117 protein-coding genes, 5 tRNA genes and 1 riboswitch (1 of these 123 only partly in view) are annotated in these 113,193 nt (G+C 64.7%); of the genes, 13 read left to right on the top strand and 109 right to left on the bottom strand.

What is annotated here, in order from left to right:
- The 3 genes from QZM35_RS32750 to QZM35_RS32740 all read left to right on the top strand — a co-directional run.
- Positions 1–895 carry the final stretch of a toprim domain-containing protein gene (locus QZM35_RS32750; RefSeq protein WP_301777493.1) on the top strand. The gene continues 1,898 nt to the left of window position 1, outside the view, so only the last 895 of its 2,793 coding nucleotides appear in the window; the start codon falls outside the window, past its left edge; the stop codon is at positions 893–895.
- A 667-nt stretch (positions 896–1,562) separates the two neighbouring features.
- Positions 1,563–1,841, top strand: a complete 279-nt coding sequence (locus QZM35_RS32745) for a DUF4224 domain-containing protein (protein WP_301777492.1) — start codon at positions 1,563–1,565, stop codon at positions 1,839–1,841.
- On the top strand, positions 1,841–2,869 hold the full coding sequence (locus QZM35_RS32740) for a tyrosine-type recombinase/integrase (RefSeq protein WP_301777491.1): 1,029 nt from the start codon (positions 1,841–1,843) through the stop codon (positions 2,867–2,869). Before QZM35_RS32745 ends, QZM35_RS32740 begins: the two co-directional genes overlap by 1 nt.
- Before the next feature lie 76 nt (positions 2,870–2,945).
- Here QZM35_RS32740 and QZM35_RS32735 read toward each other — a convergent pair.
- From QZM35_RS32735 to QZM35_RS32705, 7 genes are all read right to left on the bottom strand, one after another.
- Positions 2,946–3,021, bottom strand: a tRNA-Thr gene (locus tag QZM35_RS32735).
- An 18-nt stretch (positions 3,022–3,039) separates the two neighbouring features.
- On the bottom strand, positions 3,040–3,567 hold the full coding sequence (locus QZM35_RS32730) for a ClpXP protease specificity-enhancing factor (RefSeq protein ID WP_089424346.1): 528 nt from the start codon (positions 3,565–3,567) through the stop codon (positions 3,040–3,042).
- Positions 3,568–3,637: 70 nt separating this feature from the next.
- Complete coding sequence (locus QZM35_RS32725) at positions 3,638–4,249, bottom strand: glutathione S-transferase N-terminal domain-containing protein (RefSeq protein WP_006400565.1); 612 nt, start codon at positions 4,247–4,249, stop codon at positions 3,638–3,640.
- A 92-nt stretch (positions 4,250–4,341) separates the two neighbouring features.
- Complete coding sequence (locus QZM35_RS32720) at positions 4,342–5,100, bottom strand: cytochrome c1 (RefSeq protein WP_071335456.1); 759 nt, start codon at positions 5,098–5,100, stop codon at positions 4,342–4,344.
- Positions 5,101–5,121: 21 nt separating this feature from the next.
- Complete coding sequence (locus QZM35_RS32715) at positions 5,122–6,504, bottom strand: cytochrome bc complex cytochrome b subunit (RefSeq protein WP_089424344.1); 1,383 nt, start codon at positions 6,502–6,504, stop codon at positions 5,122–5,124.
- Entirely contained in the window at positions 6,501–7,121 is a 621-nt protein-coding gene (petA, locus tag QZM35_RS32710; protein WP_039366620.1) for a ubiquinol-cytochrome c reductase iron-sulfur subunit, read from the bottom strand. The genes QZM35_RS32715 and petA overlap by 4 nt, the downstream gene beginning before the upstream one ends.
- 218 nt (positions 7,122–7,339) lie before the next feature.
- Positions 7,340–8,086 (bottom strand): Nif3-like dinuclear metal center hexameric protein, encoded by a 747-nt coding sequence (locus tag QZM35_RS32705; protein ID WP_089424343.1) that lies wholly within the window; start codon positions 8,084–8,086, stop codon positions 7,340–7,342.
- Between the two features lie 21 nt (positions 8,087–8,107).
- Between QZM35_RS32705 and QZM35_RS32700 the strand changes: the two genes are divergently transcribed.
- The gene (locus tag QZM35_RS32700) at positions 8,108–9,313 is read left to right on the top strand and encodes a Do family serine endopeptidase (RefSeq protein WP_089424342.1); all 1,206 of its coding nucleotides are present in this window, start codon (positions 8,108–8,110) and stop codon (positions 9,311–9,313) included.
- Positions 9,314–9,523: 210 nt separating this feature from the next.
- Here QZM35_RS32700 and tatC read toward each other — a convergent pair whose 3' ends face one another.
- The 29 genes from tatC to QZM35_RS32555 all read right to left on the bottom strand — a co-directional run bounded on the left by tatC (position 9,524) and on the right by QZM35_RS32555 (position 31,084).
- Positions 9,524–10,312, bottom strand: a complete 789-nt coding sequence (gene tatC / locus QZM35_RS32695; protein ID WP_039366629.1) for a twin-arginine translocase subunit TatC — start codon at positions 10,310–10,312, stop codon at positions 9,524–9,526.
- A 41-nt stretch (positions 10,313–10,353) separates the two neighbouring features.
- The gene (gene tatB / locus QZM35_RS32690) at positions 10,354–10,884 is read right to left on the bottom strand and encodes a Sec-independent protein translocase protein TatB (protein ID WP_089424340.1); all 531 of its coding nucleotides are present in this window, start codon (positions 10,882–10,884) and stop codon (positions 10,354–10,356) included.
- 26 nt (positions 10,885–10,910) lie between these two features.
- A complete protein-coding gene (gene tatA, locus QZM35_RS32685) occupies positions 10,911–11,141 on the bottom strand; it encodes a Sec-independent protein translocase subunit TatA (RefSeq protein WP_021161850.1) in 231 nt (76 codons plus the stop codon).
- 93 nt (positions 11,142–11,234) lie between these two features.
- Positions 11,235–11,600, bottom strand: coding sequence for a histidine triad nucleotide-binding protein (locus QZM35_RS32680; RefSeq protein WP_059491979.1), 366 nt, complete (start codon positions 11,598–11,600; stop codon positions 11,235–11,237).
- A 31-nt stretch (positions 11,601–11,631) separates the two neighbouring features.
- On the bottom strand, positions 11,632–12,024 hold the full coding sequence (locus QZM35_RS32675) for a membrane protein (RefSeq protein WP_011350734.1): 393 nt from the start codon (positions 12,022–12,024) through the stop codon (positions 11,632–11,634).
- Between the two features lie 69 nt (positions 12,025–12,093).
- Positions 12,094–12,459 carry a phosphoribosyl-ATP diphosphatase gene (locus QZM35_RS32670; protein WP_006751798.1) on the bottom strand — a complete coding sequence of 122 codons (366 nt, stop codon included), beginning with the start codon at positions 12,457–12,459 and terminating at the stop codon, positions 12,094–12,096.
- Positions 12,456–12,872 carry a phosphoribosyl-AMP cyclohydrolase gene (gene hisI, locus QZM35_RS32665; RefSeq protein ID WP_039366640.1) on the bottom strand — a complete coding sequence of 139 codons (417 nt, stop codon included), beginning with the start codon at positions 12,870–12,872 and terminating at the stop codon, positions 12,456–12,458. Before hisI ends, QZM35_RS32670 begins: the two co-directional genes overlap by 4 nt.
- Positions 12,872–13,645 carry an imidazole glycerol phosphate synthase subunit HisF gene (gene hisF / locus QZM35_RS32660; RefSeq protein ID WP_301777490.1) on the bottom strand — a complete coding sequence of 258 codons (774 nt, stop codon included), beginning with the start codon at positions 13,643–13,645 and terminating at the stop codon, positions 12,872–12,874. The genes hisI and hisF overlap by 1 nt, the downstream gene beginning before the upstream one ends.
- 107 nt (positions 13,646–13,752) lie before the next feature.
- The gene (gene hisA, locus QZM35_RS32655) at positions 13,753–14,508 is read right to left on the bottom strand and encodes a 1-(5-phosphoribosyl)-5-[(5-phosphoribosylamino)methylideneamino]imidazole-4-carboxamide isomerase (protein WP_089424338.1); all 756 of its coding nucleotides are present in this window, start codon (positions 14,506–14,508) and stop codon (positions 13,753–13,755) included.
- A gap of 164 nt (positions 14,509–14,672) precedes the next feature.
- Positions 14,673–15,314, bottom strand: a complete 642-nt coding sequence (gene hisH, locus QZM35_RS32650) for an imidazole glycerol phosphate synthase subunit HisH (protein WP_089424337.1) — start codon at positions 15,312–15,314, stop codon at positions 14,673–14,675.
- Positions 15,311–15,931 (bottom strand): YchE family NAAT transporter, encoded by a 621-nt coding sequence (locus QZM35_RS32645; RefSeq protein ID WP_039366649.1) that lies wholly within the window; start codon positions 15,929–15,931, stop codon positions 15,311–15,313. Before QZM35_RS32645 ends, hisH begins: the two co-directional genes overlap by 4 nt.
- A gap of 66 nt (positions 15,932–15,997) precedes the next feature.
- Positions 15,998–16,585, bottom strand: a complete 588-nt coding sequence (gene hisB, locus QZM35_RS32640; RefSeq protein WP_011350728.1) for an imidazoleglycerol-phosphate dehydratase HisB — start codon at positions 16,583–16,585, stop codon at positions 15,998–16,000.
- 65 nt (positions 16,586–16,650) lie between these two features.
- A complete protein-coding gene (gene hisC, locus QZM35_RS32635; protein WP_174975201.1) occupies positions 16,651–17,724 on the bottom strand; it encodes a histidinol-phosphate transaminase in 1,074 nt (357 codons plus the stop codon).
- A gap of 144 nt (positions 17,725–17,868) precedes the next feature.
- Entirely contained in the window at positions 17,869–19,185 is a 1,317-nt protein-coding gene (hisD, locus tag QZM35_RS32630) for a histidinol dehydrogenase (RefSeq protein WP_089424335.1), read from the bottom strand.
- 24 nt (positions 19,186–19,209) lie between these two features.
- Positions 19,210–19,863, bottom strand: a complete 654-nt coding sequence (gene hisG, locus QZM35_RS32625) for an ATP phosphoribosyltransferase (RefSeq protein WP_011350725.1) — start codon at positions 19,861–19,863, stop codon at positions 19,210–19,212.
- The gene (gene murA / locus QZM35_RS32620) at positions 19,860–21,209 is read right to left on the bottom strand and encodes a UDP-N-acetylglucosamine 1-carboxyvinyltransferase (RefSeq protein ID WP_069246963.1); all 1,350 of its coding nucleotides are present in this window, start codon (positions 21,207–21,209) and stop codon (positions 19,860–19,862) included. Before murA ends, hisG begins: the two co-directional genes overlap by 4 nt.
- Positions 21,210–21,223: 14 nt before the next feature.
- Positions 21,224–21,463, bottom strand: coding sequence for a BolA family protein (locus QZM35_RS32615; protein ID WP_006477131.1), 240 nt, complete (start codon positions 21,461–21,463; stop codon positions 21,224–21,226).
- 55 nt (positions 21,464–21,518) lie between these two features.
- Complete coding sequence (locus QZM35_RS32610) at positions 21,519–22,358, bottom strand: ABC transporter permease (protein WP_256978078.1); 840 nt, start codon at positions 22,356–22,358, stop codon at positions 21,519–21,521.
- Positions 22,355–23,281 (bottom strand): ABC transporter ATP-binding protein, encoded by a 927-nt coding sequence (locus QZM35_RS32605; protein ID WP_011350722.1) that lies wholly within the window; start codon positions 23,279–23,281, stop codon positions 22,355–22,357. The genes QZM35_RS32610 and QZM35_RS32605 overlap by 4 nt, the downstream gene beginning before the upstream one ends.
- 192 nt (positions 23,282–23,473) lie before the next feature.
- Positions 23,474–23,749 (bottom strand): lipid asymmetry maintenance protein MlaB, encoded by a 276-nt coding sequence (locus QZM35_RS32600; protein ID WP_089424333.1) that lies wholly within the window; start codon positions 23,747–23,749, stop codon positions 23,474–23,476.
- Positions 23,746–24,375: a phospholipid-binding protein MlaC gene (locus QZM35_RS32595; protein ID WP_050013177.1), complete on the bottom strand. Its 630-nt coding sequence runs from the start codon at positions 24,373–24,375 to the stop codon at positions 23,746–23,748. Before QZM35_RS32595 ends, QZM35_RS32600 begins: the two co-directional genes overlap by 4 nt.
- 111 nt (positions 24,376–24,486) lie before the next feature.
- A complete protein-coding gene (locus QZM35_RS32590) occupies positions 24,487–25,452 on the bottom strand; it encodes a VacJ family lipoprotein (protein ID WP_046546273.1) in 966 nt (321 codons plus the stop codon).
- Positions 25,453–25,482: 30 nt separating this feature from the next.
- Positions 25,483–26,037, bottom strand: coding sequence for an outer membrane lipid asymmetry maintenance protein MlaD (gene mlaD / locus QZM35_RS32585; RefSeq protein WP_301777489.1), 555 nt, complete (start codon positions 26,035–26,037; stop codon positions 25,483–25,485).
- 24 nt (positions 26,038–26,061) lie between these two features.
- Positions 26,062–26,829: a lipid asymmetry maintenance ABC transporter permease subunit MlaE gene (mlaE, locus tag QZM35_RS32580; protein ID WP_006486220.1), complete on the bottom strand. Its 768-nt coding sequence runs from the start codon at positions 26,827–26,829 to the stop codon at positions 26,062–26,064.
- Positions 26,826–27,647, bottom strand: a complete 822-nt coding sequence (locus QZM35_RS32575) for an ABC transporter ATP-binding protein (RefSeq protein ID WP_006477138.1) — start codon at positions 27,645–27,647, stop codon at positions 26,826–26,828. The genes mlaE and QZM35_RS32575 overlap by 4 nt, the downstream gene beginning before the upstream one ends.
- 84 nt (positions 27,648–27,731) lie before the next feature.
- Positions 27,732–28,856: a thiamine phosphate synthase gene (thiE, locus tag QZM35_RS32570; protein ID WP_089424331.1), complete on the bottom strand. Its 1,125-nt coding sequence runs from the start codon at positions 28,854–28,856 to the stop codon at positions 27,732–27,734.
- Entirely contained in the window at positions 28,853–29,668 is an 816-nt protein-coding gene (locus QZM35_RS32565; RefSeq protein ID WP_039322226.1) for a thiazole synthase, read from the bottom strand. Before QZM35_RS32565 ends, thiE begins: the two co-directional genes overlap by 4 nt.
- Positions 29,669–29,717: 49 nt before the next feature.
- The gene (gene thiS / locus QZM35_RS32560) at positions 29,718–29,915 is read right to left on the bottom strand and encodes a sulfur carrier protein ThiS (protein ID WP_011350713.1); all 198 of its coding nucleotides are present in this window, start codon (positions 29,913–29,915) and stop codon (positions 29,718–29,720) included.
- Positions 29,916–29,947: 32 nt separating this feature from the next.
- Positions 29,948–31,084: an FAD-dependent oxidoreductase gene (locus QZM35_RS32555; protein WP_301777488.1), complete on the bottom strand. Its 1,137-nt coding sequence runs from the start codon at positions 31,082–31,084 to the stop codon at positions 29,948–29,950.
- Between the two features lie 225 nt (positions 31,085–31,309).
- Positions 31,310–31,433: riboswitch (TPP riboswitch) on the bottom strand.
- Between the two features lie 269 nt (positions 31,434–31,702).
- Here QZM35_RS32555 and QZM35_RS32550 point away from each other — a divergent pair.
- The 4 genes from QZM35_RS32550 to QZM35_RS32535 all read left to right on the top strand — a co-directional run bounded on the left by QZM35_RS32550 (position 31,703) and on the right by QZM35_RS32535 (position 37,083).
- Entirely contained in the window at positions 31,703–33,472 is a 1,770-nt protein-coding gene (locus tag QZM35_RS32550) for an ABC transporter ATP-binding protein/permease (protein WP_089424329.1), read from the top strand.
- Positions 33,469–34,245 (top strand): SDR family NAD(P)-dependent oxidoreductase, encoded by a 777-nt coding sequence (locus QZM35_RS32545; protein WP_089430506.1) that lies wholly within the window; start codon positions 33,469–33,471, stop codon positions 34,243–34,245. Before QZM35_RS32550 ends, QZM35_RS32545 begins: the two co-directional genes overlap by 4 nt.
- A gap of 233 nt (positions 34,246–34,478) precedes the next feature.
- Positions 34,479–35,741 carry an MFS transporter gene (locus QZM35_RS32540; RefSeq protein ID WP_089430505.1) on the top strand — a complete coding sequence of 421 codons (1,263 nt, stop codon included), beginning with the start codon at positions 34,479–34,481 and terminating at the stop codon, positions 35,739–35,741.
- Positions 35,725–37,083 (top strand): D-amino acid dehydrogenase, encoded by a 1,359-nt coding sequence (locus tag QZM35_RS32535; protein ID WP_367620802.1) that lies wholly within the window; start codon positions 35,725–35,727, stop codon positions 37,081–37,083. The genes QZM35_RS32540 and QZM35_RS32535 overlap by 17 nt, the downstream gene beginning before the upstream one ends.
- 123 nt (positions 37,084–37,206) lie before the next feature.
- Here the strand turns inward: QZM35_RS32535 and thpR are convergent, their stop codons facing one another.
- From thpR to QZM35_RS32505, 6 genes are all read right to left on the bottom strand, one after another.
- Positions 37,207–37,785 carry an RNA 2',3'-cyclic phosphodiesterase gene (gene thpR, locus QZM35_RS32530; protein WP_089430503.1) on the bottom strand — a complete coding sequence of 193 codons (579 nt, stop codon included), beginning with the start codon at positions 37,783–37,785 and terminating at the stop codon, positions 37,207–37,209.
- Positions 37,782–39,272, bottom strand: coding sequence for a sodium:alanine symporter family protein (locus QZM35_RS32525; protein WP_089424324.1), 1,491 nt, complete (start codon positions 39,270–39,272; stop codon positions 37,782–37,784). The genes thpR and QZM35_RS32525 overlap by 4 nt, the downstream gene beginning before the upstream one ends.
- A gap of 187 nt (positions 39,273–39,459) precedes the next feature.
- Positions 39,460–40,518, bottom strand: coding sequence for a phytanoyl-CoA dioxygenase family protein (locus tag QZM35_RS32520; protein WP_089430502.1), 1,059 nt, complete (start codon positions 40,516–40,518; stop codon positions 39,460–39,462).
- A gap of 61 nt (positions 40,519–40,579) precedes the next feature.
- A complete protein-coding gene (locus QZM35_RS32515) occupies positions 40,580–42,046 on the bottom strand; it encodes a glutamate synthase subunit beta (protein WP_089424322.1) in 1,467 nt (488 codons plus the stop codon).
- Positions 42,047–42,131: 85 nt separating this feature from the next.
- Positions 42,132–46,835: a glutamate synthase-related protein gene (locus QZM35_RS32510; protein ID WP_089424321.1), complete on the bottom strand. Its 4,704-nt coding sequence runs from the start codon at positions 46,833–46,835 to the stop codon at positions 42,132–42,134.
- Positions 46,836–47,124: 289 nt separating this feature from the next.
- The gene (locus tag QZM35_RS32505; protein ID WP_006477151.1) at positions 47,125–47,838 is read right to left on the bottom strand and encodes a transposase; all 714 of its coding nucleotides are present in this window, start codon (positions 47,836–47,838) and stop codon (positions 47,125–47,127) included.
- A 193-nt stretch (positions 47,839–48,031) separates the two neighbouring features.
- On the opposite strand from QZM35_RS32505, the gene QZM35_RS32500 reads away from it, so the two are divergent.
- Positions 48,032–48,757, top strand: coding sequence for an OmpW family protein (locus QZM35_RS32500; RefSeq protein ID WP_089424320.1), 726 nt, complete (start codon positions 48,032–48,034; stop codon positions 48,755–48,757).
- A 170-nt stretch (positions 48,758–48,927) separates the two neighbouring features.
- Here the strand turns inward: QZM35_RS32500 and ugpQ are convergent, their stop codons facing one another.
- The 12 genes from ugpQ to QZM35_RS32440 form a co-directional block, all read right to left on the bottom strand.
- Positions 48,928–49,701, bottom strand: a complete 774-nt coding sequence (gene ugpQ, locus QZM35_RS32495) for a glycerophosphodiester phosphodiesterase (RefSeq protein WP_301777487.1) — start codon at positions 49,699–49,701, stop codon at positions 48,928–48,930.
- A gap of 28 nt (positions 49,702–49,729) precedes the next feature.
- Positions 49,730–50,815, bottom strand: a complete 1,086-nt coding sequence (locus tag QZM35_RS32490) for a sn-glycerol-3-phosphate import ATP-binding protein UgpC (protein WP_301777486.1) — start codon at positions 50,813–50,815, stop codon at positions 49,730–49,732.
- A 32-nt stretch (positions 50,816–50,847) separates the two neighbouring features.
- Positions 50,848–51,693, bottom strand: coding sequence for a sn-glycerol-3-phosphate ABC transporter permease UgpE (ugpE, locus tag QZM35_RS32485; protein ID WP_039366729.1), 846 nt, complete (start codon positions 51,691–51,693; stop codon positions 50,848–50,850).
- Positions 51,690–52,574 carry a sn-glycerol-3-phosphate ABC transporter permease UgpA gene (ugpA, locus tag QZM35_RS32480; RefSeq protein WP_301777485.1) on the bottom strand — a complete coding sequence of 295 codons (885 nt, stop codon included), beginning with the start codon at positions 52,572–52,574 and terminating at the stop codon, positions 51,690–51,692. The genes ugpE and ugpA overlap by 4 nt, the downstream gene beginning before the upstream one ends.
- 102 nt (positions 52,575–52,676) lie before the next feature.
- Positions 52,677–54,011 carry a sn-glycerol-3-phosphate ABC transporter substrate-binding protein UgpB gene (gene ugpB / locus QZM35_RS32475; protein ID WP_301777484.1) on the bottom strand — a complete coding sequence of 445 codons (1,335 nt, stop codon included), beginning with the start codon at positions 54,009–54,011 and terminating at the stop codon, positions 52,677–52,679.
- A gap of 90 nt (positions 54,012–54,101) precedes the next feature.
- Complete coding sequence (locus QZM35_RS32470) at positions 54,102–55,286, bottom strand: deoxyguanosinetriphosphate triphosphohydrolase (RefSeq protein ID WP_241025923.1); 1,185 nt, start codon at positions 55,284–55,286, stop codon at positions 54,102–54,104.
- 65 nt (positions 55,287–55,351) lie between these two features.
- Complete coding sequence (gene aroB, locus QZM35_RS32465; RefSeq protein WP_089424314.1) at positions 55,352–56,431, bottom strand: 3-dehydroquinate synthase; 1,080 nt, start codon at positions 56,429–56,431, stop codon at positions 55,352–55,354.
- The gene (locus tag QZM35_RS32460; RefSeq protein WP_089424313.1) at positions 56,428–56,982 is read right to left on the bottom strand and encodes a shikimate kinase; all 555 of its coding nucleotides are present in this window, start codon (positions 56,980–56,982) and stop codon (positions 56,428–56,430) included. The genes aroB and QZM35_RS32460 overlap by 4 nt, the downstream gene beginning before the upstream one ends.
- Before the next feature lie 40 nt (positions 56,983–57,022).
- A complete protein-coding gene (locus QZM35_RS32455) occupies positions 57,023–58,654 on the bottom strand; it encodes a type IV pilus secretin PilQ (protein ID WP_301777483.1) in 1,632 nt (543 codons plus the stop codon).
- Positions 58,651–59,520 (bottom strand): pilus assembly protein, encoded by an 870-nt coding sequence (locus tag QZM35_RS32450; RefSeq protein ID WP_174975185.1) that lies wholly within the window; start codon positions 59,518–59,520, stop codon positions 58,651–58,653. Before QZM35_RS32450 ends, QZM35_RS32455 begins: the two co-directional genes overlap by 4 nt.
- Positions 59,517–60,125, bottom strand: coding sequence for a fimbrial protein (locus tag QZM35_RS32445; protein WP_089424310.1), 609 nt, complete (start codon positions 60,123–60,125; stop codon positions 59,517–59,519). Before QZM35_RS32445 ends, QZM35_RS32450 begins: the two co-directional genes overlap by 4 nt.
- Complete coding sequence (locus QZM35_RS32440) at positions 60,122–61,048, bottom strand: competence protein ComA (RefSeq protein ID WP_301777534.1); 927 nt, start codon at positions 61,046–61,048, stop codon at positions 60,122–60,124. The genes QZM35_RS32445 and QZM35_RS32440 overlap by 4 nt, the downstream gene beginning before the upstream one ends.
- A 220-nt stretch (positions 61,049–61,268) precedes the next feature.
- Between QZM35_RS32440 and QZM35_RS32435 the strand changes: the two genes are divergently transcribed.
- Positions 61,269–63,659, top strand: coding sequence for a penicillin-binding protein 1A (locus QZM35_RS32435; RefSeq protein ID WP_179255031.1), 2,391 nt, complete (start codon positions 61,269–61,271; stop codon positions 63,657–63,659).
- 91 nt (positions 63,660–63,750) lie between these two features.
- Here QZM35_RS32435 and cyaY read toward each other — a convergent pair whose 3' ends face one another.
- On the bottom strand, positions 63,751–64,080 hold the full coding sequence (cyaY, locus tag QZM35_RS32430) for an iron donor protein CyaY (RefSeq protein WP_069246934.1): 330 nt from the start codon (positions 64,078–64,080) through the stop codon (positions 63,751–63,753).
- Between the two features lie 36 nt (positions 64,081–64,116).
- Here cyaY and QZM35_RS32425 point away from each other — a divergent pair, with 36 nt between their 5' ends.
- Positions 64,117–64,395: a lipoprotein gene (locus QZM35_RS32425; RefSeq protein WP_081421163.1), complete on the top strand. Its 279-nt coding sequence runs from the start codon at positions 64,117–64,119 to the stop codon at positions 64,393–64,395.
- Between the two features lie 78 nt (positions 64,396–64,473).
- On the opposite strand, the gene msrQ is transcribed toward QZM35_RS32425, so the two are convergent.
- From msrQ to QZM35_RS32400, 5 genes are all read right to left on the bottom strand, one after another.
- Positions 64,474–65,160: a protein-methionine-sulfoxide reductase heme-binding subunit MsrQ gene (msrQ, locus tag QZM35_RS32420; RefSeq protein ID WP_301777482.1), complete on the bottom strand. Its 687-nt coding sequence runs from the start codon at positions 65,158–65,160 to the stop codon at positions 64,474–64,476.
- A gap of 20 nt (positions 65,161–65,180) precedes the next feature.
- Positions 65,181–66,176 (bottom strand): protein-methionine-sulfoxide reductase catalytic subunit MsrP, encoded by a 996-nt coding sequence (gene msrP / locus QZM35_RS32415; RefSeq protein WP_301777481.1) that lies wholly within the window; start codon positions 66,174–66,176, stop codon positions 65,181–65,183.
- 158 nt (positions 66,177–66,334) lie between these two features.
- Entirely contained in the window at positions 66,335–67,525 is a 1,191-nt protein-coding gene (gene ccsB / locus QZM35_RS32410) for a c-type cytochrome biogenesis protein CcsB (protein ID WP_301777480.1), read from the bottom strand.
- Between the two features lie 4 nt (positions 67,526–67,529).
- Positions 67,530–69,746 carry a cytochrome c biogenesis protein ResB gene (locus QZM35_RS32405; RefSeq protein WP_089424305.1) on the bottom strand — a complete coding sequence of 739 codons (2,217 nt, stop codon included), beginning with the start codon at positions 69,744–69,746 and terminating at the stop codon, positions 67,530–67,532.
- A gap of 204 nt (positions 69,747–69,950) precedes the next feature.
- Positions 69,951–70,604, bottom strand: coding sequence for a cytochrome c (locus QZM35_RS32400; protein ID WP_089424304.1), 654 nt, complete (start codon positions 70,602–70,604; stop codon positions 69,951–69,953).
- Positions 70,605–70,818: 214 nt separating this feature from the next.
- Here QZM35_RS32400 and yihA point away from each other — a divergent pair, with 214 nt between their 5' ends.
- Both yihA and hemB read left to right on the top strand, forming a co-directional pair.
- Positions 70,819–71,478, top strand: coding sequence for a ribosome biogenesis GTP-binding protein YihA/YsxC (yihA, locus tag QZM35_RS32395; protein ID WP_089424303.1), 660 nt, complete (start codon positions 70,819–70,821; stop codon positions 71,476–71,478).
- 252 nt (positions 71,479–71,730) lie between these two features.
- The gene (hemB, locus tag QZM35_RS32390) at positions 71,731–72,729 is read left to right on the top strand and encodes a porphobilinogen synthase (protein WP_089424302.1); all 999 of its coding nucleotides are present in this window, start codon (positions 71,731–71,733) and stop codon (positions 72,727–72,729) included.
- Between the two features lie 154 nt (positions 72,730–72,883).
- On the opposite strand, the gene dsbD is transcribed toward hemB, so the two are convergent.
- The 49 genes from dsbD to QZM35_RS32145 all read right to left on the bottom strand — a co-directional run bounded on the left by dsbD (position 72,884) and on the right by QZM35_RS32145 (position 110,917).
- Positions 72,884–74,740 (bottom strand): protein-disulfide reductase DsbD, encoded by a 1,857-nt coding sequence (gene dsbD / locus QZM35_RS32385; RefSeq protein ID WP_089430491.1) that lies wholly within the window; start codon positions 74,738–74,740, stop codon positions 72,884–72,886.
- On the bottom strand, positions 74,733–75,059 hold the full coding sequence (gene cutA, locus QZM35_RS32380; protein WP_174999006.1) for a divalent-cation tolerance protein CutA: 327 nt from the start codon (positions 75,057–75,059) through the stop codon (positions 74,733–74,735). The genes dsbD and cutA overlap by 8 nt, the downstream gene beginning before the upstream one ends.
- A gap of 202 nt (positions 75,060–75,261) precedes the next feature.
- On the bottom strand, positions 75,262–75,657 hold the full coding sequence (rplQ, locus tag QZM35_RS32375; RefSeq protein WP_006477175.1) for a 50S ribosomal protein L17: 396 nt from the start codon (positions 75,655–75,657) through the stop codon (positions 75,262–75,264).
- 137 nt (positions 75,658–75,794) lie between these two features.
- Positions 75,795–76,772 carry a DNA-directed RNA polymerase subunit alpha gene (gene rpoA, locus QZM35_RS32370; protein ID WP_006477176.1) on the bottom strand — a complete coding sequence of 326 codons (978 nt, stop codon included), beginning with the start codon at positions 76,770–76,772 and terminating at the stop codon, positions 75,795–75,797.
- Between the two features lie 124 nt (positions 76,773–76,896).
- A complete protein-coding gene (rpsD, locus tag QZM35_RS32365) occupies positions 76,897–77,520 on the bottom strand; it encodes a 30S ribosomal protein S4 (protein WP_021161733.1) in 624 nt (207 codons plus the stop codon).
- Between the two features lie 154 nt (positions 77,521–77,674).
- Positions 77,675–78,076, bottom strand: a complete 402-nt coding sequence (gene rpsK / locus QZM35_RS32360) for a 30S ribosomal protein S11 (protein WP_004197937.1) — start codon at positions 78,074–78,076, stop codon at positions 77,675–77,677.
- Positions 78,077–78,104: 28 nt separating this feature from the next.
- Positions 78,105–78,470 carry a 30S ribosomal protein S13 gene (gene rpsM / locus QZM35_RS32355; RefSeq protein ID WP_006477178.1) on the bottom strand — a complete coding sequence of 122 codons (366 nt, stop codon included), beginning with the start codon at positions 78,468–78,470 and terminating at the stop codon, positions 78,105–78,107.
- Positions 78,471–78,508: 38 nt separating this feature from the next.
- Positions 78,509–78,625, bottom strand: a complete 117-nt coding sequence (rpmJ, locus tag QZM35_RS32350; RefSeq protein WP_004199844.1) for a 50S ribosomal protein L36 — start codon at positions 78,623–78,625, stop codon at positions 78,509–78,511.
- A 20-nt stretch (positions 78,626–78,645) separates the two neighbouring features.
- Complete coding sequence (gene infA, locus QZM35_RS32345; protein ID WP_004521905.1) at positions 78,646–78,864, bottom strand: translation initiation factor IF-1; 219 nt, start codon at positions 78,862–78,864, stop codon at positions 78,646–78,648.
- A gap of 7 nt (positions 78,865–78,871) precedes the next feature.
- The gene (gene secY, locus QZM35_RS32340) at positions 78,872–80,221 is read right to left on the bottom strand and encodes a preprotein translocase subunit SecY (RefSeq protein WP_006482915.1); all 1,350 of its coding nucleotides are present in this window, start codon (positions 80,219–80,221) and stop codon (positions 78,872–78,874) included.
- Between the two features lie 42 nt (positions 80,222–80,263).
- Positions 80,264–80,698, bottom strand: coding sequence for a 50S ribosomal protein L15 (rplO, locus tag QZM35_RS32335; protein ID WP_006477180.1), 435 nt, complete (start codon positions 80,696–80,698; stop codon positions 80,264–80,266).
- Positions 80,699–80,724: 26 nt separating this feature from the next.
- A complete protein-coding gene (gene rpmD / locus QZM35_RS32330) occupies positions 80,725–80,907 on the bottom strand; it encodes a 50S ribosomal protein L30 (RefSeq protein WP_006400644.1) in 183 nt (60 codons plus the stop codon).
- A gap of 15 nt (positions 80,908–80,922) precedes the next feature.
- Positions 80,923–81,441 carry a 30S ribosomal protein S5 gene (rpsE, locus tag QZM35_RS32325; RefSeq protein WP_006482895.1) on the bottom strand — a complete coding sequence of 173 codons (519 nt, stop codon included), beginning with the start codon at positions 81,439–81,441 and terminating at the stop codon, positions 80,923–80,925.
- 14 nt (positions 81,442–81,455) lie between these two features.
- On the bottom strand, positions 81,456–81,821 hold the full coding sequence (gene rplR, locus QZM35_RS32320; protein WP_006477183.1) for a 50S ribosomal protein L18: 366 nt from the start codon (positions 81,819–81,821) through the stop codon (positions 81,456–81,458).
- Between the two features lie 12 nt (positions 81,822–81,833).
- Positions 81,834–82,364 (bottom strand): 50S ribosomal protein L6, encoded by a 531-nt coding sequence (gene rplF, locus QZM35_RS32315; RefSeq protein ID WP_006758786.1) that lies wholly within the window; start codon positions 82,362–82,364, stop codon positions 81,834–81,836.
- Between the two features lie 18 nt (positions 82,365–82,382).
- Positions 82,383–82,778, bottom strand: a complete 396-nt coding sequence (gene rpsH, locus QZM35_RS32310; RefSeq protein ID WP_011350677.1) for a 30S ribosomal protein S8 — start codon at positions 82,776–82,778, stop codon at positions 82,383–82,385.
- Positions 82,779–82,792: 14 nt separating this feature from the next.
- On the bottom strand, positions 82,793–83,098 hold the full coding sequence (rpsN, locus tag QZM35_RS32305; RefSeq protein ID WP_011350676.1) for a 30S ribosomal protein S14: 306 nt from the start codon (positions 83,096–83,098) through the stop codon (positions 82,793–82,795).
- A 7-nt stretch (positions 83,099–83,105) separates the two neighbouring features.
- A complete protein-coding gene (rplE, locus tag QZM35_RS32300) occupies positions 83,106–83,645 on the bottom strand; it encodes a 50S ribosomal protein L5 (RefSeq protein ID WP_006477186.1) in 540 nt (179 codons plus the stop codon).
- Positions 83,646–83,661: 16 nt separating this feature from the next.
- The gene (gene rplX, locus QZM35_RS32295; RefSeq protein ID WP_006477187.1) at positions 83,662–83,970 is read right to left on the bottom strand and encodes a 50S ribosomal protein L24; all 309 of its coding nucleotides are present in this window, start codon (positions 83,968–83,970) and stop codon (positions 83,662–83,664) included.
- 9 nt (positions 83,971–83,979) lie between these two features.
- Positions 83,980–84,348, bottom strand: a complete 369-nt coding sequence (rplN, locus tag QZM35_RS32290) for a 50S ribosomal protein L14 (protein WP_006482918.1) — start codon at positions 84,346–84,348, stop codon at positions 83,980–83,982.
- Positions 84,349–84,657: 309 nt separating this feature from the next.
- Positions 84,658–84,930 (bottom strand): 30S ribosomal protein S17, encoded by a 273-nt coding sequence (rpsQ, locus tag QZM35_RS32285; protein ID WP_043191859.1) that lies wholly within the window; start codon positions 84,928–84,930, stop codon positions 84,658–84,660.
- On the bottom strand, positions 84,927–85,121 hold the full coding sequence (rpmC, locus tag QZM35_RS32280) for a 50S ribosomal protein L29 (protein ID WP_006400652.1): 195 nt from the start codon (positions 85,119–85,121) through the stop codon (positions 84,927–84,929). Before rpmC ends, rpsQ begins: the two co-directional genes overlap by 4 nt.
- Before the next feature lie 9 nt (positions 85,122–85,130).
- Positions 85,131–85,547, bottom strand: a complete 417-nt coding sequence (gene rplP, locus QZM35_RS32275; RefSeq protein WP_006482873.1) for a 50S ribosomal protein L16 — start codon at positions 85,545–85,547, stop codon at positions 85,131–85,133.
- Between the two features lie 2 nt (positions 85,548–85,549).
- Positions 85,550–86,350: a 30S ribosomal protein S3 gene (rpsC, locus tag QZM35_RS32270; protein ID WP_006482899.1), complete on the bottom strand. Its 801-nt coding sequence runs from the start codon at positions 86,348–86,350 to the stop codon at positions 85,550–85,552.
- Between the two features lie 11 nt (positions 86,351–86,361).
- Complete coding sequence (rplV, locus tag QZM35_RS32265; RefSeq protein ID WP_004199272.1) at positions 86,362–86,691, bottom strand: 50S ribosomal protein L22; 330 nt, start codon at positions 86,689–86,691, stop codon at positions 86,362–86,364.
- Positions 86,692–86,703: 12 nt separating this feature from the next.
- The gene (gene rpsS / locus QZM35_RS32260; RefSeq protein WP_004199273.1) at positions 86,704–86,979 is read right to left on the bottom strand and encodes a 30S ribosomal protein S19; all 276 of its coding nucleotides are present in this window, start codon (positions 86,977–86,979) and stop codon (positions 86,704–86,706) included.
- Between the two features lie 10 nt (positions 86,980–86,989).
- Entirely contained in the window at positions 86,990–87,817 is an 828-nt protein-coding gene (gene rplB, locus QZM35_RS32255; protein WP_006482900.1) for a 50S ribosomal protein L2, read from the bottom strand.
- Positions 87,818–87,819: 2 nt separating this feature from the next.
- Entirely contained in the window at positions 87,820–88,134 is a 315-nt protein-coding gene (rplW, locus tag QZM35_RS32250) for a 50S ribosomal protein L23 (protein ID WP_004199275.1), read from the bottom strand.
- Positions 88,131–88,751, bottom strand: a complete 621-nt coding sequence (gene rplD / locus QZM35_RS32245; RefSeq protein WP_011350675.1) for a 50S ribosomal protein L4 — start codon at positions 88,749–88,751, stop codon at positions 88,131–88,133. Before rplD ends, rplW begins: the two co-directional genes overlap by 4 nt.
- A complete protein-coding gene (gene rplC, locus QZM35_RS32240; RefSeq protein WP_006482922.1) occupies positions 88,751–89,401 on the bottom strand; it encodes a 50S ribosomal protein L3 in 651 nt (216 codons plus the stop codon). Before rplC ends, rplD begins: the two co-directional genes overlap by 1 nt.
- Before the next feature lie 178 nt (positions 89,402–89,579).
- A complete protein-coding gene (gene rpsJ, locus QZM35_RS32235) occupies positions 89,580–89,891 on the bottom strand; it encodes a 30S ribosomal protein S10 (RefSeq protein WP_004199280.1) in 312 nt (103 codons plus the stop codon).
- 287 nt (positions 89,892–90,178) lie between these two features.
- A complete protein-coding gene (tuf, locus tag QZM35_RS32230) occupies positions 90,179–91,369 on the bottom strand; it encodes an elongation factor Tu (RefSeq protein ID WP_011350666.1) in 1,191 nt (396 codons plus the stop codon).
- A gap of 39 nt (positions 91,370–91,408) precedes the next feature.
- Complete coding sequence (fusA, locus tag QZM35_RS32225) at positions 91,409–93,511, bottom strand: elongation factor G (RefSeq protein ID WP_089472003.1); 2,103 nt, start codon at positions 93,509–93,511, stop codon at positions 91,409–91,411.
- A 123-nt stretch (positions 93,512–93,634) separates the two neighbouring features.
- On the bottom strand, positions 93,635–94,105 hold the full coding sequence (gene rpsG / locus QZM35_RS32220) for a 30S ribosomal protein S7 (protein WP_006477195.1): 471 nt from the start codon (positions 94,103–94,105) through the stop codon (positions 93,635–93,637).
- Between the two features lie 172 nt (positions 94,106–94,277).
- Positions 94,278–94,658 carry a 30S ribosomal protein S12 gene (gene rpsL, locus QZM35_RS32215; protein WP_006400662.1) on the bottom strand — a complete coding sequence of 127 codons (381 nt, stop codon included), beginning with the start codon at positions 94,656–94,658 and terminating at the stop codon, positions 94,278–94,280.
- Between the two features lie 227 nt (positions 94,659–94,885).
- Positions 94,886–96,733: a DNA helicase RecQ gene (recQ, locus tag QZM35_RS32210; protein ID WP_301777479.1), complete on the bottom strand. Its 1,848-nt coding sequence runs from the start codon at positions 96,731–96,733 to the stop codon at positions 94,886–94,888.
- A gap of 239 nt (positions 96,734–96,972) precedes the next feature.
- Positions 96,973–101,217 carry a DNA-directed RNA polymerase subunit beta' gene (rpoC, locus tag QZM35_RS32205; protein ID WP_046544763.1) on the bottom strand — a complete coding sequence of 1,415 codons (4,245 nt, stop codon included), beginning with the start codon at positions 101,215–101,217 and terminating at the stop codon, positions 96,973–96,975.
- 21 nt (positions 101,218–101,238) lie between these two features.
- Positions 101,239–105,345 carry a DNA-directed RNA polymerase subunit beta gene (gene rpoB, locus QZM35_RS32200; RefSeq protein ID WP_039339224.1) on the bottom strand — a complete coding sequence of 1,369 codons (4,107 nt, stop codon included), beginning with the start codon at positions 105,343–105,345 and terminating at the stop codon, positions 101,239–101,241.
- 377 nt (positions 105,346–105,722) lie between these two features.
- The gene (gene rplL / locus QZM35_RS32195) at positions 105,723–106,097 is read right to left on the bottom strand and encodes a 50S ribosomal protein L7/L12 (RefSeq protein WP_021161757.1); all 375 of its coding nucleotides are present in this window, start codon (positions 106,095–106,097) and stop codon (positions 105,723–105,725) included.
- 63 nt (positions 106,098–106,160) lie between these two features.
- Complete coding sequence (gene rplJ, locus QZM35_RS32190) at positions 106,161–106,658, bottom strand: 50S ribosomal protein L10 (protein ID WP_021161756.1); 498 nt, start codon at positions 106,656–106,658, stop codon at positions 106,161–106,163.
- A gap of 308 nt (positions 106,659–106,966) precedes the next feature.
- On the bottom strand, positions 106,967–107,665 hold the full coding sequence (gene rplA, locus QZM35_RS32185) for a 50S ribosomal protein L1 (RefSeq protein ID WP_006482906.1): 699 nt from the start codon (positions 107,663–107,665) through the stop codon (positions 106,967–106,969).
- Positions 107,666–108,097: a 50S ribosomal protein L11 gene (gene rplK / locus QZM35_RS32180; RefSeq protein ID WP_006477201.1), complete on the bottom strand. Its 432-nt coding sequence runs from the start codon at positions 108,095–108,097 to the stop codon at positions 107,666–107,668.
- Positions 108,098–108,239: 142 nt separating this feature from the next.
- On the bottom strand, positions 108,240–108,797 hold the full coding sequence (nusG, locus tag QZM35_RS32175; protein ID WP_006400672.1) for a transcription termination/antitermination protein NusG: 558 nt from the start codon (positions 108,795–108,797) through the stop codon (positions 108,240–108,242).
- 1 nt (position 108,798) lies between these two features.
- Complete coding sequence (gene secE, locus QZM35_RS32170) at positions 108,799–109,179, bottom strand: preprotein translocase subunit SecE (protein WP_006482892.1); 381 nt, start codon at positions 109,177–109,179, stop codon at positions 108,799–108,801.
- Between the two features lie 43 nt (positions 109,180–109,222).
- Positions 109,223–109,298, bottom strand: a tRNA-Trp gene (locus QZM35_RS32165).
- 59 nt (positions 109,299–109,357) lie between these two features.
- A complete protein-coding gene (gene tuf / locus QZM35_RS32160) occupies positions 109,358–110,548 on the bottom strand; it encodes an elongation factor Tu (RefSeq protein WP_011350666.1) in 1,191 nt (396 codons plus the stop codon).
- A 66-nt stretch (positions 110,549–110,614) separates the two neighbouring features.
- Positions 110,615–110,689: transfer RNA gene (locus QZM35_RS32155), tRNA-Thr, on the bottom strand.
- A gap of 24 nt (positions 110,690–110,713) precedes the next feature.
- Positions 110,714–110,787, bottom strand: a tRNA-Gly gene (locus tag QZM35_RS32150).
- Positions 110,788–110,831: 44 nt separating this feature from the next.
- Positions 110,832–110,917 (bottom strand) — tRNA-Tyr (locus QZM35_RS32145).
- Positions 110,918–113,193 lie beyond the last annotated feature (2,276 nt).

Below are 113,193 nucleotides of genomic sequence, written 5' to 3'. Positions count from 1 at the left end.
CCCGGTCGGATGGGAAGAGCTGTCCGCCCGCCGGCAGGACGTGATCGACAAGGCAGTCGGCTTGCTGCAAGAGAACTACCAGTACACCGTGACGCGTCGCGGCACCGACATGACGGAATACCTGTTGTGCGCACCCGTGATGCTGGCCGGCGAAGACGTGCCCGTGCGCAGCCTGCTCGGCAAGCTCGTGCGCACGACGCTGACCGGCAAGCGCGGCCCGCTCATGCCCGACGACCTGCCTCGCTTCCCGGTTCGCCAGTGGCTCGAATTCCTCGCCGGCCTGGACAAGCGCGCCGTGTCCGACCAGTACGCCACCCTACGCGACAAGGCACTGGCCAACTGCCGCGCAAGCGGCGAGGACGACGGTGCGAAGCGCATGGCCGGCAATTACGCGGCCGTCGCGCTCGCCTGGCGCTACCTGTGCGAGTTCGCCGGCATGGACCCGAGCGAAGGCGACTTCCCGCGCGACCTGCTCGCCGAGATGAACGGCCACATCGCCGAGACGAGCGCCGATCGCGAGCCGTGGGTCTGGATCTTGGAAACCGCCCTGTCGGAAATGGACTGCGGCAACTACAAGCACCCGTACACCTTCGACACCGTCGACGGCGAGTTCTGCCTGCTCATCAACACCGGCCACGTGATGGACCATATCGCCCATACGAGCGCGCTGCGCGACAAGTGGAACGGCCTGCCCGTGAAATCCGATCGCGTGTTCAAGGCGCAGCTCAAGCACGCCGGCGTCATCGTCGGCGACAAAGAGGTCGAGCGCCGCATCTATACGCGCCGCGTGCGCTACCTCACACCGATCTCGCTTGAGCGCCTGGCCGCGTTCGGCCTGCACGTGTCCGTCCGCGAAGACCTGGCGACCGACGCCCTGCAAGGGGGCGCAGCATGACGCCCTCTCAGCCGATGCGGCCGCCGTGCGGCCGTACCCCTTCCTTCACTATTTCCGGCCGCGTAGCGGCCCTGTATTCGGGTTTCGGGTGCGTGCGCCGATGCGCGCAGCAATCGGCACACGTCGTCACGCGGCCGCCGTGCTGTCCGCTTCCCCCCGTCCCCCCCGCAAGTCGAAACGGCCGGGCAACAGCTCGGGCCTTGAGGCAGGGGGGCCGCGCGGGCGGAATTTTCCGCAGGGTCAGGGCATGCAGCGCAGAAAACTCGGGGATTTGGGGGGTGTCCGCTCGTAAGTCATTGATTGTTGAGAAGACACCCGCCCCGCGTCGTCGCGCATTTGCCCCTAGTCGCGTCGTTTTTGCCCCTAGTCGTATTTTTGCGTCGGCCGCCGTCGCCTCTTTCTCTTCTCTCTCTAATTCATTGAAAAAGAAGAAGAAAGAATACGAAGAGAGGCAAGGAATCGACCCGAACGCAATGCCCCGAGTCATGCCCGTTTTGCCCTCAATTGCGGACGCTGCCTATTTTTTAGGCCCCCAATCAGAAGGGGGCGCCCCGTATATTTGAGGGCAACCAGGGGCACGCAATAACCCAAAGAATCAAATAGTTAGAGTCACATTTCGCGCAATCCCCCAATCCCTCAATTGCGCTGCGTGTGGTCCTCGTCCGCAATGAAAATCACCATGCAAGAATATTCACGTCGCGGCCCGCAGCGCGACACCGGCGCCTACCTCGGCCGACAAGAACTGCGCGAACTGACCGGCACGCCGCAACGCGCGCGCCAAATCCTGTGGCTCGCTCGGCAGGGTTGGCCGCATGTCGTCGACGTGCACGGGCGCGTGTTGGTCGCACGCGCTTACCACGACAAGCAAATGGGAATCATCGAAAACAAGCAGGTGCGCGCACCGCAGCCCGCCGAACTCACATCGCTGAATCTCGGCGCAGTGTGATGGCAGGCAAGGCACAAACTCCCGGTGCGATTCCGCGTTTCCGTTCGCGCAAGAACGCGGACGGATCGCTGCGCTACTACTACGATCACGGTCAGGTTGACGGTCGGCGCATCCTCGAACCGCTCGGCACTGATCGCGTCGTCGCACTCCAACGTTGGGCCGACTTAGAGGGCGCGCGCGCGCCGTCATCGGAAACGACCCGGCACACGTTCGCCATGCTCGAGCAGGCCTACCGCCTACGCGAGCTGCCGCAGAAGTCAGCGGCGACGCAACGCATGTACGACCTGTTCCTCTCCAGGCTCGCTGGTGTCATCGGCGATCGCGAGCTCGACACGCTCACGCCCGCCGACGTCGCGGCGATCTGGCGCGCAACGGCCGATAAACGCGGTGTCGTAACAGCAAACCGCACGAAAGCCGTGCTGTCGCTGGCCCTGAACTGCGGGCGACTGTGGGGAATGATGACGATCGCGAACCCGTGCGCCGGCGTGCGCGGGAAGAAAGAGAGCGGGCGCCAGGACATCCTCATCGATGACGAGCTGTATGCGTCCGTCTACGCCGTGGCCGACCAGCCGCTGCGCAACGCGATGGACCTGGCCGATCTATGTGCACAACGACCGTCAGACGTCCTGCGCGTGCAGCGTTCCAACATCGTGCGTGGCAACCTCATCTTCCGCACGCAGAAGACCGGCGCCTTCGTCACGGTACAAATCACGGGCGACCTCGCGGCGCTGATCGAGCGTCTACTTGCTTGGCGGGGCTCGAAGGTCGACGTTTCCCCTTACCTGTTGCGCGACGAGGAAGGCTATCCCCTCACGAAGGGCAAGCTGCGATCGCGCTTCGACAAGGCGCGCGAGCTGGCCGGCATCGACAAGGCAAAATTTCAGTTCCGCGACCTCCGCGCACGTGGCGTTACGCACAAGACGATCGACGAAGGGCTGGAGGCAGGGCAGCGCTTGGCAGGACACAGCGGGCCCGGGATGACGGCGCGCTACGTGCGCGGCACGCGGCCCGTAAAACCGTCTCGCTGACGCGCATTGGAAACGTGAGGGGGTAATTGGAAACGCGAAGGGGTTACGCAAACATCGCGTAACCCCTTGTCAGATATGGTGCCGGCTGCAGGACTCGAACCCGCCACCTGATGATTACAAATCAACTGCTCTACCAGATGAGCTAAGCCGGCGTAGCGCGAGATTCTACCTCATTTCACGATCTTGAGGCGAGGTCTGCTGCCACCTTTTGAACCGTCGCCATCGCCGTCGGTTTTCGGCGGTTCGTCGGCGCCTTCGGAGGGCTCCTCGTTCGCGCCGCTGTCGGCCACCGGCGTCAATGCAGCAGGCGATTCGTCGCGCTGCGCATCATCCGTCTGCGCCGCTTCATCATCGAACGCACCCGAATCCGCGCCTTCACCCGCGACGGCATCGACCTGGAACGCCATGCCCTGCCCGTTCTCGCGCGCGTAGATCGCGAGCACGTTGGCAACCGGAATCTCGATCTTGTGCGCCTTCCCGGAGAACCGGGCCGTGAACTCGATCCACTCGTTGCCCATCTGCAACTGGCTCGTCGCCTCGAAGCTGATGTTGAGCACGATCTCGCCGTCACGCACGAACTGACGCGGTACGCGCGTCGAGTTGTCGACCCTCACCGCGATATGCGGCGTGTAACCGTTATCGGTGCACCACTCGTACAACGCGCGCAGCAGATAAGGCTTCGTTGAAATCTCTTGCATCACAATCCTCGAACCCGGAGCGGGGGCGCGGCATGCCGCGCCGCCCGCTCCGTCATGCACTCATTGCACATCAACGACGCATGACCTTTTCGGACGGCGTCAGTGCTTCGATGTAGGCCGGACGGCTGAAGATCCGCTCGGCGTACTTCATCAGCGGCGCCGCGTTCTTCGACAGCTCGATGCCGTAGTGATCCAGACGCCACAGCAGCGGCGCGATCGCGACGTCGAGCATCGAGAATTCCTCGCCGAGCATGTACTTGTTCTTCACGAAGATCGGCGCGAGCTGCGTCAGGCGATCGCGGATCGCAAGGCGTGCCTTCTCGTGGTTCTTCTCCGCTGCCTTGCCCTTCTCGTTCTCGAGCGTGCTGACGTGGACGAACAGTTCCTTCTCGAAGTTGAGCAGGAACAGGCGTGCACGTGCGCGCTGCACGGGGTCGGCCGGCATCAGCTGCGGATGCGGGAAGCGCTCGTCGATGTACTCGTTGATGATGTTCGATTCGTACAGGATCAGGTCGCGCTCGACCAGGATCGGCACCTGACCGTACGGGTTCATCACCGAAATGTCTTCCGGCTTGTTGAACAGGTCGACGTCACGGATTTCGAAGTCCATGCCCTTCTCGAACAGCACCAGCCGGCAACGCTGGGAGAACGGGCAAGTTGTGCCGGAATACAGAACCATCATGTTTGCGTTTCCTCAAAAAAGCCGAGGGCCGGCACGCGGCGAACCCCTTCCGGGGTTCCACCTTGCGCCGGCCCCACGCCGGTCAGGCGTGATTACTTGATATCTTTCCAGTACGCGGCATTGAGCCGCCAGGCCAGGAAAGTCAGGACACCGAGAAAGATCAGCACCCATACGCCGAGGCGTTTACGGGTCTGCTGAGCCGGCTCGGACATCCAGGTCATGTACGCCACCAGGTCGGCAACCGCAGAATCATAATCCACCGCGGACAGTGTCCCCGGTGTGACCTGCTGGAAGCCGACGAGCGTATGAACCTTCTCGCCCGTCTCCTCGTCCGTCTTGTCTTCGAATTTGGCGGTGCGCTGCCCCTGCAGCTGCCACAGTACATGAGGCATGCCGACGTTCTCGAACACCGCGTTGTTCCAGCCGCTCGGCCGTGTATCGTCGCGGTAGAAGCTCCGCAGATAGGTATACAGCCAGTCGCGGCCGCGCGCGCGCTCCTCGACCGACAGGTCGGGCGGCGAGGTGCCGAGCCAGTTCTTCGCGTCTTCGGGCCGCATCGCGACGGACATCGTGTTGCCGACCTTGTCGGTCGTGAACAGGAGATTCTTTTCGATCTCCTTCTGGGATATGCCCAGATCCGTCAGACGGTTGTAGCGCATCAGGTTCGCGCTGTGGCAGTTCAGGCAATAGTTTACAAACAATTGCGCGCCGTGCTGAAGCGAAACGAGATTTTCCGTGTTATCGGGCGCCCGGTCGAGCGGAAAATTACCTTCCGCCCGAACCGCCGGCGCCGCCAGCAGCGCACACGCGGTCGCCCCGATCAGCGCGAGTGTCGAAAGCAGTTTCTTCATGTCGTTCTCTCCTCGCTCACGTTAATGGGGCTTGAAGCGCACCCGCTCCGGCGGCTGCTTGAACGTGCCAAGCGGCGTCCAGACGGGCATGCCGAGGAAGAACGCGAAGTAGATCAGCGCACAGGCCTGCGCGATCAGCGTCGAGGCCGGCGATGGCGGCCGCGTGCCGAGGAACCCGAGGGTCAGGAACGCCACGACGAAGATCCCGAGGAAGACCTTGTGGAACAGCGGCCGGTAGCGGATCGACTTCACCGGGCTGCGGTCGAGCCACGGCAGGAAGAACAGCGAGACCACCGCGGACCCCATCACGACGACGCCCCAGAACTTCGACTCCGTCAGGTACATGAACACGACGATCGCCGCGGCCAGCACCGGCAGGCCGACCTTCCACTTGCCGCGCGCGCGGATCAGCGCGAGCACGCCGAGCAGCGCGATCACGATCATCAGGACGATCTTGAACGGGTCGGTGGTCGCGCGCAGCATCGCGTAGAACGCGGTGAAGTACCAGACCGGCGCGATCTCGGGCGGCGTCTGCAGCGGGTTCGCCGGGACGAAGTTGTTCGCCTCGAGGAAGTAGCCGCCCATCTCCGGCGAGAAGAACACGATCAGCGCGAACACCATCAGGAACACGCACACGCCGAGGAAATCATGCACCGAGTAGTACGGATGGAACGGGATGCCGTCGAGCGGCACGCCGTTCTCGTCCTTCTTCGCCTTGATCTCGATGCCGTCCGGGTTGTTCGAGCCCACTTCGTGCAGCGCGACCAGGTGCGCGATCACGAGGCCGACCAGCACGAGCGGAATCGCGATCACGTGGAACGCGAAGAAGCGGTTCAGCGTGACGTCCGACACGACGTAGTCGCCGCGAATCCACAGCGACAGGTCGGGGCCGACGAACGGGATCGCCGAGAACAGGTTCACGATCACCTGCGCGCCCCAGAACGACATCTGGCCCCACGGCAGCAGGTAGCCGAAGAACGCCTCGGCCATCAGGCACAGGAAGATCGCGCAGCCGAAGATCCACACGAGTTCGCGCGGCTTGCGGTACGACCCGTAGAGCAGCCCGCGGAACATGTGCAGGTAGACGACCACGAAGAACATCGACGCGCCCGTGGAGTGCATGTAGCGGATCAGCCAGCCCCACGGCACCTCGCGCATGATGTACTCGACCGACGCGAACGCGAGCGTCGAGTCGGGCTTGTAGTTCATCGTCAGGAAGATGCCGGTGACGATCTGGTTGACGAGCACCAGCAGCGCGAGGGAGCCGAAGAAGTACCAGAAGTTGAAGTTCTTCGGCGCGTAGTACTCGGAAACGTGCTTCTTCCAGGTGGACGTGAGCGGGAAGCGCTGATCGATCCAGCCGGTGAGACCTGTCGTGGAGACTTCCTTGTTGTCGGCCATCACGCTTCTCCTTTCTCGTCCTTGCCGATCACGAGGGTCGTTGCCGACGTGAACATGTAGGGCGGGATGTCGAGATTCTGAGGCGCCGGTTTGTTCTTGAACACACGGCCGGCGAGGTCGTAGGTCGAACCATGGCACGGGCAGAGGAAGCCGCCCGGCCAGTCGTCCGGCAGGTTCGGCTGCGGACCCGGCGTGAAGCGTTGGCTTGGCGTGCAGCCGAGGTGCGTACACACGGCCATCACGACGAGAATGTTCTTGCGATCGGCCCGCGCGCGATATTCGTTCGCGCAATACGCGGGCAACGGCATCGTATAGGGCTTTTCGGTGGTCGGATCGGCCACTTCCTTGTCGGCCTTGACCACATCGGCGAGCATCGCGTCGGTGCGGTTCAGGATCCACACCGGCTTGCCGCGCCACGGCACGGTCACCATTTCACCGGGCTTCAGCCCGCTGATGTCGACTTCGACCGGTGCACCGGCCGCTTTCGCTTTCGCGGACGGCGCAAGCGACGCCGCGAAAGGTATGACGGTGGCTACGCCTCCCACGCCACCTGCTACGGATGTCGCAATCAGCCAGGTACGGCGGCCGCTGTCGACGCGTTTCTCTTCCTTGTCTCGCATCACACGCCCCACTTCTGAGTTGGATTTTCCGTCACGACTTTTCATTCCGCCGCTAGTTTGCGCGAATGGAGTCGCCATTTACAAGGCCCGGAGATGAAAATCCCTTCGAAGTGATTGATAGTTAAGGGTTTTCCCCCACTATCGGAGCGATTAAATCATTTCGCTTTTAAGCATCCGCTACATTGTGAAATTTCGATGCGCTGCCGCAAATCCGGCATTCAGACCGGGTTATGGATATCGATAAAAAGGTGTTCGATATCGAATTCTTCCGACAAGTGGGCGCCAAGTGCCTGGATTCCGTAGCGCTCGGTCGCATGGTGCCCTGCCGCAACGAACGCGACACCGCTCTCGGCAGCCGTGTGCGTCACGTACTCGGACACCTCGCCGGTCAGGAACACGTCCGCGCCGGCGTCGATCGCCGCGTCGAAATAGCTTTGCGCGGCGCCCGTGCACCACGCGATACGGCGCAGCTGCATGTCCGGATCGCCGAGCACGAGCGGCGTGCGGCCAAGCGTGCGTTCAACCTTCGCGACGAAGTGCTCGAGCGTGACGGGCATCGGCAGCGTCGCCATCCAGCCGAGGTCACCTTCGCCGAACCGCTGCTCGCCGATCAGGCCAAGCCGGTCGCCGAGCTGCGCGTTGTTGCCGAATTCGGGATGCGCGTCGAGCGGCAGGTGGAACGCGAACAGGTTCAGGTCGTTCGCGAGCAGCAGCTTCAGGCGCTGGTACCTGCGGCCCGTGATCTGCGGCGGCTCGTTGCGCCAGAAATAGCCGTGATGGACCAGCACGGCATCTGCCCCCCATTCGAGCGCGGCTTCGAGAAACGCGACCGACGCCGTCACGCCGGTGGCGATCTTCTCGATCTTGCGGCGCCCCTCGACCTGGAGGCCATTCGGGCAATAGTCCTTGAAGCGCGCGGTTTCAAGGGTATTGTTCAAGTACAATTCAAGTTCGATCCGATCCATATAAACCTCTAATCCATTCAGATGCTTAGACGCTTCTGGCTGTTCTTCGCGCAGGCGGTTACCGTGCTGCTCGCGCTGATGTTCATCGTCGTGACGCTCAAGCCGCAATGGCTGCAACGGCAAGGACAGCTCGGCAAGCAGCTCGCCACGCCGATCGTTGCGCTGCGGGAAGTCGCGCCGGGCATCGGCGGCGCACCGGCGACCACGTCGTACGCCGAAGCCGCGCAAAAGGCGATGCCGGCCGTCGTCAACGTGTTCTCCAGCAAGGACGGCTCGCTGCCGCCCGACCCGCGCGCGAAAGATCCGCTGTTCCGCTACTTCTTCGGCGACCGCAACGCCCGCAAGCAGCAGGACGAACCGGCCGCCAACCTTGGCTCGGGCGTTATCGTGAGCCCTGAAGGTTACATTCTAACGAACCAGCACGTCGTGGACGGCGCCGACCAGATCGAAGTCGCGCTCGCCGACGGCCGCACGGCCACCGCGAAGGTGATCGGCAGCGATCCCGAAACCGATCTCGCCGTGCTGAAGATCAACATGACGAACCTGCCGACGATCACGCTCGGCCGCTCCGACCAGTCGCGGGTCGGCGACGTCGTGCTCGCGATCGGCAACCCGTTCGGCGTCGGCCAGACGGTCACGATGGGGATCATCAGCGCGCTGGGCCGCAACCACCTCGGCATCAACACGTTCGAGAACTTCATCCAGACCGACGCGCCGATCAACCCCGGCAACTCGGGCGGCGCGCTGGTCGACGTGAACGGCAACCTGCTCGGCATCAACACCGCGATCTACTCGCGTTCGGGCGGCTCGCTCGGCATCGGCTTCGCGATCCCCGTGTCGACCGCGCGCACGGTGCTGGAAAGCATCATCACGACGGGCTCGGTCACGCGCGGCTGGATCGGCGTCGAGCCGCAAGACGTCACGCCGGAGATCGCCGAATCGTTCGGGCTGACGCAGAAATCGGGCGCGATCGTCGCCGGCGTGCTGCAGGGCGGCCCGGCCGACAAGGCCGGCATCAAGCCGGGCGACATCCTGATCTCGGTCAACGGCGACGAGATCACCGACACCACGAAGCTGCTGAACACCGTCGCGCAAATCAAGCCCGGCACGGCGACCAAGGTGCACGTCGTGCGCAAGGGCAAGGCATTCGACCTGAACGTGGTGATCGGCAAGCGCCCGCCGCCGCCGAAGCAGGCGCTCGACGAGCAGGACAGCGATACCGAGTGACGCCGGGCGAGCGGCGCACGGCCGCATGCCCGGACACCGTCGGAAATGAAAAAGGGCAGCCGGTTGGCTGCCCTTTTGCTTTGTATCGAAAGACCGTCGTTGCCGGGCAGATGGCCCCGCCCTCCGCTTTCCGACCGACTACGCGACCGGGTTTCGCTCAAGCCCGGCGCCCGGAAATCCGGCCGCCGCGCGCCGCCCGGCGCGCTGCCGTCAACTGGCGGCTTCGCCGTTCCCCGCCTCGCCTTCCTCGGCCGGCTTCTTCGGCACGAAGAACCGCGCCGCCAGCAGCCCGATCTCGAACAGCACGACCAGCGGCAAGGCGAGCATCAGTTGCGAGAACACGTCCGGCGGCGTGACGACCGCCGCGACGACGAACGCGCCGACGATCACGTACGGACGCATCTCCTTCAGCTTCTTCAGCGACAGCACACCCATCCGGACGAGCAGCACGACGACGATCGGCACCTCGAACGTGACCCCGAACGCGATGAACATCCCGAGCACGAAGCTCAGGTAGTTGTCGATGTCGGTGGTCATTTCCGCGCCGAGCGGCGCGTTGTAGTGCGCCATCACGCGGAAGATCGTCGGGAACACGAGGAAGTACGCAAACGCCATCCCGCACAGGAACAGCAGGTAGCTGCTGCCGACGAGCGGCGCGACGAGCTTCTTCTCGTGCTGGTACAGCCCCGGCGCGACGAACGCCCAGATCTGGTACAGCACGATCGGCAGCGCGATCACGAGCGCGACGAGCATCGTGACCTTCATCGGCACGAAGAACGAGCCGGTGACGTCGGTGACGATCATCTTGCCGTCCTTCGGCAGGTTCTCCATCAGCGGCCGCGCGAGCAGCCGGAAGATGTCGGGCGCCCAGTAGACGAGCCCGAGGAACACGACGATCACGGCCGCGCCCGCGCGAATGATGCGATCGCGAAGCTCGACGAGATGGGAAATGAAGGTTTCTTCCGGGGCGTCGCCCGGGTTCTGCTGGGGGTCGCTCACACCGGCCCTCGGTAGGATTGACGAGCGAGCATGCGCTCGGCTCAGAAGAAGCGCGTCGGCCGGCGCAGGCTGGCCGGCTGGTGGCGCGCGACACGCGCGGCGCCCGACTGCACGTGGGTACGGCGGGTGGTCGCGCGCTTGTACCAGGCAGGCGCAGCCGCCTGCTTGACGCGCCAGTTGCGGCGCTTCGGCGCGAGCGCGGCCGAACTGCCGCGCCACGACGGCATGGCGGGCGTATCGGAACCCGTCGAACCGGCGTCGCCCGCCGCTTCGTTGAGACCGCCGACCGCGGAATGCCACGTGTCGTTCAGTTCCTTCTCGTGCTCACGCAGGTTGTCGTGAATCGTCGTCTCGACATTGCGCGCGGCCGACTCGAAATCGGTCTTCATCGTCCGCAGCGCGTCGAGTTCGATTTCGCGCGAGACCTCGGCCTTCACGTCGTTGATGTACCGCTGCGCACGGCCGAACAGCGCGCCTGCCGTGCGCGCAACGCGCGGCAGGCGCTCGGGGCCGAGCACCACGAGCGCGACGACGCCGATCAGCGCCATCTTCGAAAGACCGAGATCCAGCATCGCGAATGCCTGTCAGCGTACCGGCGTTACGCCTTGTTCGAGTCGGAACGCGTCGTTTCCTTCGCGTTGACGTCGACCGAGCCCGAGCGCGGCAGTTGCTGCGCGTCCGCCGGTGCTTCGCCGTCCTTCATGCCGTCCTTGAAACCCTTCACGGCACTGCCGAGGTCGTTGCCGATGTTGCGCAACTTCTTCGTACCGAAAACCAGCGCGACGATCAGCAGCACGATCAGCCAGTGCCAAATGCTCAATCCACCCATGATGAAACCTCTCCTCAACCACGCCGCGATGCGGCGTAAATCGCCGGCAACGCGCCGGCTTCGACCATCGATGCGGGGAAACGCCCCGCGCCGTCAACCCATCCGCTGCCAGGGGCGCGGGCCGGCCAGGATATGCGCGTGCAGGTGGTAGACCTCCTGCCCGCCGCCCGGGCCCGTGTTGATCACCGTACGGAAACCGGTTTCGCCGCCCGTATACGCGACGCCGAGCTGGCCGGCGAGACGCGAGACGAGCAGCATCAGCCGGCCGAGCATCGGTGCGTCGGCGTCGCTCGCCGCCGACAGCGTCGGCAGATGCTGGCGCGGAATCACGAGCACGTGGGTCTCGGCCGCCGGGCGGATGTCGCGGAACGCGACGAATTCGTCATCCTCGTGCACCTTCGTGCTCGGGATCTCGCCTGCCGCGATCTTGCAGAACAGGCAATTCGGATCGTGACTCATGTTGCTCCTGCAGACGCCCGCCCGAGGCCGGTCAGAACCAGGCCTGCGGATCGAGCGGCTTGTTGTCGTTCAGGTACAGCCAACCCTTGATGATACGGTACAGCGTCCAGATCCATGTGACAAACATCACTGCGAATCCGATCACCACGAACATGAGCGCGAACCCGATCACATACGCGATCAGCGCGCGCCAGAACGTGCGGATCTGCCACTCGAAGTGGGCCGCATACGGCGTGCCGGCCACATCGTCGCGCTTCACGTAGTTGATGATGATCGCGATGATGCCCGTGACGCCGCCCGTCAGCCAATGAAACGCATAGAGGCCGTAGAGCACGTGAGTCAGCGTGCGCAGCCCGTTCAGGCGCTCGGCGTCCGCGGCCCCCGGCACCGACGGCGGCGGAAACTGGCTTGGCGTATCGGTCATGATGCTACCCCCGTTAGATGACAATTCTTACAGCTTACCGCACTGTGGCCATCCCGCGACAAGGGCCTGTCAACCGCCGTTTTCCTCGCGCTCGCGACGCTTGCGCAGGGCCTTCTCCTCGATACCCGACAGCCCTTCGCGGCGCTCGAGCTCGCCGATCACGTCGGCCGGGCTCAGGTCGAAATGCGACAGCATCACGAGGCAGTGGAACCACAGGTCGGCCACCTCGCCGACGAGCGCGGTCGGCGCGCCGCCCTGGCGCACGTCCTTCGCGGCCAGCACGACTTCCGTCGCCTCTTCGCCGATCTTCTTCAGCACCGCGTCGTCGCCCTTGTGGAACAGGCGCGATACGTACGATTGATCGGGATCGCCGCCCTTGCGGCTATCGATCACGGCCGCGAGGCGCAGCAGGGTGTCTTCGGTCGATTGCGTCATTTGTAGATGTGTTCGGGATCTTTCAGCACCGGTTCGACCGCGACCCAGTCGCCGCTGTCGACGGTGCCCTCGAATTTCTGGAAGAAGCACGAATGCCGGCCGGTGTGGCACGCGATGCCCGACACCTGCTCGACCTTCAGCAGCACGACGTCCTCGTCGCAATCGAGCCGCACCTCGTGCACGTGCTGCACGTGGCCCGACTCCTCGCCCTTGAACCACAGGCGCTTGCGCGAGCGCGAATAGTAGACCGCGCGCTGCGTCTCGATCGTCTTCGCCAGCGCCTCGCGGTTCATCCACGCGAACATCAGCACGTCGTTCGTCGACGCCTCCTGCGCGATCACCGGCACGAGGCCGTTGTCGTCCCAGCGGACCTTGTCGAGCCACGCGGGCAATGCATTCGTTTCCGTATTCATCACAGCCTCACCGGGATGCCCTGGTCGGCCATGAAGCGCTTCGCCTCGCCGACCGTGTGCTCGCCGTAGTGGAAGATACTCGCGGCCAGCACCGCATCGGCGCGGCCGTCCTTGATGCCGTCGGCCAGGTGCTGCAGCGAGCCGACACCGCCCGACGCGATCACCGGCACCGGCACCGCGTCCGACACGCCGCGCGTGAGCGCGAGGTCGAAGCCCGACTTGGTGCCGTCGCGGTCCATGCTCGTGAGCAGGATCTCGCCCGCGCCGAGCTCGGCCATCTTGCGCGCCCATTCGATCGCGTCGAGGCCCGTGTTCTTGCGGCCGCCGTGCGTGAACACTTCCCAGCGCGGCGCTTCGCCCTCGGCCGACACGCGCTTCGCGTCGATCGCGACGACGATGCACTGCGAGCCGTACTTGTCGGCCGCGTCGCGCACGAGCTGCGGGTTCGCGACCGCCGACGAATTCATGCTGACCTTGTCCGCGCCCGCGTTCAGCAGGCGTCGCACGTCCTCGACGGCGCGCACGCCGCCGCCGACGGTCAGCGGAATGAACACCTGCGACGCGACGGCTTCGATGATCGGCAGGATCAGGTCGCGCTGGTCGGACGTCGCGGTGATGTCGAGGAACGTCAGTTCGTCGGCGCCCTGGTCGTCGTAGCGGCGGGCGATCTCGACAGGATCGCCGGCGTCGCGCAGCTCGACGAAGTTGACGCCCTTGACGACACGCCCGGCAGTCACGTCCAGGCAGGGGATGATGCGTTTAGCTAGAGCCATGATGTTGCGCCAAATGCCGCGATGGGACGGCCGGTTGCGGAAAGCCTCGCGCGAGGCTTCCGGTCGGGGCCGCCTGCAGGCAGCCCCGGCGAGCGGGACAACCGCGCTTACGCGTTGTCGAGTTCGCCGTTCAGTTCGTCCGCGCGCCTTTGCGCGGCCGCGAAATCGAGATCGCCGGAGTAGATCGCCCGGCCGCAGATCACGCCTTCGACGCCGTGCTCCTCGACTTCGCACAGGTTCTCGATGTCCGTGAGGTTCGACAGGCCGCCGCTGGCGATCACGGGGATGCCGACTGCCTGCGCGAGCTTCACGGTCGCGTCGATGTTGATGCCCTGCAGCATCCCGTCGCGGCCGATGTCCGTGTAGACGATCGATTCGACGCCGTAGTCCTCGAACTTGCGCGCAAGGTCGATCACTTCGTGGCCGGTCAGCTTGCTCCAGCCGTCGGTCGCGACCTTGCCGTCCTTCGCGTCCAGGCCGACGATGATGTTGCCGGAGAACGCGGTGCACGCGTCCTGCAGGAAGCCGGGGTTCTTCACGGCGGCCGTCCCGATGATCACGTAGGACAGGCCGGCGTCGAGATACTTCTCGATCGTCTCGAGGCTGCGGATGCCGCCGCCGAGCTGGACGGGAATTTCATCGCCGACCTCGTCGAGGATCGCTTCGATCGCCTCGAGATTCTTCGGCTTGCCGGCGAACGCGCCGTTCAGGTCGACGAGATGGAGCCGCCGGGCGCCGAGATCGACCCACTTGCGGGCCATCGCCGCCGGGTCCTCGGAAAAAATCGTGGCCTGGTCCATATCGCCCTGTTTGAGGCGCACACACTGACCGTCTTTGAGGTCGATGGCCGGAATCAGCAACATAGCAATCGGGTGTCGTCGTGGAAAAAGAAAAGAATCCGGCGCGTACCGGCCAATCCGGTACCGCGCCGTCTCGCTAGTTTAGTACAACTCTTTCGGCGCTTAGGCGCGAGCGCGCCGTGCGACAGGCCGTTCGGCCAGATCGACTGTGGCTCGCGCACCACGTTTTACGGCTTCCAGTGTACGAAGTTGCGATACAGACGCAACCCGACCTCCGCGCTTTTCTCCGGGTGGAATTGGGTCGCGAACAGGTTGTCCCGCGCGACCGCGGACGTAAACGGCGCGCCGTAGGCCGTTTCGCCAACCGTATGCGCCGGGTTGTCCGGCGTCACGTAATAACTGTGCACGAAGTAGAAATACGCGTCGTCGGGCACGCCGTCCCACAGCGGGTGCGGCTGCGCCTGGCGCACGCGGTTCCAGCCCATCTGCGGCACCTTGAAGCGCGAGCCGTCGTCCTGCAGGCGGCCGTCGAGCGCGAAACGCACGACCTTGCCGGGCAACAGGCCGAGACCCTTCGTGTCGCCTTCCGCACTCCAGTCGAACAGCATCTGCTCGCCGACGCACACGCCGAGCAGCGGCTTCGTGCGCGAGGCCTCGATCACGGCCTCCTGCAGGCCCGATTCGCCGAGGCTGCGCATGCAGTCGGGCATCGCGCCCTGGCCGGGCAGCACGACACGGTCGGCCGCGCGGATCGCGGCCGGCGTGTCGACGATCGCCACGTCGGCGGCCGGTTCGGCCTTCTTGAGCGCCTGCGCGACCGAGCGCAGGTTGCCCATCCCATAATCCACAATCGCAATCGAAGTTTTCATCTCAGTGCAGGCAGTAGCGCCCTCAATCCATTGACGATGAATTCCACCGCCAGCGCCGACAGCATCAGACCCATCAGCCGCGTGGCGATGTTGATGCCCGTGCGGCCGATCCAGTTCGCGATCGGCTCGGCGAGCCGCATCGCGACGAAACACAGAAAAGCCAGGACCGCGCCGATCGCGACCAGTCCGGCCCGCTCATACCAGTGATGCGAGTTCGCCGCATAGATGATCACCGTGCTGATCGAGCCGGGGCCCGTGAGCAGCGGAATCGCCAGCGGCACGACCGCGATGTTGTCCTTCAGCTCCGCCTCGTGGCGCTCCTCCGGCGTCGATCGCGTGTTGCCGATCTGCGCGTTCAGCATGTTGATCGCCATCAGCAGCATGATGATCCCGCCGCCCACTTCGAGCGACCCGACCGAAATGCCGAAGAAGTCGATGATCTGCTGCCCGAGCAGCGTCGTCACCGTGATCACGCAGAACACCGACACCGACGCGATCCGGATCGTGCGCCGCCGCTCGGCATCCGTCTGCTGCGCCGTCAGGCTCAGGAAGAACGGCACCGCGCCGACCGGATTGATCAGCGCCAGCAGCGATATGAACGATTTGAGCAGATCCATCGCAAGCCGGCGCCGCGCGCCGAAGCCGTGAGGTTGTCCTTGACGCGCCGTCCGGTCAGTTCAGGTTCAGAGACTGCCCTTCGTCGACGGGATCTGCCCCGCCGCACGCTCGTCCAGCTCCACCGCCGCGCGCAGCGCACGGCCGAAGGCCTTGAACACCGTTTCGAGCTGATGGTGCGCGTTGATCCCGCGCAGGTTGTCGATGTGCAGCGTGACGCCCGCGTGGTTCACGAAACCGCGGAAGAATTCGATCGACAGGTCGACGTCGAACGTGCCGATCCGCGCCCGCGTGAACGGCACGTGGAATTCGAGACCCGGCCGGCCGGAGAAGTCGATCACGACGCGCGACAGCGCCTCGTCGAGCGGCACGTACGAATGGCCGTAGCGGCGGATGCCCTTGCGGTCGCCGATCGCCTTCGCGACGGCCTGGCCGAGCGTGATGCCGACATCCTCGACCGTGTGGTGATCGTCGATATGCGTATCGCCATGCGCTTCAACCTCGAGATCGACCAGACCGTGTCGAGCGATCTGGTCGAGCATATGGTCGAGGAACGGCACGCCGGTGGCCAGCTTCTGCTGGCCCGTGCCGTCGAGATTGAGCTTCACACGGATCTGCGTTTCGCTGGTATTGCGAACGACTTCCGCCACACGCATGGCAATTCCTTGACTGAGTCGATGTAAATGGGGATTGATCGTTTCGCGCTGCGGCGCCGAGAGGCTCAACCGGGCAGCGCGAGTTTCAAAGCGGCCAGCAGGCGCGCGTTTTCGTCGGGAGAACCGACGGTCAGCCGCACGCAATCAGCCAGCAACGGATGCATTTTACTCACGTTTTTGACCAATACCCGCTCGGTGAGCAGCGCGTCGAACACGGCGGCCGCGTCCGGCACGCGCACCAGCAGGAAATTGCCGGCGCTCGGGAACACCGTCGTGCCCGGCAGCGCGGCCACTTCCTGTGCGAGACGCGTGCGTTCCGCTCGCAGGTCGGCCGCCTGCGCGTCGAGCACGTCGAGGTGGTCGAGCAGGAAATCGGCGGTCGCCTGGGTCAGCACGTTGATGTTGTACGGCGGGCGCACCTTGTCGAATTCGGTCAGCCACGCGGGCGACCCGACCAGATAGCCGAGGCGGATGCCCGCGAGGCCGAGCTTCGACACCGTGCGCATCACGACGACGTTGTCGAATTCGGCGGCGCGCGGCAGCCACGAGCGCACTGCGAACGGCTGGTACGCCTCGTCGATCACGACCAGGCTGTGCCGTGCGGCCGCGACGATCCGTTCGATGTCGGCATCGTCGTACAGCGTGCCGGTCGGGTTGTTCGGGTACGCGAGATAGACGAGCGCCGGACGATGCTCGGCAATCGCCGCGAGCATCGCGTCGACGTCGAGCGTCAGGTCGGCCTTCAGCGGCACGCCGACGAATTCGAGCTGCGCGAGCTTCGCGGACAGCTCGTACATCACGAAGCCCGGCACCGGCGCGAGCACCTTCGCGCCCGGCTTCGCACAGGCCATCGACATCATGCTGATGATTTCGTCCGAACCGTTGCCGAGCAGCACGTCGCAGCCGGCCGGCACGCCCATCGCATGGCGCAGCTTGTCGAGCAGCGCGGCCGGGCGCGGCGCCGGGTAGCGGTTCAGCGCGACCTGCGCGAGACGCTCCCCGAGCGCCGCGGCGAGCGGTTCGGGCAGCGGGTACGGGTTCTCCATCGCGTCGAGTTTCACGAACCCGCTCGCGTCCGGCACCGGGTAGCTCGTCATCGCGAGCACGTCGCGGCGGATGATGTCTTGTGGCGTCGTCATGGTCTCAAGCCGGCGTACGTCGCGCCGGCGTCAATGGGTAGGCAAAGCGGCGGCTGCCGCCCTGCACTGGTGTCTCCCGCCCCGACCTTCGGGGGCAGGCCGGGCGGCACATCAGCGCCGGCCGCGGCCCCGTGCAGCGTGCGGTCAGTTCTTCATCCGGAATTCGGCGCTCTTCGCGTGCGCCTGCAGCCCTTCGCCGTACGCGAGCTCGGATGCGATCTCGCCGAGCGTCTGCGCACCTTCCGCGCTGACTTCGATCACGCTCGAGCGCTTGATGAAGTCGTACACGCCGAGCGGCGACGAGAAGCGCGCGGTGCGCGACGTCGGCAGCACGTGGTTCGGGCCCGCGCAGTAGTCGCCGAGGCTCTCGCTCGTGTAGCGGCCGAGGAAGATCGCGCCCGCATGGCGGATCTGCTGGCCCCATTGCTGCGGCTCCAGCGCGGAGATTTCCAGGTGCTCGGGCGCGATGTCGTTCGCGATCCGGCAAGCCTCGGCCATGTCGCGCACCTTGATCAGCGCGCCGCGGCCTTCGAGCGACGCGCGGATCACGTCCTGGCGCGGCATCGACGGCAGCAGCTCGTCGATCGCCTTTGCGACGCGCTCGAGGAACGCACCGTCCGGGCACAGCAGGATCGATTGCGCGAGTTCGTCGTGCTCGGCCTGCGAGAACAGGTCCATCGCGACCCAGTTCGGGTCGGTCGTGCCGTCGCACAGCACGAGGATTTCCGACGGCCCGGCGATCATGTCGATGCCGACCGTGCCGAACACGCGGCGCTTCGCCGACGCGACGTACGCATTGCCGGGGCCGCAGATCTTGTCGACGGCCGGCACCGTCGCCGTGCCGTATGCGAGCGCGCCGACCGCCTGCGCACCGCCGATCGTGAACACGCGATCGACGCCGCCGAGCAGCGCCGCGGCGAGCACGAGGTCGTTCTTCACGCCGTCCGGCGTCGGCACGACCATCACGATCTCGCCGACGCCCGCGACGCGCGCGGGAATCGCGTTCATCAGCACCGACGACGGATACGCGGCCTTGCCGCCCGGCACGTACAGGCCGACGCGGTCGAGCGGCGTGATCTTCTGGCCGAGCACCGTGCCGTCGCTTTCCGTGTATTGCCAGCTATGCGTGCCGCACTCGATCTTCTGCTTCTCGTGGTACGCACGCACCCGCGCGGCAGCGGCTTCCAGCGCCGCGCGCGCCTTCGGCGCGAGGCCGTCGAGCGCCGTCTGCAGCGCGTCCTGCGGCAGCTCCAGCGCGGCGACGCTCGTCGCGCTCAGCCGGTCGAAGCGGTTCGTGTACTCGAGCACCGCGGCATCGCCGCGCGACTTCACGTCGGCGAGGATCTGCGCGACCGATTGCTCGATCGCCGCGTCTTCGCTCGCCTCGAATGCGAGCAGCGCGCGCAGCTCGGCGCCGAAGCCTTCGCTCGTCGAATCGAGCTTGCGGATGGTGATGGACATGGGAGTTCCGTTACGGTGATGCGCTCAACCGCCATTCTGCGACGCGCGTTCGAACGCGTCGAGGATCGGCTTGAGCGCCGTGCGCTTCAACTTCAGCGCAGCCTGGTTCACGACGAGGCGCGACGAGATCGCCATGATCTCCTCGACCTCGACCAGATTGTTCGCCTTCAGCGTGCCGCCCGAGCTGACGAGGTCGACGATCGCGTCGGCCAGCCCGACCAGCGGCGCCAGCTCCATCGAGCCGTACAGCTTGATCAGGTCGACGTGCACGCCCTTCGCGGCAAAGTGCTCGCGTGCGGTTTCGACGTACTTCGTCGCGACGCGCAGGCGCGCGCCTTGGCGCACGGCGCTCGCATAGTCGAAACCGGCCGACACGGCCACCGACATCCGGCAGCGCGCAATGTTCAGATCGATCGGCTGGTACAGGCCCGAGCCGCCGTGCTCGACCAGCACGTCCTTGCCGGCCACGCCGAAGTCGGCCGCGCCGTATTCGACATAGGTCGGCACGTCGCTCGCGCGCACGATGATCACGCGCAGGTCGGGGTTCGTCGTCGGCAGGATCAGCTTGCGCGACGTTTCCGGATCCTCGGTCACCTGCACGCCGGCCGCGGCCAGCAGCGGCAGGGTTTCCTCGAAAATCCGGCCCTTCGACAGGGCAAGGGTCAGCGGCGCGGTCATGCTTGGCTCCCGGAAAGGCGGCGCACGTTCGCGCCGACGGCGGTCAGTTTGGCTTCCATGCGGTCGTAGCCGCGGTCCAGGTGATAGATGCGGTCGACCAGCGTTTCGCCGTCGGCACGCAGCCCGGCGATCACGAGGCTCGCCGACGCGCGCAGGTCGGTCGCCATCACGTTCGCGCCCGACAGCTTCTCGACCCCCGTCACGAGCGCGGTGTTGCCGTCGATCGTGATGTTCGCGCCGAGCCGGTTCAGCTCCTGCACGTGCATGAAACGGTTCTCGAAAATGGTTTCGACGACTTGCGCGGTGCCCGTCGCGACCGTATTGAGGGCCATGAACTGCGCCTGCATGTCGGTCGGGAACGCCGGGTATTCCGACGTGCGGATCGTCACCGCCGACGGGCGGCGGTCCATCTTCACGCGCAGCCAGCTGTCGCCTTCCTCGATCGACACGCCGGCTTCGCGCAGCTTGTCGATCACCGCGTCGAGGATGTGCGGGCGCACGCCCGTCAGCATCACGTCGCCGCCGGCCGCCGCGACCGCGCACAGGAACGTGCCGGCCTCGATGCGGTCGGGGATCACCGAATGGCGCGCGCCGTGCAGCCGCTCGACGCCCTGGATCACGAGGCGATCGGTGCCGATGCCGTCGATTTTCGCGCCCATCGCGACCAGCAAGTGTGCGAGATCGCTCACTTCCGGCTCGCGCGCGGCGTTTTCGATCACCGTCTCGCCGTCGGCGAGCGTCGCGGCCATCAGCAGGTTTTCCGTGCCCGTCACCGTGATCATGTCGGTCACGATGCGCGCGCCCTTCAGGCGCTTCGCGCGGGCTTCGATGAAGCCGTGCTCGATGCTGATCTCGGCGCCCATCGCCTGCAGGCCCTTGATGTGCTGGTCGACCGGACGCGCGCCGATCGCGCAGCCGCCCGGCAGCGACACCTTCGCCTCGCCGAAGCGCGCGAGCAGCGGCCCGAGCACGAGGATCGACGCACGCATCGTCTTCACGAGCTCGTACGGCGCGACGAGGTTGTCGACGCGCGACGCGTCGAGCTGCACGCGGCAGCCGTCCGTCTCGCTCTTCACGCCCATCTGGTTCAGCACCTTCAGCGTGGTCCGCACGTCCTTGAGATTCGGCACGTTGTCGAGATCGACCGGGTCACCGGTGAGCAGCCCCGCGCACAGGATCGGCAGCGCGGCATTCTTCGCGCCCGACACGACGATCTCGCCCGACAGGCGGTGGCCGCCTTCGATCACGAGCTTGTCCATCCCATGGCCATGCGCTTCCCCGTTGGCGGCCGGGTGTGCCGTGGCGACGCTCTGGACGGCGTCGCGCTCGTTGACGGTGACTTGCACTCAGTGATTTCCGTTTATGCGTTCTGCCATTCGGCGGGCGTCAGCGTCTTCATGCTGAGCGCGTGAATTTCCTGTTTCATGCGATCGCCGAGCGCCGCATAGACGAGCTGGTGCCGCTGGATCGGCCGCTTGCCTTCGAAGGCCGCCGACACGATCGTCGCGAAGAAATGCTGGCCGTCGCCTTCGACTTCCAGATGCGTGCAGGCGAGACCGCCGGCGATGTATTGCTTGACCTGTTCGGGAGTCGGCAACATGGTGTAAGGCTCCTGTCGGCGCGCGCCGCCCGGATGGCGGCCGCTGCCGTCGATATCAATGACGCAGTTTGTAGCCGGTCGCGAGCAGCCGCATCGCGATCAGCGCGAGCAGCACGAAGAAACCGGTGACGATCGCGAGGCTCGTGAACGGGTTGATATCGGACGCGCCGAAGAACCCGAAACGGAAGCCGTCGATCATGTAGAAAAACGGGTTGAGACGCGAGATCTCGCGCCACACGGGCGGCAGCGAGTGCGTCGAATAGAACACGCCGGACAGGAACGTCAGCGGCATGATCAGGAAGTTCTGGAACGCGGCGAGCTGGTCGAACTTCTCGGCCCAGATCCCGGCGATCAGGCCGAGCGTGCCGAGGATCGCCGAGCCGAGCAACGCGAACGCAATGATGAACAGCGGCGCCGCGAAATGCATCGGGATAAACCAGATCGTCACGACGAACACGCCGGCGCCGACCGCGAGGCCGCGCACCACGGACGCGAGCACGTACGCGCCGAAGATGTCGCGGTACGACAGCGGCGGCAGCAGCATGAACACGAGGTTGCCGGTGATCTTCGACTGGATCAGCGACGACGAGCTGTTCGCGAACGCGTTCTGCAGCACGCTCATCATCACGAGGCCCGGCACGAGAAAGCTCACGTACTCGACGCCCGGATACACCTCGACGCGGCCCGACAGCGCGTGGCCGAAGATCGTCAGATACAGCAGCGCCGTGACGATCGGTGCGCACACCGTCTGGAACGACACCTTCCAGAAACGCAGCAGTTCCTTGTAGAACAGCGTTTGAAAACCGCTTCCCGACACTCGCCGGGCCGCCCCAAGAGTGGCGGGCGCCCCCTCGGGGGGCAGCGAACGCAGTTCGCGTGGGGGTTGTTGATTCATGCCAATCCCTCGATGACGTCTGCTCCGTTCATCACCTGGACGAACACATCTTCGAGGTCGGCCTTGCGGACCTCGATCTCGTCGAACGTGCAGCCCGCCGCGCGGCATTGCGCGAGGATACGCTCGACATCGTCGTAGCTCGTCAGGCGCAGCAGATGCTCGCCCGGCGCGCGGGCGGCCGGATCGGACTCCAGCCCGCGCAGCTCGGACGGCAATGCGCCGGTCGCGAGGCGCAGGTACAGCTGCAGCCCCGCGAAGCGGCGCAGCAGCGCGTCGGTGCGGTCGAGCGCAACCACTTCGCCACGGCGCAGCATCGCGATGCGGTCGCACAGCGACTCGGCTTCCTCGAGGTAATGGGTGGTCAGCACGATCGTGTGGCCCTCGCGATTCAGCCGCGAGATGAATTTCCACAACGTCTGGCGCAGTTCGACGTCGACGCCGGCGGTCGGTTCGTCGAGCACGATCACCGGCGGCCGGTGCACGAGCGCCTGCGCGACCAGCACGCGGCGCTTCATGCCACCCGACAGCGCGCGCATGTTCGCGTCGGCCTTCTCGGTGAGGTCGAGATTGGCCATCACTTCGTCGATCCAGTCGTCGTTGCGGCGTAGCCCGAAATAGCCGGACTGGATCCGCAGCGTCTCGCGGACGGTGAAGAACGGATCGAACACGAGTTCCTGCGGCACGACGCCGAGTGCGCGGCGCGCGCCACGGAAGTCCTTGACGACGTCGTGACCACGCACCGAGATACTGCCTTCGTCGGCCCGGGCGAGCCCGGCGAGGATACTGATGAGCGTGGTTTTGCCTGCGCCGTTGGGGCCGAGCAGACCGAAAAACTCGCCTTCCTCGACCGACAGGCTGACGCCCTTGAGCGCCTGAAGCGACTTGTAGCGCTTCTTGACGTGACGGATTTCTATGGCTGACATGACTGTGCGCGACGCCAGGGCCGCGACGCCTATTCTGTGCTTGCTGCGTATGAAAATGGGGGCCGGACGCCGATTGGCTGCCCCGCAAAACGCTTGATTATAGGGCAAACCGGCTGGGGGAGCCGGTGCCGGAGGCACGCGGCCTGAAGCTTGCGCGCGCCGGGCGGCGCGGCAGGCTCCGGTCGGACAGGGTCAATGTCGCCCGGTGCCGTCGATGAGCGCGTCGACGCCGTACGCGCGCGCGAGGCTGGCGAGCTTCGGGGGGAGATTGTGGATGTCGAGGGTCGCGCCGCGCGCTTTGGCGGCACGTTGCCATGCGAGCAGCACGGCGAGCGCGGACGAATCGAACTGCGTCAGCGCCGCGCAATCGACGGCGGTCGCGCCCGCGCCGATGCGCGCAAGACCGTCCGCGAGCGCAGACTTCGCGCTCGCGACGGTCAACGAGGAGCCGGCTTCGAAGCCGCTCACGACGCTTGCTTGCCGGCGGCAAGTTGCTGGTTGCGCTGCGTGAGGAACTGGATCAGGCCTTCCACGCCGCTTTGCTGGATCTTCTCGTTGAACTGCTGCTGGTACGTCTGGATCAGCCACGCGCCGAGCACGTTCAGGTCATACACCTTCCAGCCGTTCGCCGTCTTGTACAGGCGGTAATCGATCTGGACCGGCTGGCCGTTGTTCATCGCGACCGTCTTGACCACGACATCGGTATCGGCCGGATCGGCACGGAACGGCGGGTACTGGATCTGCTGGTCCGGCTTCAGCTGCGCCAGCGCACCCGAGTACGTGCGGATCAGCAGCAGCTTGAACTGCTCCTGAACCTGCTGCTGCTGCTCGGCCGTCGCGGTGCGCCAGTTGCGGCCCATCGCGAGCTGCGTGGTGCGGCGGAAATCGGTGTACGGCAGGATGTCCTTGTTGACGATCGTGATGATGCGGTTGGTGTCGCCCTGCTTGATCGTCTGCTGCTTGACTTCGTCGAGCACCTGCTGCGTCGCCGTCTTGATCAGCGCCTGCGGGTTCGACTGGTCGACTTGCGCGTGGGCTGCGCTACCGAACGAGAACAGCGCCGCGAAAACGGGGATCAGGAACAGTTTTTTCATCATAGTGGCCTGCATGAATGAGTCGATGCGAAGGTTGGAGCAGGTAGCTTACGCGCAAGTTCGCATACGCTACCGACTGAATCGTTTCCGGCTGTAACGAATGTAAATCCGTCAGTGCAGCCGGATGCTCGGGAACCGGAACCCGCCCGGCGACGGCGGCGCCACCTGCATCGCCGGCACGTTCGTCTCGCTGGCCGGGTTCGGCGATTCGGCCGTGCCCGAAGCCGGCGCGGCCACCGCCGCGCCCGATGCGCCCGCCGGCGCCGTTGCACCGCCCACCGCCGCTGCGCCCGCCGCACCGGCCGCGCCGGCTGCCGCCGGTGCCGCGCCGTCTTCCGGCAGGTCGTACTTCGGCAGCGCATCGTTGCTCGACGTCGCGGCCGCCTCGCCGCGCGCGTTGCTGATCAGCATCTGGCGGCGTTGCAGGTACGCGTTACGGACGAACGAATACTTGTCGAGCGCCGCGGCATCCAGCACGTCGCCCGCGCCGAGCAGGTTCGAACGCGTGTTGACGAGATTGACGCCGAACAGGCCCCAGCTCAGGCCATCCGGTTTCACGTACGTGAGCGGGTTGCCGACGTAGTCGACGCCCAGGCCCGCCGTGTCGCGCAGCGTGCTCGGGCCGAGCAGCGGCAGCACGAGGTACGGGCCCGACGGCATGCCGTAGCGGCCCATCGTGATCCCGAAGTCGGCCGTGTGCTTCGGCAGCTTCGCGATCGTCGCGACGTCGAACAGGCCGCCGACGCCGAACACCGTGTTGATCACGACGCGCATGATGTCGCCGACGCCGTCGGCAATGCGCAGCTGCACGATGTTGTTCGCCGCGATGTAGACGTCGCCGATGTTCGAGAAGAAGTTTGTCACGCTGTCGCGCACCGGCTGCGGCACCACGTACTGGTAGCCCTTCGCGACCGGCTTCAGCGCATACGTGTCGACCGTGTCGTTGAACTTGTACATCGACCGGTTGAAGCCTTCGAGCGGATCGCCCTTGGTCGGCGTCTGCACGGTCGCGCAGCCGCTCAACGCGGCGACTGCCGCTACCGCCAGCGCGGCCTGCCTGATGCGGATCGTCTGCATGGTCATTCCCTCTTGTTTTCTCTCGTGTGGTTATTGGCCGGCCGAACCGGACACCGCCGGCGCCGGCACCGCCACCGGTGCGGGCGCGGCGGCCGAGGCACCGGCTGCCGGCTTCGCCCCGCCCGCATCGGCGGCCTTGCTGTACAGGAACTGGCCGATCAGGTTCTCGAGCACGATCGCCGATTGCGTCATCGTGATCGTATCGCCCGACTTCAGCATTTCGGTGTCACCGCCCGGATCCAGGCCGATATATTGCTCGCCGAGCAGGCCCGACGTCAGGATCTTCGCCGACGAATCCTTCGGGAACTGATACTGGCCGTCGACATCGATCGTGACAAGCGCCTGGTACGTATTCGTGTCGAAGCCGATCGACTTCACGCGGCCGACCACGACGCCCGCGCTCTTCACGGCCGCGCGCGGCTTCAGCCCGCCGATATTGTCGAATTTCATCCTCACCGAATAGGTCGGCTGAAACGACAGCGAGCTCATGTTGCCGACCTTGAGCGCCAGGAACAGCACCGCAAGGAAGCCCACCACCACGAACAGGCCGACCCAGAAGTCGAGAGCAGTCTTTTTCATCGTCATCCCAAAATTTGGCTTGGCTGAGGCTTAGCTGAACATCAGCGCGGTCAGCAGGAAATCGAGGCCGAGTACGGCGAGCGACGCGAACACGACCGTCTTGGTGGTCGCGCGCGACACGCCTTCGGGCGTGGGCTTCGCTTCATACCCTTGATAAAGCGCAATGAAGGTCACGGCGAACCCGAACACGATGCTCTTGATCACGCCGTTGCCGACGTCGGCCCAGACCTGCACGCCGCCCTGCATCTGCGACCAGAACGCGCCCGGATCGACGCCGATCAGCACGACGCCGACGAAGTAACCGCCGAGCACGCCGACCGCGTTGAAGATCGCCGCCAGCAGCGGCATCGCGATGATGCCCGCCCACATGCGCGGCGCGATCACGTTCTTGATCGGGTCCACCGCCATCATCTCGAGCGCGGTGAGCTGTTCGCCGGCTTTCATCAGACCGATCTCGGCCGTGAGCGACGTGCCCGCACGTCCCGCGAACAGCAGCGCGGTGACGACCGGCCCGAGCTCACGCACGAGCGACAGCGCGACCAGCAGACCGAGCGCCTGCTCGGAACCGTAGCGGTTCAGCGTGTAATAGCCCTGCAGGCCGAGCACGAAGCCGACGAACAGCCCCGACACGGCAATGATCACGAACGAATAGTTGCCGAGGAAGTGGATCTGCTTCGTGACCAGCCGCGGCCGGCGCAGCAGCGGGAAGAATTCCAGCACGAGGCGCACGAACAGCCGCGTGCCGTAGCCCGCGCGTTCGAGACCGCCGATGACGTAACGTCCGATCGCGCTGATCATGCGCGCCCTCCGCCGAGGCCGAAATCCGCTGCGAGCGGCGGGCTCGTGTAATGAAATTTGAACGGGCCGTCCGGCGCGCCGTCGATGAACTGCCGCACGCTCGGATCGGTCGACGCGCGCAGCTCGTCGGGGGTGCCCTGCGCGAGCACGCCGCCGTTGGCCAGGAAATACACGTAGTCGGCGATCGCGAACGATTCCGGCACGTCGTGCGTGACGAGGATCGACGTGGCGCCCAGCGCCTGGTTCAGCGTGCGGATCAGGTTCGCGGTGATGCCGAGCGAGATCGGATCGAGGCCCGCGAACGGCTCGTCGTACATGATGAGCTGCGGATCGAGCGCGATCGCGCGTGCCAGTGCGATGCGGCGCGCCATCCCGCCCGACACCTCGGACGGCATCAGGTCACGCGCGCCGCGCAGCCCGACCGCGTTGAGCTTCATCAGCACGAGGTCGCGGATCAGGTCTTCGGGCAGGTCGGTGTGCTCGCGCAGCGCGAACGCGACGTTCTCGAACACCGACATGTCGGTGAACAGCGCGCCGAACTGGAACAGCATGCCCATCTTGCGGCGCAGCGCGTACAGGCCGTCGCGCGTTTGCGCGCCGACATCGGCGCCGTCGAACAGCACCTGGCCTCGGCGCGCGCGCACAAGGCCGCCGATCAGGCGCAGCACGGTCGTCTTGCCGCAACCCGACCCGCCCATGACCGCAACCACCTGCCCACGCCCGAAGCGCAGGTTCAGGTTGGACAGGACGAGGCGGTCGCCGTAGCCAAAGTCGACGTCGCGAAGTTCCAGCAGTGTCTCGGTAGGAGTGGGGCTCACGGAGCTGACAGTCCTTTTACGCAGAACGCCGAATTATAGGGCCTGCATTGGAATGATGTCGTGAAGCCGTTCCGGGCCCTGCGGTCAACGATTGTCAAATTGTCCGGGAAAGCATTGCTGCAATGCAGCAATGGCGGCCCGATAGTCGGTCGCACCCGTCACCGCACTGACGACCGCGACACTGCCGACGCCCGTTGCCAGCACGCCCGGCAGCGCGTCGAGCCCCACCCCGCCGATCGCGACGAGCGGCGCCTGGGTGCCCGCGAAGCGCGCATAGCGGGTGATCCGCGCGAGGCCCTGTGGCGGCGCAACAACGGCCTTGGTCGCGGTCGCGTACACGGGGCCGAGCGCGAGATAGCTCGGGTGCTCGTGCAATGCCCGCAACATTTCGTAATAACCGTGGCTCGAAAGTCCGAGCCGCAGGCCCGCGCGCGCGATCGCGGCCAGATCGGCCGTCTCGAGGTCCTCCTGGCCCAGATGAACGCCGTACGCCCCCTCTTCTGCAGCGATCTGCCAGTGATCGTTGATGAACACGCGCGCATCGGAATAGCGGCGCCCGGCCGCGACCGCGCGGGCGATTTCCCGCCGCAAGGTGTCCGGCGTCGCGCCTTTCACACGCAGTTGCACGGTTCGCACGCCGCAATCGAGCACACGCTCGACCCATTCGGCGTCCGGCACGACCGGATACAGGCCGAGTTGCGCGGGACACGGCGCGAACGCGGGTTCGGGCGCGGCCGGCAGCCCGGCGATCCGCGGAAACCGCGCGGCGTCGACCGGCCACGCATCGGCGGCGCGGGTTTCATCGCCGTCGCGCCAGGCCAGCGCCAGCACCAGCGCGTCGATCGACGCAAAGCCGCAATCGAGGAACGCCGCGAGCGCGGCGATCCAGTCGTCCCCGAGCGGATGCGCGGCGTCGAGCGCGTAACGCGCGCCCGCCGTGTGAAACACGGCGCCCTGCTCGTCGAATTCGATCGCGACGGCGCCCGGCGCCGCGGGCCGCGACGCGGCCGACACGCGCGCCTGCGCGGCGCGGTCGCCAGCCGAGACGATCAGCACGTCGCCATCGGCCGGCACATCGGGCACCGCGACGCAGAGCCGCCACGGCGCCGCCCCGCGCGGCCAGTCGCCGAGCCGCGCGCGAATCCGTTCGGCCGCTTCGGCCAGTTCGTCGGCCGGCGGCCAGAATGCATCGGCGAAACGCGCGCTCATGCGCCGCCTCCGTCCTGGTGCCAGAACGGCATCCCGACGACCGGCGTGCTCGCATGGGCGGTCTCGCGCGCATCCATCGGCCCGGCGAGATAGGCGGCACGGCCGGCCTCGACGCCCTGCGCAAACGCGCGCGCCATGATCTCGGGATGCGTGGCCTGCGACACGGCCGTGTTCAGCAACACGCCGTCGAAGCCCCACTCCATCACCTGGCACGCATGCGACGGCACGCCGAGCCCCGCGTCGACGATCAGCGGCACGTCCGGCAGCCGCTCGCGCAGCACGCGCAGGCCGTACGGGTTCACGACGCCCTTGCCCGTGCCGATCGGCGCGCCCCACGGCATCAGCGCCTCGCAGCCGACGTCGAGCAGGCGCCGGCCGATCACCAGATCCTCGGTGCAGTACGGCAGCACCTTGAAACCGTCCTTGACCAGTTGCGCGGCCGCTTCGATCAGGCCGACCGGGTCGGGCTGCAGCGTGTAGTCGTCGCCGATCAGTTCGAGCTTGATCCAGTCGGTGTCGAAGACCTCGCGCGCCATGTGCGCGGTCGTCACGGCTTCGGCGACGGTCTGGCAGCCGGCCGTGTTCGGCAGCAGCGGCACCGCGTGGCGCTTGAGCAGGTCGAAGAAGCCGGCTTCGGCCGTGCCGCCGGTCATCTGGCGGCGCAGCGCGACCGTCACCATCCCGGGACGCGACGCGGCGATCGAATCGGACAGCGACTGCAGCGACGGATAGCGCGACGTGCCGAGCAACACGCGGCTTGCGAAGGTTTCGCCGTACAGCGTCAACGCGTCGGCGGAGGTGAGGGACGTCATGTCGTTTTCCTGAAAGAGCGGGGACGAAGCGTGAACAACGCGGCGGCGCTCAGCCGCCCGCGACCGGGTGCACGACGTCGAGCTTGTCGCCCGCCGCGAGTGCGCGCGCCGCGTGCTGCGTGCGCGCGACGAAGTTGCCGTTCAGCGCGACCGCGTACGGCGGACGCGCGCCGTACGCGGCGAGCGCGTCGGCCACCGTTGCGCCGTCGGGCAACGTCAGGTTCTGTTGGTTGATCTGGATGTCCATGGGGCTTCGTCGAATTCGGTCGGCAGCGCGCGTCAGGCCGGCTGGCGCGCGTCGTTGCAGTGATGAAGGAGCGTCGGCCAGCGCTCGGCGTCGCGCCACGCGGCGAACGCATCGGCATCGCCGAACGCGCCGCCGAGCGCGGCTTCGGCAACCGCGACCGCCGCGTGCGCGACTTCCGGCGCGATCATGAAGCCGTGCCGGTACAGGCCGTTGACGGCGAGCGTCGACGCGCCGTCCCAGATCACCGCCGGGCGATGATCGGGCAGCGTCGGCCGGCACTGCGCATTGAGTTCGAGGATGCGCGCCTCGCCAAACGCCGGATGCACGGAGAACGCCGCGCTCAGCAGTTCGAGCGCGGAGCGCACGCTGACGGGCGACATGTCCTCGCCCTCCACCTCGGTCGCGCCGATCACATAGAGATCGCCCTGCTTCGGCGCGATGTACAGCGGGTAGCGCGGATGCAGCAGCCGCACGGGCCGGGTGAGCCCGATGCCGGGCGCACGCACGCGCGCGACTTCGCCACGGATGCCGCGCAACGCGGGCAGCGCGGATTTCGCGCCGAGCCCGCGACAATCGATCGTGAAATGCGCGGCGGGCAGGTTCGCATCGTCGATGGTGACGTGCCAGTGCAGGTCGACGCCGCGCTCGACGAGGCCGGCCGCGAGCGCGCGCAGCGCCTGGCGATTGTCGAGCTGGCCTTCGTTCGGCAACAGCAGGCCGCGCGCGAAGCGGCCCGCGAGCACGGGCTCGGCCGCGTCGACCTGCGCGCCGGCGAGCGTCACGAAACCGCGGTCGAACAGGTCGGCCGGCGCGTTCGCGCGCACGCGCCGCTCGAACAGCGGCGCCTCGGCGCGATCGGCGTGGTGCCAGACGACGAGCGTGCCGTGCTGCTGGAAGAAGACGGGTTCGGGCAGTTCCGCGAGCCACTGCGGCCAGCGCGCGAGCGACGCGGCGCCCAGCTCGGTGATCAGCAGCTCCGCGCTCGCCGCTTCCGCGAGCGGCGCGAGCATCGCGGCCGCGATCCATGCGGCCGACTGCTCGCCGTCCGGGCCGCCGCGCTCGTAAAGCGCGACGCGATGCCCGTCGCCCGCGAGCCGCCAGGCGATCAGGCGGCCGACGAGGCCGCCGCCGAGCACCGCGAAATCGGGTCGGGAATCCCGGGCGTTCATCGCGCGCCCTCCGCGCGAGCACGCACGACGAGCGTCGACGCGCACGCGCCGCCGCATGCGGACGCACGCGGCATCGGGCCGGGAACCATGCAAAAGACTGAAGATTGTGCGGTCATCATTCCTTCCGTAACGCGCAAGGCGCGTACCCAAAAGGACGAAACCGGCAGCAAAGGCCGGCCGGGCGGGACAAGGGCGCTGACCATGTGGGATGGCAGCCAGCGCGACCCGGCGGGATCAGAAACTTCCCTCGCCGGTATTACCCGGATCGGGTGCGAAGGGTCTTTCTCAGCCTCATCGCGCTGCCCGGAACATCTGCCGGCCGCGCCACGAAGCACCCCTGTTTCGTCGTCGGCCATTAGACCATAAAAGCGGAAAGCGCCGCAAACTGTCCCCCTTGCGGCAAATTCGCCGACGTGCCGCGCCGCTCTGGCACAATGCCCGCAGGCCGGCCGCGCGAGCGGCCGGTTGCCGCGTCACCGCCGGCCTTAAGTGCCGTTTAAGACGCGCGGGCGACCATCCGGACGCCCGCCGTCAGTCGGCGCCGCGTCCCGGCATGCCGTATCGCGGCGCGCGCCCGGCTTCGCCCGGCCCGCGCGCCGGCTACTCATCAGGAAGCACATGACCCAATCGATCGATCCCGTCCGCTCCGCCTCCGACGCGCCGCAGGACGAGCGCCCGGTATCCGCATGGAGCCTCATCAAGCCCTACTGGGTATCGTCCGAATGGAAAATCGCGTGGGGCCTGCTGGTCACGATCATCGCGATCAACCTCTGCGTGGTCTGGATCAACGTCCGGCTGAACAAGTGGAACGCGGAGTTCTACAACGCGCTGCAGTCGAAGGACGTCCACGACTTCCCGAACCTGCTGATGCAGTTCTCCGCGCTCGCGTTCGCCTTCATCATCCTCGCCGTGTACGGCCGCTACCTGCGGCAGATGCTCGGCTTCCGCTGGCGCCAGTGGCTCACCGACCGCTTTCTCGGCCAGTGGCTCGGCGATCGCGCGTTCTACCGGATCGAGCGTGACCGCCTCGCCGACAACCCCGACCAGCGGATCACCGACGACCTCCAGTCGTTCGCGACGACCACGCTCGCGCTGTCGCTCGACCTGCTGTCGACGGTCGTCACGCTCGTGTCGTTCATCACGATCCTGTGGTCGCTCGCCGGCGCGCTGACGATTTCGCTCGGCGCGACGCCGATCGCGATTCCCGGCTACATGGTGTGGGCGGCCGCGCTGTACGCGGTGGTCGGCTCGCTGATCATCCAGAAGGTCGGCCATCCGCTCGTGTCGATCAACTACCAGCAGCAGCGCGTCGAGGCCGACTTCCGCTTCGGGCTGATCCGCGTGCGCGAGAACGCCGAGCAGATCGCGTTCTACGACGGCGAGAAGACCGAGACCGGCAACGCGCAAAACCTCTTCATGCGCATCCGCGACAACTGGTGGCGCGTGATGAAGTACACGAAGCGGCTCACGTTCGTGCTGAGCTTCTACGGGCAGATCGCGATCATCTTCCCGCTCGTCGTCGCCGCGCCGCGCTATTTCGCCGGTGCGTTCTCGTTCGGCGTGCTGATGCAGATCTCGTCCGCGTTCGGCACCGTCAGCGATTCGTTCTCGTGGTTCATCAACAGTTACTCGACCCTCGTCGAATGGCGCGCCACCGTCAACCGTCTGCGCGAATTCAAGCGCGTGATGAGCACGTCGCACCTGAAGGAAAGCCTGTCGCCCGCGACCGAGCACGGCGGCATCAACCTGCACTACGTCGACGGCGCGAAACTGTCGACGTCGTCGCTCAAGCTCGCGCTGCCGAACGGCAATGCGCTCGCGAACATCGGCAGCGTCACGATCGAGCCCGGCTCGCGCTGGCTCGTGATCGGCAAGTCGGGTTCCGGCAAGAGCACGTTCATGCGCGCGCTCGCGGGCCTGTGGCCGTTCGGCGACGGCGCGATCGATGCGCCGGTCGGCGCGCGGATGATGTTCGTGCCGCAGACGAGCTACTTGCCGATCGGCACGCTGAAGGCTGCGCTCACCTATCCGGCGACGGCCGACGCGTTCAGTGACGAAGCCTGCCGCGACGCGCTGCGCGCATGCCGCCTCGAGGATTACGTCGACCGCCTCGACGAGACCGCGCACTGGACCCGCGTGCTGTCGCCGGGCGAACAGCAGCGCCTGGCCGGCGCGCGCGTGCTGCTGCACAAGCCCGACTTCCTGTTCCTCGACGAAGCGACCAGCGCGCTCGACGCCGACAACGAAGCGCGCCTGTACCACCTGTTCGCCGAACGGCTGCCGAAGGCCGCGATCGTCAGCATCGCGCACCGCGAATCGCTGGCCGCGTTCCACGTCGGCACGATCAACGTCGAGCGCGTGAACGACAGCGACAAGGTCGCGGCTTGAGCGCACGCGCCGCGCACACCGCACGGATCGCGCTGATCACCGGCGCGGGTTCCGGGATCGGCGCGGCGCTCGCGCGGCGGCTTGCGGCACCCGGTATCGCGCTGGCGCTGCACGCGCGCGGCGCAGACGAAGCGGCGCGCGCCCGGCTCACCGAAGTTGCTCGCTCATGCACGGCGGCCGGCGCGGCGTGCGTCACGCTTACCGGCGATCTCGGTGAGCCGGGCGTCGCCGCGTCGCTCGTCGAGGCGACCGCCACGCACTTCGGCGGGCTCGATCATCTCGTCGCCAATGCCGGCTTCGCCGCGCGGCAATCCTTTTCCGGTCTTTCCGCGGATGCGCTCGCGTCGGCCTTCGCGGCGATGCCCGGCGCGTTCTCCGCGCTCGCGGGCCGCGCGCGGCCGCTGCTCGAAGCGTCGGTTGCGCCGCGGATCGTCGCGGTCAGCTCGTTCGTCGCGCACCGCTACCGCGCCGACGCGCCGTTCGCGGCCACCGCCGCGGCGAAGGCCGCGCTCGAATCGCTCGTGCGCTCCGCCGCCGCCGAATTCGCCGCCCGCGGCATCACCGTCAACGCGGTCGCGCCCGGCTTCACGCGCAAGGACCACGGGCCGAGCGCCGGCAATGCCGCCGCATGGGCGCAGGCCGAACAGGCGACACCGCTCGGCCGGATCGCCGAACCCGACGATGTGGCCGCGCTGATCGCGTTCCTGCTGTCGGACGCCGCGCGGCAGATCACCGGGCAGGTCGTGCATGTCGACGGTGGCCTGACGCTCTGAAGCACGTACCTGCGCGCCGTGCCGGCGCGTGGACCGTCGCCGTTGCCCGGGCATGCCTGTCGCCCAGGCGCGATCGGATCGGCCATCACGCGTTCCCCGGACGAACACCCTCCGCCCTCGCCGTTCACCGCGCCGCCACGCACCGGCACTCCCCTTTTTGGCACCCCGCATCCCGCCCGTAAAATAGCCGCCAGACGGCAGCGCGAGACGAGACAAAAGAGGGGGCGGCAAGCATGCAGGCATTCCAGTGGTTCAACGAACTGTCGACGCGCGAGCGCAGGACGCTGTACGCCGGCTTCGGCGGCTACGCGGTCGATGCGTTCGACTTCATGATCTATTCGTTCCTGATTCCGACGCTGATCGCCACCTGGGGCATGACGAAGAGCGAGGCCGGGATGATCGCGACGAGCTCGCTGATCTCGTCGGCGCTCGGCGGCTGGGTCGCCGGCATCCTTGCCGACCGCTACGGCCGCGTACGCGTGCTGCAGTGGACGATCGCGACGTTCGCGCTGTTCACCTGCCTGTCCGGCTTCACCCATTCGTTCTGGCAGCTGCTCGCGACGCGCACGCTGCAGGGCTTCGGCTTCGGCGGCGAATGGTCGGTCGTGACGATCATGATGGCCGAGACGATCCGCTCGCCCGAGCATCGCGGGAAAGCGGTCGGCACCGTGCAGAGCAGCTGGTCGTTCGGCTGGGGCGCGGCCGCGATCCTCTACTGGGCGTTCTTCGCGCTGCTGCCCGAGCAGGTCGCATGGCGCGCGTGCTTCTGGATCGGCATCCTGCCCGCGCTGTGGATCCTGTACATCCGCCGCAACGTCAGCGATCCGGACATCTACACGGCCACCCGCCGCGCGCGCGACGAAGGCCGCGTGTCGGGCCACTTCCTCGAGATCTTCTCGCCGCCGCACCTGCGCGCGACGCTGTTCGGCAGCGCGCTGTGCACCGGGATGCTCGGCGGCTACTACGCGATCACGACGTGGCTGCCCACCTACCTGAAAACCGTCCGCCACCTGTCGGTGTTCAACACGAGCGGCTATCTCGTCGTGCTGATCGTCGGCTCGTTCGTCGGCTATGTGGTCGGCGCGATCCTGTCCGACCGGCTCGGCCGCCGCGCGTCGTTCATCCTGTTCGCGATCGGCTCGTTCTCGCTCGGCATGGCGTACACGATGCTGCCGATCACCGACACCGCGATGCTGCTGCTCGGCTTCCCGCTCGGCATCGTCGTGCAGGGGATCTTCGCGGGCGTCGGCGCTTATCTATCGGAGCTGTATCCGGGCGCGATCCGCGGCTCGGGCCAGGGCTTCTGCTACAACCTCGGGCGCGGGCTCGGCTCGTTCTTCCCGATTCTCGTCGGCGCGCTGTCGCAGTCGATGTCGCTCGTAAAGGCGATCGGCCTCGTGGCCGGCGGCGGCTACCTGCTCGTGATCGTCGCCGCGCTCGTGCTGCCGGAAACGCGCGGCAAGTCGCTCGTCGACGATCCTGCCGTCGCGTCGTGAGCGACTTCTTCGTTCGGGAAACCGCATGCATGTGATCGTTCTCGGCGCCGGCGTGATCGGCGTCACCACGGCCTGGCACCTGCGCGAAGCAGGCTGCGACGTCACCGTGATCGAACGCGAAGCCGATGTCGCGCAGGCGACGAGCCTCGGCAACGCGGGCGTGATCGCCCCCGGCTACGTGACGCCGTGGGCCGCGCCCGGGATGCCCGGCAAGATCCTCAAGTACCTGTTCAAGCCCGCTTCGCCGCTGATCTTCCGGCCGACGCTCGACGCCGCGCAGTGGCGCTGGATCGCGCGCTGGCTGCGCGAATGCGAATTCGAGCGGTTCCGCGTGAACAAGCAGCGGATGCAACGCATCGCGTATTACAGCCGCGCGTGCCTGCACGCGTTTCGCGACCGCCATCCGTTCGACTACGGCGCGAGCCGCGGCTATCTGCAACTGCTGCGCGGCGCGTTCGACGTCGAGATGGTGCAGCCCGCGTTGAAGGTGCTGCGCGACGCCGGCATCGCGTTCCGCGAACTCGACGCGGCCGGCTGCACGGCGATCGAGCCGGGCCTGCGCTGGGCGCGGCAGGCGCCCGTCGGCGGCATCTACCTGCCCGACGACGAAGCCGGCGACTGCGCACGCTTCACGCGCGAACTGCGGGCACTGTGCGAAGCCAGCGGCGTGACGTTCCGCTTTCGCACGGAAGTGCGGGCGCTCGACGTTGAAGCCGGCCGGGTGCGCGGCGTGCGGATCGTCGGCACCGGCGACGAGGATGGCGGACCGAATCCGCGCGCATCGAACCCCGGCGGCCAGCACCGCGACGTGCGGCTCGCCGCCGATGCGATCGTCGTCGCGCTCGGTGTCGACAGCGCCGGCCTGCTGCGGCCGCATGGCATCGACGTACCGCTGTATCCGGTGAAGGGCTACTCGGCGACGCTCGCCGTCGTCGACGACGAAAAATCGCCACACGCCGCGCTGATGGACGAATCGCTGAAGACGGCGATCACGCGTTTCGGCCCGACGCTGCGCGTCGCGGGTACCGCGGAACTCGGCAACCGGCACGCCGCGCTGCGCCAGCAGGCGCTCGATACGCTGATGAAGGTGCTCGACGACTGGTTCCCGCACGCGGCCGATCGGGCGTCGGCGCGCTTCTGGGTCGGCCGCCGGCCGATGACGCCCGACGGGCCGCCGCTGCTGGGCGCGAGCGGGATCGACGGACTCTGGCTGAACGTCGGCCACGGCTCGACGGGCTGGGCGATGTCGATGGGTTCGGGGAAGGTGGTGGCGGATCTCGTCACGGGGCGAGAACCGGAGATCGATCTGTCGGGGTTGACGCTCGCGCGCTACGTCCGGTAGGCCCGGTAGGCCCGGTAGGCCCGGTAGGCCCGGTAGGCCCGGTAGGCCCGACGATATCGTCGACGCGATGCGCTGACGCGATACACATGGCGGCCGGCAATCACAACGCGGCTCACAAGCCGCTCACTGCGCCGCCTGGCCGCCCGCCTCACCGTCCGCCCGCGCAATCGGCGCCGACACGATCGGCCGATGCGACACGCCTTCGTGCGACAGCCGGCTTTCGAACAGCGTGAGCGCGTCGAACCGCAGCGCGACCGGCCGCTTCACCGCACCGCCGTGCGCCGGCTGCCCGACCGCATCGTGCGGCAGCCGCGCGAGCGTCACGTGCGGGCGGAACTGCCGCCGGTCAGCCGGCACGCCGAGTTCGCGCAGCTTCGCCGACAGCGCGACATTCAACGCCGCGCACGCCGGTTCGGCGGCCAGCTCGGCGACGATCAGCCGCGCGCGCGGCAGGCTCGGCCACCACGCGATCCGTTCGACCGGCATCAACGGCAGTGCATGCGCGGCCGCGAGCGCCGGCAGGCACGCGGCCAGCGCGTCGCAACACGCCCGTTCGATCGCGCCGACGAACGCGAGCGTCACATGCAGTTGCGCGGGCAGCGGACGCCGCGCGCCCCGGGTAACCGGCAACGCGTGCAGCGCGTCGCGCGATGCCGCATCGGGCATCAGCGCGACGAACACGCGCAGCCGGTCGCCGTTCATGACTCGCTCGCCACCGCGCGCGGCGCGCGCGCCGGATCAGCCGCGGCCGGACGTTGCGGCAGCGGGCCATGCTCGCCCCACACGTCGGTCGGCAGCACGTTCGCGAGCTCCGGAATCGTGTTGCGCGTGAACACCGGATCGGCCACGCCTGCCGCGCGCTGGCGGCGATAGTCGCGCCAGGCCGCGTGCGCGTACTTGCCGAGCGCGAGGATCGCGATCAGGTTGATGATCGCCATCAGCCCCATGCTCGTATCGGCCATCGCCCACACGAGCGGCAGTTGCCCGACGCTGCCGAACATCACCATCGCGAGCACCGCGACGCGGAACAGCGGCAGCACGCCGCGCCGCTTCGTGATGAACTCGACGTTGCCTTCCGCATACGCGTAGTTGCCGATCACCGACGAGTACGCGAAGAAGAAGATCGCGAACGCCATGTAGATGCCGCCCCAGTCGCCGACGTGGCTCGCGATCGAGCGCTGCGTGAGCGCCGCACCTTCCATGCCGGTGCCGAGTTCGTACTGGCCCGACAGCAGGATCACGAAGGCGGTCGCGCTGCAGATCACGATCGTGTCGACGAACACGCCGAGCATCTGGATCAGCCCCTGCACGACCGGATGCCGCGTGCTGGCCGTTGCCGCCGCATTCGGCGCGCTGCCCATGCCGGCCTCGTTCGAGAACAGCCCGCGCTTCACGCCCATCGCGACCGCCTGGCTGACCGCATAGCCCGTCAGGCCACCCGCCGCCTGTTCGAGACCGAACGCGCTCTTCACGATCAGCGCGATCACGCCCGGCACCAGCGCAATATGCGTCGCGACCGCATAGACCGCCAGCGCGAGGTAGCCGATCGCCATCAGCGGCACGATCACCTGCGCAACCGCCGCGATCCGGCGAATCCCGCCGAAGATGATCGGCGCGGTCAGCAGCACGAGCCCTAGACCGACCGTCGCGCGGCTCCAGCCGAACGACGTGTCGAACGCATCGGCGATCGCGTTGGCCTGCACCGCATTGAACACGAAGCCGAACGCAAGGATCAGCGACAGCGAGAACAGCACGCCGAAGCCGCGCGAGCGCAGGCCCGTCTGGATGTAGTACGCGGGGCCGCCGCGATAGCTGCCGTCCGGATGCGACACCTTGAAGATCTGCGCGAGCGTCGCCTCGACGAACGCGGACGACATCCCGACCAGCGCCGTCATCCACATCCAGAAGATCGCGCCCGGCCCGCCGACGGTCAGCGCGACCGCGACGCCGGCGATGTTGCCGGTGCCGACGCGGCTCGCGAGCCCGGTCGCGAACGCCTGGAACGACGAGATGCTGCCCGGCTCGCCCTTGCTGCCGACCAGCTTCACGCTGAGCAACAGCGCCTTCAACTGGATCATCCGGAACCGCAGCGTGAACCACAGGCCCACGCCGAGCAGCAGCGCGATCAGCACGTAGTTCCACAACACGCCGTTGACGGCGTCGATCAGCCCTTGCACGAGTGCTTCCATCCAGAGTCCTTGTAAATAGGGTCAGTCACATGCAGCCACCGCGAATGCGGCCCGAGGGGCGACATGATATGACAGTTCGCAAGGAACATTACAAAATGAAAGATATCAGCGGGTTATTCGCGGTCTCCTGTCCGAACGACGCGGGCACGCTTCGTTGCGTCAGCGAGGCCGCCATTCGGCCGGAACATCAAAGACCAGCCCGGACAATCCGCTGGCGAGCAAGACGCGCGCAAAATGCGCCCAGGCAGGTTCGATCGACGCGAATCGCTCGTACTGCAGGATCTGCTTGGCGATCAGTTCGAGCCGCAATCCGGCATCCGGCATCCGGCAACACGTCGGATTTCAGCAGCGGCGGATTCAGCGGGCCCAGGCTGTCGACCTGCACGCCCATCGACATGCTGATCCGCGGCAGGTCCGACAGCGGGCTGCCGCGGCTGCCCCAGTGCAGCACGGCCTGGCTCCACATCATCAGGTCGCCGGCGAGCCCGGGAAGCGCGCGGATGTCCCGCACGTCGAATTCGGCCTGCGACACGCGATCCGTTCCATAGTCGGGATCGCGATGCTTCGGCAGCAGCATCACGCAACCGGTGGACGAATCGACGGGCGTCAGCGGGATCCACAGCGACAGCGCGCCGGCGCGCCCGTCCGGCAGCAGCGATCTCGCCCCCGCATCGCGATGCATGCTCCAGCCGGCCTGCCCCGCGTTCGCGCGGACGTGCCATACCCAGAAATCCGGCATCAACTGGTAGGTGTCGGCACCCAGCGCCGCCTGGACGATCCGGTGCAACCGCCAGTACGTGAGCCAGAATTCGTCGCACACGAACGCGAACACCGGCGGAATGCCGGCCTGCACGAGGCTCGTCACCATGTCGCGCATCGCCGCGAGCGGAAGGGTGCCCCGCACGTCGTCGCTCGGGGTGAACTGGGCGAAGCCCTCGAGCGCCACCCGGGCGTGGATCGCGTCGGCAATGTGTTGCTCGATTTCGATCGGCCGCTGCCGTCCGACGAATGCGTGATCCTCGACGTGAAGACCGCGGCCGAACGAAAGCAGCAGCGCGACGACCTCGTCCAGCCGGACGCGCTGGCCGTCGTCCGTCAAGCACGGTCGGGTGATTTCCGGGGCGGTTTCTCGAGACATGGACTGCGCGATACGTTCGTGGCTGAAACAGGCTTCGACCGTCGCCCGGCCAACGCCCGAACCCTGATTCGCGCATGTTAAGCGGCAACGGCCATCCGGCGCACGCATAAAAAAACGGGCGCCCTTCCGGACGCCCGCCTTTCGTCAAAACCCGCTCGCGAGATTCAGCTTATCGCGGCAGGTTCGAATGCCCCATCAGGTACGCATCGACCGAGCGTGCGCACTGGCGGCCTTCGCGGATCGCCCACACCACGAGCGACTGGCCGCGGCGCATGTCGCCCGCCGCGAACACCTTGTCGACCGACGTGTAGTACGAACGATCACCTTCGGTCGCCGCACGCGCATTGCCTCGCGCATCCTTCGCGACGCCGAATGCCTCGAGCACGGGGGCTGCCGGCTGCGTGAAGCCCATCGCGAGCAGCACGAGGTCGGCCTTCATTTCGAACTCGGAACCCGGCACTTCCTGCATCTTGCCGTCCTTCCACTCGACGCGCACCGCGATCAGCTTCTCGACCTTGCCGTTCTTGCCTTCGAGACGCTTCGTCGCGACCGCCCAGTCGCGCTCGCAACCTTCCTCGTGCGACGACGACGTACGCAGCTTGATCGGCCAGTACGGCCACACGAGCGGCTTGTTTTCCTCTTCCGGCGGCTGCGGCAGCAGCTCGAACTGCGTGACCTGCTTCGCGCCGTGGCGGTTCGACGTGCCGACGCAGTCCGAACCCGTGTCGCCACCACCGATCACGATCACGTGCTTGCCCTTCGCGAGCAGCTGGTCGACGAGCTTGTCGCCCGCGTTCACGCGGTTCTGCTGCGGCAGGAAGTCCATCGCGTAATGCACACCCGCGAGTTCGCGGCCCGGCACCGGCAGGTCGCGCGGCGTTTCCGACCCGCCCGCGATCACGACCGCGTCGAACTCTTCCTTCAGGGTTTCCGGCGAGATGGTTTCCTTCGCGAGGCTGCCGATCGACTCGGGCAGCGGATCCTTGCCGATGAACACGCTGGTGCGGAACGTCACGCCTTCCGCTTCCATCTGGCGCATGCGGCGGTCGATCAGCCACTTCTCGAGCTTGAAGTCGGGAATCCCGTAGCGCAGCAGGCCGCCGACGCGGTCGTTCTTCTCGAACACCGTCACGTCGTGGCCCGCGCGCGCGAGCTGCTGCGCGGCGGCGAGGCCCGCGGGGCCCGAACCGACGACCGCGACCTTCTTGCCCGTCTTGTGCTCGGCCGGCAGCGGCTTCACCCAGCCTTCCGCCCAGGCCTTGTCGATGATCGCGTGCTCGATCGACTTGATGCCGACCGGATCGTCGTTGATCCCGAGCGTGCACGCGGCTTCGCACGGCGCCGGGCAGATGCGGCCCGTGAATTCCGGGAAGTTGTTGGTCGAGTGCAGGACTTCGATCGCCTGCTGCCAGTCCTGGCGGTAAACGAGATCGTTGAAGTCCGGAATGATGTTGTTGACCGGGCAGCCGTTATTGCAGAACGGGATGCCGCAATCCATGCAGCGCGCGCCCTGGACCTTCGCGTCCGCGTCGGTCAGTGCCGCGACGAATTCCTTGTAGTGCTTCACGCGCGTGAGCGGTGCTTCGTACGCCTCGTGGCGGCGTTCGAACTCCAGAAAACCGGTTGCCTTGCCCATAAGGTGCTCTTCTGTTCGGTGTATCGGGTGGGGGAGCCGCGCGCGGCAGTCATGCGCGCGCGGCATTCGCTATGTCGTTCGTCGTTCAGGCGGCCAGTTCTTCCTTCGCCGCCTTCTTCGCACCGATCTCGCCCAGCGCGCGCTTGTATTCGTGCGGGAACACCTTCACGAACTGGCGGCGCGCCGCGTCCCAGTTTTCCAGCAGCGACTTCGCGCGCGGCGAACCCGTGAACTGGAAATGACGCTCGACGAGCCCCTTGAGCAGCGCTTCGTCCGTCGTGCCTTCGTGCCAGAGCGCGCGGTCGACCGTGCGCTCCTGCTCGGCCTGCTGCAGCACCGGCTCGAGCGCGACCATCGACTTGTTGCACTTCGCCGCGAACGTGCCTTCCGGATCGTAGATGTACGCGAGACCGCCCGACATGCCGGCCGCGAAGTTGCGCCCGGTCTCGCCGAGCACGACGACCGTGCCGCCCGTCATGTATTCGCAACCGTGGTCGCCCGTGCCTTCGACGACTGCCGTCGCACCCGAGTTGCGCACGCAGAAGCGCTCGCCCGCCACGCCGCGGAAGAACGATTCGCCTTCGATCGCGCCGTACATCACCGTGTTGCCGCAGATGATGTTTTCCTCGGACTTGCCGCGGAAGTCGTTGGTCGGGCGGATGATGATCCGGCCGCCCGACAGGCCCTTGCCGACGTAGTCGTTGCCGTCGCCGACGAGGTCGAGCGTCACGCCCTTCGCGAGGAACGCGCCGAAGCTCTGGCCGGCCGTGCCCTTCAGCTGGATGTGCACCGCGTCGTCGGCCAGGCCGTCGTGGCCGTGCTTCTTCGCGATCACACCCGACAGCATCGCGCCGACCGTCCGGTTCACGTTGCGCACCGGCTGGATGAACGACACATGCTCGCCGTTCTCGATCGCGGCCTTCGCCTTCTCGATCAGCACGTGGTCGAGCGCACGCTCGAGGCCGTGATCCTGCACGTCGACGTGACGCGGCGCGACGTCCTCGCATTCTTCCGGCTGGTAGAACACGCGCGAGAAGTCGAGGCCCTTCGCCTTCCAGTGCTCGATGCCCTTGCGGGTGTCGAGCAGGTCGGCGCGGCCGATCAGGTCGTCGAACTTCGCGACGCCGAGCTGCGCCATGATCTCGCGCACTTCCTCGGCGACGAAGAAGAAGTAGTTCACGACGTGCTCGGGCTGGCCCTTGAACTTCGCACGCAGCACCGGATCCTGCGTCGCGACGCCGACCGGGCACGTGTTCAGGTGGCACTTGCGCATCATGATGCAGCCTTCGACGACGAGCGGCGCCGTCGCGAAGCCGAATTCGTCCGCGCCGAGCAGCGCGCCGATCACGACGTCGCGGCCCGTCTTCATCTGGCCGTCGGCCTGCACGCGAATGCGGCCGCGCAGGCGGTTCAGCACCAGCGTCTGCTGCGTTTCGGCCAGGCCGAGTTCCCACGGCGTGCCCGCATGCTTGACCGACGACAGCGGCGACGCACCCGTGCCGCCGTCATGGCCGGCGATCACAACGTGATCGGCCTTCGCCTTCGCGACACCGGCCGCGACCGTGCCGACGCCCACTTCCGACACGAGCTTCACGGAGATGCTCGCGCTCGGGTTCACGTTCTTCAGGTCGTGGATCAGCTGCGCCAGATCCTCGATCGAGTAGATGTCGTGGTGCGGCGGCGGCGAGATCAGGCCGACACCCGGCACCGAGTAACGCAGCTTGCCGATGTATTCGGACACCTTGTGGCCCGGCAGCTGGCCGCCTTCGCCCGGCTTCGCGCCCTGCGCCATCTTGATCTGGATCTGGTCGGCCGACGCGAGGTACTCGGCGGTGACGCCGAAGCGGCCCGACGCGACCTGCTTGATCTTCGAGCGCAGCGAATCGCCATCCTTCAGCGGAATGTCGCTGACGATTTCATCGCCGATCACCGACTTCAGCGTCTCGCCCGACTTGATCGGAATGCCGCGCAGTTCGTTGCGGTAACGCTTCTCGTCCTCGCCGCCTTCGCCGGTGTTCGACTTGCCGCCGATCCGGTTCATCGCGATCGCAAGCGTTGCGTGCGCTTCGGTGCTGATCGAACCGAGCGACATCGCGCCCGTCGCGAAGCGCTTGACGATGTCCTTCGCCGGTTCGACATCGTCGATCGGGATCGCCTTGGTCGGCTCGACCTTGAACTCGAACAGGCCGCGGAACGTCATGTGACGCTTGGTCTGGTCGTTGATCAGGTGCGCGTATTCCTTGTACGTCTGGTACGAGTTGCTGCGCGTCGCGTGCTGCAGCTTCGCGATCGAATCCGGCGTCCACATGTGGTCTTCGCCACGCACGCGGTACGCGTACTCGCCGCCCGCGTCGAGCATGTCACGCAGGACCGGGCTGTCGCCGAACGCGTCGCGATGCAGGCGGATCGCCTCTTCCGCGACTTCGAACAGGCCGATACCGCCGACCTTCGACGCCGTGCCCTTGAAGTACTTCTCGACGAGGTCGCTCGACAGGCCGAGCGCTTCGAAGATCTGCGCGCCCGTGTACGACATGTACGTCGAGATGCCCATCTTCGACATCACCTTCTGCAGGCCCTTGCCGACTGCCTTCGTGAAGTTGTAGACGGCCTTCTCCGGCGACAGGTCGCCCGGCAGCCCTTCGGCCATCTTCGCGAGCGTTTCCATCGCGAGGTACGGGTGCACGGCTTCCGCGCCGTAGCCCGCGAGCAGCGCGAAGTGGTGCGTCTCACGTGCGGAGCCGGTCTCGACGACGAGGCCCGTGCTCGTGCGCAGCCCCTGCTGGACGAGGTGCGAGTGGATCGCCGACGTGGCGAGCAGCGCCGGAATCGCGACATGCTCGGCGTCCGTCTTGCGGTCCGACACGATCAGCATGTTGTAGCCCGACTTCACCGCGTCGACGGCTTCCGCGCACAGCGACGCGAGGCGCGCCTCGATGCCTTCCTTGCCCCACGCGACCGGGTAGCAGATGTTCAGTTCGTACGCGCTGAACTTGCCGCCGGTGTACTGGTCGATCGCGCGGATCTTCGCGATGTCCTTGAAGTCGAGCACCGGCTGCGACACTTCGAGACGCATCGGCGGGTTGATGTTGTTGGTGTCGAGCAGGTTCGGCTTCGGGCCGATGAACGACACGAGCGACATGACCATGTTCTCGCGGATCGGGTCGATCGGCGGGTTCGTGACCTGCGCGAACAGCTGCTTGAAGTAGTGATAGAGCGTCTTGTTCTTGTTCGACATCACCGCGAGCGGCGAGTCGTTGCCCATCGAACCGACGGCTTCCTCACCCTGCTGCGCCATCGGCGCCATCAGGAACTTCAGGTCCTCCTGCGTATAGCCGAAAGCCTGCTGGCGGTCGAGCAGCGCGGCGCCCTGCGTGCGGCCGGCCGCGACTTCCTCGGCCTTCGGCTCGATCTCGTCGAGCTTGATGCGCACGGCGTCGATCCAGCTCTTGTACGGCTTCGCGTTCGCGAGGTTGTCCTTCAGTTCCTTGTCGTCGATGATGCGGCCGTGTTCCATGTCGATCAGGAACATCTTGCCCGGCTGCAGGCGCCACTTCTTGACGATCTTCGATTCGGGGATCGGCAGCGTGCCGGCTTCCGACGCCATGATGACGAGGTCGTCGTCGGTGACGATGTAGCGCGCCGGACGCAGGCCGTTACGGTCGAGCGTCGCGCCGATCTGGCGGCCGTCGGTGAACGCGATCGCGGCCGGGCCGTCCCACGGCTCCATCATCGCGGCGTGGTATTCGTAGAACGCGCGGCGGTTCTCGTCCATCAGCGTGTGCTGTTCCCACGCTTCCGGGATCATCATCATCACCGCGTGCACGAGCGGGTAGCCGGCCATCACCAGCAGCTCGAGACAGTTGTCGAACGACGCGGTATCCGACTGGCCCGGGTAGATCAGCGGCCACAGCTTCGGCAGATCGTCGGCGAGCACGTGCGATGCGATCGCGCCGGTACGCGCGTTCAGCCAGTTCACGTTGCCCTTCACGGTGTTGATCTCGCCGTTGTGCGCGATCATCCGGTACGGGTGAGCCAGCTCCCACGCCGGGAACGTGTTGGTCGAGAAGCGCTGGTGCACGAGCGCGAGCGCCGACACGACACGCGCGTCCTGCAGGTCGCGGTAATACACGCCGACCTGGCCCGCGAGCAGCAGCCCCTTGTAGACGATCGTGCGCGCCGACATCGACGGCACGAAGTATTCCTTGCCGTGCTTGAGCTTCAGCGCCTGGATGCGGTGGCTCGCCGTCTTGCGGATCACGTACAGCTTCCGCTCGAGCGCGTCCGTCACCATGATGTCCTTGCCGCGGCCGATGAAGATCTGGCGGATCAGCGGCTCGCTCGCCTTGACCGTCGGCGAAATCGGCATCGCATGGTCGACCGGCACGTCGCGCCAGCCGAGCACGACCTGGCCTTCCGCCTTCACCGTCCGCTCGAGCTCCTGCTCGCACGCGAGACGTGATGCGTTTTCCTTCGGCAGGAAGATCATGCCGACCCCATATTCACCCGCCGGCGGCAGGTTCACGCCCTGCTTCGCCATTTCCTCGCGATAGAACGCGTCCGGAATCTGGATCAGGATGCCCGCGCCGTCGCCCATCAGCGGATCAGCGCCGACCGCGCCACGGTGATCGAGGTTCTCGAGAATCTTCAGGCCCTGCTGAATGATCTCGTGGCTCTTCTTGCCCTTGATGTGAGCGACGAAGCCGACGCCACAGGCGTCGTGTTCGTTTTGCGGGTCATACAGACCTTGTGCGGCGGGCACCGCGGCGAGCGGCTGCTGGTGGTCGTTCATGGGGACACCGTCGTAAAGGGGGCCTGGAGGCCGTTGAACCATTTTCTTGTTGCCGTCGATCCCGCTCCCGACGGGAGACGGCGCGGCCGACCGTGGATGGGCATGCTTCGCCCGGGCCACCGGAATTCGGAATATACGCGACGAATCAAAGGAATAGCAACAAAAACCGCTTGATCGAGCCCCAATAAAATGGATGCCTCGATCTGGTGCCGTTTTATTGGGGCTGCATCATTTTGGTGCAAAAAGAAGCGGCGCCCGCAGCGCCGCCTCCTGAACCGCCATTCCTGCGTTACTGCTGGATCGGCGGCGTGTTTTCACGCACCTTTCTGGGGCGTCCGCGTGGCAGCGGCGACACGCGCCGGTTCGCGGTACGCGCCGCCCACTCGCGATAATTCTCGCCGCCGAGCACCCAGCCCTTCAACGTCGCCTGCTGCAGCTGGTCGGCCTGGCGCTCGTCGAGCGGCTGCTCGCACAGCTCCTTGTACGCGCGCTGGCGGTCGAACGGCGTATTGCCGAGCGCCCAGTAGAGCGGATGGTCGGTGATCAGGCTGTCGACGGTGAGCCCGACGTGGTGCCGGTAGCTCGACCAGCGATAGGCCTCGGGCGTCGCGACGAGCTGCGCGCGCACCGGGCTCATCTCGACCACGCGGCTCGCGAGCAGGAAATAGCGCTCGCCTTCGATCACGGTCGCGCGATAGCGGCCTTCCCACAGGGTGCCGCGCCGCGAATAGCGCCGGTTGAAATGCGCGACGTAGCGGCGACCGACGGCCTGCATCGCTTTCGGCAGGCTCGCCTCGTCGCTCGGCGTCACGAGCAGTTGCACCTGGCGGGGCAGCAGCACGTAGGCGTGCACCGACAGGTGATGATCGCGCGCGGCGGCCTTCAGGCAATCGATGAAGAGTTCGTAGTCCTGGTCGTCGACGAACGCGGGTTGCTGATCCAGGCCGCGCAGTATCACGTGCTGCGGCTGGTCGGGAACGTAGAGTCGTGCTAACCGTGCCATGCTGAATGTCCGTTTGAACGCGTTAGGAAATACCCGGGGGTCCGAAAATGCGCACCTGCGTAGAATGCCTGTCCCCGCTGGGCGCGAAAGCGTACGGTCGTACGAAACCTAGGGAGAAAACTCTAACTTACGAGCTTGTTTGGTTTTAAACGCAGTCGTCATAATGAGCACGCCTTTGATCGGAGGAGACACAATGAAACGAAAACTGGCCATTACGGGGGCCGCAGCGCTCGCATTCGCGGGCGGTACGGCACACGCACAATCTGCAGGTGATTTCTACGTCAGCACCGGCTGGCTGCACCTTGCGCCGCAGGACAGCAGCGACCCGCTGTTCGTCTACCGCGTAGGCGGCACGCCCATCAACCAATCCATTCCCAACACCGGCGCGGGCATCAACGACGCCGACACGCTGGGGCTCGCGGCGGGCTACTTCGTCACCGACCATATCTCCACCGAGCTCGTGATGGGGATACCGCCGAAGTTCGACATTACCGGCAAGGGTCAGTTCGATAGATTCGGCGTACTCGGCCGCGCGTACCAGTGGAGCCCCGCCGTCTTGCTGCGCTACCACTTCAACGACGCCAATGCGAAGTTCCGTCCGTATGTCGGTGTCGGCGCGACGTATGTCTGGTTCACCGGCGCGAAGATCACCAACGGCTCGTTCGAGAACGGCGTGCTCGGCGGCCCGACCAGCGCGACGACCAGCAACCAGTGGGCGCCCGTCTTCAACGCCGGCTTCACGTACAACTTCACGAAGCACTGGTTCGCGGGGCTGTCGCTCTCGTATATCCCTGTCAGCGTGACCGCGACCTTCACGACGGCCCGCCGGACGCCGGTCGGCACCCTGACCGAAACGTCGAAAGCGAAGATCTCGCTGAACCCGATCGTCACGTACCTGAACCTCGGCTACCGCTTCTAAGCGTAGTCGAATATTTGGGGAATGGTTAATCCTGCTGCAATTTGTAGCGGATTTTTCGTGACGTAACGTCTCCACGATGCGAAACGCCCCGGCGGGAATCCCGTCGGGGCGTCGTTTTTTCGCATCAGGCACGTTCCTGACACCGGTTTCGCCGGCCGTTGTCGCGCCCGTCAGGGGATGGCGATGTCGTCCAGCGCTGCCGGGCCGATCAGGTCGATCAGGTCCGTGCAGACCGCGTCGACGCCCCAGCGTGCGAGTTCGCGTGCCCGCTCGAGGTCATTCACCGTGTAAACCAGGATGCGCAGCCCGGCCGCCTTGATCGCGCGCACGAGCGGTTCGTCGAGCTGTGTGTGGTCTGCATGCAACGAAACGCAGCCGAGCGCACCGACGACCTGCGCATGCCAGTCGTCCGGCACGGACTCGTAGAGCATTCCGCGCGGCAGCGCAGGCGCCGTCGCGCGTGCCTGTTGCAGCGCATCGAACGAGAACGACGACAGCAGCGGCGGAACCGCGGCATCACGCCAGTACACGGCCGCGTCGGCCGCCACGCGCTGCCCGGTCTCAATCTCGCGCCCCGGGCACGGCTTGATCTCGACATTCGCTGCCAGCCCGTGGGCGAGGCAGCGCGCCGCCGCCGCCTCGAGCGTCGGCATCCGCTCGCCCGCGAAGCGCGCGTCGCGCCACGTGCCCGCGTCGAGCGCGGCCAGCGCGTCATAACGCATGCCCGCCGCTGCACCGTGTCCGTTCGACGTGCGGTCGACCGTGTCGTCGTGCAGCAGGAACGTCACGTCGTCGGCGGACAGCTTCGCGTCGAACTCGACCATCCGGTGGCCACGGCGCGCGCCCTCGTCGAGCGCGGCGAGCGTGTTCTCCGGCGCGAGCGTGCCGCCGCCGCGATGGGCGACGACGCGCGGATAAGGCCACCAGTCGGTACGGGTCGTCATCGTCGGTCTCTCGGCAAGGTCAGCAGGGTCAGCCGGCACGCTTGCCGGTCTCGGGATCGAAGAAATGCAGCCGGTGCGCCGGCAGCGCGGCCGCCAGCGCCGTGCCGCGCGCGGGACGGTCCGCGTGCGGCAGGCGCACCGCGACGTCGTGACTGCCCCAGCGGCCGTGCGCGAGATTGTCCGCGCCGAGCAGCTCGCACGAGTCGACCGGCAGCGTCGCCTGCGCGACGCCCGGCTGCGGCGTCATGTGTTCGGGACGCACGCCGAGCACCCAGTCGCGCCCGGTGGCGATCGCCGCGCCGATGCCGGGCGCGCCCGCGACCGGCAGCGCGGGGCCGCCGCCCGCGACCGTAAACGTCGCGCCGTCGTCCGACAGCCGGCCGTGCATCAGGTTCATCGCCGGCGAGCCGATGAAGCCCGCGACGAACACCGTCGCCGGCTTCTCGTACACGTCGACCGGCGCGCCGATCTGCTCCGCGAAGCCGCGGTTCATCACGATCACGCGCTGCGCGAGCGTCATCGCCTCGATCTGGTCGTGCGTCACGTAGACGCTCGTCGTCGCGAGCCGCGCATGCAGCCGCTGGATCTCGAGCCGCATCTGCACGCGCAGCTTCGCGTCGAGGTTCGACAACGGCTCGTCGAACAGGAACACCGACGGCTCGCGCACGATCGCGCGCCCCATCGCGACACGCTGCCGCTGGCCGCCCGACAGCTCGCGCGGCCGCCGCGCGAGCAGCGGCTCGAGTTCGAGGATCTTCGCGGCAGCCGCCACCCGCGAATCGATCGTCGCGCGCTCGATCCCGCGGATCTTCAGCCCGTAGCCCATGTTCTGCGCGACCGTCATGTGCGGGTACAGCGCATAGTTCTGGAACACCATCGCGATGTCGCGATCCTTCGGCTCCAGCGCGTTGACGACACGCTCGCCGATCGCGATCTCGCCGTCCGTCACCGTCTCGAGCCCCGCGATCATCCGCAGCAACGTCGACTTGCCGCAGCCCGACGGGCCGACCAGCACGATGAATTCGCCGTCGGCGATCTCCACGTCGATGCCGTGCAGCACGTGCTGCTTGCCGTCGTAGGATTTCCTGACGCCCTTCAAGCTCAGCGCAGCCATTCTTGGTCTTTCTCCCGGTTGCCGTCCGTCATTCATTTCTCGGAATCGACGAGGCCGCGCACGAACCAGCGCTGCATCGCCAGCACGACGACGAGCGGCGGGATCATTCCCAGCAGCGTCGCCGCCATCACGTATTGCCATTCGGTCGCGGCGTCGCCGCTCGCGATCATCGTCTTGATGCCCACCACCGCCGTCGACAGCGAGGCCTCCGTCGTGATCAGGATCGGCCACAGATACTGGTTCCAGCCGTAGATGAACGTGATCACGAACAGCGCCGCGATGCTCGTCTTCGACAGCGGCAGCACGACGTCCCAGAAGAACCGCAGCGGCCCCGCGCCGTCGATGCGCGCGGCGTCCATCAACTCGTCGGGCAGCGTCATGAAGAACTGGCGGAACAGGAACGTCGCGGTTGCCGACGCGATCAGCGGCAGCGTGAGCCCCGCGTAGGTGTTCGTCAGGTGCAGCGTCGACACGACCTGCACGGTCGGGAAGATCCGCACTTCCACCGGCAGCATCAGCGTGACGAAGATCAGCCAGAACGCCGTGTTGCGGAACGGGAAGCGGAAATAGACGATCGCGTACGCGGACAGGATCGACACCGCGATCTTGCCCACCGCGATGCCGAGCGCCATCGCGAAGCTGTTCACGAGCAGGCGGCCGAACGGCGCGGTCGTGCCGCCGCTGCCGTGCCCCCAGATGTACGCGACGTTCTCGAACAGGTGCGTGCTCGGCACGAGCGACAGCGGCACCGTGAACACTTCCTGCGCGTTCATCGTCGCCGCGCAGAACGCGACGTAGACAGGAAACACGATCAGCACCACACCCGCGATCAGCACCGCGTGGCAGAACAGGTCGAAGCCCTTGCGATTTTCGATCATGCGTATTGCACCCTGCGTTCGACGAAGCGGAACTGGATCACCGTGAGCCCGACGACGATGAGCATCAGCACGACCGACTGCGCGCCCGAGCTGCCGATGTCGAGCCCCTGGAAGCCCTCCGCGAAGATCTTGTAGATCAGCGTCTTCGTGCTCTGCGCCGGGCCGCCGCCGGTGGCCGCGTCGATCACCGGGAACGTGTCGAAGAACGCGTAGACGAGGTTCACGACCAGCAGGAAGAAGCTGGTGGGCGACAGCAGCGGCAGCACGATGTTGAAGAAGCGCCGCACCGGCCCGGCGCCGTCGATCGCGGCCGCCTCGATCAGCGAGCGCGGGATCGCCTGCAGGCCCGCGTAGAAGAACAGGAAGTTGTAGCTCACCTGTTTCCACACCGACGCGAGCACGACGAGGAACATCGCCTGGCCGCCGTTCAGCGCGTGGTTCCACACGATGCCGCTCTTCGCGAGCGCATAGGTGATCAGGCCGATGCTCGGGTTGAACAGGAACGCCCACAGCACGGCGGCGATGGTCGGGGCGACCGCGTACGGCCAGATCAGCAGCGTGCGGTACACGCGCGCGCCGCGGATCACGCGATCGGCGCACGCGGCGAGGACCAGCGACACGACGAGCCCGCTCACCGTGACGAGCGAGCTGAACACGAGCGTCGTGCGGAACGAATCGAGATACAGCGGATCGGCGAACAGGTGCGTGAAGTTCGCGAGGCCGACGAATTCGCTCGACGTGCCGAACGCATCCTGCATCTGCGTCGACTGCCATAGCGCGACGCCGGCCGGCCACAGGAAGAACACGGCGGTGATCGCGAGCTGCGGCGCGATCAGCAGGTACGGCAGCAGGCTCGTACCGAAACGGGAACGGGATTGCATCGCGGAGATCCGGTCAGGCGCAACGGAAAGGGGGCGTGCCGCCGGCCGGCGCGCGCATCCGCACTGGATGCGACGCGGCCGTCGGCACGGTGCGATGCGGGCTCAGCCGCCCGACTTCTCAAAGCGGCGCAGCAGTTCGTCGCCGCGCGACGCGGCCGAATCGAGCGCGTCCTTCGGCGACTTCTTCTGCGCCCAGACCTGTTCGAACTCCTCGTCGACCACCGTGCGGATCTGCGGCATGTTGCCCAGGCGCAGCCCCTTCGTGTACGGCAGCGGCGGCTTGTTCAGCATCTGCTTGATCGCGGTTTCGGCGCTCGGGTTCTTCGTGTAGAAGCCCTGCTGGCGCGTGAGGTCGTACGCGGCGGTCGTCACGGGCAGGTAGCCCGTGTCCTGGTGCCACTTCGCGGCGACCGCCGGCGAGGCCAGGTATGCGAGGAATTTCGCGACGCCCTTGTAGGTCGCCGGATCCTTGCCCGCCAGCACCCACAGGCTCGCGCCGCCGATGATCGCGTTCTGCGGAGCGCCCTTCACGTTCGCGTCGTACGGCATCATGCCCGTGCCGTAGCTGAACTTCGCGAACTTCTGCACGTTCGCGAGCGCGCCCGACGACGTCGTCAGGATCCCGCAGTCGCCGCTGTAGAACTTCGCCGACGCCTCATCCTTGCGCCCCGCGTACGTGAACGTGCCGTCCTTCGCCATCTGCTGCAGGAACGAGATGTGCGCAATCTGCTGCGGCTTGTTGAATTCGAGCGCCGCGTCGGTACCGTCGAAGCCGTTGTTGCGGCTCGCGAACGGCAGCCCGTGCCACGCGCTGTAGTTCTCGAGCTGGATCCAGCCCTGCCAGCCGGTCGTGAAGCCGCACGCCATCCCCGACTTGCGCAGCTTCTCGGCATCGGCCTGCACGTCGGCCCACGTCTTCGGCGGCTGGTTCGGGTCGAGGCCGGCCTTCTTGAACGCGTCCTTGTTGTAGTACAGCACCGGCGTCGAGCTGTTGAACGGCATCGAGACGAGATGGCCCGTCTTCGCGTCGCTGTAGTAGCTCGCGATGGTCGGCACGAACGCCTTTTCGTCGAGCGGCACGCCGGCCTGCTTGAACACGTCGTAGACGGGCACGACGGCCTTCTTCGCCTGCATCATCGTGGCCGTGCCGACTTCGTAGACCTGGAGGATCGCCGGCGCGTTGCCGCTGCGATAGGCGGCGATGCCGGCCGCGAGCGCCTGGTCGTAGGTGCCCTTGAAGACCGGCACGATCTTGTAGTCGCTCTGCGACGCATTGAACTGGTCGGCGATCGCATTGACCCGCTCGCCGAGCGCGGCCTCCATCGCATGCCAGAACTGGATTTCCGTCGCGGCGAGCGCCACGTGCTGTACCCCGAACATCAGCGCGCCGCCGAGCGCGATCGAACGAACCAGTGTCCCCGCAGGCTTCTTCTTCATCGACCTCTCTCCTATGAAAACGTTACCAACAGCGTGTGCAACATTCCCGTCGCCATTGAACCGGCGAAGTCTAGTGATCGTTTGTGACAGTCAGTTGTCGCCGATGACGAACAGGCGCTGATACTCCTTCAGCGCGAAGCGGTCGGTCATGCCGGCGATGTAGTGCGCGACGAGGCGCGGCTGCTGCGCGGTATCGTCGGACTGGTATGGCGGCGGCAGCAGGCGCGGATCGTCGATGAACGCATCGAACAGGCCGGTGACGACGCGCTGCGCCTTGCTCGCCATGCGCATCACCTTGTAGTGGCGATAGAGGTTCTTGAAGAGGAAACGCTTGAGGGCGGCCGCCTGGGCGGCGACCGTTTCGCTGTGCGACACGAGCGGCGGCGCGGCGCGCACGTCGTCGAGCGATGCGGGTGCGACACGCGCGAGATTGCGCGTCGTCTCGTCGATCAGGTCGACGATCAGCGTGTTGATGATGCGGCGCACCGTCTCGTGCACGAGACGACGGCCCTCGAGGTGCGGGAATTCGGCGAGCGCCGCCTCGTAGTGGCGCTGCCACAGCTCGACTTCCGCGAGCTGCTCGATCGTGATCAGGCCGGAACGCAGGCCGTCGTCGACGTCGTGGTTGTTGTACGCGATCTCGTCCGCGATGTTGGCGAGCTGCGCTTCGAGCGACGGCTGGCGGCCCTGCAGGAAGCGCTCGCCGAGCGCGCCGAGCTTGCGCGCATTCTCGCGCGAGCAGTGCTTCAGAATGCCTTCGCGCGTCTCGAAGCACAGGTTCAGCCCGTCGAACGCGCCGTAGTGCTCCTCGAGCTCGTCGACGACCGCGAGGCTCTGCAGGTTGTGCTCGAAGCCGCCATGCTCGCGCATGCAGGCATTCAGCGCGTCCTGCCCGGCATGGCCGAACGGCGTATGGCCGAGGTCGTGCGCGAGCGAGATCGCCTCGACGAGATCCTCGTTCAGGCGCAGGTTGCGCGCGACCGAGCGCGCGATCTGCGCGACTTCGAGACTGTGCGTGAGACGGGTGCGGAACAGGTCGCCTTCGTGATTGACGAAGACCTGCGTCTTGTATTCGAGCCGGCGAAATGCGGTCGAATGGACGATGCGGTCGCGGTCGCGCTGGAATTCGGTGCGCGCCGCCGGCGGTGCTTCCGGATGGCGGCGGCCGCGCGACTGCGACGCGTGTGCGGCATACGGAGCGAGATGGGCTTCCAGCGCCGCCAGCGTCGGCGGCTCGGCCACCGGCGCAGCAGACGCGTGGCCGGCTTCGGGCAGTGTGCTGCTGGATGTCTCGCTCACGTCTCCTCCATGTCAGGGGCGCCGGGGCATCCGGGCCGCCGTTAGCGGGTGGTCTGCGCCAGTGTGGCGAACACGGCTTCGTCCGGCGCCTGCGTGATCAGCGTATCGCCGAATCGCTTCAGCAGGATGAACTTGATCGCGCCGGCCTCCGCCTTCTTGTCGACGCGCATCAGGTCCATGTAGCGCGCATCGCCGAGCGCGGGCCCGCGGGTCGGCAGGTGCGCGGCCGCGATCACCGCATCGAGGCGCTGCCGCGACGCTTCGTCGAGCAGGCCGAGCCGCACCGACAGGTCACCCGCCATCACCATCCCGCAACCGACCGCCTCACCGTGCAGCCACTCGCCGTAGCCGAGCCCGGCCTCGATCGCATGGCCGAACGTGTGGCCGAAATTCAGGATCGCGCGCAGGCCGCCTTCGCGTTCGTCGGCCGCCACCACGCTCGCCTTGATCTCGCACGAGCGCTTCACCGCATGCGCGAGCGCAGCCGGGTCGCGACGGTTCAGCGCGTCGACGTTCGCCTCGATCCAGTCGAAGAATTCCGCATCGGCGATCGCGCCGGTCTTGATGATCTCGGCGACGCCGGCCGCCAGTTCGCGGTCGGGCAGGGTCGTCAGCGCGCCGATGTCCGCGATCACGGCCTGCGGCTGGTAGAACGCGCCGATCATGTTCTTGCCGAGCGGGTGGTTGATGCCCGTCTTGCCGCCGACCGACGAATCGACTTGCGACAGCAGCGTCGTCGGCACCTGGATGAACGGCACGCCGCGCATGTAGCATGCGGCCGCGAAGCCCGTCATGTCGCCGATCACGCCGCCGCCGAGCGCGACGAGCGTCGTCTTGCGGTCCGCGCGGTCGGTCAGCAGGCCGTCGAAGATCAGGTTCAGCGTTTCCCAGTTCTTGTACGCCTCGCCGTCCGGCAGCACGACCGTCGACACGCGCTTGCCGAGCGGCGCCAGCGCCGCACGCAGTGCGTCGCCATAGAGCGGATCGACCGTCGTGTTCGTGACGATCGTGACGGACGAGCCCTTGATATGAGGCGCGAACAGCTCGGCCCGGCCGATCAGGCCGGCGCCAATGTGAATCGGATAGGCGCGCTCGCCCAGGTCGACGTTGACAGTAATCATGCTTGTAGCGGCTTGGCGATGACGCCGGCCAGTTCGAGTTGCATCAGCACCATGTTGACGAGACCGTTGACCGACGGACGGCCGGTCTCGATGACGAAATCCGCGCATTCGCGGTACAGCGGGTCGCGTACCTCGTACAGCGCTTCGAGACGCCCCTTCGGATCTTCGGTCTGCAGCAGCGGGCGGTTCTTGTCCTTGCGCGTGCGCAGCCACAGATCGTGCGGATTGGCGCGCAGGTAGACGACGATGCCGTGGTTTTTCAGGCAGTCGCGGTTTTCCGGGCGCAGCACCGCGCCGCCGCCCGTCGCGAGCACGATGTTCTCGCGCTGCGTGAGATCGGCGATCACCTGCGTTTCGCGATCGCGAAACCCGGCCTCGCCCTCCATCTCGAAGATCACCGGAATGCGCGCGCCCGTGCGGGCCTCGATTTCGTGGTCGGAGTCGAAGAACGTCCTGTCGAGACGACGCGCGACCGCACGGCCCACGGTGGTCTTACCCGCTCCCATAAGGCCGACGAAAAATACGTTTGCATGTGGGTCCCGCGCTTGCAACGGCTTCCTCTGCTTCAATCTTGCTGGTGTGTGGCGCAGCTTACTGGCAAAGCGGCTGCCTTGTCGAGCCTGCGCCGGCGGCTTCCGGCCCCGTTTTCTCGGCATCCGCGCTGACCGCGCCGCGCGCATTGCAGCGCGCATCGACGACGGTCGGCGTGATGAAGACGACCAGTTCGTTACGCTGATCGCGTTGCGCGCGGTGCCGGAAAAGCGCGCCCAGAAACGGTATTTTGCCCAAGAGCGGCACGCGCGTCACATCGTTCCGGTTCAGTTGTTCATAGATCCCGCCGATCGCGACCGTCCCGCCGTTCTCGACCTCGACGCGCGTCTGGACGTGTTTCGTGTGAATCGCCGGGCCGGCCGCCGTCGGCTCGCCGATGCTGTCCTTCGTCACGTCCAGGTCGAGCACCACGCGCCCGTCCGGCGTGATTTGCGGCTCGACCTCGAGCTTGAGCGTGGCCCGGCGGAACTGCACGCCGCTCACGCCGTTGCCGACCTTCGCCTGGTACGGCAACTCCGACCCCTGTTCGACGATGGCCTTGACGCGATCGGCGGTCACCACGCGCGGGCTCGAAACGATCTGGCCCCGCCCCTGTGCCTCGAGCGCGCTCAGTTCGACGTCGAGCACACGGCTGAGCGGCGCGGCGAACAGCGTGAAGCCGGCGGTTGCCGCTTCGAAGCCGCCGAGCGGCCGTGCAGCCAGGTCGAGCGCATTGCGGGCACCGGTCGCAAACGTGGCACTCTCGCCCGACGGCGGCCGCTCCTGCGCCCGCAGCGCGACGCGTGCGCCGAGATTGCGCGAAAAACCCTGCTCGCCCTCGACGATGCGGGCCTCGATCCGGACCTGCCGCGACGGCCGGTCGATCGCCTCGATCAGGCTCGCGACCTGGTCGAGACGCGGCGCGAGATCGGTGACGAACAGCAGGTTCGTGCGCGGATCGGCCGCCGCTGCGCCACGCTTCGACAGCAGGCGCTGGCCGGTCGCGCCGGCCAGCAGTCGCTGCACGTCCTGCGCGCGCGGGTAGTGCAGCGCGAACGTCCGGCTCGCAAGCGGCTCCAGATCGGCGGCCCGCGCGTGCATTTCGAAGCGCTCTCGTTCGCGGGCGGCCAGTTCGACCGCCGGCGTGACCCAGATCACGTTGCCCCGCCGGGTCATCGCGAGCCCGTGTGTGTCGAGTAGCGTGTCGAAGGCATCGCGCCAAGGGACATTATTCAGACGTAACGTGACGGTGCCGCGCACCTGCTCGCTGACGACGATATTGAGCCCCGTGAACCGCGCGAACGCGTCGAACGCAGCCGCGAGCCCTGCGCCCTGCAGATTCAGCGAGATCCGCCGCGTGTCGTCCGCATCGCCCGGTTGCCGGGCCGCAACGTCGCCCATCCGGGCCGGCGGCGCCAACGGGATCGGCGGCCCTTCCAGCCCGGGTGCCGGGGTGGCGGCCTCAGCCTGAAGCGCCGCGCGCGCCGCCTGATCGAACGGCGGCGGGCCGACCTCCGTCGATACGGTGTGATCCGCACCGTCCACCCCGCCTTGTGGCAACGGCAGGCCCGGCACCTGCGTATCCAACGATGCGGCAGGCCAGACGGCCGGCAGCGGCGGCAATGACGCGCTTGCACTGGCCGCGGTCAATCCGGCCCAAACGGCGAGCACCCGGCATCCGTGCTTGATCATGGCCGCCTCCCGTCGTCCAGCGTGACCCGGTACGCGCCGTCCGCCGTTGCGAGTGTCACGGCGACGGGATCGATTCGCACCACCCGCGCGGCCCCGAGGGTGTCGCCGGGAACCACGGCCGTGAACGCGCCGTCACCATCGTCGAACAGCGCGAGACCTGCATGACCGTCGCGAATCGTGCCGGCCAGGCGGACAGCCGCCCCCTGCGCTTCGGACGAACCGGCCTCGCCGAACGGATCGGCGCCGGGTGCGCCGGCCAGAACCGACGTCTCCCCGCCCGTGGACGTTGGCGCCGGCAACGCCGGAAACACGTCGACGGACATTTCCACGCGCGCGGCCTCCTTTCCCCGTTCGACACGCAGCGCGGACGGCACTGCCAGCACCGGGAAGCGGGCCAGCCCGCCGACCATCTGCAGCAACGCGTGAAAGTGGCCCTCCGCGACGATGCGCACCGTGCGCCTGCCGTCCGGCACTGCGCCATCGGCGCGCAACGGTTCGATCGATACGTCGCGCAGCCCGCTCGACGCGGCGCGATCCGCCAGTTCCAGCATCAACGCAGCCCATTCCGGCGTACCCGGCGAGCGATCGCCGTGTGCCGCCGCCGGCTGCACGCCGCGTTGCCGTGCAGCGGCAGCCAGGACACGCCGCGCATCGGCCTCCCGCGTCTGCGCCGCGGCGAGCAACGCGCGGCTATGTGCAAGCCCGCTCCAGTCGGCGGCATTCGCCAGATGAATGCCGCCCGCCAGCACGGCCGCGAATGCGAGCCCGCAGCCTGCGATGTGCGCAGCCGCCGGCGACACACGCCGCATGCCGCCTCGCCATCCGTCGCTGCGCAGTGCGGACCGATGCGCGAGCACCGCCGTCATGCGCCACCTCCCGATGCATTCCGGGATGCCATCTTGTCGTGCCAGCGCAGCTGGACCGAGAACCGGAACGGCATCCCGCCTGTCACGACCGGAGCACCGGAAGCAGGCTTCAACGCATCGATATCGATCCGCCAGCCACGTTGCTCGCGTGCCATCCCCGCGAGCCATCGCGCGGCCGCCCGGTAGCTCGCGGCGCGCGCATCGATCACGGCACCGGCCGACGTCGTGCGCAGCGCGTCGAGCCGGACGGTGCCGTCGCGCATCTGTGCCAGTGTGGCCAGCAGCCCTGCGACGTGCCGATAAGGCGCGGCGAGCGCGGCCGCCTGCGCGTCGCGTTGCGCGGCAACGGCCGCAGCCTTGGCAGCGCGTGTCGCGGCCCCCACCTGCGGCTGCAACTGCCGCAGCCGCGCCTCCACACTCGCGCGCTCGGCATCCACGCGCCACCGCGCCCCGGTGGCGGCGCCCGTCCACAGGCCGGCGCCGAGCACACCGAGCAGAATCGCCGCACCGCACTGCGCCGCCCGGCGACGTCGCAACGCCTGCGCCAGCCGCTCGCGGTACGGCAGCAGGTTGAAGCCGCCCGGCTCCGCACGACGGGCCGTCATTCCCACACCCCGCGCAAGGCCAGCCCGAATGCGACAGCCCATGCCGGGCCGCCCGGCATGCCGGCGGCCGGACACGGTTGCCCACTCCAGCCGGTGCAGTCGAACGACACCGCAACCGCGCCGAGCACGTCGCCAATCTCGGCGATGGATGTGTCGAAGCGGGCGATACACCGCTCGTCCCCAGCCACGAGTACGCAACACACGGCCCCGAGCGCGCGCTGGCGCAATGCATCGGAAAACGCCCCCGGCACGGCGCCGGACAGCGTCAGCACCGGTACGGCCAACGGGCCGTCGATTCGCCAGCCGTGCACGCCCGAGTCATGAAACCAGAGCGCCGCGTAGGGGCCCGCCTGCGCGTCGGGTTCGAATTGCGCGGCATAGCGCAACGCACGCAGCGCCGCGGCCGACTCGCCGTCGACCACCGTCAGGTCGACACCGGCCTGGGCGGCCACGTCGATCCGGCGTTCGAGCAGCGCCAGCGGGACCACGGCAATCTCGATCTCGCCGGCTCCCGCGCCGCCCTCCTGCCGCCAGTCGAACGCGAGACTGTCCGGCGCCAGCCCCGAGATGCGCTCAGCCGCCTGCCGCGCGGCGTCCTCGACGTCGGCCCGCCCGGCCAGATCGAGCGTTGCGGTACGCATCTCGTCATCGTGCAACGCCATCACGCCGCGCGCGTCGCACCGCACCCCGGCCGCCGACAGCCTCGACACGGCGGCGGCCAGCGCACGCGCAACCGCCGCCCAGCGCGCATCCTCCGGCCCGCCCGCCAACCCGACCGGCTCCCGCTCCAGCCCCTCGACGCACACCTCCGCGCCCCGGCCGCGCCGGCTCAGCACGGCCACCCTCACCTCGTCCGCACCGACGTCGATTCCCGTCGACCGTTGCCCACCCTGCGCAAACCGCGCTCGCCATCGTCCCGCCATCCCAGCCTCCCGAAATCGTCGCGGCCCATGCCGCGTTTCCGAGACCTGATTCTGCAAATCGGCGCGTGCGGCCGACAGTCGGCCTAACGGCCAGCATCCGCTCGCGACGGCCATGCACGGGCTATGCTGGAAGCACGCCGGACCGCGTCTTCGCGGCGGGCGCCCCCCGCGTCAGGACCGGTCTTACCGGGCAGCTATAATCGCGGGACTGTTTTCCGGTATGCCTATGCAATCCACGACTCCTACGTCCCCGCCTCCCGCCCCGGAGCCGAAGAAGCGGCCCTGGTGGCAAAAAGTCCTGCTCGGATTCGCCACGATGTGCGTCGCGCTCGTCGTGGCCGGCGGCCTCGTGCTCGGCTACGCGCTCGTCGTTGCGTGGCCGAACATGCCGTCGCTCGACGCGCTGACCGACTATCGGCCGAAGGTGCCGCTGCGCATCTATACGTCCGATCACGTGCTGATCGGCGAATTCGGCGAAGAGCGCCGCGACGTCGTCCATTTCAAGGACGTGCCCGACTCGCTGAAGAAGGCGATCCTCGCGATCGAAGACGCGCGCTTCTACGATCACGGCGGCGTCGATCTCACCGGCATCGTCCGCGCCGGCATCGTCGCGCTGACGAACGGCCATGCGTCGCAGGGTGCGAGCACGATCACGATGCAGGTCGCGCGCAACTTCTTCCTGTCGAGCGAGAAGACCTACACGCGCAAGATCTACGAGATGCTGCTCGCGTACCGGATCGAGCGTGCGCTGACGAAGGATCAGATTCTCGAGGTCTACATGAATCAGATCTATCTCGGCCAGCGCGCGTACGGCTTCGCGAGCGCCGCGCGGGTCTACTTCGGCAAGGACCTGAAGGACATCTCGCTCGCCGAAGCCGCGATGCTTGCCGGGCTGCCGAAGGCGCCGTCCGCGTACAACCCGGTCGTGAACCCGAAGCGCGCGAAGGTGCGCCAGGAATACATCCTGCAACGGATGCTCGAGCTGAACTTCATCTCGCGCGAGCAGTACGACGAGGCCGTCGCACAGCCGCTCGTCGTCAAGGGCCCGGGCCGCGATTTCAGCGTGCACGCCGAGTACGTCGCGGAAATGGTCCGACAAATGATGTACGCGCAGTACCGTGAGGAAACCTACACGCGCGGCTTCAACGTCGTCACGACGATCGACTCCGCGGATCAGCAGGTCGCGTACACCGCGCTGCGCAAGGGCATCATGGATTACGAACGCCGGCACGGCTATCGCGGGCCGGAAGGCTTCATCGAGCTGCCGGCCGGGGCCGACGACCGCGAACAGGCGATCGACGATGCACTGCTCGAACACCCCGACAACGGCGAACTGATCGCCGCGGTCGTCACGGCCGCCAGCCCGCGCCAGATCACGGTCGCATTCATCGACGGCAGCAATGCGACGATCGAAGGCGACAACCTGCGCTTCGCGTCGGGCGCGCTGTCGGCCAATGCGCAGCCGAATCGCCGCATCCGCCCGGGCGCGATCGTCCGCGTCGTGAAGAACGACGCCGGCAAATGGTCGATCACGCAGTTGCCGCAGGTCGAGGGGGCATTCCTGTCGATCGTCCCGCAGGACGGCGCGATCCGCTCGCTCGTCGGCGGCTTCGACTACAACAAGAACAAGTTCAACCACGTCACGCAGGCGTGGCGGCAGCCGGGTTCGTCGTTCAAGCCGTTCATCTATTCGGCGTCGCTCGACAAGGGCCTCGGGCCGGCCACCGTGATCAACGACGGCCCGCTGTATTTCAGCGCCGCCGAAACGGGCGGCCAGCCGTGGGAGCCGAAGAACTACGGCGGCGGCTTCGAAGGCCCGATGTCGATGCGCACCGCGCTGCAGCGCTCGCGCAACCTCGTGTCGATCCGGATCCTGAACCACATCGGCACGAAGTACGCGCAGCAGTACATCACCCGCTTCGGCTTCGACGCCGAACGCCATCCGGCCTACCTGCCGATGGCACTCGGCGCGGGCCAGGTCACGCCGCTGCAGATGGCGGGCGCGTACTCGGTCTTCGCGAACGGCGGCTACCGCGTCAATCCGTACCTGATCGCCGAAGTCACCGATCCGAACGGCGCGATCGTCGTGCGTGCGCAGCCGCTCGTCGCCGAGCAGAATGCGCCGCGCGCGATCGACCCGCGCAACGCGTACGTGATGAACAGCCTGCTGCAGAGCGTCGCGCAGCGCGGCACGGGCGCACGGACCAACGTACTGAAGCGCACCGACCTCGCGGGCAAGACCGGCACGACGAACGACTCGCACGACGCGTGGTTCGCCGGCTACCAGCACACGCTCGCCGCGATCGCGTGGATCGGCTACGACAATCCGCGCAGCCTCGGCGATCGCGAAACGGGGGGCGGCCTGTCGCTGCCGGTCTGGATCGACTACATGGGCGCCGCGCTGAAGGGCGTCCCCGAGTTCAAGCCGACGGTGCCGGACGGCGTCGAATCGCTCGGCGGCGAGCTGTACTTCACCGAGTTCGCGCCGGGCCACGGCTTCGTGTCGACGGTCGGCGTACCGCAGGCACCGGCCGCGCAGAACGTCGACGCCACCGTGCCGCACGTCGACGAGCAGGAAAAGCAGGACATCATGAACCTGTTCGCGCACTGACCACCGGCCCGGACATGAAAAAAGCGCCCCGCGGGGCGCTTTTTCTTTGGCACGACGCGTCGACGCGCAGCCCCGGCTGCGGCCTGGGCGGTTACGGCGCGCTGAACGTGATCGGCAGGCCGGCCTGCTGCGTCGCGTATTCGGTGAGCGCCGAGAAAAACTCGGTGCCCGTGCGCGTATCGCGCCATTCGCCGTCGATGAAACGGTAGTGGAAACCGCCCGCCCTCGCGGCGATCCACACTTCCTTCATCGGCGGCTGCAGGTTGACGATGATCTTCGAGCCGTTCTCGAACGTCAGCGTCAGGACGCTGCCGTTGCGCTCCAGATCGATGTCGTGATCGCCGTCGTTGGCGTCGTCGACGGTACGCTCGACGGCCGCCAGCACGGCCTCGGCACGGGTCAGGTATTCGGTATCGGACATGCTAAACTCTATCGGTTCAATTGTTCAGGGACGATCATGCGAGTCGTTTTCCGGATGAGCGCGATTGTAGCGGCTTTGGCGATTCTTGCCGGCTGCGGTCAAAGCGGCGCGCTCTATCTGCCCACCGTGCCTCCGATGCCCAAGCCGCTCCAGCAGCAGGACACCCCGCCGTCGGACGTGAAGCCGACCGATGAAAACGCGTCGTCCGACAGTGTGCCCGATTCGTCCGGCACGCCGCTCACGCTGTCACCCGAATTGTCGAGCAGCGCATCGTCCATGCCTGCACCGGCGTCGAGCCCGGCTGTCGCGAAGTAACGACGCGCCACCTGCACGGCTCACGAAACAAGGCGATGACTTCCCGGTCATCGCCTTTTGTTTTTTCAGGCTGCGCCGTCACGCGCGCACGCGCCGCCATCCCCATGCAATGAGCCGCCAGCCGAGCAGCACGGCGACGATTCCCGCATACAGCTTCGGCTGCGCCAGATTGTGCTTGCCGGCTCGCATCCACCAGAAGTGCAGCACGGCGAACAGCGCGATCGCGTAGATCGCGCTGTGCAGCGTCGCCCAGTGGCGGCCCAGGCGGCGCACCATCGCGCGCGGCGACGTTGCCGCGAGCGGAATCAGCAGCACGAACGCGGCAAAACCGACCGTGATGAACGGGCGCTTGCCGACGTCCCTCAGGATCGCGACGACGTCGAACCACTTGTCGAACCACAGGTAGGTCGTGAAGTGCAGCGTCGCGTAGAAGAACGCGAACAGCCCGATCATCCGGCGAAAGCGCAGCAGCGTGCCGAACCCCGTCATGCGCCGAAGCGGCGTGACGGCGAGCGTGATGCACAGGATCACGAGCGTCCAGAGCCCCGTCGAGCGCGTGATGAACTCGATCGGATTCGCGCCGAGCCGGTCGGTCAGCCCGAACAGCACGAGACGGGCGAGCGGATAAAGACCGGCCGCGAAAACCAGCACCTTGGCCGGCGCGAGCCAGCGCGGTGCGGCGGGACGGACCGCGCCGCGCCGTGCGGCACGTGCAGCCTGGCCGGCGCCGGCTGTGGGCGCGGCCGTCAGCGTCGAAGGGGGCATGTCGTTTCTCACCGTCGCCCTCAGAAATTCTTCTTCAGGTCCATGCCCTGATACATCGACGCGACCAGGTCGCCGTAGCCGTTGAACATCAGCGTCTTGCGCTTCGGCGTGAAAAAGCCATCCTCGCCGATGCGCCGCTCGGTCGCCTGGCTCCAGCGCGGATGATCGACGTTCGGGTTCACGTTCGAGTAAAAGCCGTACTCGTTCGACGCGTACGTGTTCCAGCTCGTCTTCGGCTGCTTGTCGACGAAGCGGATCTTCACGAGCGACTTCGCGCTCTTGAAGCCGTACTTCCACGGCACGACGATCCGCACCGGCGCGCCGTTCTGGTTCGGCAGCGCCTGCCCGTAGACGCCCATCGTCAGCAGCGTCAGCGGATTCATCGCCTCGTCCATCCGCAGTCCTTCCGAGTACGGCCAGTCGAGCACGGGCGTCGAGAGGCCGGGCATCTGCGACGGATCGGCCAGCGTGATGAACTGCACGTATTTCGCGTTGCCGGTCGGCTGCACGCGCTTGATCAGCTCGGACAGCGGCACGCCGATCCACGGGATCACCATCGACCAGCCCTCGACGCAGCGCAGCCGGTACACGCGCTCCTCGAGCGGCGCGAGCTTCAGCAGTTCGTCGAGATCGAACACCTTCGGATGCAGCACCTCGCCCTCGACGCTCACCCGCCACGGGCGCGGCCGCAGCGTGCCGGCGTTCTGCGCGGGGTCGCTCTTGTCGGTGCCGAATTCGTAGAAGTTGTTGTAGGTGGTGATGTCCTTGAACGGCGTCACCTTGTCGGCCGCGACGAACTTCGGATTCGTCTTCGCCGCAAGCTTCGCGGCCCGCGCATCGGGCGACGCATAGGCGGCCAAGGCTGCGCCGCTGCCACCGAGCAACCCGCCCGCCGCCGCGAGGCCGGCCGCCTGCAATACGCGCCGCCGGTTCTCGAACACCGCACGCGGCGTGATGTCGCCGGGCGCAATATCGCCGCCGGTCAGTACGTTCCGCAAAGGGCGTTTGATCCACATCGTGCTGCTCCTCCTGCCTGCGCCGCGCGCAGTTTCATGAGCGTTCGACCCGGCCCGTCTTGCGCCGTTCGACGTCCGGACCGCCCGCCCGTTACAAAAGAAAACCGCCGGGCACGCAGTGCACCGGCGGTCTCATAGTCGGACGAACAGCGGAAATCTTACAGCTTGCCGTAGCTGTGCAGCCCGGACAGGAACATGTTGACGCCGAGGAACGCGAAGGTCGTCACGAGCAGGCCCGTGAGCGCCCACCATGCGGCCACCGTGCCGCGCAGGCCCTTCATCAGGCGCATGTGCAGCCACGCCGCGTAGTTGAGCCACACGATCAGCGCCCAGGTTTCCTTCGGGTCCCAGCTCCAGTAGCCGCCCCATGCTTCGGCGGCCCACAGCGCGCCGAGGATCGTCGCGATCGTGAAGAACGCGAAACCGACCGCGATCGACTTGTACATCACGTCGTCGAGCACGTCGAGCGTCGGCAGGCGATCGGCGAGCACGCCGCGCTCCTTCATCAGGTATGCGACCGACACCATCGCCGACAGCGCGAAGCTGCCGTAGCCGATGAAGTTCGCCGGCACGTGGATCTTCATCCACCAGCTTTGCAGCGCCGGCACGAGCGGCTGGATCTGCTGCGCGTCGCGCGCGACCGAGTACCACATCAGGAAGCCGACGGCCGCGCTGATCACCAGCAGCACGAACGCGCCGAGCGCGCGCGTGCCGTAGTGGCCTTCGTAATACAGATAGAGCAGCGCAGTGATCAGGCTGAACAGCACGAACACTTCATACAGGTTCGATACCGGAATGTGCCCGACGTCCGCCCCGATCAGGTAGGACTCGTACCAGCGCACCATCAGGCCGGTGAAGCCCATCAGCACGGCGACCCACGTGAGCTTCTGGCCGATCGCGGAGCCCGACGCCGAGCGCGCGAGCAAGCCGATCCAGTAGAAGATCGTCGCGAGCACGAACAGCGCGCTCATCCACAGGATCGCGGACTGGCTCGACAGGAAGTACTTGAGGAAGAACGCCGAATCGGCGCGCGCGAGATCGCCCTGGTAGATCTGGATCGACAGCAGCGCCAGCACGGCGATCGACGCCATCATCAGCCGCGCGGGCTTCCAGCGCCAGCCGAGCGCGATGAGCGCCGGCACGGTGCCGATCATCATCGCCTTGTCGTAGTAATCCATGTGCGCGTTGTAGTGCACGAGCGCATAGCCCGCGCCCACCACGAGCGCCAGTGCGAACAGCCAGTCGAGCAGCGACAGGCGCGCGAGGAACGGACGGTCGTCGAACAGCGGCGCCGTCACCGGAGCCTGGGCCGACGCCCGATGGGAAGAGGAGACTTGCGTGAGATCCATGATGTTACCGGGTGGAATTCTCGGAATCGGAACCGCCGCCGGCAGGCGGACGGGCCGTCGATGCCGCACCGGCCGGCGCGGCGTCGCGAGGTGCGGCGTGCAAGGCGGCACCGGCCGCGTCGCGCGTCTGCACGAACTCTTTCTCGAAATCGAAGGTCTTGCGGGCCGTGGACATTGCCATCACCACATCGACGCCCGAACCGGCGTCCTTCAACCAGAACCAGAGGCGCCGCTCGCGCACGTAGAACATCGAGAAGATGCCGGCGACCAGCAGCAGGCTGCCAAGATACACCAGATTCTTGCCGGGTGCGCGCGTCAACTGAAATACCGAAGCTTGCACCTGCTTGAATGAGTCAAGCTGCAAATAGACCGGGGATCCATACAAAAAGCTGTCGGATAGCGCATTGATCGCGTTCTGCACGAAGCGGATCGTGTCGGTGCCCTGCTGCGCCGCCGGCTCGCCCGCACGCTCGCGCGCGATCTGCCAGACCTCCCACATCGAGCCTTCGAGCATGCGCAGCAGCAGGCTTGCAGCCTTCTCCTGCTCGGCCTTCGGCACCGAGCGGTCGATGAACGTCGCCACGGCCTGGAAGCCGCCGATCGGCTGGCCGTCGGCGCCACGGCCGACGCTGTCGTCGCTCGCTGCAAAAAGGGTCAGCACCTTCAACGCGCTGTCCTGCAAACGGCTGCGCAGCGATGCATCCGTGCCCGGCAGCGAACGCTGCGCGAAGCGCGCAGCGGCCTCGGCGCGCGCGGACGGATCCTCGAGCGCGGCACGCAGGTGCATCCATTCGCCGATCGAATCCTGGCTGTCGGCCGGAATCCGCATGTAGCGGAACGGGTCGTTCGGGCTCGCACGCACGCCGGCGAGGAACACGCGCTCGCCGTTCATGTCGACGGGCAGCATGTAGTTGTTGAATTCGCGCGCCTGGCCGTCCTTGCCGCGGATCTTGTACTGCACGGACGGGCCGATGTTGTGGAGCTGCGTCGGCTTCGACGTCTTCGCGCCGGAGCCGAGGCGTTCGTCGAACGCTTCTTTCAGCGAGCTCGTCGTCGCGACACCGCGCACGTCCGGCTTGCCGTTCGCGTCGGCCATGTTCTCGACGTTGATCGCACGGAAATCGGAGAACTCGATCGTGTCGCCGTCGTTGCCCGGCATCTGCAGCGGCGCCGAACTGCCGATCGTCCCCTTCACGGGGAAGGTCTTCGCGTTGCCGCCCGTCATCGGATAGGCCGTCATCTGCATCTGCGAGCCGCCGTCCTGGAAGCTCGACTGGTAGATCGACACGCCCTTGTACGTGAACGGCTTGTTGACCTCGACGCGCGCCGGGATCTTCTGGCCGGTCTCGCGATCGATCACGACGATGTCGCTCGCGAACAGCTTCGGCATGCCCGTCGTGTAGTAGTCGACGATGAACTTGTTGAGCTGGATCGAGAACGGCAAGTCCTGGATCAGCGAGCCGCTCGGCTGGTTCAGGATCGCGGTCGACACGAACTGCCCCTCGGGCACCCATGCATAGCCGCGGAACGTCGGGTTCGACGCGGACAGGCGATGGTCGGGCGAGATCTCGCTGATCGTCGCGCTCGTGTTGACCGGGCTCTTGCCGAACATCCACATCTGGAATTTGATCGGCAGGTTGCTGTCGAGCAGGCCGCCGATACAGATCACGACGATCGCGAGGTGCGCGGAGATGTAGCCCCACTTGGTCATTGCACCGCGTTTCGCGGAGATCAGCGTCGCGCCGTCGTTCTCACGCACGATGTGCTTGTAGCCGGCCTTGGTGACGAACGTGGCGAGCGTCGCCGTGACCGTCGCGCGCGTGCCGGACGTCGTGTATTCGGCCTTGTGGTGGAAGGCCCGCAGGCTGCCTTCGCGAACCTTGTCCTTCCAGCTCTTCGCATCGGCGAGCATCTTCGGCGCGTTGCGGATCACGCACAGCGAGATCGACACGACGAGGAAGATCAGGATCAGCATGAACCACCACGCGCTGTACACGTTGTACAGGCCGAGCGAGCGGAAGATGTCCGCCCAGAACGGCCCGAACTGGTTCACATAGTTCGGATACGGATCGTCCTGGGTCAGGACCGTGCCGATGATGCTCGCAATCGACAGCACCACCAGCAGCGCAATCGCGAAGCGCATCGAGCTCAGCAGCTCGACCGCGCGCTTGGACGCACCCTGACCCGACTTCGACTGCAACCCCGACGTGGTAACGCTCATTCAAACTCCGACTCAGGGGAAACAGCCCCCAACGCTCACTGTGATTATTGCCCCCGAAGGGGCGGCCAGCACGCGCGTGACGGCCGGCGCGCGCTGACAAAAAAGAAGGGCGAGGCAACCGCAACGACGCGGCGCCCCACCCTTTTCTTGTTCTGACTCCGGCCGCCCTTCGGGCGCCCGGTCATTCCATTCGCGGCTGACCGCTCAACGCAGGCCCGCGATGTAATCCGCGACGGCCTTGATCTCGTTGTCCGACAGCCGCGTGGCGATCTGATGCATCGCCTCGTTGTTGTTGCGCGCGCCGGCACCCTGCTGGAACGCGGTCAACTGCGCGGCCGTGTAATCGGCCCATTGCCCCGACAGACGCGGGTACTGGACCGGGAGCCCTTGCCCTGTCGGCCCGTGGCAGCTCGCGCAGGCGGGTACGCCCTTCTCCGCGATGCCGCCGCGGTAGATCTTCTGGCCGATCGGCACGGTCGCCGCATCGCGTGCGGTGCCGAGCTTCGTCGTCTGCGACCCGTAGTACGCGGCGACGTTGCGCATGTCGTCCGCGCTCAGCGCGCTCGCGAATCCGACCATCACCGCGTTGGTGCGCACCGGCCCCTTCGCGCCCGGCTGCGTCTTGAAGTCGTTCAACTGCTTGACCAGATATTCGGGATGCTGGCCGGCGAGCTTCGGGAAACTGCCCGACGCGCTATTGCCGTCGGCGCCGTGACACGACGCGCAGACTTGCCCGGCAATCGCCTTGCCACGGTCGAGATCCGGCTTTGCCGCATCCGCCGCGTTTGCCTCCGCTACGAAACCTACGAACCCTGCTGCAACCTGAAGCACCATCAGAGACTTGCACAGTCGATTCATTCGCACACCCTGTTTCGTCTTGTGGGAATTTGAGGTTCTGCAAAAAACGACGGCGTTCAGTCTACCGCAGAAGCTACATAAAAGCGCGAGGCAGGCGCCCGGTAGCCTTCGGTAAAACCGCCGTATTGTACAATATCGTGTTGAAAGCTCCGGCGCCTATCGGGGCTACCCCGCCTCCACCAAGCGGCTCGCGCCGCCCGTCCTTCCGGTTCCCATGGCCTTTCTGCTCCATCAAGCCCGCTTCTACACGACCGTCAACCATCTGCGCGACCTGCCGCCGACGGTCCAGCCGGAAATCGCGTTCGCGGGCCGCTCGAATGCCGGCAAGTCGACGGCGATCAACGTGCTGTGCAACCAGAAGCGGCTCGCCTTCGCGTCGAAGACGCCCGGCCGCACGCAGCATATCAACTACTTCTCCGTCGGCCCGGCCGCCGAGCCCGTCGCGAACCTCGTCGACCTGCCCGGCTACGGCTACGCGGAAGTGCCCGGCGCCGCCAAGGCGCATTGGGAAATGCTCCTGTCGTCCTACCTCGCGACCCGCTCGCAGCTCTGCGGCCTGATCCTGATGATGGATTCGCGCCGTCCGCTGACCGATCTCGACCGCCGCATGATCGAGTGGTTCGTGCCGACCGGCAAGCCGATCCACACGCTGCTGACGAAGTGCGACAAATTGACGCGGCAGGAAAGCATCAACGCGCTGCGAACCACGCAAAAGGGGCTCGATGCGTATCGTGACCAGGGCGTTCAGGGCAAGCTGACGGTCCAGCTGTTCTCGGCGATGAAGCGCGTTGGGCTCGACGAAGCGCACGAATTGATCGAAAGCTGGGTGCGGCCGTCCGTCGCCGACGAAAAAAGCGAGCCTGTAGCACAATGATCGGGCAACGCGCGGCCGGGATCGGCGGCGCGCACCTGACGGCGCCTGCGGTTTCGGCCGGCTCATAAAAAAACCCGCCGTTGAACGGCGGGTCAAACAGCCTAATCGAAAAACGACAGGCACCCGCTCAGGGAGGAGAAGCGGGGAGCTGCACGCGACGCGTGCCGCTCGATCGCTATCATATACCAACGCTCCCGAAAATGACCTAAGGGTTCCGTAAGGTCTTACTGCCCTGATTTCTACCCAATCGCCATGAGCTTCCATCCGCTTCATCGTCCGCGCCGGATGCGCCGCGACGACTTCTCCCGGCGCCTGATGCGCGAAAACCGCCTGACCACCGACGACCTGATCTATCCGGTGTTCGTCGTCGAAGGCACCAACGAACGGCAGCCGGTGCCGTCGATGCCCGGCGTCGAACGCGTGTCCGTCGATCTGCTGATGCAGGTCGCCGAGCAGTGCGTCGAACTCGGCGTGCCCGTGCTGTCGCTGTTCCCGGCCATCGAGCCGTCGGTGAAAACGCCTGACGGTCGCGAGGCAGCCAATCCGGAAGGCCTGATCCCGCGCGCGGTGCGCGAGCTGAAGAAGCGCTTCCCCGAACTCGGCGTGCTGACCGACGTCGCACTCGATCCGTACACGAGCCACGGCCAGGACGGCGTGCTCGACGAAAACGGCTACGTGATCAACGACGACACGATCGAGATCCTGATCGATCAGGCGCGCGCGCAGGCGGAAGCCGGCGTCGACATCGTCGCGCCGTCGGACATGATGGACGGCCGCATCGGCGCGATCCGCGAAATGCTGGAAAGCGACGGCCATATCCACACGCGGATCATGGCCTATTCGGCCAAGTTCGCGTCGGCGTTCTACGGCCCGTTCCGCGACGCGGTCGGCTCGGCGTCCAACCTGGGCAAGGGCAACAAGATGACCTACCAGATGGATCCGGCGAACAGCGACGAAGCGCTGCGCGAAGTGCGCCTGGACATCGACGAAGGCGCCGACATGGTGATGGTCAAGCCCGGCATGCCGTACCTCGACATCGTGCGCCGCGTGAAGGACGAGTTCCGCTTCCCGACCTACGTGTACCAGGTGAGCGGTGAATACGCGATGCTGAAGGCCGCCGCGATGAACGGCTGGCTCGATCACGACAAGGTCGTGCTGGAATCGCTGCTCGCGTTCAAGCGCGCGGGCGCCGACGGCGTGCTCACGTACTTCGCGCTCGACGCCGCGCGTCTGCTGAAAGCGCAACGCTAAGCGCCTGCCGGCAGGCGGAAAGAAAAACGGCGGGACACTTCGGTGTCCCGCCGTTTTTTGTTTGCTGTCGATCGCGGCCGTATGCGTTGTCGATCGTCAATTCATGCCACGCAAGCGCGCCGGTTGGCCACCAGCGCGCCCGCGACGCGCATGGTCATACCGTCGGGACCGCAGCCCGGTCGAGGCTGCGCAGGAACGTCTCGGCCGCCTGATAGCCGACCACGCGCCCGATCTCGTTGCCGCTTCGATCGAAGAAGATGATGCCCGGCGGGCCGAACAGGTTGAAGCGCTTCAGCAGCGCCTGGTCGTCCGGGTTGTTCGCGGTAACGTCCGCACGCACGAGGTGAAGTTGCGCGAGTCGCGCCTGCACGCGCGCGTCGGTAAACGTCAGATGCTCCATCTCCTTGCAGCTCACGCACCAGTCGGCGTAGAAGTCGAGCATCACGGGCTGGGCCGCCGTCTTCAGCAGCGTGTCGAGTTCGCCGCTCGAGCGCACCGATGCGAACGCGGGCCCGTCCTGAGCAGCGGCCGCGCCTGCTGCCGCCGTACCGCCCGACGCAACCGTGCGTGCCGCCAGCACCGCCAGCGGCTTGACCGGATCAGTCGAGCCCGCGGCCAGGCCGACGAGCAGCGTAGCCGCCCAGATCGCGAGCGCGGCACCCACGCCACGGCCAAGGCGACGCCAGATCGACGTGGCGCCGGCATTCGGCGTGAACAGCCCGAGCGCCGCGGCCGCGATCAGCAGCCACAACGCAGCGAGCACCATCTTCAGGCCACCGGCCAGCACCGGCCACACGATCCACAGCGCGGCTGCGAGCAGCACGATGCCGAAGAACACCTTCACGCCGTCCATCCATGCGCCGGCGCGCGGCAGTACCGTCCCGGCCCCGACGCCGACGACCAGCAGCGGCACGCCCAGCCCCAGCCCCATCGCGAACAGTGCAGCGCCGCCGAGCAGCGCATTGCCCGTGTGCGCGATGAAGGCGAGCACCGCGAACAGCGGCGCCGTCATGCATGCGCCGACGACCAGTGCGGACAGCGCGCCCATCGCCGCGACCGCGACGAAATGGCCGCCCTGGCGCGCGCTCGATGCCTCGGCCGCGCCGTTCTGCCAGCGCGCGGGCAGTGCGAGGTCCTTGCCCGAGATCAGCGAGACGGCAAACGCGGTCAACAGCACGCCGAACGCGCCGAGCACCCACGGGTTCTGCAGCCACGCGCCGAGGCTCTGGCCCACCAGCGCCGCGGCGATGCCGAGTACCGTGTAGACCAGCGCCATGCCGACCACATAGGTCAGCGACAGCGCGAAGCCGCGCGCATGCGTCGCGCGCGTGCCTTGGCCGATGATGATCGCCGACACGATCGGAATCATCGGATACGAACACGGCAGGAGGCTCAGCACGACGCCCGCGACGAAATACAGTGCGACGATCGTGAAGAAGCCATGCCCTTCGAGCAGCGACTGCGCGAAATCGGCGCTCGTGACCTTGTCGAACCAGCTGCCCGCGGCAACCGCATCGGCGGACGACTGCGACGACGAGGCGGCGCCCAGCGCGGCGCCATCGACCTTCACGACGTGCTCGGCCGGCGGATAGCAGATGCCCTCGTCCGCGCACCCCTGCGACGTCACCGCGAGCTCGAACGGACCTGACGCCTGCTTGACGGGCACATGCACGACGACTTCGTCACGGTAGGTCTCGACGTCCTTCTGGAACGTCTGGTCGAACTTCACGTGGCCGGCCGGGAATTGCGGATCGCCGAGCGTCGCCTGCCCGCTCTTCACCGCGAACGCGAACCGCTCACGGTACAGGTAATAGCCGTTGGCGACCTTGAAGTGGACGTCCACCTGTCCCGGCGATTCGCTCGCACTGAACTTGAACGCAACCGACGGATCGAGGAAATCGTCGGCCGCGCGCGCGACCGACAGGCCGCCGAGCACGAGCATGAACGACAACAGGACTGCGAGGAATCGCAGCGCGCGCACGCGCACGGGAAGCGCCATACCGTTAAACATGAAATAGACGTTGAGTTTCGCTGGTCACCCACTGGCCGTACGCGGCCGATGCCGTCGTCTGCCACGAGACGATTTCGGGCGTCTCGTAAGGATGATGCGCGAGAATAAATCGCTCCAGTTCGAGCGCCCGCACCGGGCTCGTCTTGAACAGCAACTGGATCTCGTCGGCCGTTTCGACCTTGCCCTGCCAGTGATAGCGCGACTTGATCGCGCCGAGCTCCGACACGCACGCGGCAAGCCGCGCATCGAGCGCACCGTCGGAAAGCGCGTTGGCGGTCTCGGCATCGGGCACCGTCGTCAGCATCAGCACCACTATCATCCGCGCCCTCCTGGCTGGTCTATCGGCTCCCGCCGACGCGAATTGCCCACCTGGGGCGCGCGCCGGCTGCCCCGTATCGTAGCGCAGCCCGCGCAACGCTGCCGGCACCGCCCTGCGACAATCGAACGCAGCCTGCGCCGGAAAAACAAAAAGGGCCAAGCAATTGCTCGGCCCCTTTCAGATACTGCTGCGTCCCGGAAGCTTACTCAGCTTCTTGCACGTTTTCCGTTTCGTCGACTTCCGGACGATCGAGCAGCTCGACCAGTGCCATCGGTGCGTTGTCGCCCACGCGGAAGCCGAACTTCAGCACGCGCAGGTAGCCGCCCGGACGGTTCGCGAAACGCGGACCGAGCACGTCGAACAGCTTCGCCACCGAGTCACGATCGCGCAGGCGGTTGAACGCCAGGCGACGGTTTGCCAGCGACGGCTTCTTGCCGAGCGTGATCAGCGGCTCGACGACTTTACGGAGTTCCTTCGCCTTCGGCAGCGTCGTCTTGATGACTTCGTGCTCGATCAGCGAGTTGGACATGTTACGGAGCATAGCCAGACGGTGGCTGCTCGTGCGGTTCAGTTTCCGCAGACCATGACGATGGCGCATTTCAGTTTCCTTGATTCAAAGTTTTGATCCAGCTCTTCTATCGCACCTCGATGGGTGCACGGGCCGGTAACGAAAAAAGCAAGATGCGGATTTTAAAGGAAAATCCGCATCTTTGCCAACTACAGTAACAACCAGGCTTACTTGTCGAGACCAGCCGGCGGCCAGTTTTCGAGCTTCATGCCCAGCGTGAGACCGCGCGAAGCGAGCACTTCCTTGATCTCGTTGAGCGACTTGCGACCGAGGTTCGGCGTCTTCAGCAGCTCGTTTTCCGTGCGCTGGATCAGGTCGCCGATGTAGTAGATGTTCTCGGCCTTCAGGCAGTTCGCCGAACGAACCGTCAGCTCGAGATCGTCCACCGGACGCAGCAGGATCGGGTCGATCTGCGGTGCACGCGACGGCGCTTCGGCTGCCGTTTCCGTGCCTTCCAGCGCCGCGAACACGGACAGCTGGTCGACCAGGATGCGGGCCGATTGACGGATCGCTTCTTCCGGCGTGATCACACCGCTCGTCTCGATGTTCATCACGAGCTTGTCGAGGTCGGTACGCTGCTCGACACGTGCGCTTTCGACAGCGTAGCTCACGCGGCGAACCGGCGAGAACGATGCGTCGAGGACGATGCGGCCGATGATCTTGGCCGTGTCTTCGCCATAGCGACGGACGTTGCCGGGCACATAGCCGCGACCCTTTTCGATCTTGATCTGAACGTCGAGCTTGCCGCCCTTCGACAGGTGCGCAATCACGTGATTCGGGTTGATGACTTCGCAGTCGTGAGCCAGCTCGATATCGCCGGCCGTGACAACGCCTTCACCTTCCTTGCGCAGCGTAACCGTCACTTCGTCACGGTTATGCAGCTTGAACACCACGCCCTTCAGGTTCAGCAGCAGGTTGACGACGTCTTCCTGCACGCCATCCAGCGTCGAGTACTCGTGCACCACGCCCGCGATCGTCACTTCGGTCGGCGCGTAGCCAACCATCGACGACAGCAGCACGCGGCGAAGCGCATTGCCCAAGGTGTGGCCGTAACCGCGTTCGAACGGTTCCATGACCACCCTCGCGTGGTTCTCGCCCAGCGATTCCACGGCGATGATCTTGGGTTTCAGCAAACTGGTTTGCATGGGCTTTCCTTTTCAATACCCTCGGCTCGTTACACCGATAAGGCTGACCGGTAACAACCAGAAAATAAACAGCCGAGGCCCCTCCTTGCGCAACGCAATCGGGGTACCTCGGCCGTCAATCGGATTAACGCGAATACAATTCGACGATCAGGCTTTCGTTGATGTCGCCTGCGATTTCAGCGCGTTCCGGCATTTGCTTGAACGTGCCTTCGAACTTCTTCGCATCGACTGCAACCCAGCTCGGCATGCCGCCTTGCTCGGCCAGCGACAGCGCTTCGACGATACGCGCCTGCTTCTTCGCCTTTTCGCGGATCGCGACGATGTCACCTGCCTTCACTTGCTGCGACGGGACGTTCGCGACGACGCCGTTCACGGTGATCGACTTGTGGCTCACCAGCTGACGCGCTTCAGCGCGGGTCGAGCCGAAGCCCATGCGATACACGACGTTGTCGAGACGCGACTCGAGCAGTTGCAGCAGGTTTTCACCCGTGTTGCCCTTGCGGCGGTCGGCTTCAGCGAAGTAGCGGCGGAACTGACGCTCCAGCACGCCGTAGATACGCTTGACCTTCTGCTTTTCGCGCAGCTGCGTACCGTAGTCGGACGTACGTGCGCCCGAGGTACGGCCGTGCTGACCCGGCTTGCTGTCGAGCTTGCACTTGTCGGCGAGCGAGCGGCGTGCGCTCTTCAGGAACAGGTCGGTGCCTTCACGGCGGGACAGCTTGGCCTTCGGGCCGATATAACGTGCCACTTTGCATTCCTCTATCAATCAGTCACGCAGATCTGAATCCGCGCTAGTTCGCGCCCTTTGGGGCGAACGGTGGGCTTAGTCAATCAAAAAAGCAACGCCCGTCGACGCTGAGCGGCGACAGGCAATGTGCTAGCACGAACGTGCCAGCACACCTTTAGATACGACGACGCTTCGGCGGACGGCAGCCGTTGTGCGGAATCGGGGTGACATCCGAAATCGCGGTGATCTTGATGCCGAGGCCGTGCAGTGCGCGCACTGCCGACTCACGACCCGGGCCCGGGCCCTTGATCCGCACTTCCAGATTCTTCACGCCGTATTCCATCGCGACGCGGCCAGCCGACTCGGCTGCGACCTGGGCAGCGAACGGCGTCGATTTGCGCGAGCCCTTGAAGCCCTGACCGCCCGACGTCGCCCATGCCAGTGCGTTGCCTTGGCGATCGGTGATCGTGATGATCGTGTTGTTGAACGACGCGTGAACGTGAACCACGCCTTCAGCGACGTTCTTCTTAACCTTCTTGCGAACGCGTTGCGCCGCGGTGTTCGAAGCCTTAGCCATTACGTTTTCCTGTAACTGTCAGTTCCGCTTACTTCTTCAGCGCTTGCGCTGCACGACGCGGACCCTTGCGAGTACGTGCGTTCGTACGCGTACGCTGACCGCGCATCGGCAGGCCCTTGCGATGACGAACACCACGGTAGCAACCGAGGTCCATCAGGCGCTTGATGTTCATCGTCACTTCACGGCGCAGATCGCCTTCGACGACAAACTTGCCCACTTCTTCACGCAGCTTTTCCAAGTCTGCGTCGGTCAAGTCCTTGACCTTCTTCGAAAAATCGACGCCAGCTGCCACGCAGATGCTGCGCGAACGGGTGCGGCCGACACCAAAGATTGCCGTCAGGCCGATCTCGGTGTGCTGGTGATTCGGGATGTTAACCCCTGCGATACGAGCCATTGTTTTTCCTCAAACAAAAAGCGCAAACAAACGCGCGGTCAGCCTTGGCGCTGCTTGTGGCGCGGATCCGAGCTGCAGATCACGCGAACGACGCCTTTGCGCTTGATGATCTTGCAATTGCGGCAAATGCGCTTAACCGATGCCATCACTTTCATGATAATACCCTTTTTTCAAATCACTTCGCCCGGAACACGATCCGCGCACGAGACAGATCGTAAGGCGTCAATTCAACCGTCACCTTGTCGCCAGGCAGGATGCGGATGTAGTGCATCCGCATCTTCCCGGAAATATGCCCCAACACGACATGGCCGTTTTCCAGCTTCACGCGGAAGGTCGCATTCGGGAGGTTTTCAATCACCTCACCCTGCATCTGGATTACATCGTCTTTGGCCATAGTCCTTTCAACGCATCGGGATGTTGCCGCCCTTGAAGTTCGCCTTCTTGAGCAGTGACTCATACTGTTGCGACATAACGTACGACTGCACCTGCGCCATAAAGTCCATCGTGACGACGACAATGATCAGCAGCGACGTTCCACCAAAATAAAACGGCACGTTCCAGCGCAGCACCAGAAACTCCGGCAGCAGACACACGAAGACGATGTAGATCGCACCGGCCAGCGTCAGACGCGTGAGGATGCGGTCGATATATCGTGCGGTCTGATCGCCCGGGCGGATACCCGGAACAAACGCGCCGCTCTTCTTCAGGTTGTCTGCGGTTTCCCTGCTGTTGAACACCAGTGCGGTGTAGAAGAAGCAGAAAAACACGATCGCCAGCGTGTACAGCAGCACATAGACCGGCTGGCCCGGCTTCAGCGCTTCCGCAACGTTATGCAACGTATTGGAAATCCAGCTTCCCGTCGGCTGACCGGTACTGAACCAGCCGAGAATCGTTGCCGGGAACAGAATGATCGACGATGCAAAGATCGGCGGAATCACACCCGACATGTTCAGCTTCAGCGGCAGATGCGACGACTGCCCACCGTAGATCTTGTTGCCGACCTGGCGCTTCGCGTAGTTCACGAGGATCTTGCGCTGACCGCGTTCGATGAACACGACCAGGTAAGTCACCGCGGCAATCAGGACGACGATGATGATCGCCGAAATGATGCTCATCGAACCCGTACGCACCAGCTCGAACAACCCACCGACGGCATTCGGGAACCCTGCTGCGATCCCGCCGAAGATGATGATCGAGATACCGTTGCCCAGACCACGCTCGGTAATCTGCTCGCCGAGCCACATCAGGAACATCGTACCGGTAACCAGCGTCACGACCGTCGTCAGACGGAACAGCATGCCGGGGTCAGTAACGAGGCCCGGCTGGTTTTCCAGCGCAGCCGCGATACCGAACGCCTGGAAGGTCGCGAGCACCACGGTGAAATACCGCGTGTACTGCGTGATCTTCCGTTGCCCTGCCTGCCCTTCCTTCTTCAGCGCCTCGAGCTGCGGCGAGACAATCGCCAGCAACTGCATGATGATCGACGCCGAGATGTACGGCATGATCCCCAGCGCAAAGATCGTGAAGCGGGAAAGCGCGCCACCCGAGAACATGTTGAACATGCCCAGGATGCCGCCCGCCTGGCTCTGGAACAGCTTCGCCAGTTGATCCGGATCGATGCCCGGCACGGGAATGTGCGCGCCGATGCGATAGACGATCAGCGCCAGGAGCAAGAACATTGCTCGCCGGCGCAGATCGCCGAATTTCGCCGTGCTTCGACCGGGTTTTGCAAGACTCGGGCTGTTAGCCAAGTACCTTCTCCGATGAATGCAAGTGACGACGCGCTACGCGTGTCACTCGGCGAACGAACCGCCAGCCGCTTCGATCGCAGCGCGCGCACCCTTGGTGGCACCGAGACCCTTCACGACGATCTTGCGCTTCAGTTCGCCCGTCGCGATGATCTTTGCGCTCTTCGTCAGCTCGCCGACCAGGCCGGCTTGCTTCAGTGCGAGCAGATCGATCTCATCGACCGGCAGCTTCTCGAGGTCGCTCAGGCGCACTTCACCGACGAATTCCTTCGTCAGCGACGTGAAGCCGCGCTTCGGCAGACGACGTTGCAGCGGCATCTGACCGCCTTCGAAACCGACTTTGTGGAAGCCGCCCGAACGCGATTTCTGACCCTTGTGACCACGGCCAGCCGTCTTGCCGAGGCCCGAACCGATGCCACGGCCGACGCGACGCTTGGCGTGCTTGGCGCCAGCTGCCGGCTTCAGGTTATTCAATTCCATATCAACTCCTTGATCCGTAGGGCCGCTTACGCGATGACCTTAACGAGGTACGAGACCTTGTTGATCATGCCGCGGACCGCCGGCGTGTCCTGAAGCTCGCTGACCGAGTTGAGTCGGCGCAGGCCCAGGCCACGCACGGTCGCGCGGTGCGATTCGCGGGTCCCGATCAGGCTCTTAACGAGCTGAACCTTGACAGTTTTTTCAGACATGGTGACCACCCGGGCTTAGCCCAAAATTTCTTCGACGGACTTGCCGCGCTTCGCCGCGATGTCTGCCGGGGTGGACTGCTTGCGCAGACCGTCCAGCGTGGCGCGAACGAGGTTGTACGGGTTCGTCGAACCGTGGCTCTTTGCCACGACGTTCTGAACGCCCATCACGTCGAACACTGCGCGCATCGGGCCGCCGGCGATCACGCCCGTACCTGCCTTCGCCGGAGCGAGGAGGACAGCGGATGCGCCATGCTTGCCGTGCACTTCGTGTTGCAGCGTGCCGTTCTTGAGCGGCACCTTGAACATGTTGCGGCGAGCTTGTTCCATTGCCTTCTGGACAGCGACCGGCACTTCCTTCGCCTTGCCCTTGCCCATACCGATGCGGCCATCACCGTCGCCAACCACGGTCAGTGCGGCGAAGCCGAGAATACGGCCACCCTTCACGACCTTGGTCACGCGATTGACCGAAATCATCTTTTCGCGAAGGCCGTCGTCGCGCTCGTCAGCCTGAACTTTCGCTTGCATCTTTGCCATGACGAATTCCTTCCTTAGAACTTGAGCCCAGCTTCGCGAGCTGCCTCAGCCAGCGCCTTGACGCGGCCGTGGTAGCGGAAGCCCGAGCGGTCGAAGGCGACGGATTCGATGCCGGCAGCCTTTGCCTTTTCGGCAATACGCTTGCCGATCAGCGTCGCGGCATTGACGTTGCCGCCCTTGCCCGACTTGTCGGCCAGTTCTGCGCGCACTTCTGCTTCGAGCGTCGACGCGCTGGCGAGCACCTTGGTGCCGCACGGCGAGAACACTTGAGCGTAGATGTGCGTGTTCGTGCGATGCACGGCGAGACGCGCGACCTGCAGCTCAGCGATCTTGATACGCGTCTGGCGAGCGCGGCGCAGGCGAGATTGAGTCTTATCCATGATTGCGCACCCTTACTTCTTCTTCGTTTCTTTGAGGATCACAACCTCGTCGGAATAGCGCACGCCCTTGCCCTTGTAGGGCTCCGGCGGACGGTAACCGCGGACTTCCGCAGCTACTTGACCGACTTGTTGCTTGTTGATCCCCTTGATCACGATTTCGGTTTGCGTCGGGGTTTCTGCCTTGACGCCTTCCGGCATCTGGTGCACCACCGGGTGCGAGAAACCCAGCGACAGGTTCAGCTTGTCGCCTTGCGCTTGCGCACGATAACCGACGCCAACCAGCGTCAGCTTGCGCTCGAAACCCTTGGTCACGCCGTGCACGGCATTCGCGATAATCGCGCGCATCGTGCCCGACAGTGCATTTGCTTCGCGGCTTTCGTCCACCGGCGACAGGTTCAGCGTGCCGTCGTTGTTCGCCACGTTCACGAGCGGATTGATCGCTTGCGTGATGGTGCCCAGCGGGCCCTTGACGGTGATCGCACCGTCGGCCAGCTTGACTTCCGCGCCTTGCAGCGCGATCGGGCTCTTACCTACTCGAGACATGTTTCTCTCTCCTCGGCTTTAAGCGACGTAGCAGATGACTTCGCCGCCGACGCCGGTAGCGCGCGCCTTGCGGTCGGTCATCACGCCCTTCGGCGTCGACACGATTGCGACACCGAGGCCATTCATGACCTGCGGGATGTCGTTACGGCCGCGGTACACGCGCAGGCCAGGCTTCGACACGCGTTCGATGCGTTCGATGACCGGACGGCCAGCGTAGTACTTCAGCGCGATATTCAGTTCGGACTTCGCACCTTCCGCCTTCACGGCGAAATCGTCGATATAGCCTTCGTCTTTCAGGACTTGCGCGATTGCAACCTTGACTTTCGACGAGGGCATCGACACCGATACCTTCTCGACCATCTGCCCGTTGCGGATGCGAGTCAGCATATCGGCGATAGGATCACTCATGCTCATTTACGTTTCTCCTATTACCAGCTCGCCTTGGTCAGGCCAGGAATCTCGCCACGGAATGCGATTTCACGAATCTTGTTACGCGCGAGGCCGAATTTACGGAACGTGCCACGCGGACGGCCCGTGATCGCGCAGCGGTTACGCTGGCGGGTCGGGTTTGCGTTGCGGGGCAGTTGCTGCAGCTCAAGGCGTGCTTCGTAGCGCTCTTCTTCCGACTTGCTTTGGTCTTCGACGATCGCCTTCAGCGCATCGCGCTTTGCTGCGAACTTCGCGACCAGGCGGGCGCGCTTCTTTTCACGTTCGATCAGTGCCAGTTTAGCCACGGTAACCTCAGTTTCTGAACGGGAACTTGAAGCTGGCGAGCAGAGCCTTTGCTTCGTCGTCGGTCTTCGCAGTCGTCGTGATGCTGATGTTCAGCCCACGCAGTGCGTCGATCTTGTCGTAGTCGATTTCGGGGAAAATGATCTGCTCTTTCACACCGATGTTGTAGTTGCCACGGCCATCGAAAGCACGACCCGACACGCCGCGGAAGTCACGCACGCGGGGCAGGGCAACCGTCACGAAACGGTCGAGGAATTCGTACATCGCTTGGCCACGCAGCGTCACCATCGCGCCGATCGGGTAGCCCTGGCGGATCTTGAAGCCTGCGATTGCCTTGCGTGCCTTGGTCACGACCGGCTTCTGACCAGCGATCTTCGTGAGGTCGCCAACGGCGTTCTCGATGATCTTCTTGTCAGCGATCGCTTCGCCAAGACCCATGTTCAGCGTGATCTTGGTGATGCGCGGCACTTCCATGACCGACTTGTAACCGAACTTCTCGATCAGGCCGGGCACAACCTTTTCTTTGTAAAACTCTTGAAAACGAGCCATTTTTTACTCCGCTGCGTCAGGCGCTCAGTACAGCACCGGTCGTCTTCAGGAAGCGAACCTTCTTGCCTTCCTCGACCTTGATGCCAACACGCGACGCCTTGCCATTCGCGTCGACCAGTGCGACGTTCGAAATATGCAGGGGCATCGTCTTCGCTTCCACGCCGCCCGTCGTACCCTTCATCGGGTTCGGCTTCACATGCTTCTTGACGAGGTTGATACCTTCAACCGTCACATGCTCTGCACCGACAGCCAGCACGACGCCGCGCTTGCCCTTGTCCTTGCCAGTGACGACGATGACTTCGTCACCTTTGCGAATCTTGTTCATCGCGACTCCTTACAGCACTTCCGGCGCCAGCGAAACGATCTTCATGAATCGTTCGCTACGCAGCTCACGCGTGACCGGCCCGAAGATACGGGTGCCGATCGGCTCGAGCTTGTTATTCAAAAGCACAGCGGCGTTGCCGTCGAACTTGATCAGCGAGCCGTCTTGACGGCGCACGCCCTTGGCGGTGCGGACCACCACGGCGTTGTAAATTTCGCCTTTCTTCACGCGCCCGCGCGGCGTTGCCTCTTTGACGCTCACCTTGATGATGTCGCCAATGCCGGCATAACGACGCTTCGAGCCGCCGAGCACCTTGATGCACAGGACTTCACGTGCACCCGTGTTGTCGGCTACTTCGAGCCGAGATTCGGTCTGGATCATGGTTTGTCTTTCCCAACTTAATCCGGATGCACCACCATGATGCATTCGGTCAGTCTTGGTCCCGTCAGCCAATCGGCTGCTTGGGTTGGAACAGCAGCGACGGCAAACGAAACCCGCCATCGCAATTCGGTGAATCTTTCGGACAGGCAGGCGCCAGTCCGCTTCCCCCACCAACTTCGCCCGCGACGGGGCTCCCATAAAGAGGGAAGACCAGGATTATAACAAATAACCCTGGTCACGCAAGCAAAAACTTTGCGATTTCAAGCACTTCGTGGCGAAGTGCCTGTTACTGCCTGCTGCGCTGCCCGCTTAGATGACGCGAGCGGCTTCGACGAGGCGCGACACCGTCCAGGCCTTCGTCTTCGACAGAGGACGAGTTTCCTGGATTTCAACGAGGTCACCCTCGTTGTAGGTGTTCGCTTCATCGTGCGCGTGGTACTTCTTCGAGCGCACGACATACTTGCCGTAGATCGGATGCTTGACGCGGTGCTCGATCAGCACGGTGACGGTCTTGTCCATCTTGTTGCTGACGACCCGACCGACCAGCGTCCGCTTCAGCGAGGTTTTCACGCTATCGTTCATTTCTGGTTCGCCTTCTGAGTCATGACGGTCCGCACACGTGCGATGTCGCGACGAACCTTCTTCAGCTGGCTCGTGTTCGTGAGCTGCTGGGTCGCGAGTTGCATGCGCAGGCCGAATTGCGCCTTCAGCAGGTCCGCCAGCTCCTTGTTGAGCGCGGCCTGGTCTTTCTGGAGAAGTTCGGAAGCCTTCATATTTTCTCCTTAGGCGCCGAGCTGGCGCACGATGAACGCCGTCTTCAGCGGCAGCTTGGCTGCAGCCAGACGGAACGCTTCGCGTGCCAGTTCTTCGGTTACGCCGTCCATTTCATAGAGCATCTTGCCCGGCTGAATCTCGGCGACGTAGTACTCCGGGTTACCCTTACCGTTACCCATACGCACTTCGGCCGGCTTCTGCGAAATCGGCTTGTCCGGGAAGATCCGGATCCAGATGCGGCCGCCACGCTTGATGTGACGCGTCATTGCACGACGCGCCGCTTCAATCTGGCGTGCGGTCAGACGACCGCGACCGATAGCCTTCAGGCCGAATTCACCGAACGACACTGCGTTGCCGCGCGTCGCCTTGCCGGTGTTACGACCCTTCTGCTCTTTACGATACTTTCTGCGTTTCGGTTGCAGCATCGTTATTCTCCAGTCTTGCCGTCTTCGGGCTTGCCGGCGCCGCGGCGCGGTGCGCCACGACGAGCACCCGGAGCGCCGCCTTCGCCGTCACGGCGCGGACGACGGTCGCCCGGACGCGCATTGCGACGCGGACGCTTGTCTTCGGCTACTTCTTCCACCACCGGTGCGTCGTTGCGGCCGAGCGTGTCGCCCTTGTAAACCCACACCTTGACGCCGATGATCCCGTAGGTCGTCTTCGCTTCCGAGGTTGCGTAGTCGATATCAGCACGCAGCGTGTGAAGGGGCACGCGACCTTCGCGATACCACTCCGTACGAGCGATTTCGATACCGTTCAGACGGCCCGCGCTCATGATCTTGATGCCTTGGGCACCCAGACGCATCGCGTTCTGCATCGCACGCTTCATCGCGCGACGGAACATGATCCGGCGCTCGAGCTGTTGCGTGATCGAGTCAGCGATCAGCTGAGCATCGGTTTCTGGCTTGCGGATTTCTTCGATGTTGACGTGAACCGGAACGCCCATGCGGCGTTGCAGTTCCGTCTTCAGCTGCTCGATATCCTCGCCCTTCTTGCCGATGACCACACCCGGACGCGAGCTGTAAATCGTGATGCGCGCGTTCTTCGCCGGACGCTCGATGACGACCCGACCGACCGAAGCGTTCTTCAGCTTCTTCTTCAGGTATTCACGAACACCGATGTCTTCCTGCAGCATCGCCGCGAAATTGTTGTTGTTCGCGTACCAACGCGAAGCCCAATTGCGGCTGACAGCCAGGCGGAAGCCAGTCGGATGAATTTTCTGTCCCATCGTATGGCTCCTTAATTCCCGACCGTCACAGTGATGTGACAGGATTGCTTCTCGATGCGGTTACCGCGGCCCTTGGCGCGCGCGGTGAAACGCTTGAGCGATGCAGCCTTGTCGACGTAGATGCTCTTGATCTTGAGCTCGTCGATATCAGCGCCTTCGTTGTGCTCCGCATTCGCGATTGCCGACAGCACAACCTTCTTCACGATGCCAGCCGCCTTCTTCGGCGAGAACGTCAGAACGTTCAGCGCCTTGTCGACCGGCAAACCGCGGATCTGGTCAGCCACAAGGCGCGTTTTCTGCGCCGAGATGCGGGCACCGCGATGAATTGCTTTCACTTCCATCTTGATTGCCCCTTATTTCTTGGCCTTCTTGTCGGCTGCGTGACCCTTGAACGTACGGGTCAGTGCGAACTCGCCAAGCTTGTGGCCGACCATGTTTTCCGAGATGTACACCGGAACGTGTTGACGGCCGTTGTGAACAGCGATCGTCAGGCCGATGAAATCCGGCAGAATCGTCGAGCGACGCGACCAGGTCTTGATCGGCTTTTTGTCGCGCGAAGCTGCAGCCGCCTCAACTTTCTTCAGCAAATGGGCGTCGCAGAACGGACCTTTTTTAACAGAACGTGCCATTGCCTACTCCTTAACGCTTGTGACGGCGCTGGACGATCATCGTCGTCGTGCGCTTGTTGCTACGGGTGCGATAACCCTTAGCCGGCGTACCCCACGGGCTAACCGGATCGCGACCTGCAGCCGTCTTGCCCTCACCACCACCGTGCGGGTGATCAACCGGGTTCATCGCAACGCCACGCACCGTCGGGCGGATACCGCGCCAGCGGTTCGCGCCAGCCTTGCCGATCTGGCGCAGGCTATGCTCTTCGTTGCCGACTTCACCGATCGTTGCACGGCACTCGATGTGCACGCGGCGGATTTCGCCCGAACGCAGACGAACCTGCGCGTAGACGCCTTCACGGGCGAGCAGCATGGCCGACGTACCAGCCGAACGCGCCATTTGCGCGCCCTTGCCCGGCAGCATCTCGATGCAGTGGATCGTCGTACCGACCGGAATGTTGCGGATCGGCAGCGTGTTGCCTGCACGGATCGGCGCTTCCGAACCCGACATCAGCTGTTGGCCGACGGTCAGGCCCTTCGGGGCGATGATGTAGCGACGTTCACCGTCTGCGTAGAGCACCAGCGCGATGTTCGCGCTACGGTTCGGGTCGTACTCGAGACGCTCGACCTTTGCCGGAATGCCATCCTTCGTGCGACGGAAATCGACGATACGGTAGTGCTGCTTGTGACCACCACCCTTGTGACGCGTGGTGATACGACCGTTGTTGTTACGGCCGGCGGTCGAGCTCTGCGAGTCGAGCAGTGCCGCGAACGGCTTGCCCTGGTGCAGGTTCTTGTTGACCACCTTGACCATCGCGCGGCGACCCGGCGATGTCGGCTTAACTTTAACGATTGCCATGATTACTTGGCCTCCGCTTCAAAGTTGATTTCCTGGCCGGGCTTCAGGCAAACGTACGCCTTCTTCACGTCCTTGCGGCGGCCCATCGAACGGCCAAAGCGCTTCTGCTTGCCCTTCTGAACCAGCACGTTGACGGAATCAACTTCAACCTTGAACAGCAGCTCGACAGCCGCCTTCACTTCCTGCTTCGTGGCATCCGGTGCGACTTCGAACACGACTTGCTCGTTCTTGTCGGCAACCAGCGTCGCCTTTTCCGAGATCACCGGCGCGAGCAGGACCTGCATCAAACGATGATCGTTCTTGCGAATCTCGCTCATGACAGCAACTCCTCGATCTGGGCGACCGCAGCCTTCGTGACCAGCACTTTCTTGAAGTAGATCAGCGACAGCGGGTCAGCGTAGCGCGGCTCGACAATCGCCACGTGCGGCAGGTTGCGCGAAGCCAGGTACAGGTTCTCGTCGACCGTATCCGTAATGATCAGCACGGAGTCGAGACCCATGGTCTTGAATTTTTCGGCCAGCAGCTTGGTCTTCGGCGCTTCGAGGATGATGTCCTCGACGACCGACAGACGGCCTTCACGGGCCAGCTGCGAGAAGATCGAGCAGAGACCTGCGCGATGCATCTTCTTGTTGACCTTGTGCGAGAAGTTCTCTTCCGGCGAATTCGGGAAGATACGACCACCGCCACGCCACAACGGGCTCGACGACATACCGGCACGAGCGCGGCCCGTACCCTTCTGGCGCCACGGCTTCTTCGTCGTGTGCTTGACTTGCTCACGGTCCTTCTGTGCGCGGTTACCCTGGCGAGCATTCGCCTGGTAAGCGACGACGACCTGGTGGATCAGCGCTTCGTTGTAGTCACGACCGAACACGACGTCCGATGCGTTGACCACTGCACCTTCCTGACCATTTTCGTTCAGGAGCTTGAGTTCCATTATTTCGCCCCCTTGGTCTTGACGGCCGGCGTCACGAAGACCTTGCCGCCCTTCGCGCCCGGAATCGCACCCTTCACGAGCAGCAGCTTGCGCTCTGCGTCGATACGGGCGATTTCGAGGTTCTGCACCGTCACCGTCACGTCACCCATGTGACCCGTCATGCGTTTACCCGGGAAAACACGACCCGGATCCTGCGCCATACCGATCGAGCCCGGCACGTTGTGCGAGCGCGAGTTACCGTGCGTGGCACGGCCGGAGGAGAAGTTGTAACGCTTGATCGTACCGGCGTAGCCCTTACCGATCGACACGCCTTGCACGTCGACCTTCTGGCCCACTTCGAAAAGATCAGCACCGACCACGGCGCCATTCGACAGCTCAGCTGCCTTGGCCGCGTCAATGCGGAATTCCTTGAGGATTTCACCGGCTTCGACACCGGCTTTGGCGAGATGACCTGCCAGCGGCTTCGTCACGCGCGAGGCACGACGGGAGCCGAATGCAACCTGCACGGCCGTGTAGCCGTCGGTTTCAACAGTCTTGATCTGCGTCACGCGGTTGTCCGACACGTCCAGCACGGTGACGGGAATCGAATCCCCTTCCGCCGTGAAGATACGGGTCATGCCAACCTTGCGACCTACGAGTCCAAGGCTCATCATTTTCTCCATTCCCGACTGCGATTGGTCGGGGCTGATTTACAAAATGCCGGGCACGCAAGGCCCAACTTTTTTACGCGAATACGCGAAAAGCCAAGCAGTATAGCCCGACCTCTCGATTTCCGCAAGCAATACAAAGACTTAGCGCCGCCCGGCATGCCGATCGGCGCTGGAAGCCTTACTGCAGCTTGATTTCCACGTCGACGCCAGCCGGCAGGTCGAGCTTCATCAGCGCGTCAACCGTCTTGTCGGTCGGATCGACGATGTCCATCAGGCGCTGGTGGGTACGGATTTCGAGCTGATCGCGCGACGTCTTGTTGACGTGCGGCGAACGCAGGATGTCAAAACGCTGAATGCGCGTCGGCAGCGGCACCGGGCCACGGACGATTGCGCCAGTCCGCTTCGCGGTATCGACGATCTCGGCAGCCGATTGATCGATCAGACGATAGTCGAATGCCTTCAGGCGAATGCGGATTTTCTGTTGCTGCATGACGATTCCTTGGAAAGAGCGAGGCGATGTTGCATCGCCGGACACTAAAAGAACGTGAAACTCGACGCCTGCGGGGAGCGAGACATCAGGTTCCGGACGGTACTTCCACTGCTAAGCCCGCGATTCTACACGAAATTCTGGAGCGATGGTGCGAGTTTCTCGCCCCGCGCTTTCGCGTGACGGAAAAACAAAACCGGGTGCCAGCGCAAGCTGGACACCCGGTTTCGGCGGTACGGACTGCATACCGCGGAATCGCGGACCCCGTCGGGATCCGCGGATCGTCGATATTACTCGATGATCTTGGCGACGACGCCGGCGCCGACCGTACGGCCGCCTTCGCGGATTGCGAAGCGCAGACCTTCTTCCATCGCGATCGGAGCAATCAGCTTCACCGTGATCGACACGTTGTCGCCCGGCATCACCATTTCCTTGTCCTTCGGCAGCTCGATCGAGCCCGTCACGTCCGTCGTACGGAAGTAGAACTGCGGACGGTAGTTGTTGAAGAACGGCGTGTGACGACCGCCTTCGTCCTTGCTCAGCACGTACACTTCAGCCGTGAAGTGCGTGTGCGGCGTGATCGAACCCGGCTTCGCCAGAACCTGGCCACGCTCCACGTCTTCACGCTTCGTGCCGCGCAGCAGGATACCAACGTTGTCGCCTGCTTGACCTTGGTCCAGCAGCTTGCGGAACATTTCAACGCCCGTGCAGGTCGTCTTCACCGTCGGCTTGATACCGACGATTTCGATTTCTTCGCCGACCTTCACGATGCCGCGCTCAACGCGACCCGTCACAACCGTACCACGGCCCGAGATCGAGAACACGTCTTCCACCGGCATCAGGAACGCGCCGTCAACTGCACGCTCCGGCGTCGGGATGTACGTGTCCAGCGCGTCGGCCAGGCTCATGATCGCCACTTCGCCCAGCTCGCCCGTGTCGCCTTCCAGCGCCAGCTTGGCCGAACCCTTCACGATCGGCGTGTCGTCGCCCGGGAAGTCGTACTTCGACAGGAGTTCGCGAACTTCCATCTCGACCAGCTCGAGCAGTTCAGCGTCGTCCACCATGTCGCACTTGTTCAGGAACACGATGATGTACGGAACGCCAACCTGACGTGCCAGCAGGATGTGCTCACGCGTCTGCGGCATCGGGCCGTCTGCTGCCGAGCAAACCAGGATCGCGCCGTCCATCTGCGCTGCGCCCGTGATCATGTTCTTCACATAGTCAGCGTGGCCCGGGCAGTCGACGTGTGCGTAGTGGCGGTTAGCCGTTTCGTACTCGACGTGTGCCGTGTTGATCGTGATGCCGCGCGCCTTTTCTTCCGGTGCCGCGTCGATCTGGTCGTATGCCTTCGCTTCGCCGCCGAACTTCTTCGTCAGAACCGTCGTGATCGCTGCCGTCAGCGTCGTCTTGCCGTGGTCAACGTGACCAATCGTACCAACGTTCACGTGCGGCTTGGTCCGCTCGAATTTACCTTTTGCCATGATTCTCTTCTTTCAAAAATTATCGATTGAGATAACGAATTACTTCGACTTCGCGCTGATGATCGCGTCAGCAACGTTGCGCGGAGCTTCAGCGTAGTGCTTGAACTCCATCGTGTACGTTGCACGACCTTGCGTCAGCGAACGCAGCGACGTCGAGTAACCGAACATTTCCGACAGCGGTACTTCGGCGCGCACGATCTTGCCGCCGCCAACCATGTCTTCCATGCCCTGGACGATACCGCGACGGCCCGACAGGTCGCCCATCACGTTGCCCATGTAGTCTTCCGGCGTCTCGACTTCGACAGCCATCATCGGCTCGAGGACGACCGGGTTCGCCTTGCGCATCGCTTCCTTGAACGCCATCGAACCGGCCATGCGGAACGCGTTTTCGTTCGAGTCAACGTCGTGGTACGAACCGAACGTCAGGTGAACCTTCACGTCGACGACCGGGAAGCCGGCCAGCACGCCCGACTTCAGCGTGTCCTGGATACCCTTGTCGACCGCCGGGATGTATTCACGCGGAATCACACCACCCTTGATCTCGTCGAAGAACTCGTAGCCCTTGCCTTGTTCGTTCGGCTCGAGCGTGATGACTGCGTGACCGTACTGGCCGCGACCACCCGACTGCTTGACGAACTTGCCGTCGACGTCCTTCGCCGTCGAACGGATCGTTTCGCGGTAGGCAACCTGCGGCTTGCCGACGGTTGCTTCCACGCCGAATTCACGCTTCATCCGGTCGACCAGAATTTCGAGGTGGAGCTCGCCCATGCCCGAAATGATGGTCTGGCCTGACTCTTCGTCGGTCTGCACGCGGAACGACGGATCTTCCTGAGCCAGGCGGTTCAGTGCCAGACCCATCTTTTCCTGGTCAGCCTTGGTCTTCGGCTCGACAGCCTGCGAAATCACCGGCTCCGGGAACACCATGCGCTCGAGAATGATCGGGTTCGCCGGATCGCACAGCGTGTCGCCCGTGGTCGCTTCCTTCAGGCCGACCGCAGCAGCGATGTCGCCTGCGCGAACTTCCTTGATTTCTTCGCGCTGGTTCGCGTGCATCTGCAGAATACGACCCAGACGTTCCTTCTTGTCCTTCGTCGAGTTCAGCAGCGTGTCGCCCGAATTCACCACGCCCGAGTACACGCGGAAGAAGATCAGCTGGCCGACGAACGGGTCGGTCATGATCTTGAACGCGAGTGCCGAGAACTTCTCGTCGTCCGACGCGCGGCGCTCTGCCGACTCGCCGTTTTCGAGTTCGCCCTTGACCGGCGGGATGTCGACCGGCGACGGCAGGAAGTCGATCACGGCGTCGAGCATACGCTGCACGCCCTTGTTCTTGAACGCGGTACCGCACAGCATCGGCTGGATTTCGCACGCGATCGTACGGTCACGCAGCGCCTTGACGATGTCGGCTTCCGGCAGATCGCCTTCTTCCAGGTACTTGTTCATCAGGTCTTCGTTGGCTTCTGCAGCCACTTCGACCATCTTTTCGCGCCATTCCTTGCAGGTCTCTGCGAGCTCGGCCGGGATGTCGACGTAGTCGAACTTCGTGCCTTGCGACGCTTCGTCCCAAATGATCGCCTTCATCTTGATCAGGTCGACGACGCCCTTGAAGTTCTCTTCCGCGCCGATCGGCACCACGACCGGAACCGGGTTCGCCTTCAGGCGCAGACGGAGCTGGTCGTAGACCTTGAAGAAGTTCGCGCCGGTACGGTCCATCTTGTTGACGAACGCGAGACGCGGCACCTTGTACTTGTTAGCCTGGCGCCACACCGTTTCCGACTGCGGCTGCACGCCGCCCACTGCGCAGTACACCATGCACGCGCCGTCGAGCACGCGCATCGAGCGCTCGACTTCAATCGTGAAGTCGACGTGGCCCGGGGTGTCGATGATGTTGATGCGGTGTTCCGGATAGTTGCCGCCCATGCCCTTCCAGAAGGCGGTGGTAGCAGCGGACGTGATCGTGATGCCACGCTCCTGTTCCTGCTCCATCCAGTCCATCGTGGCTGCGCCGTCGTGGACTTCACCGATCTTGTGGTTCACACCGGTGTAAAACAGAATGCGCTCGGTCGTCGTCGTTTTGCCGGCGTCGATGTGAGCGCTAATACCGATATTGCGGTAGCGCTCGATAGGAGTCTTGCGAGCCACTTTGATCCTCTACTGGGATGACACGATGCAGCCCTGCTGCATCATGCTTCAACACAAACGGGCGAGGCGCCTGAAAAGCGCACCCGCCCGGAATTTATTTCCGCTAAAAGCCCAGCCAGGCGCTTAGAAACGGAAATGCGAGAACGCGCGGTTGGCTTCTGCCATGCGGTGAACTTCGTCGCGCTTCTTCATCGCGCCGCCACGGCCTTCGGCCGCTTCGGAGAGTTCACCTGCCAGACGCAGGGCCATCGACTTCTCGCTACGCTTCTTCGCAGCCTCACGCAGCCAGCGCATCGCCAATGCCATACGACGCGACGGGCGCACTTCGACCGGAACTTGATAGTTGGCACCACCAACGCGACGGCTCTTCACTTCGACCACCGGCTTGACGTTGTTGAGCGCAACCGTGAACACTTCCAGCGGGTCCTTGCCACCCTTGGTCTGGATTTGTTCGAATGCGCCATAAACGATGCGCTCTGCGACCGACTTCTTGCCGGACAGCATCAGCATGTTCATGAACTTGGCTACATCAACGTTACCGAACTTCGGATCCGGCAACACTTCCCGCTTGGGGACTTCGCGACGACGCGGCATGATTCTTCCTTTACTTGTTCAGTTGGAGCTGGTTCCAGCTCCGCGGCCACCAACAAACCCGATCACATCTTCACGACTAACCAGCTTGGCCGGGTGACCACTTACTCGACAGCACCGGCAATCCGGCACTCCCGCCTTGACCGCCCTGTGGCGATCCCTGATCAAAAACTGCTTACTTGGCAGCCTTTGCACGCTTCGCGCCGTACTTCGAGCGCGCTTGCTTACGGTCCTTGACGCCCTGGGTATCCAGCGAGCCGCGAACCATGTGGTAACGCACACCCGGCAAGTCCTTCACACGGCCGCCGCGGATCAGCACAACCGAGTGTTCCTGCAGGTTGTGGCCTTCACCGCCGATGTACGAAATCACTTCGAAGCCGTTCGTCAGACGAACCTTGGCGACCTTACGGAGTGCCGAGTTCGGCTTCTTCGGCGTCGTCGTGTACACACGGGTGCACACGCCGCGACGCTGGGGGCAGTCCTGCAGGGCCGGGCTCTTGCTCTTCGTCGTTTCCGACTGACGGCCTTTGCGAACCAGTTGGTTGATGGTTGGCATTGTTTATTCCTGAAATTGAACAAAATCTGCGCATCGATTTCGGGCAAAGCGAGAATCGGCGCACAGTTGACTTCCGAACCGGCGAAACGGGTGCGAACCTTGGAACGCGACTCGGCCCACCGAATACCGGAACCCAGCATGATATTCCGGAAATGCCAACTAAGTCAACGGCTTGCGTGATTCACCCGCCGGACGCGTGGTTTACCGGAGGGGTCGGAACAGCTGTGTCAGGCCGACTCGACGACGTCGATGATCTCGTCGCCGAAGCGTTCGAGCTTGCGCACGCCCATGCCGGGGATATGGCGCAGGTCGTCGATCGTCTCCGGCGCGTTGCGCGCGATCTCGGCGAGCGTTGCGTCGTGGAAGATCACGTAGGCCGGCACGCCGTCCGTTTTCGCGGTTTCCGCACGCCACGCGCGCAGCGCATCCCACCGTGCACGCTCACGCGCGCCCATGCCGGCCGTCGGATCGACGCGCGTACCGCTGCGGCTCGACGACTGGCGCGTGCGCTGCGGCTTCACGTAGCGGCGCAGCGTGACCTTCTCCTCGTTCTTCAGCACGGGCTTCGCGGCCTCGGTCAGCACGAGCGCGCCGAAGCCGCCATGATCGACGGCCAGGTAGCCGTACGCGACGAGCTGCCGGAAAATCGCCCGCCATTCGGGCTCCGACAGCGATGCGCCGATCCCGAACGTCGTGAGCTGGTCGTGGCCGCGCTGCAACACCTTTTCGGTGCGCCCGCCGCGCAGGATCTCGATCAGGTGGCTCGAGCCGAAATTGAAGCCGCTCGCGCGCTGCGCGCGGAACACGCACGACAGCGCCATCTGCGCTTCACGCGTGGCGTCCCACGAAGCGGGCGGCTCGAGGCACGTGTCGCAGTTGCCGCACGGCTTGCTCTCCTCGCCGAAGTAGTTCAGCAGCCGCACGCGGCGGCACGAGATCGTCTCGCACAGCCCGAGCAGCGCGTCGAGCTTCGACGTCTGGACGCGCTTGTGCGCGTCGTCCGCATCGGACTCGTCGATCATCTTGCGCTGCTGGACGACGTCGCCGAGGCCGTACGCCATCCACGCATTCGCGGGCATCCCGTCGCGGCCGGCGCGGCCCGTTTCCTGGTAATAGCCTTCTACGCTCTTCGGCAGATCCAGGTGCGCGACGAAGCGCACGTCCGGCTTGTCGATGCCCATGCCGAACGCGATCGTCGCGCACATCACGATACCTTCCTCGCGCTGGAACATTTCCTGATGCTTCTGCCGCACCTCGAACTCCATCCCCGCGTGATACGGCAGCGCACGCACGCCCTGCGCCTTCAGCCATTCGGCCGTTTCCTCGACCTTGCGGCGCGACAGGCAATAGACAACGCCTGCATCGGTCGTACCGTCGGCATTCGTGTGCTCGGCACGAATGAAATCGAGCAGTTGTGAACGCGCGTTGTCCTTTTCGACGATCCGGTAGCGGATGTTCGGGCGGTCGAAGCTCGACACGAACACGCGCGCATCGTCGAGCGCGAGACGGTGGATGATCTCGTCGCGCGTGATCGCATCGGCCGTGGCGGTCAGCGCGATGCGCGGCACCGACGGAAACCGCTCGTGCAGCACCGACAGCTGGATATATTCCGGGCGGAAATCGTGCCCCCATTGCGACACGCAGTGCGCTTCGTCGATCGCGAACAGGCCGATTTTCGCGCGCTCGAGCAGATCGAGGAAGCGCCCCGTCATCAGCCGTTCCGGCGCGACGTACAGCAGGTCGATTTCGCCCTCGCGCAGCGCGCGCTCGGTCGCCGCAGCCTCGGCGCCCGACAGCGTCGAATTCAGGTACGCGGCGCGCACCCCCACTTCGCTCAGCGCGGCGACCTGGTCCTGCATCAGCGCGATCAACGGCGACACGACGATGCCGGCGCCCTGCCCGGCCTCGCGGCGCAGCAATGCGGGAATCTGATAGCACAGCGACTTGCCGCCGCCGGTTGGCATCAGCACGAGGCAATCGCCGCCGCCGGCGACGTGCTCGACGATCTCGCCCTGCTGGCCGCGAAATGCGGGGTAACCAAATACTTCGTCGAGGATTTCGAGGGCGCGGGACATGAATGAGGGCAGGGACGGCTAAACGATGACCGCAATTTTAACAACCCGCTCGCGCGACGCGTGGCGAATCGTGCGGTTTGGCCGATCGGCCAGGGTTCGTTCGTGCGCATGACGGGCCTGCGGCAGCCACGCGGCAGGCCCGTCATGCGCATGAACGACAGACGAAAAAAAACCGCCCGGCATAACCGGGCGGTCTCGGTGACAGCAAGGTAAGGCAAGGCGGCTCGCGCCGCCCGCGCTTACTCGGCTGCCGGGTGTTGCTGCGGCTCTTCTGCCGGCGCGCTCGGCGTGCCGAAGTCGAATGCCTCTTCCGCTGCGATCTGGTCGAAACGCTCGCGATCCGACGATTCCTTCGCCTTGCGCGCCTTGTGGAACGCGAGACCCGTACCGGCCGGAATCAGACGGCCGACGATCACGTTTTCCTTCAGGCCACGCAGATCGTCGCGCTTGCCCATGATCGCCGCTTCGGTCAGCACGCGGGTCGTTTCCTGGAACGATGCCGCGGAGATGAACGAGTCGGTCGACAGCGATGCCTTCGTGATACCGAGCAGCACGTTGTCGTACGAAGCCGGACGCTTGTCCTCGGCGATCATGCGATCGTTCTCGTCCAGCATGTCGGAACGCTCGACCTGTTCGCCCGGGATGAAGCGCGTATCACCGTTGTCGGTGATCTGCACACGACGCAGCATCTGGCGAACGATCACCTCGATGTGCTTGTCGTTGATCTTCACGCCCTGCAGACGATACACGTCCTGCACTTCGTCGACGATGTAGCGCGACAGCGCCTCGATACCCTGCAGACGCAGGATGTCGTGCGGATCCGCCGGACCGTCCACGATCATTTCGCCCTTGTTGACGACCTGGGCATCGTGAACCAGAACCTGCTTTTCCTTCGCGATCAGGAACTCGTGCTGATTGCCCTCGAGGTCCGTGATGACGAGACGCTGCTTGCCCTTCGTGTCCTTACCGAACGACGTCGTACCGGTGACTTCCGCGAGAATGCCGGCATCCTTCGGCGAACGCGCTTCGAACAGTTCCGCCACCCGCGGCAGACCGCCGGTAATGTCACGCGTCTTCTGCGCTTCCGTCGGGATACGTGCGAGCACTTCACCGACCTGCACCTGCTGGCCATCCTTCACGGTGATCAGTGCGCCGACCTGGAAGCCGATCTGCACTGCGTGCTCCGTGCCCGGAATCTTCACTTCGTCGCCGTTCGCGTCGAGCAGCTTGACCTGCGGACGCACGCTCTTCGAAGCTTGCGAGCCACGACGCTTCACGTCGATCACGACCAGCGTCGACAGGCCGGTCACGTCGTCGATCTGCTTCGCGACGGTCACGCCTTCCTCGACGTTCTCGAACTTCACCGTACCACCGTACTCGGTGATGATCGGACGCGTCAGCGGATCCCACGTGGCGAGCTGCGTGCCTGCCTTGATCGTCGCACCGTCGAGCTGCAGCAGCGTCGCGCCGTACGGCACTTTGTGACGCTCGCGCTCGCGACCGAAATCGTCGGTGATCATCGCTTCGCCCGAACGGGAAATGACGATCTGCTCGCCCTTCGCGTTCGTGACGTAGCGCATCGTCGCCGTGAAGCGCACGATACCGTTGCTCTTCGCTTCGACCGACGAAGCCACTGCCGCACGCGATGCCGCACCACCGATGTGGAACGTACGCATCGTCAGCTGCGTGCCCGGTTCACCGATCGACTGTGCCGCGATCACGCCGACTGCTTCACCGACGTTCACGAGCGAGCCGCGGCCGAGGTCACGGCCGTAGCAGGCTGCGCACAGGCCGTAACGCGTTTCGCAGGTCAGCGGCGTGCGCACGCGCACTTCGTCGATGCCGAGGCGTTCGATTTCCTCGACCGCCGTTTCGTCGAGCAGGGTGCCCGACTCGTACACCGTTTCCTGCGTTTCCGGGTTCACGACGTCCGCCACCGCAACGCGGCCGAGGATACGGTCACGCAGCGCCTCGACGACTTCACCGCCTTCGACGAGTGCCTTCATCGCCACGCCGTTCGACGTGCCGCAATCGTCTTCCACCACGACCAGATCCTGCGTGACGTCGACGAGACGACGCGTCAGGTAACCCGAGTTCGCGGTCTTCAGTGCCGTATCAGCCAGACCCTTACGTGCACCGTGGGTCGAGATGAAGTACTGCAACACGTTCAGACCTTCGCGGAAGTTCGCGGTAATCGGCGTCTCGATAATCGAGCCGTCCGGCTTCGCCATCAGGCCTCGCATACCGGCCAGCTGACGAATCTGAACCGCCGAACCCCGGGCGCCCGAGTCGGCCATCATGTAGATCGAGTTGAACGATTCCTGGCGCGTTTCCTTGCCGTCGCGGTCCGTCACCGGCTCCGTCGACAGCTGCTCCATCATCGCCTTGCCGACCGCTTCCGACGTTGCCGACCAGATGTCGACCACGTTGTTGTAGCGTTCCTGCGCGGTGACGAGACCCGACATGTACTGGCGGTCGTACTCCTTCACCTTCTTCGCGGCGTCGCCGACGATCGTTTCCTTCTGCGGCGGCACGAGCATGTCGTCCACGCAGATCGAAATACCGGCACGCGTCGCAAGACGGAAGCCCGACTGCATCAGTTGATCGGCAAACACCACCGTCGCGCGCAGACCGCACTTGCGGAACGCCGTGTTGATCAGGCGCGAGATTTCCTTCTTCTTCAGCGGCTTGTTCAGCACCGAGAACGGCAGGCCGTGCGGCAGGATCTCCGACAGGATCGCGCGGCCGACGGTCGTCGCGTACAGCGAGATCTTCGGCACGAACGGCGGTGCGCCTTCCGACGTGTCTTCGTTGTGGACCATTTCGGTGATCCGCACGTTGACGCGCGATGCCAGCTCGACTTCCTTGTTCTCGTACGCGCGGATCACTTCCGACACGCCCGTGAACGACAGGCCTTCGCCCTTGGCGTTAACCGCTTCGCGGGTCGCGTAGTACAGACCCAGCACGATATCCTGCGACGGCACGATCGACGGATCGCCGTTGGCCGGGAACAGCACGTTGTTCGACGCCAGCATCAGCGTACGCGCTTCCATCTGCGCTTCGAGCGACAGCGGCACGTGAACGGCCATCTGGTCACCGTCGAAGTCGGCGTTGAACGCCGCGCAGACGAGCGGGTGCAGCTGAATTGCCTTGCCTTCGATCAGCACCGGCTCGAACGCCTGGATACCGAGACGGTGCAGCGTCGGCGCACGGTTCAGCATCACCGGGTGCTCGCGGATCACCTCTTCGAGGATGTCCCACACCACCGGCGTCTGGTTCTCGACTTCCTTCTTCGCAGCCTTGATGGTCGTCGCGACGCCCATCACTTCCAGCTTGTTGAAGATGAACGGCTTGAACAGCTCGAGCGCCATCAGCTTCGGCAGGCCGCACTGGTGCAGCTTCAGCGTCGGGCCGACCACGATGACCGAACGGCCCGAGTAGTCGACGCGCTTGCCCAGCAGGTTCTGACGGAAACGACCGCCCTTACCCTTGATCATGTCGGCGAGCGACTTCAGCGGACGCTTGTTCGCGCCCGTCATCGCCTTGCCGCGACGACCGTTGTCGAGCAGCGAGTCGACGGCTTCCTGCAGCATCCGCTTTTCGTTGCGGACGATGATTTCAGGTGCCTTCAGCTCGAGCAGACGCTTCAACCGGTTGTTACGGTTGATCACGCGGCGATACAGGTCGTTCAGGTCCGACGTCGCGAAACGGCCGCCGTCCAGCGGCACGAGCGGACGCAGTTCCGGCGGCAGCACCGGCAGCACTTCGAGGATCATCCACTCGGGCTTGATGCCCGAGCGCTGGAATGCCTCGAGGACCTTCAGGCGCTTCGCGTACTTCTTGATCTTCGCTTCCGAGCCGGTGTTCTTCAGCTCGGTGCGCAGCGTCTCGACCTGCTCGTCGATGTTGATCGCGCGCAGCAGTTCACGCACGCCTTCCGCGCCCATTTCGGCACGGAATTCGTCGCCGTATTCCTCGACCTTGTTGTAGTAATCCTCTTCGGTCATGATCTGCCGCGCCTTCAGCGGCGTCATGCCCGGTTCGATCACCACATAGGCTTCGAAGTACAGCACGCGTTCGATGTCGCGCAGCGTCATGTCGAGCACCATGCCCAGACGCGACGGCAGCGACTTCAGGAACCAGATGTGAGCGACCGGCGAGGCCAGCTCGATGTGGCCCATCCGTTCGCGACGCACCTTCGCCAGCGTCACTTCGACGCCGCACTTCTCGCAGATCACGCCGCGGTGCTTCAGACGCTTGTACTTGCCGCACAGGCACTCGTAGTCCTTGATCGGCCCGAAGATCTTCGCGCAGAAGAGACCATCGCGTTCCGGCTTGAACGTACGGTAGTTGATGGTCTCCGGCTTCTTCACTTCGCCGAACGACCACGAACGGATCTTGTCCGGCGAGGCCAGACCGATCTTGATCGCGTCGAAAACTTCTTCCTGTTGGACTTGCTTGAATAGATCGAGCAGAGCTTTCATTGCTTTCTCTCCGTAGTCCGATTAATTGCGGTCGAGATCGATATCGATACCGAGCGAGCGGATTTCCTTCACGAGCACGTTGAAGGATTCCGGCATGCCTGCATCGATCACGTGATCGCCCTTGACGAGGTTTTCGTACACCTTCGTCCGGCCGGTCACGTCGTCCGACTTCACCGTCAGCATTTCCTGCAGCACGTAGGACGCGCCGTACGCTTCGAGTGCCCACACTTCCATTTCACCGAAACGCTGGCCACCGAACTGCGCCTTACCACCCAGCGGCTGCTGCGTGACGAGCGAGTACGGGCCGGTCGAACGCGCGTGCATCTTGTCGTCGACCAAGTGGTGCAGCTTCAGGTAGTGCATGTAGCCGAGCGTCACGCGACGTTCGAACATTTCACCCGTGCGGCCGTCGTACAGACGGACCTGGTTCTTCGACGGGTTCATGCCAAGCTGTTCAGCGATGTCGTCCGGGAACGCGAGGTCGAGCATCTTGCCCATTTCTTCCTCGGTCGCACCGTCGAACACCGGCGTTGCGAACGGCACGCCTTCGCGCAGGTTCTTCGCGAGTTCGAGGATCTCTTCGTCGGTGAAGCTTTCCAGGTCTTCCTGGCGGCCCGAGTCGTTGTAGATCTTCGTCAGGAACACGCGCAGTTCCTCGATCTTCGCCTGACGCTGCAGCATTTCGCCGATACGCCAGCCGAGGCCCTTCGCGGCCCAGCCGAGGTGCACTTCCAGAACCTGACCCACGTTCATCCGCGACGGAACGCCCAGCGGGTTCAGCACGACGTCTGCCGGACGGCCATCGGCCATGTACGGCATGTCTTCGATCGGGACGATCTTCGACACGACACCCTTGTTACCGTGACGACCTGCCATCTTGTCGCCAGGCTGCAGGCGACGCTTGACCGCGAGGTACACCTTGACCATCTTCAGCACGCCCGGCGGCAGTTCGTCGCCTTGCGTGAGCTTCTTGCGCTTCTCTTCGAACGCGAGGTCGAACTGGTGACGCTTTTCTTCGATCGAGTTCTTGATCGCTTCGAGCTGCGCCGCTGCTTCGTCGTCCGCGAGGCGGATGTCGAACCAGTGGTAGTGGTCGAGGTCTTCCAGGTAAGCCTGGTCGATCTTCGTGCCCTTCGCGAGCTTCTTCGGACCGCCGTTCGCGACCTTGCCCACGAGCATGCGTGCGAGACGCTGGAACGCGTCGCCTTCCACGATGCGCAGCTGGTCGTTCAGGTCGAGACGGTAGCGCTTCAGTTCGTCGTCGATGATCTGTTGCGCACGCTTGTCGCGCTGGATGCCTTCACGCGTGAACACCTGGACGTCGATCACGGTGCCGCTCATGCCCGACGGCACGCGCAGCGACGTGTCCTTCACGTCCGAGGCCTTCTCGCCGAAGATCGCGCGCAGCAGCTTCTCTTCCGGCGTCAGCTGGGTCTCGCCCTTCGGCGTGACCTTGCCGACCAGCACGTCGCCTGCTTCGACTTCAGCACCGATGTACACGATGCCCGATTCGTCGAGACGGCCGAGCTGGACTTCCGCCAGGTTCGAGATGTCGCGCGTGATTTCTTCCGGCCCGAGCTTCGTGTCACGTGCAACGACGTTCAGCTCTTCGATGTGGATCGACGTGTAGCGATCGTCGGCCACGACCTTCTCCGAGATCAGGATCGAATCCTCGAAGTTGTAGCCGTTCCACGGCATGAACGCGATCAGCATGTTCTGGCCGAGCGCGAGCTCGCCCAGGTCCGTCGAGGCGCCGTCGGCCAGCACGTCGCCGCGCGAGACCTTGTCGCCCATCTTCACGATCGGACGCTGGTTGATGTTCGTGTTCTGGTTCGAACGCGTGTACTTGATCAGGTTGTAGATGTCGACACCGACTTCACCTGCGACTGCTTCGTCGTCGTTCACGCGAATCACGATACGGCCTGCGTCGACATAGTCGACGACGCCGCCGCGGAACGCCTGAACCGTCGTACCCGAGTCGACCGCACAGGTGCGCTCGATGCCCGTACCGACGACCGGCTTTTCCGGACGCAGACACGGCACGGCCTGACGCTGCATGTTCGAACCCATCAGCGCACGGTTCGCGTCATCGTGCTCGAGGAACGGAATCAGCGAGGCTGCGACCGACACGATCTGCGACGGCGCGACGTCCATGTACTGGATACGGTCCGGCGTGACCATCATCGTTTCGCCGGCTTCACGCGACGACACGAGTTCGTCGATCAGCTGGCCGTTCTCGTCGATCGCGGCGTTTGCCTGCGCGATCATGTAGCGGCCTTCTTCGATCGCCGACAGGTAGTCGATCTGGTCGGTCACCTTGCTGTCCACGACCTTGCGGTACGGCGTCTCGAGGAAGCCATACTCGTTCAGGTGCGCATACAGTGCGAGCGAGTTGATCAGGCCGATGTTCGGACCTTCCGGCGTTTCGATCGGGCACACGCGGCCATAGTGGGTCGGGTGCACGTCGCGGACTTCAAAGCCTGCGCGTTCGCGCGTCAGACCGCCCGGGCCCAGTGCGGAAACACGACGCTTGTGCGTGATTTCCGACAGCGGGTTGGTTTGGTCCATGAACTGCGACAGCTGCGACGAACCGAAGAACTCGCGGATCGCCGACGAAATCGGCTTCGAGTTGATCAGGTCGTGCGGCATCAGGTTTTCGCTTTCGGCCTGGCCGAGGCGTTCCTTGACCGCGCGCTCGACACGCACGAGACCTGCGCGGAACTGGTTTTCCGCCAGTTCGCCGACGCAACGCACACGACGGTTGCCGAGGTGGTCGATGTCGTCCACTTCGCCCTTGCCGTTGCGCAGCTCGACGAGGATCTTGATCGTCGCGAGGATGTCGTCGTCCTGCAGCGTCATCGGGCCGGTGATCTCGTCACGGCTGACGCGGCGGTTGAACTTCATACGGCCGACCTTCGACAGGTCGTACGCTTCTTCGCTGTAGAACAGACGGTTGAACAGTGCCTCGACCGCTTCTTCGGTCGGCGGCTCGCCCGGACGCATCATGCGGTAGATCGCGATGCGCGCGGCCGTCTTGTCGGTCGTTTCGTCGACACGCAGCGTCGACGAGATGTACGGGCCCTGGTCCAGGTCGTTCGTGTAGAGCGTCTGGATGTCCTTGATGCCCGCTTCGCGCAGCTTCTCGAGCACGCTTTCCGTGACTTCGTCGTTCGCGCTCGCGATCACTTCGCCGGTGTCGCCGTCGACGACGTTCTTCGCCAGCACGCGGCCGAGCAGATAGTCTTCCGGCACCGAGATGAACTTGGTCTTCGCGGCTTCGAGGTCGCGAATGTGCTTCGCGTTGATCCGCTTGTCCTTCTGGACGATGACCTTGCCATCACGATCCGTGATGTCGAAGCGCGCGACTTCACCACGCAGGCGCTCGGGCACGAACTCGAGTTGCGCGCCTTCGTCCATCAGCGTGAAGTTGTCGAACACGAAGAAGTTCGCGAGGATCTGTTCCGGCGTGAGGCCGATGGCCTTCAGCAGGATCGTAACCGGCATCTTGCGGCGACGGTCGACGCGGAAGTACAGGATGTCCTTCGGATCGAATTCGAAGTCGAGCCACGAGCCGCGGTACGGAATGATCCGTGCCGAGAACAGCAGCTTGCCCGAGCTGTGCGTCTTGCCCTTGTCGTGTTCGAAGAACACGCCCGGCGAACGGTGCAGCTGCGAGACGATGACACGCTCGGTGCCGTTGATGACGAACGAGCCCGTCGGCGTCATGAGCGGAATTTCGCCCATGTACACTTCCTGCTCTTTCACTTCCTTGACGACCGGCTTGTTCGGCGATTCCTTGTCGAGGATGACAAGGCGGACCTTCGCGCGCAGCGCGGAGCAGTACGTCAGGCCGCGCTGCTGGCATTCCTTGATGTTGAATGCCGGCGCGGACAACGCATAGCTCACGAACTCGAGACGTGCGAAACCGTTGTGCGAAACAATGGGAAATACCGATGTGAACGCGGCCTGCAAACCTTCAGGCTTGCGTTGCGTGGCCGGCACATCGGCTTGCAGAAACGTGCTGAATGATTCAAGCTGGGTAGCCAGCAAGAAAGGAACTTGGTGAACGATGGGGCGCTTCGCGAAACTCTTGCGAATGCGCTTCTTCTCGGTGAAGGAATATTGCATACGATCTCCGAATCACGGCGGGTGCTATCGAGGCGGAATACCTGGACGTTTCAAACCCGAGTGTTCACCGACTGAGACCCGATGGCCGTCCGACGGCTTGAACGAGCCGAGAAGCTTGGTGGTTGGCCGCTACCAACCGCTGGCTGACGGCAGCGGATGCCTGTGTTGCCCGCTACCCGACCAAACTTGCCTTCTGCAGTCGCTTCAGAAGACAAAGAGAACCGCCATTCGTGACCAATGACAACGATCAGGCGGTTTTCTTTGGCTTCTGGGGCCGATTATTCGGGCTCCCGAATGAGTGCCAGAATAACGTCCCCACAAAGCACAAAAAGGCCGGCGGTGAAAATACCGCCAGCCTTCGCACAGCGCGCCGAAACTTACTTGACTTCGACCTTCGCGCCTGCTTCTTCCAGCTTCTTCTTGGCTTCTTCAGCAGCAGCCTTGTCGACGCCTTCCTTGACAGCCTTCGGTGCGCCGTCAACGACGTCCTTCGCTTCCTTCAGGCCCAGGCCCGTCAGTTCGCGAACTGCCTTGATGACTGCAACCTTGTTGCTGCCTGCTTCAGCCAGAACGACCGTGAATTCGGTCTTCTCTTCTGCTGCAGCAGCTGCGCCGCCGCCTGCCGGGCCAGCGACTGCCACTGCAGCTGCCGACACGCCAAACTTCTCTTCGAATGCCTTGACCAGTTCGTTCAGTTCCAGAACGGTCATCCCTTCGACTGCTGCCAGGATGTCTTCTTTTGCGATTGCCATTTGAAATACTCCTAAATTGAATTCGGATACAGCCAGCGATCAATGACGCTGATGCACGCTCGATTACGCAGCTTCCGCTTGCTTCTTCTCGGCCAGCGCGGCCAGAGCGCGCGCGAAGCCCGAAACAGGCGATTGCATAACGAACAGCAGCTTCGAGAGCAGTTCTTCGCGGCTCGGGATGCTTGCCAGCGCTTGCACGCCAGCCTTGTCCATCACCTTGCCATCGAACGAACCAGCCTTGATGACCAACTTGTCATTGCTCTTGCTGAAGTCGTTGACGACCTTAGCAGCAGCAATTGCATCTTCCGAGATGCCGTAGATCAACGGGCCAGTCATCTGCTCTGCCAGCGGAGCAAACGGCGTACCTTCAACAGCGCGACGCGCCAGCGTGTTCTTCAACACGCGCAGGTAAACCTGTTGCTCACGCGCTTTCGCGCGCAGCTTGGTCAGATCGCCAACCGCAATTCCACGATACTCAGCCAGCACAACGGTCTGGGCCTTCGCGACTTGCGCGGAAACCTCAGCGACGACGGCTTGCTTGTCTTCTCTATTAAGCGGCACGGTTAGCCTCCAGAAACGATACGTTCGGCGCGGCCGGCATGGCCGAAACCTCACGTACCTCGTTCAACAACGGCGTCCGACCTCGTTAGGAGTATTTCCACCTCACGCCGGGAATCGCTTCGCGGCCTGCGGCTTCACCACTGCAAAACTTTTTCGGGTTCGCCATCTGCGTTGGCTTGAATTAAGGGATCACCTGACTGCTGCGCCCCACCAACGGTCTTTGATAACCGGTTGCCCGCCCTACCGCACGAACAACCGCCCAAAGCCCATGTAGGCCGCTTCGCGAACGAAGCGGCCCGAATACTTGCTTACTGTGCTGCCAGCGTAGCCTGGTCGACACGCACGCCGACGCCCATCGTGCTCGACAGTGCGATCTTGCGCAGGTAGACGCCCTTGCTCGTTGCCGGCTTTGCCTTCTGCAGCGCTTCGATCAGTGCCGACAGGTTCGAACGCAGTGCGGTCGGCTCGAACGATGCACGGCCGATGGTCGCGTGGATGATACCGGCCTTGTCGACACGGAATTGCACCTGACCAGCCTTCGCGTTCTTGACGGCGGTTGCGACGTCCGGCGTGACCGTACCGACCTTCGGGTTCGGCATCAGGCCGCGCGGGCCCAGGATCTGGCCGAGCGTACCGACGATACGCATCGTGTCCGGCGAAGCGATCACGATGTCGAAGTCCATCTGGCCAGCCTTGATCTGCTCTGCCAGGTCTTCCATACCGACGATTTCCGCGCCTGCTGCACGCGCTTGTTCAGCCTTCTCGCCCTGCGCGAACACAGCAACGCGAACCGACTTGCCCGTACCTGCCGGCAGAACGACCGAACCACGAACGACTTGATCCGACTTCTTCGCATCGATGCCGAGCTGGACTGCGACGTCGATCGACTCGTCGAACTTCGCGCTCGCGCATTCCTTCACGAGGCTCAGTGCGTCTTCGATCGCGTACAGCTTCTGACGATCAACCTTGGCGGCAAATGCCTGACGGCGCTTGGAGATCTTAGCCATTTACACGCCCTCCACAGTGATGCCCATCGAGCGTGCGCTACCAGCGATGGTGCGAACGGCTGCGTCCAGATCAGCTGCCGTAAGATCCGGCATCTTGGTCTTCGCGATTTCTTCGGCTTGAGCGCGCGTGATCGAACCGACCTTGTCGGTGTGCGGCTTGCTCGAGCCCTTGTCCACCTTCGCCGCCTTCTTGATCAGGACGGTCGCCGGCGGCGTCTTCATCACGAACGTGAAGCTCTTGTCAGCGAATGCCGTGATGACCACCGGCACCGGCAGACCCGGCTCCATGCCTTGAGTCTGCGCGTTGAACGCCTTGCAGAACTCCATGATGTTCAGGCCGCGCTGGCCCAGTGCCGGACCGACCGGCGGCGACGGGTTGGCTTTACCTGCAGGGATCTGCAGCTTGATAAAGCCGATAATCTTCTTTGCCATTTGTGAACCTCATTGGAACGCCAGAGAAGGCGTTCGGTGAGTAATAACGCGCTTTCGCCACGGGCTACTGACGCTCCTCAACGGCCATGACGCGGACCGTAAGCGCGAAGGTGGGCAGCCGAGGCTGCCCACCGAATCGGGATCAAACTTTTTCGACCTGACCGAACTCGAGTTCGACCGGAGTGGATCGGCCAAAGATGGTGACCGACACACGCACGCGCGATTTTTCGTAGTTGACTTCTTCGACGGTGCCATTGAAGTCCGTGAACGGGCCTTCCTTGACACGCACCATCTCGCCGACTTCGAACAGGGTCTTCGGGCGCGGCTTCTCAACGCCTTCCTGCATCTGCGACATGATCTTCTCGACTTCCTTCGGGGAAATCGGGGTCGGGCGGTTGCGCGCACCGCCGACGAAACCGGTGACCTTCGCGGTGTTCTTCACGAGGTGCCACGTTTCGTCCGTCATTTCCATCTCAACCAGCACGTAGCCGGGGAAGAAACGACGCTCAGTCACTGCCTTGTGGCCGCCTTTGACTTCGACCACTTCTTCGGTCGGGACCAGGATCTGACCGAATTTGTCCTGCATGCCAGCACGTTCGATGCGCTCCTGAAGCGCACGCTGCACGCTCTTCTCCATACCGGAGTAGGCGTGCACGACGTACCAACGCTTTCCGCTCGGGGATGCCGGAGTATCGCTCATATCATTTCCAACCCAGAATCGCCGAGAAAATCACCCATTCGATCGATTTGTCACTCAACCAGAGGAAAATCGCCATCACGAGCACGAAACCGAACACGACGAGTGTGGTTTGCGTTGCTTCCTTGCGGGTGGGCCAAACGACCTTCCGGACTTCCTTGTACGAATCCTTGGCAAAGGCGATGAGACTCTTGCCAGGTGCGGACATCAGACCGACGGCCACGCCGGCGATGATACCTACCGCCAACGCAGCACCGCGGACATACCACTGCTGATTGGCCAGCCAGAAGAAGCCTACGAATCCGGCCAAGACCAACAATACGCCCAGGGCCAGCATCAGCTTATCGCCGGAGGTATTTACAGTTTCGACGGATGGATTCGCCATAACACCTTAAAACAAATGCCACGTAGGACACGTGGCTATTTTTTGGCAGGGGCAGAGGGAATCGAACCCCCAACCTTCGGTTTTGGAGACCGACGCTCTGCCAGTTGAGCTATACCCCTAAACCATGCTGGGGCTGGCTGTTGCCAGCCCCAAAACTGTCGATCAACGAATAACTGGCTTACTCGATGATCTTGGCGACGACGCCGGCGCCGACCGTACGGCCGCCTTCGCGGATTGCGAAGCGCAGACCTTCTTCCATCGCGATCGGAGCAATCAGCTTCACCGTGATCGACACGTTGTCGCCCGGCATCACCATTTCCTTGTCCTTCGGCAGCTCGATCGAGCCCGTCACGTCCGTCGTACGGAAGTAGAACTGCGGACGGTAGTTGTTGAAGAACGGCGTGTGACGACCGCCTTCGTCCTTGCTCAGCACGTACACTTCAGCCGTGAAGTGCGTGTGCGGCGTGATCGAACCCGGCTTCGCCAGAACCTGGCCACGCTCCACGTCTTCACGCTTCGTGCCGCGCAGCAGGATACCAACGTTGTCGCCTGCTTGACCTTGGTCCAGCAGCTTGCGGAACATTTCAACGCCCGTGCAGGTCGTCTTCACCGTCGGCTTGATACCGACGATTTCGATTTCTTCGCCGACCTTCACGATGCCGCGCTCAACGCGACCCGTCACAACCGTACCACGGCCCGAGATCGAGAACACGTCTTCCACCGGCATCAGGAACGCGCCGTCAACTGCACGCTCCGGCGTCGGGATGTACGTGTCCAGCGCGTCGGCCAGGCTCATGATCGCCACTTCGCCCAGCTCGCCCGTGTCGCCTTCCAGCGCCAGCTTGGCCGAACCCTTCACGATCGGCGTGTCGTCGCCCGGGAAGTCGTACTTCGACAGGAGTTCGCGAACTTCCATCTCGACCAGCTCGAGCAGTTCAGCGTCGTCCACCATGTCGCACTTGTTCAGGAACACGATGATGTACGGAACGCCAACCTGACGTGCCAGCAGGATGTGCTCACGCGTCTGCGGCATCGGGCCGTCTGCTGCCGAGCAAACCAGGATCGCGCCGTCCATCTGCGCTGCGCCCGTGATCATGTTCTTCACATAGTCAGCGTGGCCCGGGCAGTCGACGTGTGCGTAGTGGCGGTTAGCCGTTTCGTACTCGACGTGTGCCGTGTTGATCGTGATGCCGCGCGCCTTTTCTTCCGGTGCCGCGTCGATCTGGTCGTATGCCTTCGCTTCGCCGCCGAACTTCTTCGTCAGAACCGTCGTGATCGCTGCCGTCAGCGTCGTCTTGCCGTGGTCAACGTGACCAATCGTACCAACGTTCACGTGCGGCTTGGTCCGCTCAAATTTACCCTTGGCCATTTTCGACTCCCAGAAGGAATTTCACAGGTTGCGCCGCGCGCAAACAAGACACTGACTTTTTACTGCTGGTGCCCATGGGCAGGATCGAACTGCCGACCTCTCCCTTACCAAGGGAGTGCTCTACCACTGAGCCACATGGGCGCTTTACGCTTCAACTTCGCGGTCTGGAGCGGGTGAAGGGAATCGAACCCTCGTCGTAAGCTTGGAAGGCTTCTGCTCTACCATTGAGCTACACCCGCACGGGCCACAAACGATTCCTTACCGCTCACTGCGCTGATAATCTTGGTGGAGGAGGTTGGATTCGAACCAACGTAGGCGTAAGCCAACAGATTTACAGTCTGCCCCCTTTAGCCACTCGGGCACCCCTCCGTAGAGAACTGACGATTATGGGGGTGCATCGCACTTCTGTCAAGCGGATCCGGAAGATTATTTTCACTTCCTTCCCGACACCTGCTTGACCACCGATCTCCCGCCCTTGCCCGGCTAAGGCAAGCATGGGTGCTGCTGATCGGTGCCACATCTTCGTCAGACTCCGCCCTCAACGTCGATCTGCATCTACGCTGAAAACGAAAGACCGCCATCATACGACCTCTTCCGCACTCTGCCAAGCGGGTAAACGAAAAATTTCCGCAAATTTCGTGCCGAGTGGGCCCACCGATCCGCCCCCGATACTTTGGGGGATATTGCTTCCAATCTCACCGGCTGCCTGATCGGACCTGCGGGCGATATACGTGACGAGGCTTTCGGGCGTTTTCCAGCAACTGCATAGGATCCTGTGGCCACGGCTACCGACAGGAAGCGGTGCGCGCGACACCGACCCCAGCCGACTTCAGCCACAGCCGCGATACCATCGCAGACCAACTGCCCGCCTCCGGTTCTGATCCTCATGCGCCTGCTTGCCCGTGCGATGACCTGCATGGCTTTGACCGCGCATGCCGCCGGTCCGTCAGATGCCTGGTGTCGCTCGAGCACGATCACCAGGATCCGCCAGCAGGCACTGCCGACAGCCACGCCCCAGGACGCAGCGCGGCAGCTTCATTGCTCTCCGCATATGACCGACTGAAACCCGCGCTCGATGCCGGGCGCCTCGGTTCGGAACACGTCGGTTTCGTTGCCCCCCCGCTTAGCGAAGATGCAATCGCCTATGCGTGGCTGCTCAACGATGCGTCCACGTACCTCGTCGGCGCTGGCGATAGTGTGCTAGAAGGTGAGTCCGGCGGCCCAGCCCGCATCGACGCATTGCAGCCACTACTCGGCGATGATATGCGGCGCCGCCTGGGCCTGCCCCGCAGGCTTGTCGACGCGATCTCGGCGAACATTCTGCAATATGCCGCCCACTGCCTTTCACCATCACGCAAGCCGGCCAACGTCAACATCTGGACGGCCTACCGCAGCGAATCCACGGCATACGCAAGACATCCCGCATGCCCGTACGATGCCCGCCTCGTGCAGCTGAACGCTAGTACCTGCACAGGATTCGACGCCGGCGCGTTCTCCGCTCCGCATCCATCCGACGACGACGGAAAGCTGGCGTGCGACATCCAGTCTTCGACATCGACTGCTCGCTGCCCGGCGTTGGTCGTGCTAACCCGAAATCAACGCAGGAACACGGCCCACCGGTTTCCGCCGGGCGATGGCTCCGCACTCCGGGATCCGAGTACCGCATGCGTCGTGCGATCGACCGGCATCGACGCCGGCGGCAAGCACTTCGCGTTAATGGGTGAAGGGCGAAACTGCTTTGGCGGCACGGCGTATTCACTCATCGAAGAAATCGATGCGTTGCGAGATGGACAGCCCGTGCTTGTCAAAAGGACAGCGCGGATTTCTGATGCTATCGGGTCGACGAACTCGCGGACGCAGGTTCGCGCTAGCAGCGCCCCTGTCCATCCGGTGGGTTACACGCACCCGTTCCTTTGCTCAAGCCGACTTGAGCGAAGATGCAACGAATTGAGTCACAAACCACCCTGGATGGCTACACAATGCGATTCACGGCACGATTCGACTTCGTACGCTCGATGGGCATCAGCCACTCAGCGCGCGCAGCGAGAACGCGCCAAACGTCCATAGCGGCGACCCGTTGCCCGGTATGCTTGACGGCTCGTGTGGTGACGGAGGCCGTGAAACATGCTCGGTAGGCACGAAATTGCATTAGTGATTTTTGGCCGAGGATGAGCTCGATACGCCGATGAGCGACGCCCGAGAATCGGCAATCGAGGAGTTGGCAATGCCCCACCGGGCCGCAGCCCGGCGACGCTCAAATCTGCCCCGAGCGGTAGTCAGATACGCGAAATGGAGTCGCTACTCGACCTGGCCGCCGTCCTCGTGAACAGAGGGAAGATGGATGTTTGAATTTGGGTTTCAGCCAACGCCAGCTACCAGTGCGGAACCAGCTCGATCCGTTTGATCAGTAGCGCAACGCTGCGAGTTCTCGAGAACGGCAGGTGGCTGAATCGATGTATTCGGCGCCTGGATATGGCCAGGCCGTCCACTCCGCGTGCCCATGCATTTCCGCCGCTCAAATGCAAAAACCCCCGCCTTTCGGGCGGGGGTTCTTGGCTTAGGGAGCCTGACGATTACCTACTTTCACACGGGAATCCGCACTATCATCGGCGTAGAGTCGTTTCACGGTCCTGTTCGGGATGGGA

It is taken from the genome of Burkholderia sp. AU45274 (assembly GCF_030482505.1).
Taxonomy (GTDB): Bacteria; Pseudomonadota; Gammaproteobacteria; order Burkholderiales; family Burkholderiaceae; genus Burkholderia.
This window is presented reverse-complemented; position numbering and strand designations above follow the sequence as displayed.

Coding starts and splice junctions, on each gene's coding strand:
- QZM35_RS32745 (WP_301777492.1), top strand. CDS start 1,563: ATGAAAATCACCATGCAAGAATATTCACGTCGCGGCCCGCAGCGCGAC.
- QZM35_RS32740 (WP_301777491.1), top strand. CDS start 1,841: ATGGCAGGCAAGGCACAAACTCCCGGTGCGATTCCGCGTTTCCGTTCG.
- QZM35_RS32730 (WP_089424346.1), bottom strand. CDS start 3,567: ATGCAAGAGATTTCAACGAAGCCTTATCTGCTGCGCGCGTTGTACGAG.
- QZM35_RS32725 (WP_006400565.1), bottom strand. CDS start 4,249: ATGATGGTTCTGTATTCCGGCACAACTTGCCCGTTCTCCCAGCGTTGC.
- QZM35_RS32720 (WP_071335456.1), bottom strand. CDS start 5,100: ATGAAGAAACTGCTTTCGACACTCGCGCTGATCGGGGCGACCGCGTGT.
- petA (WP_039366620.1), bottom strand. CDS start 7,121: ATGCGAGACAAGGAAGAGAAACGCGTCGACAGCGGCCGCCGTACCTGG.
- QZM35_RS32705 (WP_089424343.1), bottom strand. CDS start 8,086: ATGGATCGGATCGAACTTGAATTGTACTTGAACAATACCCTTGAAACC.
- QZM35_RS32700 (WP_089424342.1), top strand. CDS start 8,108: ATGCTTAGACGCTTCTGGCTGTTCTTCGCGCAGGCGGTTACCGTGCTG.
- tatB (WP_089424340.1), bottom strand. CDS start 10,884: ATGCTGGATCTCGGTCTTTCGAAGATGGCGCTGATCGGCGTCGTCGCG.
- tatA (WP_021161850.1), bottom strand. CDS start 11,141: ATGGGTGGATTGAGCATTTGGCACTGGCTGATCGTGCTGCTGATCGTC.
- QZM35_RS32680 (WP_059491979.1), bottom strand. CDS start 11,600: ATGAGTCACGATCCGAATTGCCTGTTCTGCAAGATCGCGGCAGGCGAG.
- QZM35_RS32675 (WP_011350734.1), bottom strand. CDS start 12,024: ATGACCGATACGCCAAGCCAGTTTCCGCCGCCGTCGGTGCCGGGGGCC.
- QZM35_RS32670 (WP_006751798.1), bottom strand. CDS start 12,459: ATGACGCAATCGACCGAAGACACCCTGCTGCGCCTCGCGGCCGTGATC.
- hisI (WP_039366640.1), bottom strand. CDS start 12,872: ATGAATACGGAAACGAATGCATTGCCCGCGTGGCTCGACAAGGTCCGC.
- hisF (WP_301777490.1), bottom strand. CDS start 13,645: ATGGCTCTAGCTAAACGCATCATCCCCTGCCTGGACGTGACTGCCGGG.
- hisA (WP_089424338.1), bottom strand. CDS start 14,508: ATGTTGCTGATTCCGGCCATCGACCTCAAAGACGGTCAGTGTGTGCGC.
- hisH (WP_089424337.1), bottom strand. CDS start 15,314: ATGAAAACTTCGATTGCGATTGTGGATTATGGGATGGGCAACCTGCGC.
- QZM35_RS32645 (WP_039366649.1), bottom strand. CDS start 15,931: ATGGATCTGCTCAAATCGTTCATATCGCTGCTGGCGCTGATCAATCCG.
- hisB (WP_011350728.1), bottom strand. CDS start 16,585: ATGCGTGTGGCGGAAGTCGTTCGCAATACCAGCGAAACGCAGATCCGT.
- hisC (WP_174975201.1), bottom strand. CDS start 17,724: ATGACGACGCCACAAGACATCATCCGCCGCGACGTGCTCGCGATGACG.
- hisD (WP_089424335.1), bottom strand. CDS start 19,185: ATGTCCATCACCATCCGCAAGCTCGATTCGACGAGCGAAGGCTTCGGC.
- hisG (WP_011350725.1), bottom strand. CDS start 19,863: ATGACCGCGCCGCTGACCCTTGCCCTGTCGAAGGGCCGGATTTTCGAG.
- QZM35_RS32615 (WP_006477131.1), bottom strand. CDS start 21,463: ATGTTGCCGACTCCCGAACAGGTCAAGCAATACATCGCCGGCGGTCTC.
- QZM35_RS32610 (WP_256978078.1), bottom strand. CDS start 22,358: ATGAATCAACAACCCCCACGCGAACTGCGTTCGCTGCCCCCCGAGGGG.
- QZM35_RS32605 (WP_011350722.1), bottom strand. CDS start 23,281: ATGTCAGCCATAGAAATCCGTCACGTCAAGAAGCGCTACAAGTCGCTT.
- QZM35_RS32595 (WP_050013177.1), bottom strand. CDS start 24,375: ATGAAAAAACTGTTCCTGATCCCCGTTTTCGCGGCGCTGTTCTCGTTC.
- QZM35_RS32590 (WP_046546273.1), bottom strand. CDS start 25,452: ATGCAGACGATCCGCATCAGGCAGGCCGCGCTGGCGGTAGCGGCAGTC.
- mlaD (WP_301777489.1), bottom strand. CDS start 26,037: ATGACGATGAAAAAGACTGCTCTCGACTTCTGGGTCGGCCTGTTCGTG.
- mlaE (WP_006486220.1), bottom strand. CDS start 26,829: ATGATCAGCGCGATCGGACGTTACGTCATCGGCGGTCTCGAACGCGCG.
- thiE (WP_089424331.1), bottom strand. CDS start 28,856: ATGAGCGCGCGTTTCGCCGATGCATTCTGGCCGCCGGCCGACGAACTG.
- QZM35_RS32565 (WP_039322226.1), bottom strand. CDS start 29,668: ATGACGTCCCTCACCTCCGCCGACGCGTTGACGCTGTACGGCGAAACC.
- thiS (WP_011350713.1), bottom strand. CDS start 29,915: ATGGACATCCAGATCAACCAACAGAACCTGACGTTGCCCGACGGCGCA.
- QZM35_RS32555 (WP_301777488.1), bottom strand. CDS start 31,084: ATGAACGCCCGGGATTCCCGACCCGATTTCGCGGTGCTCGGCGGCGGC.
- QZM35_RS32550 (WP_089424329.1), top strand. CDS start 31,703: ATGACCCAATCGATCGATCCCGTCCGCTCCGCCTCCGACGCGCCGCAG.
- QZM35_RS32540 (WP_089430505.1), top strand. CDS start 34,479: ATGCAGGCATTCCAGTGGTTCAACGAACTGTCGACGCGCGAGCGCAGG.
- thpR (WP_089430503.1), bottom strand. CDS start 37,785: ATGAACGGCGACCGGCTGCGCGTGTTCGTCGCGCTGATGCCCGATGCG.
- QZM35_RS32525 (WP_089424324.1), bottom strand. CDS start 39,272: ATGGAAGCACTCGTGCAAGGGCTGATCGACGCCGTCAACGGCGTGTTG.
- QZM35_RS32520 (WP_089430502.1), bottom strand. CDS start 40,518: ATGCGTGCGCCGGATGGCCGTTGCCGCTTAACATGCGCGAATCAGGGT.
- QZM35_RS32515 (WP_089424322.1), bottom strand. CDS start 42,046: ATGGGCAAGGCAACCGGTTTTCTGGAGTTCGAACGCCGCCACGAGGCG.
- QZM35_RS32510 (WP_089424321.1), bottom strand. CDS start 46,835: ATGAACGACCACCAGCAGCCGCTCGCCGCGGTGCCCGCCGCACAAGGT.
- QZM35_RS32505 (WP_006477151.1), bottom strand. CDS start 47,838: ATGGCACGGTTAGCACGACTCTACGTTCCCGACCAGCCGCAGCACGTG.
- QZM35_RS32500 (WP_089424320.1), top strand. CDS start 48,032: ATGAAACGAAAACTGGCCATTACGGGGGCCGCAGCGCTCGCATTCGCG.
- ugpQ (WP_301777487.1), bottom strand. CDS start 49,701: ATGACGACCCGTACCGACTGGTGGCCTTATCCGCGCGTCGTCGCCCAT.
- QZM35_RS32490 (WP_301777486.1), bottom strand. CDS start 50,815: ATGGCTGCGCTGAGCTTGAAGGGCGTCAGGAAATCCTACGACGGCAAG.
- ugpE (WP_039366729.1), bottom strand. CDS start 51,693: ATGATCGAAAATCGCAAGGGCTTCGACCTGTTCTGCCACGCGGTGCTG.
- ugpA (WP_301777485.1), bottom strand. CDS start 52,574: ATGCAATCCCGTTCCCGTTTCGGTACGAGCCTGCTGCCGTACCTGCTG.
- ugpB (WP_301777484.1), bottom strand. CDS start 54,011: ATGAAGAAGAAGCCTGCGGGGACACTGGTTCGTTCGATCGCGCTCGGC.
- aroB (WP_089424314.1), bottom strand. CDS start 56,431: ATGATTACTGTCAACGTCGACCTGGGCGAGCGCGCCTATCCGATTCAC.
- QZM35_RS32455 (WP_301777483.1), bottom strand. CDS start 58,654: ATGATCAAGCACGGATGCCGGGTGCTCGCCGTTTGGGCCGGATTGACC.
- QZM35_RS32450 (WP_174975185.1), bottom strand. CDS start 59,520: ATGACGGCGGTGCTCGCGCATCGGTCCGCACTGCGCAGCGACGGATGG.
- QZM35_RS32445 (WP_089424310.1), bottom strand. CDS start 60,125: ATGACGGCCCGTCGTGCGGAGCCGGGCGGCTTCAACCTGCTGCCGTAC.
- QZM35_RS32440 (WP_301777534.1), bottom strand. CDS start 61,048: ATGGCGGGACGATGGCGAGCGCGGTTTGCGCAGGGTGGGCAACGGTCG.
- QZM35_RS32435 (WP_179255031.1), top strand. CDS start 61,269: ATGCCTATGCAATCCACGACTCCTACGTCCCCGCCTCCCGCCCCGGAG.
- cyaY (WP_069246934.1), bottom strand. CDS start 64,080: ATGTCCGATACCGAATACCTGACCCGTGCCGAGGCCGTGCTGGCGGCC.
- QZM35_RS32425 (WP_081421163.1), top strand. CDS start 64,117: ATGCGAGTCGTTTTCCGGATGAGCGCGATTGTAGCGGCTTTGGCGATT.
- msrQ (WP_301777482.1), bottom strand. CDS start 65,160: ATGCCCCCTTCGACGCTGACGGCCGCGCCCACAGCCGGCGCCGGCCAG.
- msrP (WP_301777481.1), bottom strand. CDS start 66,176: ATGTGGATCAAACGCCCTTTGCGGAACGTACTGACCGGCGGCGATATT.
- ccsB (WP_301777480.1), bottom strand. CDS start 67,525: ATGGATCTCACGCAAGTCTCCTCTTCCCATCGGGCGTCGGCCCAGGCT.
- QZM35_RS32405 (WP_089424305.1), bottom strand. CDS start 69,746: ATGAGCGTTACCACGTCGGGGTTGCAGTCGAAGTCGGGTCAGGGTGCG.
- QZM35_RS32400 (WP_089424304.1), bottom strand. CDS start 70,604: ATGAATCGACTGTGCAAGTCTCTGATGGTGCTTCAGGTTGCAGCAGGG.
- yihA (WP_089424303.1), top strand. CDS start 70,819: ATGGCCTTTCTGCTCCATCAAGCCCGCTTCTACACGACCGTCAACCAT.
- hemB (WP_089424302.1), top strand. CDS start 71,731: ATGAGCTTCCATCCGCTTCATCGTCCGCGCCGGATGCGCCGCGACGAC.
- dsbD (WP_089430491.1), bottom strand. CDS start 74,740: ATGTTTAACGGTATGGCGCTTCCCGTGCGCGTGCGCGCGCTGCGATTC.
- cutA (WP_174999006.1), bottom strand. CDS start 75,059: ATGATAGTGGTGCTGATGCTGACGACGGTGCCCGATGCCGAGACCGCC.
- rplQ (WP_006477175.1), bottom strand. CDS start 75,657: ATGCGCCATCGTCATGGTCTGCGGAAACTGAACCGCACGAGCAGCCAC.
- rpoA (WP_006477176.1), bottom strand. CDS start 76,772: ATGCAAACCAGTTTGCTGAAACCCAAGATCATCGCCGTGGAATCGCTG.
- rpsK (WP_004197937.1), bottom strand. CDS start 78,076: ATGGCTAAGGCTTCGAACACCGCGGCGCAACGCGTTCGCAAGAAGGTT.
- rpsM (WP_006477178.1), bottom strand. CDS start 78,470: ATGGCTCGTATCGCAGGGGTTAACATCCCGAATCACCAGCACACCGAG.
- rpmJ (WP_004199844.1), bottom strand. CDS start 78,625: ATGAAAGTGATGGCATCGGTTAAGCGCATTTGCCGCAATTGCAAGATC.
- infA (WP_004521905.1), bottom strand. CDS start 78,864: ATGGCCAAAGACGATGTAATCCAGATGCAGGGTGAGGTGATTGAAAAC.
- rplO (WP_006477180.1), bottom strand. CDS start 80,698: ATGGAATTGAATAACCTGAAGCCGGCAGCTGGCGCCAAGCACGCCAAG.
- rpmD (WP_006400644.1), bottom strand. CDS start 80,907: ATGTCTGAAAAAACTGTCAAGGTTCAGCTCGTTAAGAGCCTGATCGGG.
- rpsE (WP_006482895.1), bottom strand. CDS start 81,441: ATGGCAAAGATGCAAGCGAAAGTTCAGGCTGACGAGCGCGACGACGGC.
- rplR (WP_006477183.1), bottom strand. CDS start 81,821: ATGGATAAGACTCAATCTCGCCTGCGCCGCGCTCGCCAGACGCGTATC.
- rplF (WP_006758786.1), bottom strand. CDS start 82,364: ATGTCTCGAGTAGGTAAGAGCCCGATCGCGCTGCAAGGCGCGGAAGTC.
- rpsH (WP_011350677.1), bottom strand. CDS start 82,778: ATGAGCATGAGTGATCCTATCGCCGATATGCTGACTCGCATCCGCAAC.
- rplE (WP_006477186.1), bottom strand. CDS start 83,645: ATGGCTCGTTTTCAAGAGTTTTACAAAGAAAAGGTTGTGCCCGGCCTG.
- rplX (WP_006477187.1), bottom strand. CDS start 83,970: ATGAACAAGATTCGCAAAGGTGACGAAGTCATCGTCGTCACTGGCAAG.
- rplN (WP_006482918.1), bottom strand. CDS start 84,348: ATGATCCAGACCGAATCTCGGCTCGAAGTAGCCGACAACACGGGTGCA.
- rpsQ (WP_043191859.1), bottom strand. CDS start 84,930: ATGAACGATAGCGTGAAAACCTCGCTGAAGCGGACGCTGGTCGGTCGG.
- rpmC (WP_006400652.1), bottom strand. CDS start 85,121: ATGAAGGCTTCCGAACTTCTCCAGAAAGACCAGGCCGCGCTCAACAAG.
- rplP (WP_006482873.1), bottom strand. CDS start 85,547: ATGCTGCAACCGAAACGCAGAAAGTATCGTAAAGAGCAGAAGGGTCGT.
- rpsC (WP_006482899.1), bottom strand. CDS start 86,350: ATGGGACAGAAAATTCATCCGACTGGCTTCCGCCTGGCTGTCAGCCGC.
- rplV (WP_004199272.1), bottom strand. CDS start 86,691: ATGGAAGTGAAAGCAATTCATCGCGGTGCCCGCATCTCGGCGCAGAAA.
- rpsS (WP_004199273.1), bottom strand. CDS start 86,979: ATGGCACGTTCTGTTAAAAAAGGTCCGTTCTGCGACGCCCATTTGCTG.
- rplB (WP_006482900.1), bottom strand. CDS start 87,817: ATGGCAATCGTTAAAGTTAAGCCGACATCGCCGGGTCGCCGCGCGATG.
- rplW (WP_004199275.1), bottom strand. CDS start 88,134: ATGAGCGAGATTCGCAAGAACGATCATCGTTTGATGCAGGTCCTGCTC.
- rplD (WP_011350675.1), bottom strand. CDS start 88,751: ATGGAACTCAAGCTCCTGAACGAAAATGGTCAGGAAGGTGCAGTGGTC.
- rplC (WP_006482922.1), bottom strand. CDS start 89,401: ATGAGCCTTGGACTCGTAGGTCGCAAGGTTGGCATGACCCGTATCTTC.
- rpsJ (WP_004199280.1), bottom strand. CDS start 89,891: ATGCAGCAACAGAAAATCCGCATTCGCCTGAAGGCATTCGACTATCGT.
- tuf (WP_011350666.1), bottom strand. CDS start 91,369: ATGGCAAAAGGTAAATTCGAGCGGACCAAGCCGCACGTGAACGTTGGT.
- rpsG (WP_006477195.1), bottom strand. CDS start 94,105: ATGCCGCGTCGTCGCGAAGTCCCCAAGCGGGAAGTGTTGCCGGATCCG.
- rpsL (WP_006400662.1), bottom strand. CDS start 94,658: ATGCCAACCATCAACCAACTGGTTCGCAAAGGCCGTCAGTCGGAAACG.
- recQ (WP_301777479.1), bottom strand. CDS start 96,733: ATGTCCCGCGCCCTCGAAATCCTCGACGAAGTATTTGGTTACCCCGCA.
- rpoC (WP_046544763.1), bottom strand. CDS start 101,217: ATGAAAGCTCTGCTCGATCTATTCAAGCAAGTCCAACAGGAAGAAGTT.
- rpoB (WP_039339224.1), bottom strand. CDS start 105,345: ATGCAATATTCCTTCACCGAGAAGAAGCGCATTCGCAAGAGTTTCGCG.
- rplL (WP_021161757.1), bottom strand. CDS start 106,097: ATGGCAATCGCAAAAGAAGACATCCTGGCAGCAGTCGAAGGGATGACC.
- rplA (WP_006482906.1), bottom strand. CDS start 107,665: ATGGCTAAGATCTCCAAGCGCCGTCAGGCATTTGCCGCCAAGGTTGAT.
- rplK (WP_006477201.1), bottom strand. CDS start 108,097: ATGGCAAAGAAGATTATCGGCTTTATCAAGCTGCAGATCCCTGCAGGT.
- nusG (WP_006400672.1), bottom strand. CDS start 108,797: ATGAGCGATACTCCGGCATCCCCGAGCGGAAAGCGTTGGTACGTCGTG.
- secE (WP_006482892.1), bottom strand. CDS start 109,179: ATGGCGAATCCATCCGTCGAAACTGTAAATACCTCCGGCGATAAGCTG.
- tuf (WP_011350666.1), bottom strand. CDS start 110,548: ATGGCCAAGGGTAAATTTGAGCGGACCAAGCCGCACGTGAACGTTGGT.